Source organism: [Ruminococcus] torques ATCC 27756 (assembly GCF_000153925.1).
GTDB classification, from domain to species: domain Bacteria; phylum Bacillota; class Clostridia; order Lachnospirales; family Lachnospiraceae; genus Mediterraneibacter; species Mediterraneibacter torques.
On sequence record NZ_DS264345.1, the window covers coordinates 173015 to 286856 of the forward strand.

At 41.6% G+C, this 113842-nt stretch carries 119 protein-coding genes, 2 tRNA genes, 6 pseudogenes and 1 riboswitch (3 of these 128 running past the window's edge); of the genes and pseudogenes, 99 read left to right on the forward strand and 28 right to left on the reverse strand.

Going from position 1 to position 113842, the window contains the following annotated elements; genetic code table 11:
* On the forward strand, positions 1-1420 hold the 3' portion of the coding sequence (feoB, locus tag RUMTOR_RS01985) for a ferrous iron transport protein B (RefSeq protein ID WP_004845368.1). Its footprint begins 917 nt before the window's first position; only the last 1420 of its 2337 coding nucleotides appear in the window; its start codon lies off the left edge, out of view; its stop codon occupies positions 1418-1420.
* 90 nt (positions 1421-1510) lie between these two features.
* On the opposite strand, the gene RUMTOR_RS01990 is transcribed toward feoB, so the two are convergent.
* Entirely contained in the window at positions 1511-2176 is a 666-nt protein-coding gene (locus RUMTOR_RS01990; RefSeq protein WP_004845369.1) for a tRNA pseudouridine synthase A, read from the reverse strand.
* Positions 2177-2409: 233 nt separating this feature from the next.
* Here RUMTOR_RS01990 and RUMTOR_RS01995 point away from each other — a divergent pair, with 233 nt between their 5' ends.
* Positions 2410-2886: an acyl-CoA thioesterase gene (locus RUMTOR_RS01995; protein ID WP_004845370.1), complete on the forward strand. Its 477-nt coding sequence runs from the start codon at positions 2410-2412 to the stop codon at positions 2884-2886.
* Positions 2887-2899: 13 nt separating this feature from the next.
* Here RUMTOR_RS01995 and RUMTOR_RS02000 read toward each other — a convergent pair whose 3' ends face one another.
* Both RUMTOR_RS02000 and RUMTOR_RS02005 read right to left on the reverse strand, forming a co-directional pair.
* Positions 2900-3187 carry a hypothetical protein gene (locus RUMTOR_RS02000; protein ID WP_004845371.1) on the reverse strand — a complete coding sequence of 96 codons (288 nt, stop codon included), beginning with the start codon at positions 3185-3187 and terminating at the stop codon, positions 2900-2902.
* Positions 3188-3225: 38 nt separating this feature from the next.
* Complete coding sequence (locus RUMTOR_RS02005; RefSeq protein WP_009243157.1) at positions 3226-3735, reverse strand: hypothetical protein; 510 nt, start codon at positions 3733-3735, stop codon at positions 3226-3228.
* Between the two features lie 133 nt (positions 3736-3868).
* Here RUMTOR_RS02005 and RUMTOR_RS12985 point away from each other — a divergent pair, with 133 nt between their 5' ends.
* A complete protein-coding gene (locus RUMTOR_RS12985) occupies positions 3869-4021 on the forward strand; it encodes a hypothetical protein (protein WP_162776426.1) in 153 nt (50 codons plus the stop codon).
* A gap of 76 nt (positions 4022-4097) precedes the next feature.
* On the opposite strand, the gene RUMTOR_RS02010 is transcribed toward RUMTOR_RS12985, so the two are convergent.
* Positions 4098-4334: a hypothetical protein gene (locus RUMTOR_RS02010; RefSeq protein ID WP_004845376.1), complete on the reverse strand. Its 237-nt coding sequence runs from the start codon at positions 4332-4334 to the stop codon at positions 4098-4100.
* Between the two features lie 117 nt (positions 4335-4451).
* On the opposite strand from RUMTOR_RS02010, the gene RUMTOR_RS02015 reads away from it, so the two are divergent.
* The 27 genes and pseudogenes from RUMTOR_RS02015 to RUMTOR_RS02135 all read left to right on the forward strand — a co-directional run.
* Entirely contained in the window at positions 4452-5381 is a 930-nt protein-coding gene (locus tag RUMTOR_RS02015) for a S8 family peptidase (RefSeq protein WP_004845377.1), read from the forward strand.
* Positions 5382-5437: 56 nt separating this feature from the next.
* Positions 5438-5788 carry a YlxM family DNA-binding protein gene (ylxM, locus tag RUMTOR_RS02020; RefSeq protein WP_004845378.1) on the forward strand — a complete coding sequence of 117 codons (351 nt, stop codon included), beginning with the start codon at positions 5438-5440 and terminating at the stop codon, positions 5786-5788.
* 74 nt (positions 5789-5862) lie between these two features.
* Entirely contained in the window at positions 5863-7224 is a 1362-nt protein-coding gene (gene ffh, locus RUMTOR_RS02025) for a signal recognition particle protein (RefSeq protein ID WP_004845379.1), read from the forward strand.
* Between the two features lie 46 nt (positions 7225-7270).
* Positions 7271-7516, forward strand: a complete 246-nt coding sequence (rpsP, locus tag RUMTOR_RS02030) for a 30S ribosomal protein S16 (protein ID WP_004845380.1) — start codon at positions 7271-7273, stop codon at positions 7514-7516.
* 23 nt (positions 7517-7539) lie between these two features.
* Positions 7540-7767: a KH domain-containing protein gene (locus RUMTOR_RS02035; protein WP_004845381.1), complete on the forward strand. Its 228-nt coding sequence runs from the start codon at positions 7540-7542 to the stop codon at positions 7765-7767.
* A 134-nt stretch (positions 7768-7901) separates the two neighbouring features.
* Positions 7902-8408: a ribosome maturation factor RimM gene (rimM, locus tag RUMTOR_RS02040; protein WP_004845382.1), complete on the forward strand. Its 507-nt coding sequence runs from the start codon at positions 7902-7904 to the stop codon at positions 8406-8408.
* A gap of 27 nt (positions 8409-8435) precedes the next feature.
* Positions 8436-9320 (forward strand): tRNA (guanosine(37)-N1)-methyltransferase TrmD, encoded by an 885-nt coding sequence (gene trmD, locus RUMTOR_RS02045; protein WP_009243153.1) that lies wholly within the window; start codon positions 8436-8438, stop codon positions 9318-9320.
* A 145-nt stretch (positions 9321-9465) separates the two neighbouring features.
* On the forward strand, positions 9466-10833 hold the full coding sequence (locus RUMTOR_RS02050) for an FIVAR domain-containing protein (protein ID WP_004845384.1): 1368 nt from the start codon (positions 9466-9468) through the stop codon (positions 10831-10833).
* Between the two features lie 115 nt (positions 10834-10948).
* Positions 10949-11296 (forward strand): 50S ribosomal protein L19, encoded by a 348-nt coding sequence (gene rplS, locus RUMTOR_RS02055; protein ID WP_004845385.1) that lies wholly within the window; start codon positions 10949-10951, stop codon positions 11294-11296.
* 364 nt (positions 11297-11660) lie between these two features.
* On the forward strand, positions 11661-12152 hold the full coding sequence (gene lepB / locus RUMTOR_RS02060) for a signal peptidase I (RefSeq protein ID WP_242647681.1): 492 nt from the start codon (positions 11661-11663) through the stop codon (positions 12150-12152).
* A gap of 17 nt (positions 12153-12169) precedes the next feature.
* On the forward strand, positions 12170-13012 hold the full coding sequence (ylqF, locus tag RUMTOR_RS02065) for a ribosome biogenesis GTPase YlqF (RefSeq protein WP_004845389.1): 843 nt from the start codon (positions 12170-12172) through the stop codon (positions 13010-13012).
* 148 nt (positions 13013-13160) lie between these two features.
* The gene (lepB, locus tag RUMTOR_RS02070; protein ID WP_004845390.1) at positions 13161-13697 is read left to right on the forward strand and encodes a signal peptidase I; all 537 of its coding nucleotides are present in this window, start codon (positions 13161-13163) and stop codon (positions 13695-13697) included.
* Positions 13690-14457 carry a ribonuclease HII gene (locus RUMTOR_RS02075; RefSeq protein ID WP_004845391.1) on the forward strand — a complete coding sequence of 256 codons (768 nt, stop codon included), beginning with the start codon at positions 13690-13692 and terminating at the stop codon, positions 14455-14457. Before lepB (RUMTOR_RS02070) ends, RUMTOR_RS02075 begins: the two co-directional genes overlap by 8 nt.
* A gap of 57 nt (positions 14458-14514) precedes the next feature.
* Positions 14515-14877 (forward strand): YraN family protein, encoded by a 363-nt coding sequence (locus tag RUMTOR_RS02080; protein ID WP_004845392.1) that lies wholly within the window; start codon positions 14515-14517, stop codon positions 14875-14877.
* Between the two features lie 4 nt (positions 14878-14881).
* Complete coding sequence (pgeF, locus tag RUMTOR_RS02085) at positions 14882-15730, forward strand: peptidoglycan editing factor PgeF (protein ID WP_044929400.1); 849 nt, start codon at positions 14882-14884, stop codon at positions 15728-15730.
* Between the two features lie 92 nt (positions 15731-15822).
* Entirely contained in the window at positions 15823-16842 is a 1020-nt protein-coding gene (locus tag RUMTOR_RS02090; protein WP_004845395.1) for a mechanosensitive ion channel family protein, read from the forward strand.
* 109 nt (positions 16843-16951) lie between these two features.
* Positions 16952-17024: transfer RNA gene (locus RUMTOR_RS02095), tRNA-Thr, on the forward strand.
* Between the two features lie 204 nt (positions 17025-17228).
* A complete protein-coding gene (locus tag RUMTOR_RS02100) occupies positions 17229-18626 on the forward strand; it encodes an aminopeptidase (protein ID WP_004845396.1) in 1398 nt (465 codons plus the stop codon).
* A gap of 190 nt (positions 18627-18816) precedes the next feature.
* Positions 18817-19212, forward strand: a complete 396-nt coding sequence (locus tag RUMTOR_RS02105; RefSeq protein WP_009243147.1) for an RrF2 family transcriptional regulator — start codon at positions 18817-18819, stop codon at positions 19210-19212.
* 148 nt (positions 19213-19360) lie between these two features.
* Entirely contained in the window at positions 19361-21265 is a 1905-nt protein-coding gene (gene cooS, locus RUMTOR_RS02110; RefSeq protein ID WP_004845398.1) for an anaerobic carbon-monoxide dehydrogenase catalytic subunit, read from the forward strand.
* Positions 21266-21277: 12 nt separating this feature from the next.
* Positions 21278-21724, forward strand: coding sequence for a 4Fe-4S dicluster domain-containing protein (locus tag RUMTOR_RS02115; RefSeq protein ID WP_004845399.1), 447 nt, complete (start codon positions 21278-21280; stop codon positions 21722-21724).
* Positions 21725-21727: 3 nt separating this feature from the next.
* Positions 21728-22993: an NAD(P)/FAD-dependent oxidoreductase gene (locus RUMTOR_RS02120; protein WP_004845400.1), complete on the forward strand. Its 1266-nt coding sequence runs from the start codon at positions 21728-21730 to the stop codon at positions 22991-22993.
* 82 nt (positions 22994-23075) lie between these two features.
* A complete protein-coding gene (gene ppdK, locus RUMTOR_RS02125; protein ID WP_004845402.1) occupies positions 23076-25700 on the forward strand; it encodes a pyruvate, phosphate dikinase in 2625 nt (874 codons plus the stop codon).
* A gap of 158 nt (positions 25701-25858) precedes the next feature.
* Positions 25859-25990 (forward strand): DUF6075 family protein, encoded by a 132-nt coding sequence (locus tag RUMTOR_RS13360; protein ID WP_227070054.1) that lies wholly within the window; start codon positions 25859-25861, stop codon positions 25988-25990.
* Between the two features lie 119 nt (positions 25991-26109).
* Positions 26110-26290: pseudogene (locus RUMTOR_RS13975) on the forward strand (MSCRAMM family protein); the annotation flags it as partial.
* Positions 26288-26503, forward strand: a pseudogene (locus tag RUMTOR_RS12630) (DUF961 family protein); the annotation flags it as partial. The pseudogenes RUMTOR_RS13975 and RUMTOR_RS12630, both read left to right, overlap by 3 nt.
* Before the next feature lie 15 nt (positions 26504-26518).
* Positions 26519-26737: pseudogene (locus RUMTOR_RS02135) on the forward strand (DUF961 family protein); the annotation flags it as partial.
* Between the two features lie 91 nt (positions 26738-26828).
* On the opposite strand, the pseudogene RUMTOR_RS02140 reads toward RUMTOR_RS02135, so the two are convergent.
* Positions 26829-27293: pseudogene (locus RUMTOR_RS02140) on the reverse strand (transposase); the annotation flags it as partial.
* 261 nt (positions 27294-27554) lie between these two features.
* Here RUMTOR_RS02140 and RUMTOR_RS02145 point away from each other — a divergent pair.
* The 3 genes from RUMTOR_RS02145 (at position 27555) to RUMTOR_RS02150 (ending at position 28702) form a co-directional block, all read left to right on the forward strand.
* Positions 27555-28166 carry a class I SAM-dependent methyltransferase gene (locus tag RUMTOR_RS02145; protein ID WP_004845407.1) on the forward strand — a complete coding sequence of 204 codons (612 nt, stop codon included), beginning with the start codon at positions 27555-27557 and terminating at the stop codon, positions 28164-28166.
* A gap of 71 nt (positions 28167-28237) precedes the next feature.
* Positions 28238-28414: a response regulator gene (locus tag RUMTOR_RS12635; RefSeq protein WP_009243145.1), complete on the forward strand. Its 177-nt coding sequence runs from the start codon at positions 28238-28240 to the stop codon at positions 28412-28414.
* 69 nt (positions 28415-28483) lie between these two features.
* The gene (locus RUMTOR_RS02150) at positions 28484-28702 is read left to right on the forward strand and encodes a helix-turn-helix domain-containing protein (protein WP_004845409.1); all 219 of its coding nucleotides are present in this window, start codon (positions 28484-28486) and stop codon (positions 28700-28702) included.
* Positions 28703-28822: 120 nt separating this feature from the next.
* Here RUMTOR_RS02150 and RUMTOR_RS02155 read toward each other — a convergent pair whose 3' ends face one another.
* From RUMTOR_RS02155 to RUMTOR_RS02170, 4 genes are all read right to left on the reverse strand, one after another.
* Positions 28823-29119 carry a DUF6442 family protein gene (locus RUMTOR_RS02155; protein ID WP_009243144.1) on the reverse strand — a complete coding sequence of 99 codons (297 nt, stop codon included), beginning with the start codon at positions 29117-29119 and terminating at the stop codon, positions 28823-28825.
* 147 nt (positions 29120-29266) lie between these two features.
* Positions 29267-29626 carry a DUF3784 domain-containing protein gene (locus RUMTOR_RS02160; RefSeq protein WP_004845411.1) on the reverse strand — a complete coding sequence of 120 codons (360 nt, stop codon included), beginning with the start codon at positions 29624-29626 and terminating at the stop codon, positions 29267-29269.
* Between the two features lie 124 nt (positions 29627-29750).
* Positions 29751-30074, reverse strand: coding sequence for a hypothetical protein (locus RUMTOR_RS02165; RefSeq protein WP_004845412.1), 324 nt, complete (start codon positions 30072-30074; stop codon positions 29751-29753).
* Positions 30071-30277 (reverse strand): helix-turn-helix transcriptional regulator, encoded by a 207-nt coding sequence (locus RUMTOR_RS02170; protein WP_004845413.1) that lies wholly within the window; start codon positions 30275-30277, stop codon positions 30071-30073. Before RUMTOR_RS02170 ends, RUMTOR_RS02165 begins: the two co-directional genes overlap by 4 nt.
* A gap of 200 nt (positions 30278-30477) precedes the next feature.
* On the opposite strand from RUMTOR_RS02170, the gene RUMTOR_RS02175 reads away from it, so the two are divergent.
* The 22 genes from RUMTOR_RS02175 (at position 30478) to RUMTOR_RS02280 (ending at position 54469) form a co-directional block, all read left to right on the forward strand.
* The gene (locus RUMTOR_RS02175) at positions 30478-31332 is read left to right on the forward strand and encodes a helix-turn-helix domain-containing protein (protein WP_004845414.1); all 855 of its coding nucleotides are present in this window, start codon (positions 30478-30480) and stop codon (positions 31330-31332) included.
* A 53-nt stretch (positions 31333-31385) separates the two neighbouring features.
* Positions 31386-32024, forward strand: coding sequence for a CatA-like O-acetyltransferase, family 2 (locus RUMTOR_RS02180; protein ID WP_004845415.1), 639 nt, complete (start codon positions 31386-31388; stop codon positions 32022-32024).
* 257 nt (positions 32025-32281) lie between these two features.
* Positions 32282-34018 carry an ABC transporter ATP-binding protein/permease gene (locus RUMTOR_RS02185; protein ID WP_004845417.1) on the forward strand — a complete coding sequence of 579 codons (1737 nt, stop codon included), beginning with the start codon at positions 32282-32284 and terminating at the stop codon, positions 34016-34018.
* Positions 34015-35673, forward strand: a complete 1659-nt coding sequence (locus tag RUMTOR_RS02190) for an amino acid ABC transporter ATP-binding/permease protein (RefSeq protein ID WP_004845418.1) — start codon at positions 34015-34017, stop codon at positions 35671-35673. The genes RUMTOR_RS02185 and RUMTOR_RS02190 overlap by 4 nt, the downstream gene beginning before the upstream one ends.
* Positions 35674-35739: 66 nt before the next feature.
* Positions 35740-36138 carry a YbaN family protein gene (locus tag RUMTOR_RS02195; RefSeq protein ID WP_004845419.1) on the forward strand — a complete coding sequence of 133 codons (399 nt, stop codon included), beginning with the start codon at positions 35740-35742 and terminating at the stop codon, positions 36136-36138.
* Positions 36135-36491, forward strand: a complete 357-nt coding sequence (locus RUMTOR_RS02200; protein ID WP_004845420.1) for a hypothetical protein — start codon at positions 36135-36137, stop codon at positions 36489-36491. The genes RUMTOR_RS02195 and RUMTOR_RS02200 overlap by 4 nt, the downstream gene beginning before the upstream one ends.
* Positions 36492-36957: 466 nt before the next feature.
* On the forward strand, positions 36958-38424 hold the full coding sequence (trpE, locus tag RUMTOR_RS02205; protein ID WP_004845422.1) for an anthranilate synthase component I: 1467 nt from the start codon (positions 36958-36960) through the stop codon (positions 38422-38424).
* Positions 38421-39029: an anthranilate synthase component II gene (locus RUMTOR_RS02210; RefSeq protein WP_004845423.1), complete on the forward strand. Its 609-nt coding sequence runs from the start codon at positions 38421-38423 to the stop codon at positions 39027-39029. The genes trpE and RUMTOR_RS02210 overlap by 4 nt, the downstream gene beginning before the upstream one ends.
* Positions 38995-40026 (forward strand): anthranilate phosphoribosyltransferase, encoded by a 1032-nt coding sequence (gene trpD, locus RUMTOR_RS02215; RefSeq protein ID WP_004845424.1) that lies wholly within the window; start codon positions 38995-38997, stop codon positions 40024-40026. The genes RUMTOR_RS02210 and trpD overlap by 35 nt, the downstream gene beginning before the upstream one ends.
* Positions 40023-40805, forward strand: a complete 783-nt coding sequence (trpC, locus tag RUMTOR_RS02220; RefSeq protein ID WP_004845425.1) for an indole-3-glycerol phosphate synthase TrpC — start codon at positions 40023-40025, stop codon at positions 40803-40805. Before trpD ends, trpC begins: the two co-directional genes overlap by 4 nt.
* The gene (locus RUMTOR_RS02225) at positions 40802-41410 is read left to right on the forward strand and encodes a phosphoribosylanthranilate isomerase (RefSeq protein WP_004845426.1); all 609 of its coding nucleotides are present in this window, start codon (positions 40802-40804) and stop codon (positions 41408-41410) included. The genes trpC and RUMTOR_RS02225 overlap by 4 nt, the downstream gene beginning before the upstream one ends.
* The gene (gene trpB / locus RUMTOR_RS02230; RefSeq protein ID WP_004845427.1) at positions 41407-42597 is read left to right on the forward strand and encodes a tryptophan synthase subunit beta; all 1191 of its coding nucleotides are present in this window, start codon (positions 41407-41409) and stop codon (positions 42595-42597) included. Before RUMTOR_RS02225 ends, trpB begins: the two co-directional genes overlap by 4 nt.
* A complete protein-coding gene (gene trpA, locus RUMTOR_RS02235) occupies positions 42590-43366 on the forward strand; it encodes a tryptophan synthase subunit alpha (protein WP_004845428.1) in 777 nt (258 codons plus the stop codon). Before trpB ends, trpA begins: the two co-directional genes overlap by 8 nt.
* A 171-nt stretch (positions 43367-43537) precedes the next feature.
* Positions 43538-44212 carry a response regulator transcription factor gene (locus RUMTOR_RS02240; protein ID WP_004845429.1) on the forward strand — a complete coding sequence of 225 codons (675 nt, stop codon included), beginning with the start codon at positions 43538-43540 and terminating at the stop codon, positions 44210-44212.
* On the forward strand, positions 44209-45435 hold the full coding sequence (locus RUMTOR_RS02245) for a sensor histidine kinase (RefSeq protein ID WP_004845430.1): 1227 nt from the start codon (positions 44209-44211) through the stop codon (positions 45433-45435). Before RUMTOR_RS02240 ends, RUMTOR_RS02245 begins: the two co-directional genes overlap by 4 nt.
* Positions 45436-45687: 252 nt before the next feature.
* Entirely contained in the window at positions 45688-47307 is a 1620-nt protein-coding gene (locus RUMTOR_RS02250; RefSeq protein ID WP_004845431.1) for an aryl-sulfate sulfotransferase, read from the forward strand.
* Between the two features lie 83 nt (positions 47308-47390).
* Positions 47391-48110, forward strand: a complete 720-nt coding sequence (locus RUMTOR_RS02255; protein WP_004845432.1) for a polyphosphate polymerase domain-containing protein — start codon at positions 47391-47393, stop codon at positions 48108-48110.
* Positions 48103-48798, forward strand: coding sequence for a DUF4956 domain-containing protein (locus tag RUMTOR_RS02260; protein ID WP_004845433.1), 696 nt, complete (start codon positions 48103-48105; stop codon positions 48796-48798). The genes RUMTOR_RS02255 and RUMTOR_RS02260 overlap by 8 nt, the downstream gene beginning before the upstream one ends.
* Before the next feature lie 13 nt (positions 48799-48811).
* Positions 48812-50599, forward strand: a complete 1788-nt coding sequence (locus RUMTOR_RS02265) for a carbohydrate-binding domain-containing protein (protein ID WP_004845434.1) — start codon at positions 48812-48814, stop codon at positions 50597-50599.
* Positions 50596-50718: a hypothetical protein gene (locus RUMTOR_RS13615; protein WP_278078303.1), complete on the forward strand. Its 123-nt coding sequence runs from the start codon at positions 50596-50598 to the stop codon at positions 50716-50718. Before RUMTOR_RS02265 ends, RUMTOR_RS13615 begins: the two co-directional genes overlap by 4 nt.
* 55 nt (positions 50719-50773) lie before the next feature.
* On the forward strand, positions 50774-51439 hold the full coding sequence (locus RUMTOR_RS02275) for a GTP pyrophosphokinase (RefSeq protein ID WP_009319884.1): 666 nt from the start codon (positions 50774-50776) through the stop codon (positions 51437-51439).
* A gap of 129 nt (positions 51440-51568) precedes the next feature.
* Positions 51569-54469: a dockerin type I domain-containing protein gene (locus RUMTOR_RS02280; protein ID WP_004845437.1), complete on the forward strand. Its 2901-nt coding sequence runs from the start codon at positions 51569-51571 to the stop codon at positions 54467-54469.
* 75 nt (positions 54470-54544) lie between these two features.
* Here RUMTOR_RS02280 and mgtE read toward each other — a convergent pair whose 3' ends face one another.
* Positions 54545-55876 (reverse strand): magnesium transporter, encoded by a 1332-nt coding sequence (gene mgtE, locus RUMTOR_RS02285; RefSeq protein ID WP_004845438.1) that lies wholly within the window; start codon positions 55874-55876, stop codon positions 54545-54547.
* A gap of 292 nt (positions 55877-56168) precedes the next feature.
* Between mgtE and RUMTOR_RS02290 the strand changes: the two genes are divergently transcribed.
* The 3 genes from RUMTOR_RS02290 to RUMTOR_RS02300 all read left to right on the forward strand — a co-directional run bounded on the left by RUMTOR_RS02290 (position 56169) and on the right by RUMTOR_RS02300 (position 60103).
* Positions 56169-57629 (forward strand): aminoacyl-histidine dipeptidase, encoded by a 1461-nt coding sequence (locus RUMTOR_RS02290; RefSeq protein ID WP_004845439.1) that lies wholly within the window; start codon positions 56169-56171, stop codon positions 57627-57629.
* Between the two features lie 62 nt (positions 57630-57691).
* Entirely contained in the window at positions 57692-58792 is a 1101-nt protein-coding gene (locus RUMTOR_RS02295; RefSeq protein ID WP_009242378.1) for an XdhC family protein, read from the forward strand.
* Positions 58793-58816: 24 nt separating this feature from the next.
* Positions 58817-60103: an amidohydrolase family protein gene (locus RUMTOR_RS02300; RefSeq protein WP_004845441.1), complete on the forward strand. Its 1287-nt coding sequence runs from the start codon at positions 58817-58819 to the stop codon at positions 60101-60103.
* A gap of 115 nt (positions 60104-60218) precedes the next feature.
* On the opposite strand, the pseudogene RUMTOR_RS02305 reads toward RUMTOR_RS02300, so the two are convergent.
* A pseudogene (locus tag RUMTOR_RS02305) lies at positions 60219-60601 on the reverse strand (RidA family protein).
* Between the two features lie 302 nt (positions 60602-60903).
* Between RUMTOR_RS02305 and RUMTOR_RS02310 the strand changes: the two are divergent.
* The 7 genes from RUMTOR_RS02310 (at position 60904) to RUMTOR_RS02340 (ending at position 68761) form a co-directional block, all read left to right on the forward strand.
* Positions 60904-62349, forward strand: coding sequence for a uracil-xanthine permease family protein (locus RUMTOR_RS02310; protein WP_004845443.1), 1446 nt, complete (start codon positions 60904-60906; stop codon positions 62347-62349).
* Between the two features lie 57 nt (positions 62350-62406).
* On the forward strand, positions 62407-63774 hold the full coding sequence (hydA, locus tag RUMTOR_RS02315; RefSeq protein WP_004845444.1) for a dihydropyrimidinase: 1368 nt from the start codon (positions 62407-62409) through the stop codon (positions 63772-63774).
* Position 63775: 1 nt separating this feature from the next.
* Positions 63776-64522 (forward strand): selenium cofactor biosynthesis protein YqeC, encoded by a 747-nt coding sequence (gene yqeC, locus RUMTOR_RS02320; RefSeq protein ID WP_004845445.1) that lies wholly within the window; start codon positions 63776-63778, stop codon positions 64520-64522.
* A 23-nt stretch (positions 64523-64545) separates the two neighbouring features.
* On the forward strand, positions 64546-65973 hold the full coding sequence (gene yqeB, locus RUMTOR_RS02325; protein WP_009242376.1) for a selenium-dependent molybdenum cofactor biosynthesis protein YqeB: 1428 nt from the start codon (positions 64546-64548) through the stop codon (positions 65971-65973).
* A gap of 20 nt (positions 65974-65993) precedes the next feature.
* Positions 65994-66899, forward strand: coding sequence for a molybdate ABC transporter substrate-binding protein (gene modA / locus RUMTOR_RS02330; protein WP_004845447.1), 906 nt, complete (start codon positions 65994-65996; stop codon positions 66897-66899).
* A gap of 68 nt (positions 66900-66967) precedes the next feature.
* Positions 66968-67672: a molybdate ABC transporter permease subunit gene (gene modB / locus RUMTOR_RS02335; RefSeq protein ID WP_004845448.1), complete on the forward strand. Its 705-nt coding sequence runs from the start codon at positions 66968-66970 to the stop codon at positions 67670-67672.
* Positions 67673-67675: 3 nt separating this feature from the next.
* Positions 67676-68761: a sulfate/molybdate ABC transporter ATP-binding protein gene (locus RUMTOR_RS02340; RefSeq protein WP_004845449.1), complete on the forward strand. Its 1086-nt coding sequence runs from the start codon at positions 67676-67678 to the stop codon at positions 68759-68761.
* Between the two features lie 275 nt (positions 68762-69036).
* Here RUMTOR_RS02340 and RUMTOR_RS02345 read toward each other — a convergent pair whose 3' ends face one another.
* From RUMTOR_RS02345 to RUMTOR_RS02375, 8 genes are all read right to left on the reverse strand, one after another.
* Complete coding sequence (locus tag RUMTOR_RS02345) at positions 69037-69351, reverse strand: hypothetical protein (RefSeq protein ID WP_004845450.1); 315 nt, start codon at positions 69349-69351, stop codon at positions 69037-69039.
* A 51-nt stretch (positions 69352-69402) separates the two neighbouring features.
* Entirely contained in the window at positions 69403-69957 is a 555-nt protein-coding gene (locus RUMTOR_RS02350) for an ABC transporter substrate-binding protein (protein ID WP_004845452.1), read from the reverse strand.
* Complete coding sequence (locus RUMTOR_RS02355) at positions 69947-71896, reverse strand: recombinase family protein (RefSeq protein WP_004845453.1); 1950 nt, start codon at positions 71894-71896, stop codon at positions 69947-69949. Before RUMTOR_RS02355 ends, RUMTOR_RS02350 begins: the two co-directional genes overlap by 11 nt.
* A 290-nt stretch (positions 71897-72186) precedes the next feature.
* On the reverse strand, positions 72187-72354 hold the full coding sequence (locus RUMTOR_RS13090) for a hypothetical protein (RefSeq protein WP_004845454.1): 168 nt from the start codon (positions 72352-72354) through the stop codon (positions 72187-72189).
* A gap of 13 nt (positions 72355-72367) precedes the next feature.
* The gene (locus RUMTOR_RS02360) at positions 72368-72952 is read right to left on the reverse strand and encodes a helix-turn-helix domain-containing protein (protein ID WP_004845455.1); all 585 of its coding nucleotides are present in this window, start codon (positions 72950-72952) and stop codon (positions 72368-72370) included.
* 296 nt (positions 72953-73248) lie between these two features.
* A complete protein-coding gene (locus RUMTOR_RS13210) occupies positions 73249-73416 on the reverse strand; it encodes a hypothetical protein (protein WP_009321055.1) in 168 nt (55 codons plus the stop codon).
* A gap of 69 nt (positions 73417-73485) precedes the next feature.
* On the reverse strand, positions 73486-74328 hold the full coding sequence (locus tag RUMTOR_RS02370) for an ATP-binding protein (RefSeq protein WP_004845457.1): 843 nt from the start codon (positions 74326-74328) through the stop codon (positions 73486-73488).
* Positions 74325-74852 carry a replication initiator protein A gene (locus tag RUMTOR_RS02375; RefSeq protein ID WP_004845458.1) on the reverse strand — a complete coding sequence of 176 codons (528 nt, stop codon included), beginning with the start codon at positions 74850-74852 and terminating at the stop codon, positions 74325-74327. Before RUMTOR_RS02375 ends, RUMTOR_RS02370 begins: the two co-directional genes overlap by 4 nt.
* Before the next feature lie 763 nt (positions 74853-75615).
* Here RUMTOR_RS02375 and RUMTOR_RS02380 point away from each other — a divergent pair.
* The 3 genes from RUMTOR_RS02380 to RUMTOR_RS02390 all read left to right on the forward strand — a co-directional run bounded on the left by RUMTOR_RS02380 (position 75616) and on the right by RUMTOR_RS02390 (position 76412).
* Positions 75616-75840 carry a hypothetical protein gene (locus RUMTOR_RS02380; RefSeq protein WP_009242370.1) on the forward strand — a complete coding sequence of 75 codons (225 nt, stop codon included), beginning with the start codon at positions 75616-75618 and terminating at the stop codon, positions 75838-75840.
* A 90-nt stretch (positions 75841-75930) separates the two neighbouring features.
* Positions 75931-76179 carry a DUF4258 domain-containing protein gene (locus RUMTOR_RS02385; protein WP_287501785.1) on the forward strand — a complete coding sequence of 83 codons (249 nt, stop codon included), beginning with the start codon at positions 75931-75933 and terminating at the stop codon, positions 76177-76179.
* A 5-nt stretch (positions 76180-76184) separates the two neighbouring features.
* A complete protein-coding gene (locus tag RUMTOR_RS02390) occupies positions 76185-76412 on the forward strand; it encodes a type II toxin-antitoxin system MqsA family antitoxin (RefSeq protein ID WP_009242368.1) in 228 nt (75 codons plus the stop codon).
* Positions 76413-76509: 97 nt separating this feature from the next.
* On the opposite strand, the gene RUMTOR_RS02395 is transcribed toward RUMTOR_RS02390, so the two are convergent.
* The 3 genes from RUMTOR_RS02395 to RUMTOR_RS02405 form a co-directional block, all read right to left on the reverse strand.
* Positions 76510-77253 (reverse strand): ABC transporter permease, encoded by a 744-nt coding sequence (locus tag RUMTOR_RS02395; protein ID WP_004845462.1) that lies wholly within the window; start codon positions 77251-77253, stop codon positions 76510-76512.
* The gene (locus RUMTOR_RS02400) at positions 77250-77972 is read right to left on the reverse strand and encodes an ABC transporter ATP-binding protein (protein WP_004845463.1); all 723 of its coding nucleotides are present in this window, start codon (positions 77970-77972) and stop codon (positions 77250-77252) included. Before RUMTOR_RS02400 ends, RUMTOR_RS02395 begins: the two co-directional genes overlap by 4 nt.
* Positions 77973-78044: 72 nt before the next feature.
* Positions 78045-78788 (reverse strand): MerR family transcriptional regulator, encoded by a 744-nt coding sequence (locus tag RUMTOR_RS02405; protein ID WP_004845464.1) that lies wholly within the window; start codon positions 78786-78788, stop codon positions 78045-78047.
* A gap of 190 nt (positions 78789-78978) precedes the next feature.
* On the opposite strand from RUMTOR_RS02405, the gene RUMTOR_RS02410 reads away from it, so the two are divergent.
* The 4 genes from RUMTOR_RS02410 to RUMTOR_RS13685 all read left to right on the forward strand — a co-directional run bounded on the left by RUMTOR_RS02410 (position 78979) and on the right by RUMTOR_RS13685 (position 82279).
* Complete coding sequence (locus RUMTOR_RS02410) at positions 78979-79596, forward strand: TetR/AcrR family transcriptional regulator (RefSeq protein WP_009242366.1); 618 nt, start codon at positions 78979-78981, stop codon at positions 79594-79596.
* 67 nt (positions 79597-79663) lie between these two features.
* Complete coding sequence (gene rsgA / locus RUMTOR_RS02415; RefSeq protein WP_242647674.1) at positions 79664-80683, forward strand: ribosome small subunit-dependent GTPase A; 1020 nt, start codon at positions 79664-79666, stop codon at positions 80681-80683.
* 17 nt (positions 80684-80700) lie between these two features.
* Positions 80701-81348, forward strand: a complete 648-nt coding sequence (locus RUMTOR_RS02420; protein ID WP_004845467.1) for a GNAT family N-acetyltransferase — start codon at positions 80701-80703, stop codon at positions 81346-81348.
* A 31-nt stretch (positions 81349-81379) separates the two neighbouring features.
* A complete protein-coding gene (locus RUMTOR_RS13685; RefSeq protein WP_004845468.1) occupies positions 81380-82279 on the forward strand; it encodes a GrpB family protein in 900 nt (299 codons plus the stop codon).
* 106 nt (positions 82280-82385) lie between these two features.
* On the opposite strand, the gene RUMTOR_RS02430 is transcribed toward RUMTOR_RS13685, so the two are convergent.
* Positions 82386-82886 carry an ABC transporter substrate-binding protein gene (locus tag RUMTOR_RS02430; protein ID WP_004845469.1) on the reverse strand — a complete coding sequence of 167 codons (501 nt, stop codon included), beginning with the start codon at positions 82884-82886 and terminating at the stop codon, positions 82386-82388.
* Between the two features lie 163 nt (positions 82887-83049).
* A complete protein-coding gene (locus RUMTOR_RS02435) occupies positions 83050-84201 on the reverse strand; it encodes a hypothetical protein (RefSeq protein ID WP_004845470.1) in 1152 nt (383 codons plus the stop codon).
* A 239-nt stretch (positions 84202-84440) separates the two neighbouring features.
* On the opposite strand from RUMTOR_RS02435, the gene RUMTOR_RS02440 reads away from it, so the two are divergent.
* Positions 84441-85169 carry a phosphatase gene (locus RUMTOR_RS02440; RefSeq protein ID WP_009242310.1) on the forward strand — a complete coding sequence of 243 codons (729 nt, stop codon included), beginning with the start codon at positions 84441-84443 and terminating at the stop codon, positions 85167-85169.
* A gap of 186 nt (positions 85170-85355) precedes the next feature.
* The gene (locus RUMTOR_RS02445; protein ID WP_004845473.1) at positions 85356-85646 is read left to right on the forward strand and encodes a YerC/YecD family TrpR-related protein; all 291 of its coding nucleotides are present in this window, start codon (positions 85356-85358) and stop codon (positions 85644-85646) included.
* Between the two features lie 57 nt (positions 85647-85703).
* Here the strand turns inward: RUMTOR_RS02445 and RUMTOR_RS02450 are convergent, their stop codons facing one another.
* The gene (locus RUMTOR_RS02450) at positions 85704-86306 is read right to left on the reverse strand and encodes a DUF1836 domain-containing protein (RefSeq protein ID WP_004845475.1); all 603 of its coding nucleotides are present in this window, start codon (positions 86304-86306) and stop codon (positions 85704-85706) included.
* 302 nt (positions 86307-86608) lie between these two features.
* Between RUMTOR_RS02450 and pcrA the strand changes: the two genes are divergently transcribed.
* Positions 86609-88861 (forward strand): DNA helicase PcrA, encoded by a 2253-nt coding sequence (gene pcrA / locus RUMTOR_RS02455; RefSeq protein WP_004845476.1) that lies wholly within the window; start codon positions 86609-86611, stop codon positions 88859-88861.
* A gap of 16 nt (positions 88862-88877) precedes the next feature.
* Positions 88878-89789, forward strand: a complete 912-nt coding sequence (locus RUMTOR_RS12640; RefSeq protein WP_009242309.1) for a deoxyribonuclease IV — start codon at positions 88878-88880, stop codon at positions 89787-89789.
* Here the strand turns inward: RUMTOR_RS12640 and RUMTOR_RS02460 are convergent.
* A tRNA-Arg gene (locus RUMTOR_RS02460) sits at positions 89781-89852 on the reverse strand. The genes RUMTOR_RS12640 and RUMTOR_RS02460 overlap by 9 nt on opposite strands.
* Positions 89853-90008: 156 nt before the next feature.
* On the opposite strand from RUMTOR_RS02460, the gene argS reads away from it, so the two are divergent.
* The 5 genes and pseudogenes from argS to RUMTOR_RS02485 all read left to right on the forward strand — a co-directional run bounded on the left by argS (position 90009) and on the right by RUMTOR_RS02485 (position 96871).
* Positions 90009-91766 carry an arginine--tRNA ligase gene (gene argS, locus RUMTOR_RS02465; protein ID WP_004845478.1) on the forward strand — a complete coding sequence of 586 codons (1758 nt, stop codon included), beginning with the start codon at positions 90009-90011 and terminating at the stop codon, positions 91764-91766.
* A 7-nt stretch (positions 91767-91773) separates the two neighbouring features.
* Entirely contained in the window at positions 91774-93033 is a 1260-nt protein-coding gene (locus RUMTOR_RS02470) for an alanyl-tRNA editing protein (protein ID WP_004845479.1), read from the forward strand.
* A gap of 237 nt (positions 93034-93270) precedes the next feature.
* Positions 93271-94395 (forward strand): coiled-coil domain-containing protein, encoded by a 1125-nt coding sequence (locus RUMTOR_RS02475; protein WP_004845480.1) that lies wholly within the window; start codon positions 93271-93273, stop codon positions 94393-94395.
* A 225-nt stretch (positions 94396-94620) separates the two neighbouring features.
* Positions 94621-94839 carry a cation transporter gene (locus RUMTOR_RS02480; RefSeq protein ID WP_004845481.1) on the forward strand — a complete coding sequence of 73 codons (219 nt, stop codon included), beginning with the start codon at positions 94621-94623 and terminating at the stop codon, positions 94837-94839.
* A 144-nt stretch (positions 94840-94983) separates the two neighbouring features.
* Positions 94984-96871: pseudogene (locus RUMTOR_RS02485) on the forward strand (heavy metal translocating P-type ATPase).
* Positions 96872-96890: 19 nt separating this feature from the next.
* Here the strand turns inward: RUMTOR_RS02485 and RUMTOR_RS02490 are convergent.
* Complete coding sequence (locus tag RUMTOR_RS02490) at positions 96891-97259, reverse strand: ArsR/SmtB family transcription factor (RefSeq protein ID WP_009242306.1); 369 nt, start codon at positions 97257-97259, stop codon at positions 96891-96893.
* A gap of 113 nt (positions 97260-97372) precedes the next feature.
* Entirely contained in the window at positions 97373-97744 is a 372-nt protein-coding gene (locus RUMTOR_RS02495) for a VOC family protein (protein WP_009242305.1), read from the reverse strand.
* 191 nt (positions 97745-97935) lie between these two features.
* Here RUMTOR_RS02495 and RUMTOR_RS02500 point away from each other — a divergent pair, with 191 nt between their 5' ends.
* A complete protein-coding gene (locus tag RUMTOR_RS02500; protein ID WP_004845486.1) occupies positions 97936-98463 on the forward strand; it encodes a cob(I)yrinic acid a,c-diamide adenosyltransferase in 528 nt (175 codons plus the stop codon).
* A gap of 56 nt (positions 98464-98519) precedes the next feature.
* Positions 98520-98713, forward strand: a riboswitch (cobalamin riboswitch).
* A 33-nt stretch (positions 98714-98746) separates the two neighbouring features.
* Positions 98747-99514, forward strand: coding sequence for an energy-coupling factor ABC transporter permease (locus RUMTOR_RS02505; protein ID WP_004845487.1), 768 nt, complete (start codon positions 98747-98749; stop codon positions 99512-99514).
* Positions 99507-99857 carry an energy-coupling factor ABC transporter substrate-binding protein gene (locus RUMTOR_RS02510; RefSeq protein ID WP_004845488.1) on the forward strand — a complete coding sequence of 117 codons (351 nt, stop codon included), beginning with the start codon at positions 99507-99509 and terminating at the stop codon, positions 99855-99857. Before RUMTOR_RS02505 ends, RUMTOR_RS02510 begins: the two co-directional genes overlap by 8 nt.
* 21 nt (positions 99858-99878) lie before the next feature.
* A complete protein-coding gene (gene cbiQ, locus RUMTOR_RS02515) occupies positions 99879-100652 on the forward strand; it encodes a cobalt ECF transporter T component CbiQ (protein ID WP_004845489.1) in 774 nt (257 codons plus the stop codon).
* A complete protein-coding gene (locus RUMTOR_RS02520; protein ID WP_004845490.1) occupies positions 100649-101551 on the forward strand; it encodes an energy-coupling factor ABC transporter ATP-binding protein in 903 nt (300 codons plus the stop codon). The genes cbiQ and RUMTOR_RS02520 overlap by 4 nt, the downstream gene beginning before the upstream one ends.
* Before the next feature lie 87 nt (positions 101552-101638).
* Positions 101639-102409, forward strand: coding sequence for a sirohydrochlorin cobaltochelatase (locus RUMTOR_RS02525; protein WP_004845491.1), 771 nt, complete (start codon positions 101639-101641; stop codon positions 102407-102409).
* A gap of 44 nt (positions 102410-102453) precedes the next feature.
* Positions 102454-102906, forward strand: a complete 453-nt coding sequence (bcp, locus tag RUMTOR_RS02530; protein ID WP_004845492.1) for a thioredoxin-dependent thiol peroxidase — start codon at positions 102454-102456, stop codon at positions 102904-102906.
* A gap of 24 nt (positions 102907-102930) precedes the next feature.
* On the forward strand, positions 102931-104127 hold the full coding sequence (gene cbiD / locus RUMTOR_RS02535) for a cobalt-precorrin-5B (C(1))-methyltransferase CbiD (RefSeq protein WP_004845493.1): 1197 nt from the start codon (positions 102931-102933) through the stop codon (positions 104125-104127).
* 7 nt (positions 104128-104134) lie between these two features.
* Positions 104135-104893: a precorrin-2 C(20)-methyltransferase gene (cobI, locus tag RUMTOR_RS02540; RefSeq protein ID WP_004845494.1), complete on the forward strand. Its 759-nt coding sequence runs from the start codon at positions 104135-104137 to the stop codon at positions 104891-104893.
* Positions 104894-104932: 39 nt separating this feature from the next.
* Positions 104933-105724 carry a precorrin-4 C(11)-methyltransferase gene (gene cobM / locus RUMTOR_RS02545; RefSeq protein WP_004845497.1) on the forward strand — a complete coding sequence of 264 codons (792 nt, stop codon included), beginning with the start codon at positions 104933-104935 and terminating at the stop codon, positions 105722-105724.
* Positions 105721-106452: a precorrin-3B C(17)-methyltransferase gene (gene cobJ / locus RUMTOR_RS02550; RefSeq protein ID WP_004845498.1), complete on the forward strand. Its 732-nt coding sequence runs from the start codon at positions 105721-105723 to the stop codon at positions 106450-106452. Before cobM ends, cobJ begins: the two co-directional genes overlap by 4 nt.
* On the forward strand, positions 106445-107788 hold the full coding sequence (gene cbiT, locus RUMTOR_RS02555) for a precorrin-6Y C5,15-methyltransferase (decarboxylating) subunit CbiT (RefSeq protein ID WP_004845500.1): 1344 nt from the start codon (positions 106445-106447) through the stop codon (positions 107786-107788). The genes cobJ and cbiT overlap by 8 nt, the downstream gene beginning before the upstream one ends.
* Positions 107694-110294: a cobyrinate a,c-diamide synthase gene (locus RUMTOR_RS13695; protein WP_009321071.1), complete on the forward strand. Its 2601-nt coding sequence runs from the start codon at positions 107694-107696 to the stop codon at positions 110292-110294. The genes cbiT and RUMTOR_RS13695 overlap by 95 nt, the downstream gene beginning before the upstream one ends.
* Positions 110295-110345: 51 nt before the next feature.
* Positions 110346-111110, forward strand: a complete 765-nt coding sequence (gene cobS / locus RUMTOR_RS02565; protein ID WP_004845502.1) for an adenosylcobinamide-GDP ribazoletransferase — start codon at positions 110346-110348, stop codon at positions 111108-111110.
* Positions 111104-111709, forward strand: coding sequence for a histidine phosphatase family protein (locus RUMTOR_RS02570; RefSeq protein WP_004845503.1), 606 nt, complete (start codon positions 111104-111106; stop codon positions 111707-111709). Before cobS ends, RUMTOR_RS02570 begins: the two co-directional genes overlap by 7 nt.
* Positions 111706-112662 carry an adenosylcobinamide-phosphate synthase CbiB gene (gene cbiB, locus RUMTOR_RS02575; RefSeq protein WP_004845504.1) on the forward strand — a complete coding sequence of 319 codons (957 nt, stop codon included), beginning with the start codon at positions 111706-111708 and terminating at the stop codon, positions 112660-112662. The genes RUMTOR_RS02570 and cbiB overlap by 4 nt, the downstream gene beginning before the upstream one ends.
* A 47-nt stretch (positions 112663-112709) precedes the next feature.
* A protein-coding gene (locus RUMTOR_RS02580; protein WP_004845505.1) for a pyridoxal phosphate-dependent aminotransferase crosses the window boundary here: on the forward strand, positions 112710-113842 show its 5' portion. The gene runs 25 nt beyond the window's last position; 1133 of the gene's 1158 nt are visible here — the first part of the coding sequence; its start codon is at positions 112710-112712; its stop codon lies beyond the right edge, outside the window.
* Positions 113770-113842, forward strand: the 5' end (the start) of a protein-coding gene (locus RUMTOR_RS02585) for a cobyric acid synthase (protein ID WP_009321072.1). 1457 nt of this gene lie beyond the right edge of the window; only the first 73 of its 1530 coding nucleotides appear in the window; the start codon lies at positions 113770-113772; its stop codon lies beyond the right edge, outside the window. Before RUMTOR_RS02580 ends, RUMTOR_RS02585 begins: the two co-directional genes overlap by 98 nt.

A 113842-nucleotide genomic window follows, 5' to 3' on the forward strand; every position in this document is an offset into this window, starting at 1 on the left:
TCACGCACAAAAAGCCGGAATCCCTCTTCGGTTTGCGGCAAGCAAGATCATGGAAGGCGATAAAAAGATTACCGAGAAATTGGATTTAAGCCGGAATGAAAAAGAAATGCTCGAGCACATCGTTGTTCAGACGGAAGAGGAGAGCGGTTTTGACAGAGCTTCAGCCGTTGCCGATATGCGATTCTCTTACATAACGGAAGTGTGTGAGACGGCGGTTGTAAAACCGCATGAGAGTAAAGAGCGTCTCAGGAGTAAACGGATCGACCGCATACTGACGGGAAAATATACGGGAATCCCGGCCTTTATCGCGATTATGGGAATTGTATTCTGGCTGACATTTAACGTGATCGGAGCGGGATTACAGTCGCTTTTGGAAACGGGAATCGGATACTTGACAGAAATCACAGATCAGGCGATGACATCCGCGGGAGTCAATACGGCGGTTCATTCCCTCGTTATTGACGGGATTTTTAACGGTGTGGGAGGAGTCCTTAGTTTCCTGCCGATCATCGTTACATTGTTTTTCTTCTTATCTTTGCTGGAAGACAGCGGATATATGGCAAGAGTAGCTTTTATTATGGATAAGCTGCTTCGTAAGCTTGGATTGTCGGGAAGAAGTATCGTGCCGATGCTGGTCGGGTTCGGATGTACCGTTCCCGGGGTGATGGCGAGCAGAACGCTTCCGTCGGAAAGAGACAGGAAAATGACGATTTTGCTGACTCCGTTTATGAGCTGTACGGCAAAGCTTCCGATCTATGCATTCTTTTCGGCTGTATTTTTTCCGGACTATGCCGCGCTTGTGATGATCGGATTGTATGTTCTTGGTATTGTTATGGGAATTATCATGGCCCTTTTGTTTAAAGGAACGATGTTTAAAGGGGAGCCTGTTCCGTTTGTTATGGAACTTCCGAATTACCGTCTTCCGGGAATGAAAAATGTCGGACAGTTATTGTGGGAAAAAGCGAAAGATTTTCTTCAGAGAGCTTTTACGGTTATTTTCGCGGCGACGATCGTGATCTGGTTCTTGCAAAGCTTTGATACAAGCCTGAATATGGTGACAGATTCAAAGGACAGTATTTTGGCAATGATCGCGGGAGCTCTTTCACCGGTTTTCGCACCGCTTGGGTTTGGGGACTGGCGTATATCGACGGCGCTTGTAACCGGATTTATGGCAAAAGAAAGTGTTGTCTCGACGCTGACGGTGTTGTTCGGCACTACGGAAGCGCTTCTTGGAACGATCACGGCGGCAGGAGCTGCGGCGCTTCTCGTATTTTGCCTGTTGTATACTCCCTGTGTGGCTGCGGTTGCATCGATCAAGCGGGAGCTTGGCGGAAAATGGGCGTTTTTTGTTGTCATCGGCCAATGTGTGATCGCATGGCTTGCGGCATTCGCAGTTCATACAGTTGCGATGCTTTTTTAAACCTGCTTGGACCCGGCAGAGGGAACGGAACATGAATCGGGATAGGTAATGGAGTGGAGGAGAAGTCCTGCCGGATTGCAGCGTACTTCTTTATCCACTCCCTTTTTTATTGAGAAATTCAATGATGTGCTCCGGCATCAGGTACAGAAAATCATTTGCACAGATTTTGATCGTAAGAAGCGAAAAGCTGTCGTTTTCGGTTTCTTTGGAGTGGGAAACGGAAATGTCAAATATTTCTTTGACTGTTCCTTTTTTCTTTTTTACTCCTGAAAGGGAACGAAAATCATGGACTCCGACGAGAGAATCAGCCGCCTTTCTTATGGCGGCAACTTCTGATTCCGAGATGATTTCCGGTATATTTGCCGTGTAGGCTCTTGTGAATATGTTTTGGACAGGGGCGGTACAGATGCGGTACAAATAAGTTCTGGAGACTGCGTTTAAATCTGATCGGAAACGATCAGAAACAATTTCGGAACTTAAGATGTGAATATCTTTCGGAAGATATTCGTTAAGCTTTGATAAAAAATATGTATCGGAAAAAGGAGACTCTGTGTGAAAGTTGACTGTCTGACAGAGTGCGTGGACTCCGGGCGCTGTTTTAGCGCCGGCAAAAAGAGTGATGTCTTCACCGGTCATTTTCTGTAAAACAGAAGAAATGCGATATGAAATCGTTTTCGCGTATCCGTCTGCGGCAGGACGTGTCCATCCTAAATAGCGTGTTCCGTCGTATTGAAGGGTTAGTTTTATGTTGGGCATAAGGTACTCCTTTGTGCGGTTATTTGTATATCATATGTCTGTATAATAGTGTATCGGGTATCGGATGTCAAACGGAATATACAGGGGTGATTTTCTAAAATGATTATGATATACTGGCTACGTGAAATCAGAGTAAATAAGAAAAACAGTTTAAGATTCATTTTGTTGCACAATGAAAAAAGCAATAAAAAAATATAAAAGAAAACAAAAAAGTGTAAAAGAAGGAGAAAAGGATGATAGAAGAAAAAAGAGTAGAAGATTCCAGAGTGGAGACGGTTCACATTATCAGACCAAATCATCTCAATGCAGCCGGCCGGCTTTTCGGCGGGATGTTAATGCAGTGGCTTGATGAAGTAGCGGGAATGGTGGCAAAGAGACATACGAGAGCGAACGTCATAACTGCGTCAGTAGATAATCTTCGGTTTATCCATGGCGCATATAAAGGCGAGATGGTTGTTATAGTCGGAAAAGTAACATATGTCGGCACGACATCTATGGAAGTGCGTGTAGATACTTATGTGGAACATATGGAAGATGGGATGCGCCGTCCCATCAACCGCGCGTATTTTACGATGGTTGCGTTAGATGAAGACGACAAACCAAAGCAAGTGCCCCGTCTGATTTTAGAGACAGAAGCGCAGCGCGCGGAATGGAAAGCGGCAGAGAAACGGCGTGAGATGAGGATGAGACGAAAAGAAGAAGGTTTTTAATAAAATATAGAGTCTACTTTCCGTTGTGTTTTCGGAAGAGCGAGGAGGTCATATTGATCGTTCGATCGATCTGCTCCCGCTCTTCTTTGCTTTTTCCGTCTTTTAAAATGTCAAGGATCAAGGTCATTTCCTCCGGTGTAAAACGGATTCCCTGTTTGTTAGCTCCGCTGATGAGAGCCATCATAATAGGAGCCAACTCTTTTCCGGATTTTCCGGAAGTTTTGGAGGCGGCTGTTTTGATCAGTTCTAATTTTATAGGGTCGATATTTTTCATTGCGGGATTATTCATCCAGTCGTTCATATTGGTAATTCCTTTCTATAAATGATTTTAAATATTTTTTAAAGTTCGTTTTCTTTCTTTTGCTGTGCATCTGTCTCATCGTGCTCTTGATTTTGCGAAACGGATGAAAACAGGTCGCTGTACATATGGAACTGTTCTTGAAGATCTGCGGGAAATATGCCCGAGAACAGGTCGGCAGGATTAAAAGAATCGTTTCCCTGACCGTCTTGCGGCTGCATCATTTCCATAAAAGACATCATTTCTTTTAATTGAATCAAAGTATCGAGCATTTCGGCATCTTTTTTGTTCAGATAAGGCCGGAAACTGTCAATAAGATCGAAAGGAGAACTTATGTTTTGATCGCTGTTTCCGGTGGAAAAAGGATCTGCCAGGCTGCGTTGTCCGAAAAGCCGGATCGTTCTTTGAAGTTCAATAAACTTGATAAATGAGGCGAGCATCCGGCGTCCGGAAAATGGGGTGTAAGGGATGAGAAGCTTCATGATCTGAAGTGTAGGCGATGTGACAAGTTCATCAAAAGGCGTCATTCGTTCCGTTTGGTCTTGATCCATTTCCAAAATGCTCCACTGTATAGAGTTGTAAATATATATGTGACTTTGTATAGAAATATGTATTTTGGGAATGTTACTTTTTAGAAAATATTTCATAAAATAGTAAAGAATGGGTACAAGAAAGGAAATGAATATGTCAAGAAAATTAATTATCGATGGGGATGCAGTGTATGAGATTGATGAACAGTGTATGTTGAGACGAAAATTGGAAGAAAATGCCGAGGCGACAAAAGGCAGCAGTGAGAACAAAAAAGGGACGGCAAATAAAGATATGAAAAAGGATTAAATAAAATATAAACAGAAACAGGAAAAGATGCGCGGAAGAGACCGCGCATCTTTTTGAGACAGAGGTGGAATTCAGATTAGCATCCGCATCCGCAGTTGGATCCGCATCCGCCGCCGAAGCTGTTGCCGCCGCAGAAGAGAAGAAGAAGGATGATCCAAAGACAACTGTCATTGCCGCATCCGTTTCCGCATCCGCTGTTCATATTGCCGCATCCGCCGCAGCAGGCGAGAAGAAGGATGATCCAAAGGCAAGAAGACATTCCGTTTCCGTTTTCGCAACCGCATCCGCAGTTAGTAGCTGTTAAATCACTCATGTTAAATCCTCCGAATTGATTATTGTTTACAGTTTTATATTATGCCGGCAGATGAAAAGTGTTCCTTAGGGGCAAAAGTTTCGTGTCGGGAATATTCTGAATAAAAAAGGATTTCTTATGAAATGGGTAAAACAATCAGTCGGATACTGGTGTGATGACATAAAACAGGGAAGATGCATAGGGCAGGGAGTGTGCGTGGCGCTGTTGGATACCGGGATAGCAAGACATCCTGATCTGAAAGGCAGCGTAGTGAAGTTTTGCGATTTTACAAAAGAAGGTAGCCTGCCGGGAGAGAAATGTTATGACGACAGCGGACATGGAACGCACGTGGCTGGGATTTTGTGCGGAAGCGGAAAAGTGTCAGCGGGAGCATACGCAGGCATGGCGCCGAAAGCAAAGCTTGTTGTCGGAAAAGTACTTGATAAAGACGGAAACGGGGATGTTTCTCATGTGATGAAAGGGATTGAGTGGATTTTAAAGGAAAGAAAGAAGTATGGGATCCGAATTGTGAATATTTCTGTCGGTACGAATCCCGGACTTGCAAAAAAACAAAAAGAACTGCTGCTTGATGCAGTGGAACTGCTCTGGGATACCGGTCTTACCGTTGTTGTCTCTGCCGGAAACTACGGACCGGAGGAGGGAACGGTGGCAGTTCCGGGAAACAGCAGAAAAGTGATTACGGTAGGCGTGCCTGACAGCAATCTTCCGTATTCGAGAAAAAGCAGGAAGAGTCTGAATTATTCGGGAAGAGGACCGACGGGAGAATGCGTTGTAAAACCGGATGTTTTTGCACCTGGAACAGGAGTTGTAAGCTGTAACAGTATGTATGGAATGTCGGGAGAACATCCTTATATAATGAAGACGGGAACGTCTATGGCGGCTCCGGTTGTCTCGGGAGCCGCTGCCTGTCTGTTGTCAAAGTACCCTGATATGACAAATGTGGAAATAAAATTAAAGTTAAGAGAGTCATGTGTGAAAATGAAAGGGACAGAATCAGGATGGGGAATGCTTCATGTAGGGAGATTGTTAGGCTGTGATAAAGTGTAAAGAAAAAACACTTGACACCTGAATCTGTTTCGTGTATGATGGCATAGGTGACAAGAATGGATAAGATTTTAGAGCAGGCATTATTATATGATTTTTACGGTGAACTTTTGACCGCGCATCAGAAAGAAATTTACGAACAGTTTGTATTAGACGATCTTTCGCTTGGGGAGATCGCGGCAGATGCGGGCATCAGCCGTCAGGGCGTCCACGATATTGTGAAGCGCTGTGCAAGATCACTGGAAGAATATGAACGAAAACTTCATCTTGTAGAAAAATTTCTTGCTGTAAAGGAGAAGGTTTCCTGCATCGATGAGATATTGCAAGAATGGGAAGAAGAGAAAGAAAACCCCGAAGAAATTATAGAGCGTCTCCGTAAATTGTCGGCAACGATCATCGAAGAATTGTAAATATAGTTGTTTATGATGGCAAGAAAAAAGATGATCATGGCAGATGCAAAAGTAAAATGTAGAGGAGTCAGACAATGGCATTTGACAGCTTAACAGAGAAATTACAAAATGTATTCAGAAACCTTCGCAGTAAAGGCCGTCTTACAGAAGACGATGTGAAGGCTGCGCTTAGGGAAGTTAAGATGGCGCTTCTTGAGGCGGATGTCAATTTTAAAGTCGTAAAAAAATTCGTAAAAGATGTTCAGGAAAGAGCAGTCGGTCAGGATGTTATGAACGGACTGAATCCGGGACAGATGGTTATCAAGATCGTAAATGAAGAACTTGTAAAGCTGATGGGATCTGAGACTACAGAGATCAAACTTCAGCCGGGAAGCGCGATCACAGTGATCATGATGGCAGGTCTTCAGGGAGCAGGTAAGACGACAACGACGGCAAAACTGGCAGGAAAATACAAATTAAAAGGAAAGAAACCTCTTCTTGTTGCGTGTGATGTTTACCGTCCGGCAGCGATCAAGCAGCTTCAGATCAACGGTGAAAAGCAGGGCGTGGAAGTTTTTTCAATGGGAGATAAAAACCGTCCTGCGGATATTGCGAAAGCGGCTCTTGCTCACGCACAGAAAAACGGAAATAATATCGTGATCCTTGACACGGCGGGACGACTTCATATTGATGAAGATATGATGGCAGAACTTCAGCAGATCAAGGAGGCAGTAGAAGTTCATCAGACGATTTTGGTCGTAGATGCAATGACAGGTCAGGATGCGGTTAATGTGGCTGAATCCTTTCATAATAAAATAGGAATAGACGGTGTGATCGTCACAAAATTAGACGGTGATACAAGAGGCGGTGCGGCGCTGTCGATCAAGGCGGTAACAGGAAGACCGATTCTCTATGTCGGTATGGGTGAGAAGCTTTCTGATCTGGAACAGTTTTATCCGGACAGGATGGCATCCCGTATTCTCGGAATGGGAGACGTACTGACACTGATCGAGAAAGCCGGAGCGGAGCTTGACGAAGAGAAAGCGATGCAGATGGCAGATAAGATGAAAAAAGCTCAGTTCGACTTTGAAGATTATCTGATGAGTATGGAACAGATGCGTAAGATGGGCGGTCTGTCAAGCATTATGAGCATGATGCCCGGATTAGGCGGATTAGGCGGGAAAAATAAACTGCCGGATCTTGATTCTCCGGAAAATGACAAGAAGATGGCTCGCATGGAAGCGATCATATATTCGATGACTCCGGAGGAAAGAAAAAATCCGGATCTGTTAAATCCTTCCAGAAAACATCGTATCGCAAAAGGTGCGGGAGTGGATATTTCCGAAGTGAACCGCATGGTAAAACAGTTCAACGAGTCGCGGAAGATGATGAAAAAACTTCCGGGTATGATGGGCGGTAAAGGTGGTAAGAAGGGCAGATTCAGACTTCCCTTTTAACACATAGATAACAAAACAAATTAAAAGAAAAACAGAGGTGGAAAAAATGGCAGTAAAGATCAGATTAAGAAGAATGGGACAGAAGAAAGCTCCTTTTTATAGAATCGTGGTAGCTGATTCAAGATCCCCGAGAGACGGAAGATTTATCGAGGAGATCGGAACATATGATCCGACAAAAGATCCGAGCGAGTTTAAAGTAGATGAAGAACTTGCTAAAAAATGGCTTAACAACGGAGCACAGCCGACAGAAGTAGTAGGAAAGATCTTCAAAGCGGCAGGTATTGAGAAATAAGATGTCCGCGGAGGTGCGTACAGATGAAAGAATTAGTTGAAGTCATAGCAAAAGCGCTTGTAGATCATCCGGAAGAAGTTTCTGTTAATGAAAAAAATGAAGGACGTACGATAGTGCTTGAGCTTCATGTCGCAGAAGGCGATATGGGAAAAGTGATCGGCAAACAAGGCCGTATCGCAAAAGCAATCCGTTCTGTTGTGAAAGCGGCAGCGGCAAAAGAAGACAAAAAAGTAGTTGTCGATATTATGTAATATATAATAAGAAAGTAAGGGGGACAGCGTTCGGTAAGAACAGCCTGCCCCTTTTCTTATGCAACAGTCTGATTTTGCAGAATCGATACGATGGCAGAAAGAGAGAAAATTGATTGGAACAAGGGAGAAGTGGAATGGAACAGTTTTTGCAGGTAGGAGCGATTACTTCCACGCACGGAATTCGGGGAGAAGTAAAAGTATTTCCGACGACAGACGATCCGGCGCGGTTTAAAAAGCTGAAAAAAGTGATTTTGGATACAGGAAAACGTCAGATCGATATGGAGATTCAATCGGTTCGTTTTTTTAAACAGTTTGTGATTGTTAAATTTAAAGGAATCGATAATATTAACGATGTAGAACAATATAAAGGAAGTTCCCTTTTTGTTTCAAGGGAAAACGCGGTAAGTCTGGAAGAAAATGAATATTATATTGCCGATCTGATCGGCATGGAAGTGTTTACAGAGGAAGGACATTTCGGAATTGTAAAAGATGTGATGGAGACCGGTGCGAACGAAGTATATATTATAGATTCGGACGTTCATGGGGAAGTGCTCGTTCCGGCGATCAAGCAATGTATTGAAAATGTAGACGTAGAAAACGGAAAAATGCAGATCCGTCTGTTAGAGGGTCTGATCGGATAGATTTTAATGTTAGGAGAAGCAAAAAGAATGAACTTTCATATACTTACGTTGTTTCCCGAAATGGTTGAAAACGGACTGAAAACAAGTATTATCGGGAGAGCGGTCGCCGGGGGACTGCTTTCGATCGAGGCTGTCAATATACGGGATTTTGCATTTAACAAGCATCAAAGTGTAGATGATTATCCGTATGGAGGAGGAGCGGGAATGCTGATGCAGGCTGAGCCTGTGTATTTGGCATATAAAGATATCGAGGAACGGATCCAAAAGCGGATACAGAATGCAAAAATGCAGAATGCAGAAACGGAAGAACAAGATGCGGAAGTGAAAGTGCAGAATGCAGGGATACAAGATGCAGAAACTGTAAGTCCGGATAAAAAACTCCGTGTTGTCTATCTTTCTCCTCAGGGGAAGACTTTTGACCAGAAAATGGCAGAAGAACTGGCAGAGGAAGAAGATCTTGTTTTGCTGTGCGGGCATTATGAAGGGATTGATGAACGTGTTTTGGAGGAGATCGTGACGGATTACGTCTCTATAGGAGACTATGTGCTCACAGGAGGGGAACTTCCGGCTATGGTCATGGTAGATACGATCTCAAGGCTTGTGCCGGGCGTACTGCACAATGACGTCTCGGCAGAGTTTGAATCATTTCAGGATAATCTGCTGGAATATCCTCAGTATTCCAGACCGGAAGAGTGGCACGGGAAAAAAGTTCCGCCGGTGCTTTTGTCGGGACATCATGCAAACATAGAAAAATGGAGAAGAGAACAGTCGATTCTGCGGACTTACGAGAGAAGACCGGATCTTCTTGAAAAAAGCTCGTTAACGTGGAAAGAAAAAAAGTGGCTGGAAGAGACGGTTAAGGAAAAAACAGTTCACGAAGAGCCGGAAGATGTGACAGAGTGCACGAATTGACATTATTACACTTTTTAGCTTGAATTTCCCGAAAACTTGAAAGTATAAGAATAAAAGGAGTAGAATATTTCGTTGGAGAGGTTGCCGGATATGGGAATCTCTTTATCAAATATATCTTTTATATAATAATAGGGAGGAAGAGAAAATGAAGAAAAACATTTTCAAAAAAGCTGGCAGAGTGTTTACATCACTGGCTCTTGCAGTGTCTATTTGTCTGACGATGTCGGTTTCTGTTTTCGCTAAAAACGGTAACGACTTGGAAAACAAAAACATCAATTATCGCGATTATCTTTATTTTGTGATCGATGGAAAAGATTACAAGATGACAGATCTTACAACAGAGCCGGGCGTAGATCTTTCGGGAAGCAATGTGTCTGCCGAAGTTTACGCAAAAGTTGATATGGATGGTTTGAATGCGGCGATGAAGGCGTCAGGTTCCAAAGATACATTTGTCCTGCACAAGAATACATATATGTCACGTTATGAAAAATCGACAGAGCCGATTGTGTATAATTTCCAGGATGCCGGAAACGGTACATATGCGATCGTAGATAAGTCGGGAGCACATATGACATTGGATAACCTTGCGCATGTAGCTACTGTGGGATTGTATATCGGAAAAACAGCGGACAGCTCCAGCTATTATTTCGGTATGGACGCAGTTGTAACAAATCTTTTCAAACTGAATATTCTTGGAAAAGTGACAGCGAAGGCAACTGTAAACTATAAAAACGCAGAAGGAACGATTTTAAAACAGCTCGAGTATGAGACGGAAACAACAGGATATTGGGGCGAGAATGTTCTTGTAGAATATGCGAATCTTCCGTTGATCGGAACATCTTATAATCTTGCGGGAGATACAACAGGCGCATGGATCAGTTACGGATATGAAAATGAGATCAACGTAACAGTTGAAAGAATTGAGCCGGTCTTTACTGGTCTGGAAACTAAAGTTGCAGAAGTAGAGGAGTTCCTTAACAAAACAGAAGACAAATACACAGAAGAATCAATGACGGCTCTTACAAACGCACTTGAAGCGGCAAAAAATATTCTTGCAAACAAAGACAATGCAATCCAGGCAGATGTGGATGACGCTTTGACGGTGTTGACAGATGCGAAAGACAAGCTTGTTTTGGTTCAGGAAGAAACAGTTAATCTGAAGGCGTTGCAAGACAAAGTTGCAGAAGTAGAAAAATTCCTTGCAGAGACAAAGACAGAATATACAAAAGAGTCTATGAAAGCTTTGAAAGACGCGCTCGCAGATGCAAAAGCAATTCTTGCAGATCCGAAAAATGCAAAACAGGCGGATGTAGATAACGCGTTGAAAACTTTGACAAAAGCAAAAGAAGGTCTTGTACCGGTAACAAGCGACTCGAAAGGAACGGAAGCTGCAAAGCAGGAAGCAAAAGCTCCGGTTACAGGAGATCATTCGTTTGCGGGAATCACGCTTTTGGCATCTATGCTTTGTCTTGCGGCAGGAACGATCGTGTTTGTAAAGAGAAAACACATTTAGGACTTGTCAATCGGCACAAAATATGATAGACTACAGAAGTTGTGAAAAGAAGAGCGATGGTCCTCTGACACATTTTTAGTGTTAAGAACGTCAAATATGAAGGAGGTCACACAAAATGAACGATATCATTAAGAAAATCGAAGCAGAACAGTTGAAAGAAAACGCACCGGAATTTAATGTCGGCGATACAGTAAAAGTATACGCGAAGATTAAAGAGGGAAACCGCGAAAGAATCCAGGTTTTTGAAGGAACAGTTCTGAAAAGACAGGGCGGCGGAGCAAGAGAGACTTTCACAGTAAGAAAGACATCTAACGGAATCGGAGTTGAGAAGACATGGCCGATCCACTCGCCACATGTTGAAAAAGTAGAAGTTATCCGCAGAGGTAAAGTAAGAAGAGCGAAACTGAACTACTTGAGAAAACGTGTAGGAAAAGCTGCAAAAGTAAAAGAATTAGTAAAATAGTAACCAGTGAGAGGGACAATTACAGATTTGTATATTGTCCCTTTTTTGTAATTGCGGCGAGCGAAAGCCCGGGCTTGCCGAGATCTTGGCGTCCGCTTACGATCTTAAATTTTCCGGAAGAGGGAAAAGAAAGATGGCAGAGGCGGGCAGTCGGCAGAAGCGATTAGAGCGGAGGGGTTATGGGAGAGTTAGACTTTCGGAAGAAACGTAAAAATACAAACATACGGGGCACGGCAAGAAAGCAGGGAAAGAATTCCAGACAACGCGAACTGAGATTTGAAAACGAAAAAAGAGAGAAACGGTCTTCCGGTAAACGCTGGGGAAAAAATAAAAAAAAATAACAAAAGGGATCGTTTTGTGGGCAGTGGAACTTTTGCTCGTATGTATGACGGCGGTTTTTCTCGTAGCAGCTTTCGGACAGAGAGTGAATGTTATCGGAGATTCGATGTCGCCTGTTTTAAAAAACGGAAATGTTGTGATGATAAATCACTTTATTTATAATATAAAAGATCCTTCGAGAGGAGATATAGCGGCGTTTCAAAAAGACGGAGACGAGCGGTATTTTGTAAAACGGATCGTAGGACTCCCGGGAGAGACGGTGCAGATCAAAGAAGGAAAACTGCTTATCGACGGAAAACCGCTGAAAGCAGAGTATGTGTCGGATATCGGATATGCGGGAACAGCGTCCGAACCGGTCCATCTGGGAAAAGATGAATATTTCCTTTTGGGAGATAATGAGACTGCCAGTGATGACAGTCGTGAAGAAAAAATCGGCAATATTAAGAAAAAAGAGATTTATGGTGAAGTTTGGTTTGTTATAAAACCGTGGTCAGACATCGGTTTTGTTTCAGACTGATTTTAGGAGGGAGATTCATGCACTTTCAATGGTATCCCGGGCATATGACGAAAGCCCGCAGAATGATGCAGGAAAATATAAAACTGATCGATCTGATCATAGAGCTTGTAGATGCGCGCGTTCCGCTTAGCAGCCGTAATCCTGATATTGATGAGCTCGGGAAAAATAAGGCGCGTCTGATCCTGCTGAACAAATCAGATCTTGCAGAGGAACGGATCAATGACGAATGGATCGACTACTTTAAAGACAGAGGATATTCTGCCGTAAAGGTGAACTCAAAAAAAGGCGGCGGTATGAATCAGATCCGTTCTGCGATTCAGGAGGCGTGTAAGGAAAAAACAGAGCGCGACCGTAAAAGAGGAATTTTAAATCGCCCTGTCCGCGCGATGGTTGTCGGCATTCCGAATGTCGGGAAGTCTACGTTTATCAATTCCCTCGCGGGGAAGGCATGTGCGAAGACTGGGAATAAGCCGGGCGTTACAAAAGGGAAACAGTGGATCCGGCTTAATAAAAATGTAGAATTACTTGACACCCCGGGAATTCTCTGGCCGAAGTTTGAAGATCAGGAAGTCGGAAAAAAACTGGCGTTTATCGGTTCAATCAAAGATGAGATTCTTCAGACAGAAGAACTTTCCACAGAACTGATCAAGTTTTTAAATGCAGAATATGCGGGAGTGCTGGAAGAAAAATACAGTATCGAACATTTGGAAGATGTATATGAATGTCTTACGGAGATTGCAAAAAGCAGACATTGCATCGTGCGCGGAAGCGAACTTGACACGGAAAAAGCCGCAGCGATCCTTCTTGATGATTTTCGCAGCGGAAAGCTGGGGAGAATCTCATTGGAACGTCCACAGTAATTATAAAAAGAAATTCACAAAGCGGGAAGAGAAGATCGTGAACGTCAGATAGAAAAAAAGACTGCGGGCGGAAAATGTGAAGAAAAAGAGCAGAAGCAGCAAAAAGAATGACTGCAAAAAGATGTGCATATAGCAGAGGTTGACTTGAATGAAAGATGTAATAAAAGAACTTGTAGGATGGATCGTATCGATTCTGCTGATCGTGGCGGTATCTTATCTGATCGTTACATTTGTCGGACAGAGAACGCAGGTAAGCGGTTCATCTATGGAGACAACTTTGTCGGACGGAGATCACCTTATCGTAGATAAGATTTCGTACCGGTTCCGGGAGCCGCAGCGTTACGAGATCGTTGTATTTCCGTACCGATATGAAAAAAATACTTACTATATTAAACGGATCATCGGACTTCCGGGGGAAACGGTTCAGATTGTAGACGGATATATTTATATAAACGGAAAACAGCTTGATGAGCATTACGGAAATGAAATAATAGAAGAAGCGGGAATGGCGGCAGAACCGGTTACTCTCGGAGAAGACGAGTATTTTGTGATGGGAGATAATCGAAATAACAGTCAGGACAGCAGGGTGTCCGATGTGGGCGCGATCCATAGAGATGAATTGATGGGGCGCGCGTGGATACGGATCTGGCCGCTTGATCAGTTCGGGGTGATAAAACATGAGTAAAAGTATTGCACAGATCAAAGAAGAATTCGGAAAAGCGGATGAGAAGGAACGAGAAGCGCTGTACAGTATGTATGATGCTGATGCCCGCAGCGGCGTTCAGAAACTGATCGCTTCCTACCGAAAAAAAGAAGAGGCGCTTCGCTTAGAGCGGGAGCGCCTTTCTCTCATGAAAAGTTATGAGAGAAAATACAAAGATGCAGAAATGATATGCGGAATCGATGAAGCGGGAAGAGGACCGCTGGCAGGGCCGGTTGTGGCAGGCGCGGTTATTTTGCCGAAAGATTGTGAAATCTTATATCTGAACGATTCTAAGAAGCTTTCGGCATCGAGAAGAGAAGCGCTCTACGATGAAATTATGGAGAAAGCAGTTGCTGTCGGCGTCGGAATGGCAAGTCCCGCAAGGATAGACGAGATCAATATTCTGCAGGCTACATATGAGGCGATGCGTAAAGCGGTAGAGCAGCTTTCGGTTGTACCGGATCTTCTTTTAAACGATGCGGTTACGATTCCGGAGATGCCCTATCGTCAAGTGCCGATCGTGAAAGGAGATGCAAAAAGTGTTTCCATTGCGGCGGCAAGCGTTATCGCGAAAGTGACAAGAGACAGACTGATGATGCAGTATGATAAGATCCTTCCGGAGTATGGATTTGCACAAAATAAAGGGTACGGGTCGCAAAGTCATATTGAAGCGTTGAAACGTGTCGGAGCAAGTCCGATCCACAGACGTTCGTTTATCAAAAATTTTATTTCAGAAGAATAAAGACAGAAAAAACATTTAAAACAGAATTTCAAAAATTATGAAAAAGAATGTGGTAAAATGAAGCGAAACGTAAAGCAAAACAACAGATCTGTCGGAGCTGTATACGAGCAGGCGGCAGGATATTATCTGGAACAAAACGGTTATGAACTGATCGAGTATAATTACAGATGCCGTGACGGCGAGATTGATATTATTGCAAAAGACGGAGACTGTTATGTGTTTTGCGAAGTGAAATATCGTTCCGGCAGACAGGCGGGCAATCCGCTGGAGGCGGTCGATCAAAGAAAGCAAAAAAAGATTTTTCGGTGTGCGCTGTACTATACGGTACAGCATGGAATTGAAGATGCGCAGTGCCGCTTTGATGTGATCGGGGTGGAAGGTACAGAGATTACGCATATAAAGAATGCATTTGTGGGGTGACGGTATGAGTTTAGGGTTAGTTTATAAAAATGGAGAACATATTTTTGACGAAGTGTGCGGAGAAGTTCCGTTTTTGACATATCCGCTATTTGAAAAGACGGGAGTTGTAAAAAGCGCTTTTTCGACAAGGATCGGCGGAGTGAGCAAAGGCTGTTATGAGTCGATGAACCTTAGTTTTGACAGAGGGGATGACAAAGATGCCGTCATGGAAAATTTTCAGAGGATCGCATCTGCAATCGGAACAAACTGTCACGATATGGTCTTGTCACGCCAAACACATACGGCAAATGTGCGTGTTGTCACGGAAGAAGATAAAGGAAAAGGGATTGTTCGCGAACGGGACTATACAGACGTAGATGGTCTTGTGACAAACGTGCCGGGGATTTGTCTTGTCACTTCTTATGCAGATTGTGTTCCGCTTTATTTTGTAGATCCGATAAAAAAAGTCATCGGTCTTAGTCATTCGGGATGGAGGGGAACTGTCGGAAAGATAGGAAAAGAGACGGTTCGTGTTATGAAAGAACATTTCGGGTGTGATCCGGCGGATATATTGGCGGCAGTCGGACCTTCGATCTGTCAGGATTGCTATGAAGTAAGCGGCGATGTGATTGAAAAATTCAAAGAAGCTTTCGATGAAAAAGATTGGGATAATCTGTTTTACAGAAAAAACAATGGAAAATATCAGCTTGATCTATGGAAAGCAAACGAATCGGTTTTTCGGGAATCGGGAATCTGCAAGGAACATATTGCGGTCACGAATGTCTGTACGCATTGCAATAGCAAGATCTTATATTCACATCGGGAGACAGGTGATAAGCGGGGAAATTTGTGCGCGTTTCTTGCATTAAAATAAAATTTCTTTTAGAAAAACACGGAACAGGAAAAACAGAGAAAAGCAGATCTTATCGAATTGTAAAAAATAAAAGATGAAAGGAAAAATATAGAATGCAGGGGTATCTTATCAGTGTGCTTGGCAAAGCGCAAATGTTTTTCGGCAGACACTTTCTTATGGCTGCGGCAGGCAGCAAAAATGTGTCGCAGTCAGATGCGAATAATGTTCTTGAAACAGCCGGAGAAGTGACGGCTGAGGCAACGGAAGAAGTGAACCGGTTTATCGAGTTTTTTCATGACAATATACCGAATCTGATCAGCTTCGGAGTGAAAGTTGTTCTGGCGCTTATCTTTTTCTTTATCGGGAGTAAAGTGATCAAGTGGATTAGAAAGGTGATCAGAAAATCGTTTGAGAGAAGCAATGTTGATGCAGGTGTGAAACAGTTTGTCGATTCTATGATCAAATTTAGTTTGTACGTTATATTGATCTTCATGATCGCAACAAACTTCGGGGTAGAGTCATCGTCTGTAGCGGCATTGATCGCTTCGGCAGGTGTTGCGATCGGTCTGGCGGTTCAGGGAAGTCTGTCTAATTTTGCGGGAGGTATTTTAATACTTGTTTTAAAACCTTTTACCGTAGGCGATTATATTATCGTGACACAGGAAAATATCGAAGGAACTGTAAAAGAGATACAGATCTTTTATACAAAGCTGGCGACGATCGACAACCAGACGGTAGTTGTTCCGAACAGTATACTGACAAATAACAGTCTTACAAATGTAACCGCAAGACCGGAGCGGAAACTGGATTTGAAAGTCGGCATTTCTTACGAAGCGGATCTTCGCAAAGCGAAACAGATCGTAGAAGAAAAACTGCGTGACGATCCGTCTGTCATTCAGGATGAGGAGAAAAGAGTATTTGTAGATTCGCTTGGAGACAGCGCTGTCGTGATCGGACTTCGGGCGTGGGTCAAGACGGATGAGTATTGGACGACAAGATGGCGTATACTTGAGGAGATCAAGCTGACTTTTGATGAAGAAGGTATAGAGATTCCGTATAATCAGCTGACAGTTCATATGAAAACGGATGAAGAAACTACAAAAGGAAATGGAAATACCCTCGGGGAAAATTAGCGGCGGGAAAATCCACGGGGAAAACGTTTGGAAAAAACTAAAAAAGTAGTTGAAATTTACATTAAAGTAAGATATAATAATTAAGGTTCGTATTAGTACGAATCTTAATGCCGGAATAGCTCAGCAGGTAGAGCACTTCACTCGTAATGAAGGGGTCGTCAGTTCAAGTCTGATTTCCGGCTTAAATAAAAACGCAGTTCCGTTTTTTCGGAACTGCGTTTTTTATGGCGCTCGCCGCGTTCCGGAAAGTGTCTTTCGGCGCTTTATGTGGCTGCGTTTTCCGGTTGAAAATTAAAAAGTTTGTTTACTTTTAAAATACAGAGAAATCGTATATAATAAAGTGAAAATAAAAAAGATCATAAAATAATAAAGAAGGGGACTGCCTTATGGAAAGAAAAAATATCTGGAATTTATACAGCGATGAACAGATTTCGGAACTAAAGGAAATCAATGACAAGTACAAGCGTTGCCTGGATGCCGGAAAGACAGAGCGGGAGTGCGTAGAACTTAGCGTAAATATGGCAAGAGATGCAGGTTACCGGGATCTTGAAGAAATATTAAGATCAGGAGAAACGCTGAAAGCGGGAGATAAAGTATACGCAGTCAATATGAATAAGATGCTTGCTTTATTTAGAATCGGTGAGAGACCGATTTCTGAGGGAATGAATATTCTTGGAGCACATATTGATTCGCCGCGTATTGACGTGAAACAAAATCCTCTCTATGAAAATGAAGAACTTGCTTATCTTGATACTCATTATTATGGCGGTATAAAAAAATATCAATGGGTGGCACAGCCGCTCGCACTGCACGGCGTCATCGTCAAAAAGAACGGAGAAACTGTGAAGGTATCCATCGGAGAAGATGAAAATGATCCTGTATTTGTCATCACAGATCTGCTTGTTCATCTCGCCCAGGAACAGTTGGAAAAGAAAGCGTCGCAGGTGATCGAAGGCGAGAAATTAGATCTTTTGATCGGAAACCGTCCGATAGAGAAAGCGGACGATCTCAAGAAAGAAGAAAAAGACGCTGTAAAACAAAATGTGCTCAATATTTTAAAAGAGATGTACGGTATCGATGAAGAAGATTTTTATTCGGCGGAGCTGGAGATCGTTCCGGCAGGAAAAGCCCGTGACTGCGGACTTGACAGAAGTATGAATCTTTCTTACGGACAGGACGACCGTGTGTGCGCGTTTACGTCTTTATTTGCGATGCTGGATGTGACGGAAGCGAAAAAAACAGGATGCTGTCTGCTTGTAGATAAAGAAGAGATCGGAAGTGTGGGAGCTACGGGAATGCATTCCCGGTTTTTTGAAAATACAGTTGCCGAGCTGATTGCCGTGACAGAAGGTGAATCCGAATTAAAAGTCCGCCGGGCTTTGAGTAATTCAAAAATGCTTTCGTCAGATGTAAGCGCTGCGTTTGATCCGATGTTTGCAGAAGCTTTTGAAAAACGCAGTTCCGCATTTTTTGCAAATGGAATTACGTTTAATAAATTTACAGGCAGCAGAGGAAAATCAGGTTCTAACGATGCAAACGGCGAATATATTGCGGCTCTTCGCAGAACGATGGACGAGGCGCAGGTGGCATACCAGTTTGCGGAGCTTGGAAGAGTCGACCTTGGCGGAGGCGGAACGATCGCTTATATTATGGCCAATTATGGAATGGAAGTGATCGACAGCGGAGTGGCTGTACTGAACATGCATGCTCCTTATGAAGTATCAAGCAAAGCCGATGTGTATGAGGCTGTGAAAGGATATAGAGCATTCCTGCGTATGGAATAATCGAACAAATACACGGGAATATATTTTTAGAATATATAAGAAATTATATTAACATCAGTAAAAAACATTCTGATGATGTGAAAAGTTACAAAAAATATATAAAATAAGAAATAAAACAGGTGAAAGTGTAGAATGGATTGTTGACAAAAATACTCTACATTGATATAATTCTAACAAAGCAGGTGATGATGTGCTCTTTACGAAAGAGAGTGATTATGCCATTCGTGTTATAAGAGCTTTACAAGATGGCGGTAAGAAAACGATAAAAGAACTTTGTGAATTAGAACAGATACCATCGGCGTTTGGTTATAAGATTCTTCAAAAGATGAACAAATCCGGATTGATCGAAATACGCAGAGGCCCAAAGGGCGGGTATCAGCTTGCAAAAGATATCGGCGAATTTACATTGTATGACGTAGTAACGGCAATCGAACCGGACTTTGCGGTTATGGAATGTGTTCATCACTCTTGTATCAGAAATGAAAGCAAAGAGGGATGTGCGGTTCACAGAGAACTTCTTGGAATTCAGCATTCGGTAGAAAAGCTTTTGAAAAAAAAGACAATGGCTGATATTTTAAAAAAGTAGCATCTGTGTAGAAAATGATACACAGATGACAAAGTGGGTGTATGCCCACTTTTCTTTCCGACAAAAAGTGGACTAAAAATATCCATTAAAACAGACTCACGTGCGCAGCAGAAAACTATTTATATGAAGTGTTAAGGAGGAAGAACAGATGAATCAATGTTATGGATGTACGACTTGTGAAAGTGCGGATAAGCCGTTGGAGGGGTTTATTAAAAACCTTCCGCTGGAAACGTCTCACCATAGAGTGGAAGGTCAGAGCACAAAATGTGCTTTTGGACTTCAAGGAGTATGTTGTCGGCTTTGTTCAAACGGACCGTGCAGAATCACACCGGATGCCCCGAGAGGAATCTGCGGTGCAAATGCAGATACGATCGTTGCGAGAAACTTTCTTCGTGCGGTAGCGTCCGGCTCGGGGTGCTATATCCATGTCGTAGAGAATACGGCAAGAAATGTGAAAAATGCAGCGCAGAAAAAGAGTGGGATAAAAGGAGAAGGAGCATTAAATAAACTGGCGGCTCTTTTTGAGATTGAAGAAGAGGATATGTACGTCCGGGCAGAGAAAGTTGCCGATGCGGTTCTTGCGGATCTGTATCTTCCCGAATATGAGAAAATGAAACTTGTAAAGAAAATGGCATATGCGCCTCGTTATGAAAACTGGGAAAAACTCGGCATCCTTCCGGGCGGAGCAAAATCGGAAGTCTGTCATGGAGTTGTCAAATGTTCGACAAACTTAAATTCAGATCCGGTCGATATGTTAAAAGATTGTTTGAAACTTGGAATTTCTACAGGTATTTACGGGCTGACATTGACGAATCTTCTGAATGATATCGTGCTCGGAGAACCGAAGCTTCGTCTGGCTCCGGTCGGTCTGAGGGTGATCGATCCGGATTATATCAATATTATGATTACAGGACATCAGCATTCGATGTTTACATATCTTCAGGAAAGGCTTACAGATGCGGATATTACGGAAAAGGCAAAACAGGCGGGAGCAAAAGGGTTTAAGCTTGTCGGATGTACTTGTGTCGGACAAGATCTCCAGCTTCGAGGCGCGCATTATGAAGATGTGTTTGACGGACATGCCGGAAATAACTACACGAGCGAAGCGATTCTCGCCACAGGCGCAATCGATGCAGTGATTTCGGAATTTAACTGTACTTTGCCGGGAATCGAACCGATCTGTGACGAATTGAAGATCAAACAGCTTTGTATTGACAGTGTGGCGAAAAAAGCAAATGCAGAGCTGGAAGAATTTGACTTTGAAAACAGAGAGCAGGTAACGGAGGAAATTATAGATAAAGTTCTTCTTTCTTATAAAGAGAGAAGAGGCGCGGATTGTGCGTCGGAAGAACGGGTAGAACTGAATCTGATGGAAGAGCATGGCAATGAACGTACACTTACAGGAGTCAGTGAAGGTTCCTTGAAAGAATTTCTCGGCGGAAATTGGAAGCCGCTTGTAGATCTGATCGTATCAGGCGATATTAAAGGAGTTGCGGGAGTTGTGGGCTGTTCAAACTTGACGGCGGGAGGACATGATGTCCTTACGGTAGAACTTACGAAAGAGCTGATTGCCCGGGATATTATCGTTTTGACGGCAGGATGTTCTTCGGGAGGAATTGAAAATTGCGGTTTGATGACGCCGGAAGCCGCACAGTTTGCAGGACCGAAACTTCGCGCAGTATGTGAAAAACTGGGGATTCCTCCGGTGCTTAATTTCGGACCGTGCCTTGCGATCGGACGTTTGGAGATCGTGGCGACGGAACTTGCGGAGACGATCGGCGTCGATCTGCCTCAGCTTCCGCTCGTGCTTTCGGCGGCGCAGTGGCTTGAGGAGCAGGCTCTTGCGGACGGCTGCTTCGGTCTGGCGTTAGGACTTCCGCTTCATTTAGGACTTCCGCCGTTTGTAACGGGAAGCGGCGCGGCTGTAAAAATATTGACAGAAGATATGAAAGAATTGACAGGCGGGCAAGTTATCATTAATCCGGACGCAAAAGAATCTGCCGATATTTTGGAAAAGATTATTCTGGAAAAGCGCGACGCGCTTCATATATAGGAGGGCGGCTCCATGAGAAGGATTATTGTAGAATATGAAAAATGCGACGGCTGTAAGAATTGTTCGGCAGCATGTATGCAGGCGCACAGGAAAACGCCGGGAACAATTTATGATTTGGATCTGACCGATCCGGAAAACGAATCGAGAAATTATATTTTAAAAGGAGACGACGGCACATACAGACCTTTGTTCTGCAGGCATTGTGACGAGCCGGAATGCGTAATGTCATGTATGAGCGGGGCGCTTCAGAAAGACCCGGAAACAGGGATCGTGACATATGACGAGACAAAATGCGGATCTTGCTTTATGTGTGTGATGAATTGTCCGTTTGGTGTTCTTGAACCGGATCGGATGACAAAGAAAAAAGTGATCAAGTGTGATTTTTGTATGTCTGACGGTCAGGAACCAAACTGTGTGAAATCGTGTCCGAAAGGCGCGATCCATGTAGAGGAGGTGTGATGGATGAACTACGTGATTATCGGAACAGGAGCGGCGGGGATCATGGCCGCAAAAGAGATCAGAAAGCTGAAAAAAGATGCACAGATTACGATGATTTCGGCAGATGAGCAAGTTCATTCCCGCTGTATGCTGCACAAATATCTTTCCCACGAAAGGACGGCGGAAGAGTTGTCGTTTGTGGAAGAAGACTTTTTTGAGAAAAATCAGATCGCGGAAGTATACGGACATATTGAAGTTATCGATACGGCAAATCAGATGGTTGATACAAAGGGAGGAGAATCGATCTGTTATGACAAACTGCTCATTTCCACAGGGGCAGACAGTTTTATTCCTCCTGTAGGAGATCTTCGGAAAGCGAAAAATGTATTTGGACTCCGGCATTTGAAAGACGCGCAGGAGATCGATAAAATGGCGGAAGATGCGGAAAAAATTCTGATTATCGGATCAGGACTTGTCGGACTGGATGCAGCGTACGGATTGATCGAGCGAGGGAAAAAGGTGACTGTCGTGGAGATGGCGGAACAGATTCTTCCCGTACAGCTTGACGCACATGCGGCGAAGACATATCAGGAACTGTTTGAACAGGCAGGGGTACAATTTTATCTCGGATGCAAAGCCGAAGGCGCGGTATGCGAAGCTGACGGTATGATTCGTGCGGTTACTCTTGATACGGGAAAACAGCTTTTATGCGATCTCATCATCGTGGCGGCTGGCGTACGTCCGGCAGTCGGGTTTTTAGAAAAAAGTGAGATCGAGGTCGAACGAGGAATCAAAGTAAATTCTAAGATGGAGACAAATGTACCGAACGTATATGCGGCGGGAGATGTTACGGGATTGTCGGGCATCTGGCCGAACGCGATGAAGCAGGGACAGACGGCGGCAAGAAATATGTGCGGAGTCGGTACAGAGTATACGGATACATTTGCCGCGAAAAATACGATCAACTTTTTCGGACTGGTTACTCTTTGCCTCGGAAGGATCAGACAGGAAGAAGGGGATGAGATCTTTGTCGAGGAAGACAGAAACGTATATCGCCGTCTGATCATGAAAGACGGAGTACCGGAAGGAATTTTGCTTCAGGGAGATATTGCGCATTCGGGAATATGGCAATATATGATCAAAAGTAAGATAGATATCAGTTCTATGAAAAATAAGATTTTTAAGATTACGTTTGCTGATTTTTACGGAATCGGAGATCGTGGGAAATATGTGTGGAAAATAGACGAAAAGATGGACAAAAAGACAGACAAAAGCCGACAAAACGCTTGACGCAAGTGAATAAAACCATTAGAATATTATATGCGAATTATAGCAGAAATATTTGCAAAATTTTTTAGGAGGTCATTGTGACATGGCAAAATGGGTTTATATGTTCACAGAAGGTAACGCAACAATGAGAAACCTTCTTGGTGGAAAAGGCGCGAACCTTGCAGAGATGACAAGTCTCGGACTCCCTGTACCGCAGGGATTTACTGTAACAACAGAGGCTTGTACACAGTATTATGAAGATGGCAGAAAGATCAACGACGAAATTATGAGTCAGATCATGGACGCTATTGTTAAATTGGAAGAGATCACAGGAAAGAAATTCGGAGATAAAGAGAATCCTCTTCTTGTTTCCGTTCGTTCCGGAGCAAGAGCTTCCATGCCGGGTATGATGGATACAATTCTTAACCTCGGTCTTAACGAAGAAGTTGTAGAGACTCTTGCAGAGGCTTCCGGAAATGCTCGTTGGGCATGGGACTGCTACAGAAGATTCATCCAGATGTATTCTGATGTAGTTATGGAAGTTGGTAAGAAATACTTTGAAGAGCTTATCGACAAAATGAAAGAAGAAAAAGGCGTTACTCAGGACGTTGATCTTACAGCAGAAGATCTTAAGACTCTTGCCGGACAGTTTAAAGCTGAGTACAAAGAGAAGATCGGAGCAGATTTCCCGTCAGACGCAAAAGAGCAGTTAATGGGAGCTGTTAAAGCTGTATTCCGTTCATGGGATAACCCGAGAGCAAACGTATACCGCCGTGACAATGATATCCCGTATTCATGGGGAACTGCTGTCAACGTACAGATGATGGCATTCGGAAATATGGGAGATGACTGTGGTACAGGTGTTGCATTTACACGTGACCCTGCTACAGGAGAGAACGGACTTTTCGGAGAGTTCCTTACAAATGCACAGGGCGAAGACGTAGTTGCAGGTGTTCGTACACCGATGCACATTTCCGAGATGGAACAGAAATTCCCGGAAGCGTTCGCACAGTTCAAAGATGTGTGCAAAACACTTGAAACACACTACAGAGATATGCAGGACATGGAGTTTACTGTAGAGCATGGTAAACTGTTCATGCTTCAGACTCGTAACGGTAAGAGAACAGCTCAGGCAGCTCTTAAGATCGCTTGTGACCTTGTTGACGAGGGAATGAGAACAGAAGAAGAAGCTGTAGCTATGATCGATCCGAGAAACCTTGATACACTTCTCCATCCGCAGTTCGATGCTGCCGCACTGAAAGCCGCAACACCGATGGCAAAAGCACTTGGAGCATCTCCGGGAGCTGCTTGCGGTAAGATCGTGTTCACAGCTGACGACGCTGTTGAATGGGCTGCAAGAGGAGAAAAAGTAATCCTTGTTCGTCTTGAGACATCACCGGAAGACATCACAGGTATGAAATCCGCACAGGGTATCCTGACAGTTCGCGGTGGTATGACATCTCACGCAGCCGTTGTTGCACGTGGTATGGGTACATGCTGTGTATCTGGATGCGGAGACATCACAATGGATGAAGCAAACAAGAAATTCACATTAGCAGGAAAAGAGTTCCACGAGGGAGACAGCATTTCTCTTGACGGATCTACAGGAGCTATTTATGACGGAATCATCCCGACAGTAGATGCTACGATCGCAGGTGAGTTCGGAAGAATCATGGGATGGGCTGATAAATACAGAACAATGAAAGTTCGTACAAACGCAGATACACCGGCTGACGCTAAGAAAGCCCGCGAACTTGGAGCAGAAGGTATCGGACTTTGCCGTACAGAGCATATGTTCTTTGAAGGCAACAGAATCGACGCTTTCCGTGAGATGATCTGCTCTGAAACAGTAGAGGAAAGAGAAGCGGCTCTTGAAAAAATCCTTCCGGAGCAGCAGGGTGACTTCGAGGCTCTCTATGAGGCTCTTGAAGGAAATCCGGTTACAATCCGTTTCCTTGATCCGCCGCTTCATGAGTTCGTTCCGACAGAGGAAGAGGACATCAAGAAACTGGCTGACGCACAGGGCAAGACAGTTGATCAGATCAAAGCAATTATCGACAGCCTGCACGAGTTTAACCCGATGATGGGACATCGTGGATGCCGTCTGGCAGTGACATATCCGGAAATCGCTAAGATGCAGACAAGAGCTGTTATCCGCGCAGCGATCAATGTACAGAACGCTCATCCGGACTGGACAGTAAAACCGGAGATCATGATTCCGCTCGTAGGCGATGTAAAAGAGTTAAAATATGTTAAGAAGTTCGTTGTTGAGACAGCAGACGCTGAAATCGCAGCAGCAAACAGCAGCCTGAAATATGAAGTAGGTACAATGATCGAGATCCCGAGAGCTGCTCTTACAGCAGACGAGATCGCAAAAGAAGCTGACTTCTTCTGCTTCGGTACAAACGACTTGACACAGATGGCATTTGGATTCTCTCGTGATGACGCAGGTAAGTTCCTTGATGCTTATTACGATGCTAAGATCTTCGAGAACGATCCGTTTGCAAAACTGGATCAGACAGGCGTTGGTAAGCTGATGGATATGGCGATCACATTAGGAAAACCGGTTAATCCGAATCTTCACGTAGGAATCTGTGGAGAGCACGGCGGAGATCCGAGTTCTGTAGAATTCTGCAACAAACTTGGTCTTGACTATGTATCCTGCTCACCGTTCCGTGTGCCGATCGCAAGACTGGCAGCAGCACAGGCAGCTATCGCAAATAAATAGGAGTTCTCATAGAACTTAATTAAAAAATGAAATAAGATAAGCGTATCATTAGAAATAGTGGTACGCTTATTTTTCGGCTCTTTGTCAAGAGTTGGGGTAAAAGATTTATTACAGGGGCTGTGAAATAACAGTCTCTTTTTCTATTTGGAAAGGAAAAATTGTCTACACCTTATGAGATATTTGAATGTGGATATGCTCCGTATTTTTTTGAGGCAATCCGTCTGAACTATCCAGACTACTGTCGGGAGCTACCAACTATGAAACCGCAGATACGACCAAAAGAGCGATAGGAGGAGTTAAAGATGGAAACATCAGAAAAGGTTGTGCTAAGAGAGCAACCAGAAATAAAAGATTTGTTGCAGACTTTAATGAAACAAGGGCTGAAAAAAGAGCAAAGAAGAAGTTATCCGATTGTATTGACATCAATACAGATTTTAAGAATGGTCTACGAGACCAGAGCTGACGCAAGCTCACGCATGAGTGCCGACCAGATTTCAGATGTAGCGTTATCCTTAGAGTATGTTAAACAGTATGGCGAAGCTCACAAGGAACTGAATTACAAACAAGCCTGTCTGTTGGAACAATGTGTAGCCAGACGAAGCTATAACCTTTATTCTGATGTGCAGAGAGGGGAAATGTTGTAGTAGAAATTCCCGTACAGGCTGGCGAAAAGAAGTTCAAGTAAGCAGAAAGTAAAACTTGTCAATCCGAAGTTATACGGCAGAGGTTACGCAATCGGGGATATGGGACATACCGATTATGTGTTAGTTGTTGACGATATTGTAGCAGTTAAAGAAAAGTAAAGGAGTGAAAAAATTATGAGATTATCAAACGGGTTTGTCATTGACAAAGAAAAAACATTTGGAGAATTAAAATTTACAGCGGTGCGTGATGTATTCTTGCAGAATGAGGACGGGACACCGAGTACCCAGCTTAAAAAGCGTATCTATGATTTAAAATGCAGTCTGCATGGTGGAATTATCCCTGTGTGTGTACCGCCAGAAGTACCGTTAAGGGAATTTCCGTACAATGCAGTTGGGATACCATACGTTTGTTTGAAGTGCTTCATCAAAGGAATGAAACAGTCCATATCTGAACGATAATGGTTCACGCCAACAACTGCGATATATATTTGTTGGCGTTTGCTTCAAACTTGGAACCATCGATGTAGATATGTTGCAAATCCACATGCTCCTCGTTGAAGATTGCTTGATTGATGTCGTTAAAAATGTTTTCAATCTTATCCTGAAGTACTTCGTTGATGAAATATCCAAAGGTTCGGTATGATGGAGTATGGTGATCCATGAGATACATGAATCTGATATTGACTTTGCAGTTGTCTTCCGGTTCTCTCAGGGAGCAGTAGCCGCTGGTCATAAATCCGAAAAGTACCGTTTTTAACATGTTGAACGGATTATATCTGAGTCGTCCAGTTGTGTACTCCGGAATATCTGTCAGATACTTATTTAAATCGATTACTCCCATCAATCTGTCAAATGTTAAAACAGGATCCAGCAGATCCAAACAATCTGAAAGAAACAGTGGTAAATATCCTTGTTTTGGGTTATTATAATTTACAGTTGAAATTTTCATCGCAAGTTAATTTTAATATAAAAGAGGACCTTTCGTTCATTTTGAACGAAAAGTCCTCTTTTTCCGTAGAGACTGTTATTTCACAGCCCCTTTTTTTATCATGTTCATGATGATATAGAAAATGAAAATCTATGGAATTCATACAGAATCAGCAATTTGTTCGGAGGCTTTCTGCGGTGCTTCTCCGGACAGATTGGACAGTTTGCCGAAAGTGTGATATAATCGAGTTAGTTAAAACTAACTTAGAAAGGAGCATTGTGCATGTCTTTTTTTCAAAATACTTGTAAACCTGAAGGGATTGGCGGAAAAATTATGGTTAATATGATGAATGCCGGACATTCATCTATGGCTGAATGGGGATTTACACATATAGAGATTAGAAATGATTACAGATGTCTGGATATTGGATGTGGCGGTGGGGCAAATGTAAAAAAGCTATTAGTAAAAACCCCATACGGCAAGGTGATCGGCATTGATTATTCAGAAGTTAGTGTAATAAAATCCTCAAAAATCAATAAGGCAGAAATAGAAAATAAGCATTGTGAAATCTTGCAGGGTAATGTAATGAAACTGCCTTTCCGAAAAGAAACTTTTGATATAATTACTGCGTTTGAAACAATATATTTTTGGCCTGATATTAATGAGGCATTTAAGCAAGTATATCGAGTTTTGAAAGTCAGCGGAACTTTTATGATTTGCAACGAATCAAATGGCGAAAATTCTAAAGAAGAAAAGTGGACTAAGATTATACAGGGAATGAAAATATACAATTCTGAACAAATAAAAAAATCTTTGGAGGATGCAGGTTTTACAGACATAAAAATACACAAAAATAAAAAAGGATGGCTCTGCGTAGTTTGTAAAAAAGGATAAGATGCAGATGAAAATATAGTATTTTAGCGTAAAGGAATTACAAGTTTTATATTGAAATGAGGTGGTCATATTTGGTAACAGAAAAAGAAAAAGGGCCAGAAACTATTTTAATTGTAGATGATGATTCGGAAATTCGTGAAATTCTTCGTATTCTATTATGTAGAAATGGTTTTATTGTCAAAGAAGCTGCCGATGCGAAGGAAGCTCTGTTAAAACTAGACTCCAGTATTGACTTTTTCTTCTGTTGAGCTTATATCAAGGGTTATGAATGTGAGTTGCAGCAAGAGGTAGATGAAACATTATAAAGGAGATATGATATGGCAATAATTTTAAGGCTTGATAGAATGATGGCAGATAGAAAAATAAGCTTAAACGAACTATCCGAAAAGGTTGGTATTGCAAATGTCAACTTATCCAAAATTAAGACCGGAAAGGTAAGTGCTATTCGCTTTTCAACCTTAAATGCCATCTGTGACGCATTAGACTGTCAACCCGGCGATATTTTAGAATTTCAAAAGGACACACAAGAAGATTGATTTATTAAAAGGGGATGTGACAAAACTCAATCGAGTTTTGTCACATCCTCTTCGTGTGCCGCTGCAGGGCGGCTGTTATTCAGTTGTAAAATAAAAGAGGGCGGTAGCACTTTGGGTTATCTATCCTGTAATTCCAAACCATATCAACAATGCAATCCCTATAATCAGGAAAACAATTCCAACTTGCTTGAAGGGTTTTGCCTCATACTGCTTAAATTCATAAAACAGTAAAAATGCAACGCCAAAAAATAATATCGATATTGTTCCTTTCCATGCCGGATTTCCCTTTATTATGCACATTATCGTTAATACTTGGGTAATAGCTATTATCCATTCAAAGGCATAAACTTTTGCGTCTTTTCCTATTTTTTCATCTCGCTCGTCTTTTATTGTTCTTTGTCTTGGTGGCTGTTTCATATCGTAACTCCTCCTAATTTTTATGTTTATAGTACATGAAAGTAAAGGTTTTTGTGAACATTGAAATCGAAAAAGCAAATTCATGCGTGTTCCTTTACCGTACATGAGCATTTTCGTTTTGTTGTGAAACATATCATTTTGATTTTGCTATTTCTTACAGTTCTTAAAACCGCGAGTAGTCGCTATAATTGCAACAAAAAGTATGTAAATGCAAATCCCGAGAGAAACAACAGTTATTTCAGTTCCATAATTTGAGATTGTATTATCTTGAATAGCCGGAACTGCTCTAAACTGAATATATGAAACAAGTCCGATTAATCCAAAGTCAATTAAAGTCATAAAAATTCCTGCTTGCCTACTTACTTTTTTTACATCATATTTTGTTAATTCCTCTGCATTTTTTGTGTTAAAACCGGTAACAAGCATACTTCCCTTTCCTGTCAGCAAAATAATTGTTGCGATAATAGCAACGCCAACTATTCCCCACATAAACCAAACAAACCACATAATAGCACCTCTCCTTATTATTTATAGTTCTTGATCAAATAAGTTATTTCTGTAATGATCATACATAGCCATTGAAATAGAATGAAGAAAAAAATCGTTTCCACAAAATATGCGGGTACAAAAATCAGTATAAAGAGGGAGAGAGGGAAATTATATTTAGAAAAGAGCCGTTAAATAACATGATTTTTTCCAATGTAATTATTTGGTACTCATCAAACTTTTTTCTTCTTAAAGCAGAAAATGTATCAATAATAATTGCTACGCCAATCATTCCAAGTCCAACATATTTCATGTTTTTGTTTTGGATAAATAAAGACCATCGGCTATCAGAGAGAAAGTGATCATATTTAAATACAAATTCAGATGAAACTATAAATATTATGGCGTAAATTGCAGTAATCAAGGCTATATAAATTGCATTAGTCATAGGATTTTTTAATGATTTCATTTTCTTTCACTCTCCTTAAAAATGAATACTTCTTCAATGGTCATATGAAACAGTTGTGCAATATCATAAGCCAACCAAAGTGACGGGTCATATTTTCCGGTTTCAATAGCGTTGATTGCCTGTCTTGAAACATGAACCTTTTCTCCCAGTTTTTTTTGTGTCAGATTCTCCTTTTCACGCAATTCTTTTACTCGGTTTTTCAAAAAATCCCCCTCCCTTTATGTCATGCTAGCCTTACATTGTCATTATAGCATGTCATATATAAATGTCAAGCCAGCATGACATTTATTAAGACAGGGAAGCATTAATTTTATGTCTGAAAGAGTAAATAATCAATATAGCAAGAATTGTGAAAACACAAACCGGATTATTTGTTATATTATAATTCGTAGGGAGGCTTCTTATGGAAAATAAAACGGTTATCAGCATTGAAACGGTCATAGGTTATATTGAAGATCATCTCAGCGGAAAGCTTGATCTTGAAACTGTTGCCACAGCGGTTAATTACTCAAAATATCATTTGCATCGTATATTTACTAAAACAGTCGGGATGACAATGCACGATTATGTTCAGAGAAGGCAGCTTACCGAAGCTGCAAAGTTATTAGTATTCTCAGACAAACCGATCATTGAAATTGCTTTTATCTGCGGATATGAAAGTCAGCAATCTTTTACTACTGCTTTTACAGCTATGTATAAGACATCGCCTGCGCAATATCGTGACAAGCAGGCGTTCTACCCTTTGCTGCTGCGATTTACTTTACACGACAAAATGCAAAGCGCCGCACTAACAAAGAACGATATACGGCTTGCGGTTATGGAGGATATACCTTCCTGGATGGAGTTACTTCGGTTGGTGGTTGACGGATATCCTGTTTTAGATGAAACAGACTACTTACACAAATTAAAGATATTTATCCGAAACAGGCAGGCGTTGGTTTTGAAAGACGGAGATTTGTTGATCGGCGCTTTGGCTTTTGGTGTTTTGCCGTGCAGTATTGAATTTATGGGGATACATCCGCAATACCGAAAAAGAGGGATTCAAAAGATTTTTTTGGATGCGTTGTTGGAAGATTATTGTCCGGATCAGGATATTTCAATAACAACTTATAGGAAAGGAGACAGAGCCGATACAGGATACCGCGAAGAACTGCGGCAGCTTGGTTTTGCAGAACGAGAGCTTTTAATAGAATTCGGTTATCCAACACAGCGTTTTGTATTCCACGCAAAGCATTCAGAAACAAATAATGACAAATAGCTTTGTGAAAACAGAATAAAAATCTAATTTGTAAATTATGTGAGGAAATAACAATGTGCGTAAGAGAAATAGATCCGAAAGAAACTACGAGAACTTTGGCATTTGAGCTTTGGATGAAAGCTCCGAACCCTATGGTTACATTTTTCAAGACTTACGATGTAATGCCATTGATCAAAGTAAGCAAAAGCCGCGGTATGAAGTTCAACATGCTTCTTGACTTTTGTATAGGCAAGGCTGCTGTTTCAGTAAAAGAATTTTATTTATTGCCCGTGGGAGACAAGTTGATACAGTATGATAAACTTGCTGTTAATACGATTGTTGAAAATAAAGACGGAGAAGTTAGTTCGTGCGATATTGCCTGTACGGATAATCTTGAAAAATTTAATGCCGATTATCTAAGATATACAACAGAAGTGTGCAATACTTGTATTGACCACGATCTATCGGATGAATATATGGTCATAGGAACTTCGGCTATTGTAAATGTAGAACTGGATGGAGCTGTTGGGATGAACAGCGGAATTTTCAACAATCCTTTTATGATATGGGGAAGGTATCGCATGGACGGTGAAAAGGCTCTCTTATCAATTTCTTTTCAGTTTCACCATACGCAAATGGACGGTGCGCATGCAGGTAAATTTCTAAAGAATCTGCAGGAAGAAATTGAAAGACTGCCATATCTGTTGTCCTAAATGAAAAAAACTCTTGCCAAAAAAGATGATTTAGTATATACTACCAGAAGTTAGCTGCAACTAATCAATGGCGCTTTAAAGCGGCTGTAAACTGCCGCTTATTTTTTTGATCAAGAGTTAGCAATAACTAATCACAAGACGTCATTTGATTTGCGCGGGGCAGAAAAATATCCGTTGTCAGGAGAGAACAGCCCGGTAAAAGAAGAATGTGTCTATAAGTGTGAAGTAACAAAAGTTGTTGAAGGAGAAAAGAAGATATGATGATTGATAAACGACTTATTAGAACGGTAAGAGAAAGTAAAAAATACATTGCATGGAATGTAATATATCAATGGATATCACTTGTGGCAAACATTACGATGATGGTGAGTATTGCCGATTTGCTTTCCAGGCTATTTGCGAATACTGCAGACCGGGAAAACTTTGTCTGTACTGTAATTGTTGTGGCGGCAGCGGTAGGCATCCGCTATTTTTGTGCGGTACAATCTGCAAAAATGGGATATCTTTCTTCCAAGGCGGTAAAGAAAGTATTGAGAGAAAAGATATACAGGAAACTTCTTCGCCTGGGAAGCTCATATAAAGAGAAAGCTCAAACGTCAGAGATTGTCCAAATATCGGTAGAAGGCGTGGAACAGTTGGAAACGTATTTCGGAGCATATCTTCCCCAGTTTTTTTATGCAATGCTTGCTCCTTTGACATTATTTATTGTTCTTGGATTTGTCAATGTTCCGGCTGCGGCCGTGCTTCTTGTTTGTGTACCGCTGATACCGGCTGCGATAGCTGCAGTACAGACATGGGCAAAAAAACTGTTGTCAAAATATTGGGGACAGTACACCGCGCTTGGCGACACTTTCCTTGAGAACCTGCAAGGGCTGACGACTCTTAAAATATACCGGGCAGATGATTTTAAGAACGATGAGATGAACGTTGAGGCGGAAAAATTCCGCAAAATCACAATGAAAGTTTTAACGATGCAGCTTAACTCTATTACGATTATGGATTTGATCGCTTATGGGGGAGCGGCGCTTGGCATAGTGATGTCTGTGACTCAGTACAGTAAAGGGAATGTAAGTCTTGCGGGATGTTTATTAATTATTATGCTGTCGGCCGATTTCTTTATTCCTATGCGGCAGCTTGGTTCGTTCTTCCATATTGCAATGAATGGTATGGCGGCAGGACAAAAGATATTTCGGTTACTTGATCTGCCGGAAGCAGAAGAAAAGAAGGCAGACTGTCCGAAAGGCGATATTGTATGCCGGGATTTGCATTTTTCTTACGATAATGATCGCGAGATTTTAAGCGGGGTGAATATGACATTCAAAAGAGGCGCTTTTACAGCCATCGTAGGTGAATCGGGGTGTGGAAAGTCTACGATTTCTGCCATTCTTACAGGGAGAAATAAAGGGTATGGCGGATCGGTTTCGGTCGGAGAAACAGAATTGTCTGAAATCCGTGAAGCCGACCTTATGGAGAACATAACTTACATTAGTCACCAAAGCTATTTGTTTAAGGGAACGGTACGGGATAATCTGCTCATGGGAAAACCGGATGCATCGGACAGCGAATTGTGGGAAGTGCTTGAAAGAGTAAATCTTGCGGATTTCGTCCGTAATGAAAAAGGTCTGGACACCGGTTTGTCAGAAAAAGCGTCCAATCTGTCCGGCGGTCAATGTCAAAGGCTTGCGCTTGCAAGGGCTCTTCTCCACGATAGTCCGATATATATTTTTGATGAAGCTACTTCTAATATTGATGTTGAGAGTGAAAACGACATCATGAATGAGATACAAAATCTGGCAGAGAGCAAGACTGTTATTCTCATATCGCACCGTCTTGTAAATGTGGTAAAAGCAGATGCTATATATGTAATGGTAAACGGAAAAATAGCAGAGAGCGGAAAACATAGAGAATTATTGGAAAATAAAGCGGATTATGAAAAGTTGTGGGAAGCGCAGCAAAGATTAGAAAATTATGGAAAGGATGGTGCTGTACAATGAAAAAAAGAAGTAGGTTTACCGTTGTGACAAAACTGATCGGTCTTGTAAAACCTCTTACGGCTTATATGGCGCTTGCTGTCATAATGGGGATTGTCGGACATTTGTGCGCTTCTTTTATCACGATTTTCGGAGGGTTTGCCGTACTCGATCTTGTCGGTGTTAATGTGCCGTTTAGTTTGACGATCATTTTTATATCTCTGGCGATATTCTCGGTCCTTCGTGCGGCGCTTCGTTATGCAGAGCAGGCGTGCAATCATTTTATCGCATTTAAACTTTTGGCTCTCATACGAGATAAAGTATTTCAAGCTCTTAGAAAGCTATGTCCCGCCAAATTAGAAAGCAAAGATAAAGGGGATTTGATTTCAGTCATTACATCAGATATCGAACTTTTGGAAGTATTCTATGCTCATACCATTTCTCCGGTATTGATCTGGTTTTTCTTTACTTTGATCATGACGGCTTTTATTGCGTCGTACCATATTTGGCTTGGCGGGCTGGCTCTCATCGCCTACCTGACGATCGGAGTGATCATTCCTTTGATTATTTCTAAGATCAGCGGTGACGATGGAATGAAGTTTCGCAGCAAGTCCGGCGCACTTTCCGGTTTTGTATTAGATAGTTTACGTGGACTTTCTGAGACGATCCAGTATGGTCAGGGACAAAAACGTCTTGCAGAAATGAATAAAAAAACAGATGAACTTTCCGCAGATGAAGAGAGAATGAAGAAAATTGCCGGTCGAAATATAGCGGTTACAAATACGGTAATCTTAATATTTGACTTTATGATGCTTTTTCTTTCCGCATATTTATATCAGACAAACGCGATAGGATTTGACGGGATATTGATCTGTACGCTTGCACTGTTTTCATCTTTCGGACCGGCAATAGCGCTTGCTAATTTAGGCAGCACTTTGCAAAACACTTTCGCATCCGGCAGCCGCGTACTTGATATTTTAGAGGAAGAGCCTCTTGTAGAAGAGATTAAAGATGAAAAAGAGGTTTCGTTTAACGGTGCCAAGGCGGAAAACGTAACTTTTGCTTATAAGGACGAAATAATTCTTGACAACCTTTCAGCAGATATTCCGAAAAATTCAGTTGTTGGGATCGTGGGCAGAAGCGGTAGCGGTAAATCCACTCTTCTTAAACTATTTATGCGATTTTGGAAGGTGGAGAATGGAAGCGTCAAACTTTCCGATACTGATATAGAGCATATCAATACTGCAAATCTTAGAAATATGGAAAGTTTTGTGACACAGGAAACACATTTGTTTCACGACAGCATAAAAAATAATATAAGAATTGCAAAACTAAATGCAACAGATGAAGAAATAAAGGCTGCTTGTCAAAAAGCTTCTGTTCATGAGTTTATTATGACTTTGCCGCAAGGTTATGATACACAGGTAGGAGAGCTGGGTGATACGCTTTCAGGCGGTGAAAGACAGCGGATCGGTCTTGCCCGTGCTTTTTTACACGACGCGCCGTTTATGCTACTTGACGAGCCTACAAGTAATTTAGATAGTTTAAATGAAGCTGTCATACTTAGATCTTTACATGAAGAACGGAATGGAAAAACGGTTGTGCTCGTATCACACAGAGAGTCTACGATGCGAATTGCCGACAAGATATATTCGGTAGAGCATGGGAGAATGAGCTGATAAGAAAAATGTCATGTAAACCATACTGTTGAAACAAAAAAAGAAAAAAGAGATAGGAGAAAGAAGATGAATATAAAAAAGATACTTTACATTATTTTTGGGTGTATAAGCTTTGGACTGGGCGCAGTGGGCGCAGTGCTACCGGTTCTTCCGACGTTTCCGTTTTTGATTTTTGCCGCTTTTTGTTTTGCGAGAAGTTCTAAGAAGTTAGACAAATGGTTTAAGGGAACAAAATTATATAAAAATAATCTTGAAACTTATGCAAAAGGTCAGGGGATGACGAGGAAAACAAAAGTTCGGATCATGATCACAGTGACATTTTTAATGTCTTTTGGCTTTTTTATAATGTTTAGAAAAAACCTTTATATACCTTGTTCGATACTTTTCGGTGTCTGGCTGTTTCATATTTTGTATTTTACGTTTGGTGTAAAAAGATATATTCCGAAGGAGAATGAAGGGATATGAAAAGGATTTTAAATACACTTTTGTTTCTTACATTTATTTTGACATTGCTTGTGCCGATCACCGGGGTACATATTCATAAGCTGGCATCCGTAATTTTTCTAATACTTTGTCTTGTACATACAGGAGTTTATTGGAAGAAGATGAATATTTTCAGGTTTTTTGTGCTTGGCTTAATATTTGAGGTGTTTCTGACAGGACTGTTCGGCATGATATTTAAACAATATCCGATAATTTTGTCAATTCATACGATCAGTTCTATTGCAGTTGTTTTCTTTTTGGCAATACATATTTTTGTATTTAAGAAAAAGATTTGTTATAGTTTAAGATCACATGCGCATAATGCGAATAAATAAAAAAAAGGAATCATCGGAAAAGAAGAAAAGGCTTAAAATTGATTCTTGACATTTATAAAGTCGGGTGGTATACTGTGAAAAATTTAATAATATATTAAACCGTTGAAGCGGAGATAACGTCAATGATGCCTTTACAGAGAGTCCGGGTAGCTGAGAGCCGGATGAGAAACAAGTTGGCAAATGGACCGCTGAGGGTGCAGTCAAATGGATGTTTTCCAGAGTATTCTGCAACGTGTGGGCATACGTCAGTTGCCGGGGATATGTTGGTATCCTGCTAAGTGCACAGGGAATCCTGTGAATGCAAGGTGGCACCGCGGATAGTGTCGTACTTTTTATTTATGTACACGATTCGTCCTTGACAGATTTATTTTTTTCTGTCAGGGGCGTTTTTTTTATTCCCATAAATTCCTCTGACAAGATTGCAACGAAAAGTAGTGTAATGATTTCTGGATCGGAGGTATGAAGTATGAATGTTTTACCGACACAAGAAGAAGTCAGAAGAATCGCTTCAACCGGAAAATATAAAGTGATACCGGTCAGCTGCGAAATACTTTCTGATTTCACAACTCCTATCGAAACGTTAAGGAGATTGAAAAATGTATCTATGCGCTGTTATATGCTGGAATCTGCATATGCAAATGAAACAAGGGGACGTTACACGTTTCTCGGTTTTGATCCCATTATGGAGATACGTTGTGCGGACGGAGAGATGACCGCCGGAATACTGAAGTTACAAACAGAGCATCCGTCAGCGTATTTACGCCAGATTCTCTCTGAATACAAAAGTCCTTGCTTTTCTTATCTTCCGCCGTTTACCGGAGGTCTTGCGGGATATTTTTCCTACGATTATTTTGGATATAGCGAAGCGTCGGCAAAAGGGCAAGTGGAAGATACAGAAAAATTTCCGGATGTAGATTTGATGCTGTTTGACAAAGTAATAGCGTTCGATCATTTCAGACAGAAGATCATTCTTATTGTCAATATGAAACTGCATGATGTTGAAAGTGAATACAATAAAGCGGTCATGGAACTAAAACAGCTTGCTCATCTGTTAAAAAACGGGGAAAAGAAGAAAGAAACCGGCGGAAAGCGTCAGGAAAAAGTTACGGCGGCGTTTGGAAAAGAACAGTTTTGCGATATGGTTCAAAGCGCAAAAAAACATATTTATGAAGGAGATATTTTTCAGATCGTATTATCGAATATGTTATCAGCGCCTTATGAGGGAAGCCTCATCAATGCTTATCGGGTTCTTAGGACAACGAATCCTTCTCCGTATATGTTTTATTTTTCAGGAACAGATCTTGAGGTGGCAGGCGCTTCACCGGAAACATTGGTTAAATTGGAGAACGGAACGCTTCATACGTTTCCAATGGCAGGAACGAGACCAAGAGGAAGAGATGAGACGGAAGATAAAGCGCTGGAAAAAGAACTGCTGACAGATGAAAAAGAGTTGGCAGAGCACAACATGCTAGTAGATCTGGGGAGAAACGATCTTGGGAAAATCAGCCGGTTCGGCACTGTGAAAGTAGAAAAATTACATTCTGTGGAGCGGTTTTCCCATGTCATGCATATAGGCTCTTCGGTGAGCGGGAAAATAAAAGAGGAGTACGATGCTTTGGATGCCATAGAAGCGGTACTGCCGGCAGGAACACTTTCAGGAGCGCCGAAGATCCGGGCTTGTCAGCTGATCGGCGAACTGGAGAACAACAAACGGGGCATTTATGGCGGCGCCGTCGGTTATATTGATTTTGCGGGAAATATGGATACCTGTATTGCAATCCGCATGGCATATAAGAAAAACGGAAAGGTTTTTGTAAGAAGCGGAGCCGGGATCGTAGCAGATTCCGTACCGGAACGAGAATATGAAGAGTGTTTAAATAAAGCAAAAGCTACATTGAAAGCGCTGGAACTTGCAGAGGAGGTGGAAGAATGATTTTACTCATTGATAATTATGACAGCTTTTCCTATAACCTTTATCAGATGATCGGCGAGATAGAACCGGATGTGAAGGTTGTCCGTAATGATGAAATATCTGTGGATGAAATCCGACGTCTGAAGCCGGAGAGGATCATTCTTTCACCCGGACCCGGCAGACCGGAAGATGCAGGGATACTCATAGAAGTTGTAAAAGAACTTGGGAAAGAAATTCCAATCCTCGGTGTCTGCCTGGGACATCAGGCAGTCTGCGCGGCCTTTGGAGCGAAAATTACTTATGCAAAAAAGCAAATGCACGGAAAGCAGTCTCAGATAAAAGTCGATACCGAAACGTTGTTGTTTTCAGGCTGCTCACAGAGCATTTTGGCTGCAAGATATCATTCTCTTGCGGCAGACGCCGACACGATTCCGGACAGTCTCTATGTTACCGCCTCCACAAAAGACGGAGAAATCATGGCGATACAGCATAAGGAATATCCGATTTACAGTGTGCAGTTCCATCCGGAATCCATTATGACACCGGAGGGAAGACAAATACTTAGAAATTTTATACAAGGAGGAATAAGATATGATCAAAGAAGCGATCGTAAAAATTGTAAATAAGGAAGATCTCACATATGACGAGGCATATACAGTTATGAATGAAATTATGAGCGGACAGACATCCGAGACGCAGAATGCGGCTTTCCTTGCTGCACTGTCAACCAAAAGCGCCAGAGCAGAGACGACAGATGAAATTGCCGGATGTGCGGCTGCCATGAGAGCACATGCGACTCGTGTGGAGACCGGAATGGAATTGTTTGAAATCGTAGGAACAGGCGGGGATCATGCACAGAGTTTTAATATTTCGACTACAGCGGCATTGGTGGCAGCGGCGGCAGGAATGAAGGTTGCCAAGCACGGAAATCGGGCGGCATCCTCCCAATGCGGAACGGCAGACTGTCTGGAAGCTCTCGGAGTTAATATTCACCAGAATCCGAAAAAGTGTCTGGAACTGTTAAATGAGGCAGGAATGTGCTTTTTCTTTGCACAGGAGTATCATACTTCCATGAAATATGTGGGGGCAATACGAAAAGAATTAGGTTTTCGTACCGTTTTCAATATTTTAGGCCCGTTGACAAACCCGGGAACACCTACGATGCAGCTGCTGGGAGTATATGACGAGTATCTCGTGGAACCTTTGGCGCAGGTATTGCTCGATCTCGGCATCCGACGGGGGATGGTAGTATACGGACAGGATAAGCTGGATGAAATTTCTATGAGTGCAGCGACGACCGTATGTGAGATTCGGGACGGATGGTTTCGGACTTTTGTTCTCACACCGGAAGAATTCGGGTTTGAACGCTGCAGTAAAGAAGATTTAAAAGGCGGCACACCGAAAGAAAATGCAGAGATCACGCTTGCAATCTTAAAAGGGGAGAAAGGTCCTAAGAGAAATGCCGTATTGCTCAATGCCGGAGCGGCGCTTTATATCGGCGAAAAAGCGGACAGTATAAAGGCGGGAATTGCACTGGCAGAAGAACTTATTGATTCAGGAAAAGCATTGGATACGCTGCAAAAGCTGATCGAAGGAAGCAATCGTGGGGAGGGGTGTGTATGACGATTTTAGAACAGCTTGCCGGCTATGCCAGAGAACGAACCGAAAAAGCAAAACAGAAACGCCCGCTTTCGACGTTGAGGCAACAGGCCTTTTCAATGCCGAAAGGAAGTTTTGCATTTGAAAATGCGATAAAAAAGCCGGAGCTTTCTTTTATCTGTGAATGTAAAAAGGCGTCTCCATCCAGAGGGATCATCGTTAGTGATTTTCCATATATACAGATTGCAAAAGAGTATGAGAACGCCGGAGCAGACTGTATTTCCGTATTGACAGAACCAGGATGGTTTTTAGGGAAGGATGCATATCTTAGAGAAATCGCCGAAGTAGTATCTATTCCTTGTCTGCGAAAAGATTTTACCGTAGATGAATATATGCTCTATGAAGCAAAAGTGTTGGGGGCATCAGCGGTACTTCTGATCTGTTCTATATTAAGTGAGCGGCAGATTCAGGAATATATCGGTATCTGTGATGAGATGGGGATTTCGGCTTTGGTAGAGGCACATGATGAAAAAGAAGTGACAATGGCGGTTCGTGCCGGGGCGCGTCTTATAGGAATCAACAATCGGAATTTAAAAGATTTTACAGTAGATACAGACAATAGCCGCAGGTTTCGTGAAATGATTCCGCCGGAGATACTGTTTGTTTCGGAAAGTGGAATTTGCAGCGCCGAAGATGTGAAAAGATTGCGTGAGATCGGCACAGATGCGGTGCTGATCGGAGAAGCGCTTATGAGAACAGAAAACAAGGCGGAAAAGCTGGCTTGGCTAAGAGGTGCTATATGACAAAAATAAAATTTTGCGGTTTGTCCCGTCGGTGTGATATTGAAGCGGTAAACGAACTGAAACCGGAATATATCGGATTCGTATTTGTAAAGACAAGTAAAAGATATGTTTCCTTTGAAAAAGCGGAGGAATTAAAAAGCCTGCTGGATCCAAAGATCAAGGCGGTCGGAGTTTTTGTAAATGAAGATTTAAAACGAATCGAAGAAATTTGCGATAAAAAGGTGATCGACATCGTTCAGCTTCATGGGCTAGAAGAAGAGAAGGAACTGAACTATCTGAGAAGCCGTATTGTTCAGCCGGTCATCAAAGCTTTTTGTATAAAAAAGGAAGAAGATGTCAGACAAGCGGAAAGAAGTCCGGCGGATTTTATTTTATTGGATTCCGGTGCCGGAACCGGAAGAACTTTTGAATGGGAGTGGATAAAACATATGGAAAGACCGTATTTTCTTGCAGGAGGAATCCATATAGATAATGTAGAAAAAGCGCTGGAGCAGTTAAAACCTTATGCGATCGATGTAAGCTCCGGAATCGAAACAGAGGGACGAAAAGATAAAAGAAAAATGGCAGCGATTATGACAGCAGTCAGAAAGGAACGAAAATTATGACGAATCAAAAAGGACGTTTTGGTACTCATGGCGGGCAATATATCCCGGAAACATTGATGAATGCAGTGATCGAATTGGAAGCAGCATATGAGTATTACAAAAATGATCCGGAATTTAACCGGGAACTCACAGAACTTTTCAACGAATATGCAGGCAGACCTTCCAGACTGTATTATGCAGAGAAGATGACGAAAGCTCTTGGGGGAGCAAAAATATATCTGAAACGAGAGGATCTCAACCATACGGGCGCTCATAAGATCAATAATGTGCTTGGACAGGCATTGCTTGCAAAAAAAATGGGAAAGACAAGATTGATCGCGGAAACCGGAGCCGGACAGCATGGAGTTGCAACTGCAACGGCTGCCGCGCTTATGGGGATGGAATGTGTCGTGTTTATGGGAGAAGAAGATACGATCCGGCAGGCTTTGAACGTATATCGGATGCGGCTGCTTGGAGCGGAAGTGATCCCTGTAACGACAGGGACGGCAACTTTAAAAGATGCCGTTTCGGAAGCGATGCGTGAATGGACCTCCCGGATCGCCGATACGCACTACTGTCTCGGATCGGTTATGGGACCCCATCCGTTTCCTACGATTGTCCGTGATTTTCAGGCAGTTATTTCAAAAGAGATCAAAGAGCAGATCCTTCAAAAAGAAGGGCGGCTTCCGGATGCGGTGATTGCATGTGTCGGAGGCGGTTCAAATGCGATCGGCAGCTTTTATCATTTTATTGAGGACAAAAAAGTCCGCCTGATCGGCTGTGAAGCGGCAGGCAGGGGAATTGATACCGATGAAACCGCGGCTACGATCACGACAGGGAGACTTGGGATTTTTCATGGTATGAAATCTTATTTTTGCCAGGATGAATATGGGCAGATCGCTCCGGTATATTCTATTTCCGCCGGACTGGATTATCCGGGAGTAGGCCCGGAACATGCCTATCTGCATGATATGGGAAGAGCGGAATATGTGCCGGTGACGGATGAAGAAGCCGTTTGGGCGTTTGAATATCTGGCAAAGACAGAAGGGATCATTCCGGCGATCGAATCGGCGCATGCAGTTGCTCATGCAATGAAAGTCGCGCCGTTGATGAGTCCGGAAAAGATAATCGTAGTTACGATTTCCGGCAGAGGAGATAAAGACTGTGCGGCGATCGCCCGATACAGAGGGGAGGATATTTATGAGTAATATCAAGAATGCGTTTAAGAACAAAAAAGCATTTATTGCATTTTTCACCTGTGGAGATCCGGATCTGGAAACAACGAAAAAAGCGATCCGATCAGCAGTAAAAAACGGTGCGGATCTGATAGAGCTTGGGATTCCGTTCTCTGATCCGACCGCGGAAGGCCCGGTTATTCAGGCGGCAAATTTAAGAGCTTTGAAAGGTGGGATCACTACCGATAAAATTTTTGCGTTCGTAAGAGAACTGCGCAAAGACATAGATGTACCGTTTGTTTTTATGACGTATACGAATGTGGTATTTTCTTATGGTGTAGAAAAATTTGTTTCAGAGTGTCAAAAGAGCCGGATTGACGGACTGATCCTGCCGGATCTTCCATTTGAAGAAAAGGAAGAATTTCACCCGATCTGTGCCGGATATGGGGTGGATCTGATCTCTATGGTTGCTCCGACTTCTGAAAAGCGGATCGCAAAGATAGCAGGAGAGGCGGAAGGATTTTTGTATGTTGTCTCGAGCCTCGGCGTGACGGGGATGAGAAGTGAGATTACGACAGACCTGACTTCCATTGTGGCGACCATTCGTGAAAACACCCGGATTCCGTGTGCGGTCGGCTTTGGAATCTCCACGCCTCAACAGGCAGCCGCGATGGCAGAATATGCGGATGGAGTGATCGTAGGATCTGCGATCGTAAATATAATGGAAAAGTATGGGAAGGATGCGCCGCAATATGTCGGCGATTATGTGAAAGAGATGAAAAAAGCGCTGTCTGTATATTGATATAGAGGGCAGAAAAACTGGAAAATATGTTTTTCCTAAGATATACTATGTCATAGTAACAGCATTTTAAAGTAGGATTAAGGTGATACGTTTATTTTTAAATAGAAATATAGTTCGCTGTGAGTAAAGGAAAAAGATAAGTGAAGCGGGCGGAAACAGGAGATATATATTATGCGGTTATTATTGGCAGAAGATGAAAGAGCGCTGTCAAAAGCGCTGACAGCGATTTTGGAAAGAAATAATTACTCAGTGGATGCAGTTTATGACGGTCAGAGCGCATTGGACTATCTGGAAGCGGATAATTATGATGGGGTAGTCTTAGACATTATGATGCCTAAAGTGGATGGACTGACAGTGTTAAGGAAAGTTCGGGAAAGGGGGAATCTGATTCCGATTCTGTTGTTGACAGCCAAATCAGAAGTGGATGATAAAGTAGAGGGATTGGATGCCGGAGCAAATGATTATCTGGCAAAACCTTTTCATTCAAAAGAACTGCTGGCAAGAATCCGGGCAATCACAAGAGCGCAGACGGCACAGGCAAATTCCAAATTGAAGATGGGAAATGTCACGCTGGATCGGGCGGCATTTGAACTTTCTACAAGTAAGGGAAGTTTCCGCCTTGCCAATAAAGAATTTCAGATGTTGGAGCTTTTAATGTGCAATCCGCATCAATTAATTTCTTCTGAACGGTTTTTGGAAAAAATATGGGGATATGACAGTGAAGCAGAGATAAATGTAGTTTGGGTATATATTTCTTATTTGAGGAAGAAGTTGTCTGCTCTCCACGCAGATATTCAGATCAAAGCGACGAGAAATGCAGGATATTCTCTGGAGGAGCGGTCATGATAAAAAAACTTCGTATTAAACTCATCGTAGCGTCCATGATATCTTTGTTTCTTGTACTTTTTATCATAGGAGGGATTGCAGGTGTTTTAAACTACAGGAAGATCGCAGAAGATGCTGATCGAATTCTTGAAGTTTTGGAAAAAAATGCAGGACATTTTCCGAAAATGATTCCGGGAAACGAAAAAGGGGACAGACATGGGATCTCACCGGAGATCCCTTATGAATCCAGATATTTTTCTGTTCTATTGGATGAAAAAGGAGAGGTTATTTTAACAGATACGTCAAAGATTGTATCCATAGACACAGAAAATGCAATAGAATACGCATCAGAAGTTTGGGCAAGAGGAAAAGAAAAAGGATTTATGGATCATTATCGCTATTGGAAGACGTCTTATGGCGGGGAGATACGTGTTATTTTCTTAGATTGCAGGAGACAGCTGGATAATTTCCTGAACTTTTTGTTTACTACAATGATCGTATCTTTCATAGGGCTATTATCGGTTTTGTTTTTGATGATTTATTTTTCCGGGCGTATTGTCAAACCGTTTTCTGATAATTATGAAAAGCAGAAGCGGTTTATTACGGATGCGGGGCATGAATTAAGGACACCCTTGACGATTATTGAAGCAGACACGGAGGTTTTGGAAATGGACTTCGGTGAGAATGAATGGCTGCAGGATATTCGGGAACAGACAAAAAGACTTGCGGATCTTACAGGTTCTTTAGTTATGCTTTCCCGTATGGAAGAAGGGCAGAATGGAAATTTGAAAGTAGAGTTTCCTTTATCTGATATGGTGGAAGAGGTATGTCATACTTTTCAGGCGCCGGCGAAGATACAGGGAATCTGTATGAAAACTGCGATTACACCTATGATTTCTATAAAAGGCGATGAAAAAGCAATCCGAAGTCTGATAACGATTTTGCTTGATAATGCCGTCAAATATACGAATGAAAGGGGGAGGATTGACGTTACTCTCGGGAAAAAGAAAAACCGTATTTATCTGTCTGTATTTAATACGACAGAATATATTTCAAAAGAACAGACTTCTCGTTTATTTGATCGTTTTTATCGGACAGATATTTCCAGAAATTCCCAGACAGGAGGATACGGACTTGGACTTTCTATAGCAGCGGCGACAGCAGATTCTCACAAGGGAAAGATCATGGCAGAAACAGAAGATGAAAAATCGCTGCGTATTACAGTGACTTTTCCGGGGCAATGATGAATAAACAGTACATGAGAAGCGTCAAAGAGATCTCTGTACTGATAATATCGAATATGCAAAAGGCAGTAAATCTCAGGTTAATAACCTAGGGTTTACTGCCTTTTTAAGATGATTTTGTCTTAAAGTACAATTAAGGTACAGCGTGTACGATATTCCTGTCAATAAAAACGGATAATTTATTTCATCAAGGAGTTTGACGTGGGAAGTTGAAGGTTTTGATGGGATAGAACAGATGGAGGGAACATTTAGATGGAGATGAAGAAACAAAAAAAGATAATAGGTGGGATGATTTTAGTTTTGGCAGTGACAGCCTGCGCCTCTTTTTTTAAATCGGCGGCAGAAGAAATTGCACAGGAAGAAACGTCAGAAATATATCAAAATGAAATAAAGACCATTTATACCGAAGCGTATCAAGATGAAGTGGAAACACAGATTGAAGAAGAAAAAAGCAGCGGAGCATACACAGAGGATAATATGCTGATAAAAGAAAATCCATATGGAACAAATACCTTGTCTTTATACGTTTATTTTACTACGCAGGAGCCGGTATCTGTTTCTTACAATGTTTCAGTTCCGGATTTGTCTATCGGTGACTTTTCACAAACGCCGGAAGGGGAAGGAAGATTTGATACGGAACATGAGTTTCAGGTTATGGGGTTGATACCGGAAGAATGTAATACTATTACATTTACTTTGACAAAAGAAGATGGAAGCGTGGAGATATATTCTTATGTACATGAAATGGGAGAATTGTCCGGAAAAGAGGAGATTCAGCTGAAACAAACAGAAGCAGCCGAAGGGAGTGAAACTGTTTTAGACGGGTTATACGTCGTTTTAGGAAATGACAGTGATGAAGAAGATTTCATGTATTATTACGATAATTCCGGTGTGCTCAGAGGAGAAATTCCGTTGATCGGTTACAGGAGCCACAGGCTTTTATTCCGGGATGATTGTATGTATTACAGTATATCAGAAAGCAAAATTGCGGCGGTGAATCATCTTGGAAAAGCAGAGAAGATTTATGATACGGGTACATACAGTCTTCATCATGATTATGTGTTTGATGATGATGGAAATTTGCTTGTTTTGGCAACAGACACTGAAAGCGACAGTGTGGAAGATCAAATTATTCAGATTAATACGCAGACAGGTGAAGTTAGCTGTGTGCTCGATTTGGGAGAGTTATTTTCTGATTATAAAGAAGAATGTACGGAAAATGAAGATGGAGAATTGGATTGGATACATATAAACACGATACAGTGGATAGGGGACGATGCCGTTTTACTAAGCTCCAGAGAGACTTCGACTATTTTGATGATCGAAGATATTTATGATACTCCTCAGATAACATATATGATTGGGGAGGAGAGTTTCTGGGAAGGAACAGGATATGAGGAATTGTTGCTTGAAAAAGATGAGAGTGCGGGAACATTTTCCAATACGGGAGGGCAGCATTCTGTCACATATGTACAAGATGATTCTTTAAATGCAGGAGAATATTATCTCTATCTGTTTAATAATAATTTCGGAGTAAGTAAGTCGAAACCTGCTTATGATTGGGAACAGATAGAAGGAATCGAAACATCGATGAAAGAAGGAGAGGAATCCTATTATTATAAATATAAAGTAAATGAAAATAATGGAACCTATTCCCTGATACAATCTTTTAAAGTTCCATATTCTGCTTATGTCAGCAGTGCACAGGAGTATAAGGGAAATATTATTATAGATTCCGGTATGCAGGGAATTTTCGGAGAATATGACGCATCGGGGAATATCATTCAAGAATTTGAGATGGAACTTGCCGATGAATATATTTACCGTGTATATAAGTATGATTTTGCGGACTTCTATTTTGAAAAGCAGTAGAAATATATGGCGGGATTTTAAGTAAAATTAAGGTGAGCAGTATATGATCTGTCTGTAAAATATAAAACATATGGAGGAATATTATGGCCTATCAAATGACTTTTAAGCGTTATGAATTAAAATATCTGCTTAATAAGAAAGAAAAAGAAGAGATTCTTCTTGCAATGAAACCGCATATGAAATTGGATGATTATGGAAGAACGGTGATAAGAAATATTTATTTTGACACAGAGAATTTCCGGCTTATCCGGCGGTCGCTGGAAAAGCCGGTATATAAAGAAAAACTTCGCATCCGAAGTTATAAACCGGTACAGATTACGGATCCGGTATTTGTGGAGATTAAGAAAAAGTATAAATCGGTTGTGTATAAGCGCAGACTTCTGCTTCCGGAAAAGACAGTGATGGAAAGTTTTCGGACAGGAGAGCCGCTCCCGGTATGTTCGCAGATAGGAGATGAAATACAGTATTTCCGCGAGTATTATAAAAACCTTCAGCCATCCGTGTTTTTGTCTTATGAAAGGGAAGCGTTTTATTCCTTAGACGGAAGTGATTTTCGGGTAACGTTTGATGAAAATATTCTATACCGCAGAAACGACATTTCTTTAGGAAGTGAAATTTATGGACATCCCTTACTGGGAAAACAACAGACATTGATGGAAATTAAAACATCCGGTGGAATTCCGCTTTGGATGAGTGAAACGCTTACAAAACATCATTTGTATAAAACATCATTTTCAAAATATGGTTCTGCTTATCAACGTATGATGGAAGCGGCTATGCAGGGAGAATACTGTTATGCTTAATACTTTATTTCAAGGGATTTTTGATACAGATATGACCAGTGTGATTTCCGTTTCGGACTTTTTATTGTGTGTGGGATGCGCGCTTGCAGTTGGATTGATCCTGGCGGGAACTTACATGTATGGAACAAAATACACGAAGAGTTTCGTGGCAACGCTGGCGTTGCTTCCGGCAGTGGTCTGTGTAGTGATCATGATGGTAAATGGAAATGTAGGAACCGGCGTAGCAGTTGCGGGAGCGTTTAGTCTCGTACGATTCCGCTCCGTTCCGGGATCGGCAAAAGAAATCGGGGCTATTTTTCTTGCTATGTGTTCCGGTCTGGTAGCGGGAATGGGATATTTGGCTTATGCGTTATTATCAGCAGTGATTCTCGGCGCCATTATGCTGTTGTATAATCGGATGGATTTTGGAACGAGAAAGCATGGATTACGTTATAAAACATTGCACATTACAATACCGGAAGATTTGGATTACAGCGGAGTGTTTGACAAGATATTAAAGCAGTACACTGAAGATTATGAGGTAGTACAGATTAAAACAACAAACATGGGAAGTTTATTCAAATTGACATACAACCTTACGTTGAAAAAACCGGAAACGGAAAAAGAATTGATCGATAAACTTCGATGTAGGAATGGAAATCTGGAAATTACAATGTGCAGACAGGAGACGGTAATCGGAGAATTATAGGAGGCGATGAGAAATGCGGAAAAGAGAAGTTGTATTATTTTTTGTAATGGGATCGTTTTTGCTATCCGGCTGTCATACAACAAATCAGGATATACAGCAAAATACAGACAGTACAGCGTCTGAGAGTACCTCTGCGACGGAAATAGATACTTCTGCTATGTTTTCCGATAGAGACAAAGAGGTCGGATATGAAGAAGAGGAGAGTGTCGCTGTTTTGTTGGCGGACAAGGGATCTTCCTGTGAATCTGATTCAGTGTCGATTGATGAAAACGTAGTGACTATTACAGAGGAAGGGACATACATACTTTCAGGTTCTCTCTCAGATGGAATGGTGATTGTAGATGCGGAGGATACAGATAAAATTCAGCTTGTTTTGGATGATGTATCTATTTCTAATTCTCAGTCGGCTGCTTTGTATATACGGTCTGCAGATAAAGTATTTGTCACTACTGCAGCGGGAACGGAAAATGAGCTGATTAATTTAGGAACGTATATTGCTATAGATGAGAATAATATTGATGCAGCGGTATTTTCAAAATCAGATCTGACTCTCAATGGGGAAGGAATACTTACCGTTACCGCTCAGGAAGGACATGGAATCGTATCAAAAGATGATCTTGTCTTTACAAGCGGTGACTATACGATTACAAGTGCAAAACATGGGATATCGGGAAAGGACAGCGTCCGGATTGCTAATGGTTCTTATAAGATTATATCCGGAAAAGATGGGATACATGGAGAAAATACCGAGGACAGTAGTTTAGGTTTTGTCTATTTGGCAGGAGGTACTTTTGATATTACCTCACAGCAGGATGGAGTCAGCGCCGGCGCATGGCTTCAGGCAGAGGAGGGAACTTACACTATTGTGGCAGGAGAGGGAAGCGCCGGGGTACAGAATCAGGAATTAGAAACGAAAATGCTGCCGGAACAGTTGCCGCAAGATACAACAGAGGAAAACACAACCAGTATCAAGGGAATGAAAGCGTCTGCACAGATTGTATTAAAAGGCGGAACCTATACAGTTGATACAGAGGATGATGCATTTCATTCCAACGGGAATTTTGTTGTCAGTGGAGGTACTTACAGTGTGTCATCGGGAGACGATGGGATTCATGCAGATGGGAACGTTACGATTTCCGGAGGGAGTATAGATATATTAAAAAGCTATGAAGGAATCGAAGGATTGAGTATTGATATTACAGGGGGCGAGCTTTCTGTACTGGCCTCTGATGACGGAATGAATGCAGCAGGAGGAAATGACGGCAGCGGATTTGACGGACCCGGAGGCGGGGGAGATCAGTTTGCGGTTACGGAAGGCGCCTATATTCACATTTCCGGAGGTAAGCTCCATGTCAATGCGTCGGGAGATGGCATTGATTCCAATGGGGATCTTACGGTTTCCGGTGGAGAAACTTATGTTTCCGGTCCTTCTAATGATGGAAACGGAACATTGGATTACAGTGGCAGTGCAGTGATTACGGGAGGAGTCTTTGCAGCGTCAGGATCATCGGGGATGGCGCAAAGCTTTGATGATTCTTCCACACAAGGGTGCATGATGGTCAATGTAGAGGCGCAGGAAGCCGATACGGATATTGTACTTTTGGATGACAGTGGAAATGAAATTTTGAGCTGGAGCGCTGAAAAAACGTATTCATCTGTCATTATAAGCTGTGAGGAAATCAAAGAAGGAGAAAATTATACCGTAAAATGTGGAGAGACAGAACAGAGTGTTACGATGGACAGTTTGGTTTATGGAAGTAATTCTCCGTCAGGAGGAAATCCCGGAGGCGGCAGCTTATGAAGTCATGTTCAAAAATCGCATTGATTCTGGCATACAATCCGGAGTATTGTCTGGTAGATTTGGTACAGACATTAAAGAAAAAGGGATTTTGGAGATCTATGGAACAACGAATCGTTTGACAAATATATATTTTATTATCGGAGGAATGTTTCTTATTCTGGGAGTTTTTCTATATTGTTTGAAAAAGTAGTCGGAACTATGCCGGGAGGTGGAAGCGTGACACAGGAAGAATACTATGGTGATGTATTTGCTTTACTGAAACAAGGAGAAGTATACTTAAAGAAAGTAATGGAAATGTATCCAAATGATAACACACAAGATGAGCTGCAGTCGATTTTATACACAAAGACAAGAATAAAAACACCGGAAAGCATGATGGAAAAATTAAAAAGGCGCGGATTGGAGACAGATTGTCGTACTGCATTGGCAAATACTCATGATGCCATAGGAATCAGAGTGATCTGTTCTTTTGTAGAAGAAGTATATCGTATCGAAAGATGGCTGCAAAAAAGAGAGGATATTGAAATCCTGGAAAAAAAAGATTATATCGCTTATCCGAAGGCAAATGGTTACAGGAGTCTTCATCTGATCATACAATTTACAAAATTTGATTTACAGGGAGTTGAAGCGGAAATACAGATTCGTACGATTGCCATTGATTTTTGGGCAACTCTGGAACATCAGATAAAGTACAAAAGAAATGTTCCACATGAAAAGACGATACGGAGGGAACTGAAAAGGTGCGCAGATGAAATTGCTTCTGTGGATTTGTCTATGCAGACTATCCGGGATATTTTACAAAGTGATACATGGAAGCACGTAGATGAAAGAAGTCGGTGAACTGCCGGCATGTAATTATACAATCTTTAATATGTATATAAACGGAAATCATGTAAAATATTGTAAATGATTTATGGAAAGGAGTATAATATGGATATATAAAAAATAAAAGGGAAAGCGGGGAAAAGAATGAGGAAAAAGAAAGTTTTTGCGCTTGCAATGGCGGGATGCATGATGTTCACACAACCGGTATTTGCAGAGGAATTGCAGAAAGAACTTACAGATGCAGTCGTGATATCAGATGACGCACAAAAAGAAGGTAATTTGGATGTGCTCTCTGAAGATGGAGAGAAAACGTTTTTTGTGAACGGTTCGTCATCTGAAGCTGCGGAAGCGGAAAGGGCAAACTTTGCAGAAAGAGCTGCGGAAGAAGGGAAAACAGGAAATTCGGTCTTGCTTGACAGGAATGCCGTCACATATTTGGAAGGGCATCGGGAAATTCCGTGTGAGGAACAAGGAGGAATTTATTTTCTGAATCGGAACAAATTATCGTTGTACAAGCCGGACAGCAATGAGTTGACAGAAGTACATCAGTTTGACAATGTGCAAGATGTTTATGTGGCAAATGACAGACTGTATATATTGGACCGCAGTTCTAATATTACGATCTATAATTTGCTTACGCAGCAGGAAGAGAAGAAACTTCAGTATGGAGATCACGCAAGTTCGATCGGCGCAGATTCAAAGGGAAGGATTTATCTTGCCGAATCGAATGGCAATGGTGACGATTATGATCTGTATCTTTTATCGCCGGAAGGAACGCTTTTATCGCAGGCTTTATCCGAGGAGGCAGTGTACGGTTTTTGCGGCTTCGATGAAAGTAACGGGAACTATTATGTAGATACTTATAATAACTGGCGGTACTGGGGGTATGACCATGATATGCATGCCCTTCGCGCCGGAAATGTAACCGGAGATCAGCTCACCTTTCATAATAAAAAATTGATGATGTATATTTGTCAGTCATATTTCTATGAACGTGAAGAACAGGCCGGTATGCTCGGGGATAAATATATATGCGTAGACAGTACATTTAATTCAAGACTAAAGGTTTGGGATTCTGATGTGTATAAATCAGAAGAACCGGAAGATACGGAAGTTTTCTTCTTACCGCGCAATAATGAAGAAGGAGGAGCGTTTGATCCGAATGCGAGCGTCGGAACACGAACGATCTACCGCGAGGAGACGGATTCTATTGTTACATTTAAAGACAATTCATACATAGCGGAATATGACATCCAAAGCGGAGAAGAGATTTATTCTGCAAAAACAGATTATCCGGTATTCTGTCTGATGGAATACGAAGGCGGGGTTGCAGCGGTTGAAAAATCCGGCGATAATTATTATTATGAATTTTTCCCATGGAAGAAAGCGACCAGCCTGGAAGTGGAAGGAAGCAGCCATACGGTAAATATAGGCGATACATTGCAGCTTACACCTGTGACAAACGGAACAATGGAAGAAGTCTACAGTTGGAAGAGCAGCGATCCGAAAATCGCGAGCATCAACCGGGCGGGACAGGTATTCGGCTGGAGCAAAGGAGAGGCAGTGATCACAGTCAGTACAACAAGCGGTCTGTCGGCGCAGTGTACGGTGACGGTGACGGGAGAACCTTCTGTTCAAGACCCGGATAAAACAGCGACGGTTACAGATGGTTATGCTTCTAATAATCATTCTTTGAATGATTATGCAATATGGAGTAAGACAGTTAATTCTTATTTGATTCCGAATGCAGACGGAACATTTACGAGAGTGGAGCATTGCGGCGGAAAAATGATCGTTGAAAACTATTCTGCGGCAGGCAAGAAGACCGGAAGTAAAACGGTTGCAATGGAGCTGAGTCTGTTTGGCGGATTTTACAGTGGAAGCGATCATAATTATTTCGTGTTCGGACAGGCTAATCCAAATGACAGCGATGAAGAAGAAGTAATGCGAATCGTAAAATATTCCAAAGATTTTCAGAGAATAGGGGCGGTTTCCGTATACGGAGCGAATACGAATATTCCGTTTGAGGCAGGTTCGCTGCGGATGACAGAGACAGCCGGAAAGCTTTATATTCATACATGTCATGAGATGTATACTGACAGCGACGGATTGAATCATCAGGCGAATATGACGTTTGTGATCAATGAAAATGACATGAGTGTAGAACAGTCTTACTATGATGTGCTGAATCTTGCACAGGCAGGATATGTAAGTCATTCTTTTAATCAGTTTATTCAGACGGACGGAGAGAATATTTACAGAGTAGATCACGGTGATTATGCACCGAGAGGAATCGCTCTTATTAAGTCACAGGTTGGCGGATCGATCACTAAAGTCGATTATGCGATTCCGGTTGGTTTAGGCAAGGTGACCGGAGGGCATTACAATTCTACGGGAGCCTCTGTCGGCGGGTTTGAAATATCGTCTGAAAACTGTATTATCGCAGGAAATGCAGTAGATTTCGAGAGCGAAAGTGCCAATACTTCAGACCAGAGAAATATTTTTATCAGCATTACCGATAAACAATTAACTCAAGCGAAAACGGTATGGCTGACAAATTACGATAAGCAGCAGGGTATAAACGTACAGACACCTCAGCTTGTGAAGATCGGAGAGGATCAATTCCTTGTAATGTGGCAGGAAGGCAGTAAATCCGAGGGGAATCTGACGACGAAGATCGTAACGATCGATTCCGAAGGAAATAAAACTTCTAATATAAGGTCAAAATCGATGCCGCTTTCCGATTGTCAGCCCGTCGTAGGACCGGACGGGGTTGTAAGATGGTATGTGACAGACGGCAAGGCTCCGACGATTTATGCGGTCAATCCGTTTGAGCAAAGCCAGTCATATATAAAGGGCGACGTAAATGAAGACGGGAAAGTTGAGATCAGTGATCTGCGCCTGATCCTGCGCAGCGTATGTAAAAAAGTAGAGTTGACAGAACAGCAGAAACTTGCTGCGGATGTGACGGAAGACGGGAAAGTCGAGATCGGTGATCTGAGGAAAGTGTTAAGATATATTTGCCATAAGATTCCTGAGTTATAACAAGAAAAAGGCGTTGATTCGTTTTTTACGGATCAGCGCCTTTTTAAGCAGAAAAAGTTGTGAAAACAGAACTGCTTACAACCGGAACATTAATGATGCAATATTAAAATAAATCAATATAGAAAATGTATCGACAAGCGTTGTGATCAGCGGAGAAGCCATAATAGCCGGATCAAGGTGCACCTTGCTTGCAACAAGAGGAAGAATACATCCGATCAGTTTCGAGATGATAACAGTTGCGATCAGCGAAAGCGCAATGACTAAAGCAAGATTCGGATTATGATACTGGATCAGGATACGAACGCCGTTTGTAAGAGCGAGTACAGCTCCTACAATTATGGAGATACGGAATTCTTTAAAAATAACTTTAAAAATATCTTTAAAATGTATTTCCGAAAGAGCAAGTCCCCGAATGACCAGTGTTGAGCTTTGCGAACCACAGTTTCCGCCTGTATCCATCAACATAGGGATAAAGGATACAAGAAGCGGGATCGCAGCAAATGCGTCTTCATATTTTGTGATGATCGTACCTGTGATAATGGAAGTAAGCATAAGGATGAGAAGCCATGGGATCCTGTTTTTTGCGTGGGCGAAAGTGGATGTATTAAAATAAGTTTTTTCGCTTGGATTAATGGCGGCCATCTTAGTGATATCTTCTGTTGCTTCTTCAACCATAACGTCCATAGCGTCGTCAAATGTGACGATTCCGACCATAAGTCCGTCTTTATCAAGTACCGGAAGCGCAAGCAGGTCGTATTTTCTGAATAATTGAGCCACTTCTTCTTTATCGGTATAAGTTCTTACGGAAATGATCTCTGTTTCCATCAGTTCACTGATCAGAATGCCATCGTCGGTCGTCATGAGATCTTTTGCGCTGACGATGCCGATCAGCTTCCTTTTATCTGTGACGTAGCAGGTATAGATCGTTTCTTTGTGAATACCGGTTTCCTTGATGTGAGCCATAGACTGTGCGACAGTCATAGACTGACGGATATCGACATATTCGGTTGTCATGATGCTTCCTGCGCTGTCTTCCGGATAATTAAGAAGTTGGTTGATCAGCGTTCTGTCAGACGGCGAAACCGTATCAAGAATACGATTTACGAGGTTTGCCGGAAGCTCTTCGAGAAGATCGACAGTATCATCCATGTAAAGGTCATCAAGGAGTTCCTTTAGTTCTTTTTCGGAAAACATGTCTACAAGGTAGGTCTGCATGGAAGTTTCCATATTGGCAAATACTTCCGCTGCCTTATCTTTCGGAATCAGCCGAAATGCAAGAGCAAGCTCTTTATCGTCAAGTTCTGACAGTAATGAGGCTATGTCCACTTCGTTCATTACATCTAAAATGCTTCTCACAGCTTTGAACTGACGCTGGCCGAGAAGCTGTACAAAAATGTCTTTGTTCATGATAAATACCTCTCTTTATGTAATTTTTTTCGATCAGACTGTGTATATGACAACTGACACCGGAGTCCATAACCTCACCACCTTTCAATATGGAACGCACAGGGCGCTTCCGCAAAATAAAAACCGTCATTTTTAAAGTGACGGAATCATAACAATATTTTTACTGCTTTATTTTAGTTTACAGGGGAAAAAGTGTCAAGAAAAACATATGTAAAAATGGATGAAAAATTAAGAAAAATCTGTTATAATCAATAAAGCATATGGCAATAACTAATAGAAAAGAGGATTTATTATGGAGTACAAGATCACAGGCTGCAAGCCGGAGAAATTATTTCATTTTTTTGAAGATATCAGCGCAATCCCGAGAGGATCGGGAAATGAGAAGGGTCTTAGCGACTATCTTGTGAAATTCGCAAAAGACAGAAACCTCTGGGTTTACCAGGATGAAAGTAATAATGTGATCATAAAAAAAGAAGGAAGCGAGGGGGCAAAAGACAAAGCTCCTGTTATGCTTCAGGGACATATCGATATGGTATGCGATAAACTTGCCGGAGTCGAGCATGATTTTGAAAAAGACGGGCTTGATCTCATTGTAAAAGACGGCGTTCTTTACGCAAACGGAACGACTCTCGGAGCAGACAACGGAGTAGCGGTTGCCCTTATGATGACAGTTCTTGACGATAAAGAATTAGAGCACCCTCCTGTAGAGTGTGTGTTTACGACGTCGGAGGAAATCGGACTAAACGGCGCTCAGGCGCTTGATAAGTCTCAGATCACAGCGCGTACGATGATCAACATGGATTCAGAAGAAGAAGGAGTCGCAACAGTTAGCTGTGCCGGCGGACTTCGTGTTCAGCTTACAAGAAAGATAGAAAGAGTGCAGGCAGAAGGAACATTAGTTCAAATAAAAGCAGAAGGCCTTCTCGGCGGACATTCGGGAACGGATATTGATAAAGAGCGTCAGAATGCGAATCTTCTGATGGCTCGTATGGCAGATCATCTTCTGAAAAATACAAAAGGACTTCTTGTGAACTTTGCAGGCGGAACAAAAGATAATGCAATTACAAGAGAGTGTGAGATGTCTCTTATCTATGCAGATTCGGCAGAAGCACAAAAAGCAGAGAAACTTGCATGTGATCTCGCAGAAGTATTTGCAGATGAAATCACATCTTTTGAGCCGGATTTCTCCTGCGAGATCGCAGTGACGGAAGGCCAGAGCGCAATGGCGGTTCAGGAAGAAGATGCAAAGGCATTCGTAAGTCTGATGCGTCTTGCTCCAAACGGAATTTACAGACGAAACATCAAGATGAACGGGTTTGTCGTTGTATCGTCTAATATGGGAGTAGTCAGAACAGAAGAAGATTATATTATGGTTGCGGTTTCTCCCAGATCGTCTGTTGCAAGCCTTCAGGAAGATACAAAATCGCGTTTCGCACTTCTTGCAGAGACGTTTGGATTTGAGATTGAGTACAGCGGAGAATATCCGGGCTGGAGTTATGCGGAAGAATCTAAGATCCGCGATCTGTTTGTAGAAAGCTACCGCGATCTGTTCGGAAGTGAACTTCGTTTGGAGGCGATTCATGCAGGACTTGAATGCGGACTTTTTTCAGAAGCAATTCCGGGACTGGATGCGATCGCAGTAGGTCCGACACTGAATAATGTACACACTCCGGATGAGAATGCTCCGCTTGATTCGCTTGAGCGTTTCTATGAGCTTCTTAAAGATGTTCTTTCAAGATTGGCCAGAGCATAAGAAGAACAGGGAGATTTGATTAAAAATAAGTGTTCTGTAAAAGAATGGGCGGGATCTTGAAGATGCCGCTTTTTCTTTGCGACCGGGAGTTTGTTTCAGATCAGCGCTGGAGAGTAGATATGAATGAGTTTTATGAAGAATTAAAAAAGGTACTGGATCTTTCTGACGGGGATGTTTGGACGGAGACTGTTTTGTGCGGCAAAGATGCCGGAAAGAAGCGGATTCTTTCCGGGATTTTTGCTCAAGACGAAGAACAAAATGAAAGACCGGACGAAAAGAAAAAGGAAAACAGAGAAAAAAGCGGATGTGAAGGCAAGAGCAGAATCTTCCGTGAACGAATCGGAAGAATTCCCCGTCTTGTAATTTGCGGCGGAGGACACGTTTCGGCTGCGGCTACGAAACTCGGGAAGATGCTTGGGTTTGAGGTGACTGTTCTTGAGGATCGTCCGAAATTCGCAGATCATGTAAGAAAAGCCGGAGCAGATAATGTCATTTGCGCTCCTTTTAAGGAAGGACTTGCAAAGATCGGCGGTGACTCGGATACATGGTTTGTCATAGTGACGCGCGGTCACAGATACGATGCGGAATGTCTGGAAATAATCGTGGAAAAGCAAAATGCATATATCGGGATGATGGGCAGTAAACGGCGGGTTGCAATCGTAAAAGATCAGCTTGAGAAAAAAGGTATCGACAGAGAAGATTTAGAGCGGGTACACACGCCGATAGGATTGAAGATCAAGGCAGAGACTCCGGAGGAGATCGCCGTTTCGATCATGGCGGAAATAATCGAAGTAAAAAACAGCAGAGAAAAAGCGGGCGGATATTCAAAAGAGTTGTCGGAGAAGCTTTTTGAAAAGAAAAATGATACAAAAGAAAGTTTTAAGGAACCATCATTGAAAAAAGTGCTTGCGACTATCGTTTCCCGAAAAGGATCTGCGCCTAGAAGCGTAGGAACGAAGATGCTGATAATGGAAGACGGAAGCATAACGGGTACGATAGGCGGAGGATGTGTAGAAAGTGAAGTCATGCAAAAAGCCCTGCTTATGATGCGAAAAGGCGAACCTGTATTTCAACTTTGTAAAGTCGATATGACGGCAGACGACGCAGAAGAGGAAGGAATGGTATGCGGAGGCGTCGTAGAAGTGATGCTTGAGATGATATAACCGAAAAGGAAAGGAGGCAGTGAAATGAAAAGAAAATCGGTTTTTATTTTAAAAGGAAATATTGTATACAGCAAAAATCAGAAAGAATTTTCGATTTGTGAAAATGGATATGTAGTCTGCAAAGACGGAATCGTGGAGGGCGTCTATAAGACGCTTCCGTTTAAATTCGGAGGAAATCCGATACGGGATTACAAAGACGCGCTGATTATTCCGGGATTTACAGATCTTCATGTTCATGCGCCTCAGTATTCGTACCGCGGTCTGGGAATGGATATGGAATTGTTAGAATGGCTCGAAACGAATACGTTTCCGGAGGAATCGAAGTTTTGTGATTTAGACTATGCAGAAAAGTCATACCGGATTTTCGTGAAAAATATGCAAAAGAGTGCAACTACAAGGGCGTGTGTATTTGCGACTCTTCACAGGCCGGCGACTGTTTTGCTTATGGATATGCTTGAACAAAGCGGGCTGAGTACTTTTGTCGGGAAAGTGAATATGGATCGGAATGCGCCGGATTATTTAGTTGAAGAAACGAAAAAGTCGACAGAAGAAACTTTAAAGTGGATTGAGGAGACAATTCAGAAAAACTACAGTCGTACATATCCGATCCTTACGCCGAGATTTATTCCGACGTGTACCGATGAGGTTATGAAAGAACTAAAAAAACTTCAGAAACGTTATGAGCTTCCGCTTCAGTCACATTTGTCGGAAAACTTCGGGGAGATCGCATGGGTAAAAGAACTTTGTCCGTGGTCTGAGTTTTACGGAGACGTTTATGATACATTCGGATTGTTCGGTAAAGATACACGTACGATTATGGCGCATTGTGTACACAGCGATGAAAGAGAGATCAGCAGGATGAAAGAAAACGGCGTATTTATCGCACACTGTCCCGAGTCTAATATGAATGTGTCTTCCGGGATCGCGCCGATAAGAAAGTTTCTTGAAGAAGGACTTCATGTCGGATTGGGAAGCGATGTGGCAGGAGGAAGTACGGAAAATATGTTTCGGGCAATGGCTCATGCCGTTCAGGCGTCAAAACTGCGTTGGCGTATTTGCGACGATAGTTTAGAAGCGCTGACGTCAGAAGAAGTTTTCTTTATGGCGACAAAAGGAGGAGGAGAATTTTTCGGGAAAGTTGGAAGCTTTGAACCGGGATACGAATTTGATGCAGTCGTTCTGGATGACAGCAGGCTTGCGCATCCCCAGGAACTTGATATAAGAAGCCGACTGGAACGGATGATCTATCTGGCGGATGAACGGGAAGTAGTCGGAAAATATGTAAAAGGAAAAGAAATCGATCTTTCTTAAGGAAAAGAGAAAAATAAAAGACAAATAAAAGATAAATAAATGAAGAAACAGCCCGCGGAGAATGAAACCTTCGCGGGCTGTTTCTTGAAAAGAATTCGGCTTATCCTTTCGATGTTTAATTTTCTTCAATGACCGCGATTGTTTCCACCTCGCACAAAACTCCTTTCGGGAGATCTTTTACGGCGACGCAGGAACGGGCGGGTTTCCTGTAAAATATTTTGCATATACTTCGTTAAATGCGGCAAAATCAGACATATCGGCAAGAAAGCATGTCGTTTTTACAACATCTGTAAAAGAAGCGTTTTGGCTTTCGAGAAGTCCTTGTATATTTTTCATAACTTGCTCTGTCTGTTCCCGGATCGTTGTTCCGATGACTTCACCGGTTTCCGGAGAAAGAGGAATCTGACCGGAGAAAAACGCAGTTCCATTTACTACAATACCTTGTGAATATGGTCCGATCGCTGCCGGTGCTTTGTTTGTTTCAACATATTTTAACATTATATCTACCTCCTGAAAAAATATTTTGCATTCTCTTATCATACATCAAAAAATTCGCCTTGTATATATTTTTAGGCGAATCCGAAAGTGTACCGTGCTTGTTTTTGAGGTGTGCTCAGATGAAAAGAAGAGGGGGAAAGCATAATGGGCGATTATTGCATTTCATTATATTTAATGATATTCTAATAGAAGATAAAAGGCGGTATGAACAGGAAAAACGGGAGAGGAAAAAGAGAAAAAATCTTCGGAGATTTTCCTGTATCAAGGAAGGATAAAGATCAGTCAGAAAGAGGAAAAGTAAGATGGGTATACGAGAGACAAAAAAAGATAATTCAGAGTTGTTTAAGTGGGACGGAAAGCCGTCGGCGGGACAGGTATTTCCCCTTGCGGCGCAGCATGTGCTTGCGGCGGTAGTCGGATGTGTGACGCCGGCAATTTTGGTTGCAAATGCGGCGAATAATGCGGGAGGCAATGTAGATATGGGACTTTTAATACAGATGTCTCTTGTCTTTGCGGCGCTGTCTACGCTGCTTCAGTTATATGGAAATAAAATCAGGATCGGATCGGGGCTTCCGGTGATCATCGGCGTGAGTTTTGCTTACGTTCCGACGATGACGGCAATCGCCGCACAGGCAAAAAGCATTGATACGATTCTCGGAGCGATGCTCATAGGCGGCGTGATAGCGATTATTGTAGGATTGACGATCAAACAGATCAGAAAAGTATTTCCGCCGCTTGTGATCGGCACGGTTATTTTTGCGATCGGGCTGTCTTTGTATAAAACAGCGATCAATTATATGGCAGGAAATCCGGCCAATACATATGAGCTCGTAGTAGAACAACAGGGAAAGACGCCGGCGCTTGTGTTTGGTTCCTGGCAGAATTGGGTCGTTGCTTTTGTGACGCTTGCAATCGTCGTTGCGTTAAATCATTATGGGAAAGGTCTTTTTAAACTGGCGTCAATATTGATCGGGCTTTTGTGTGGATATGTGCTCGCGCTTTGCTTTGGAATGGTAGATTTTTCAGTTCTTTCAAGCGCGGGATGGTTTCAGATCCCGAAACCGATGGAGTTTGGTATGAAATTTGAAATATCGGCGATCATACCTTTGGCAATTTTATTTTTAGTCAATTCCATTCAGGCGATGGGAGATTTTTCCGCAACTACAAGCGGCGGAATGGATCGTCTCCCGACAGACAGGGAATTAAACGGCGGTATCATCGGATATGGAATAGGAAATATTATCAGCGCTTTTTTCGGCTGTCCTCCGACGGCAACATTCAGTCAGAATGTCGGCATTGTAGGTACGACGAAAGTGATTTCAAGAAGGGTGTTTGCGACATCGGCGGGAATCCTTCTTGTAGCCGGTCTGATTCCGAAGTTTTCGGCTTTATTAAGGACGATTCCGCAATGCGTGCTTGGAGGCGCGGTCGTTTCGGTGTTTGCTTCTATCGCAATGACGGGAATCCGACTGCTTGTAACGGAAAAACTGACTGCCCGTAATGCAACGGTAGCCGGACTTTCTATTGCGATCGGAATGGGTGTTTCATTAAGCGGCGGATGTCTGGATCAAATGACGCAGAGTATCCACAGCGCTTTGAACCTGAGTATGAATCTTGAAAACTTTCAGGCGATCATAAACAATACATTTGCATCCTCTCCGGTTGTTTTGGCGACAATTTTCGCCGTAATACTGAACTTGATCCTTCCGAAGGAGAAAACGACGGAAAAGGAAACGAAATTACGTTAAGTAAAGAACGAATTATTTTTATAAAAGGTATAAAATCAAGTAGAAAGAAGGGGATTAATGATGAAACGGTTATTCAAAGGAGGAACGGTAGTCAGCGGGGAAGGTCTGAAAAAGATCGATCTTTTGGTAAAAGGGGAAAAGATTCTTGCGGCAGGGAAAAATCTTGAATTTCAGGATGCGGAAACGATCGATGTGAGAGGAAAGCTTCTTTTTCCGGGTTTTATAGATGCTCATACGCATATGGCGGCAAAGTTTAATGATATTACGGCGGCAGACAAGTTTGAAACCGGAACAAAGGCAGCGCTGGCAGGCGGAACGACGTGCATCATAGATTTTGCAGAGCAGAAGAAAGGAAAAAGTCTGAAAGAAGCGATTGACGATAAACGTCAGGAAGCAGAAGGCGAGGCATCATGTGATTATGCGCTGCATCTTACACTGAATGAGTGGAACGATGACGTTGCAGAGGAACTGGGGGAGATTGTAAAAAAGGAGACTTGTTCTTTCAAATTATATACGGCGTATGACATGATGCTGGATGACGGACAGATTTACGAGATTTTTTCAAGGGTGAAAGAACTAGGCGGCATTGTCGGAGTTCATTGCGAAAATCACGGGATTGTACAGTCTCGTTTAAAAGAACTTGAGAAAACAAAAGGAAGAACGGATATTGCGGATTATTCATGGATACACCCAAAAGAAGCGGAAGCAGAAGCGGTGGGGCGCATCCTGAAGATTGCCAAATGTGCGGATGTTCCGGTGATCATTGTGAATTTAAGTACGGCTGCCGGATACCGGGAGATTTTAAAAGCGAGAGAAATCGGTCAGACCGTCTATGTCGAGACGTGTCCGGAATATCTTCTTCTGAATGAGGAAAAATATGCTCTTGCGGCAGAAGAAGCGCGAAAATATGTAACTGTTCCGCCTCTTAGGAAACAGAAAAACAGCGATATATTGTGGGATGCATTGAAAGAAGGAAGGATTCAGACGATAGCGTCCGATCATTTTGGATTTACAAAAGAACAGAAAAATGCAGGAGAAGAGGATTTTATGCTGACGCCTTCCGGTATGCCGGGAGCAGAAGAACGTCCGGCGCTTATGTGGCAGTTCGGAGTGAATGAAGGAAAGATAACGGCAGAGCAGATGTGTGCATATCTTTCGGAGAATCCCGCAAAATTATTTAAATTATATCCGTGGAAAGGGGCACTTATTCCGGGCAGTGACGCGGACATCGTCATATGGAATCCTAACACGGAATGGACGATGACTGCGGCGGATCATCAGTCTGCATGCGACTATTGCCTGTTGGAAGGAGCAGAGATCGAAGGAAGGGCAGAACAGGTTTATTTGAGAGGAAAACTTGTGGCAGAGAACGGAAAAATCATAGAAGAAAAGACAGGAATGTATATCCGTCATGGCGTAGAATAATATGGTGTTTATCTATAAAAATAATGAATTGTGTGAACGTATGTCTTTGTCAGAGGCGCTTTCTGTGAACACATCAGTCATCTCGGTCGTGGGAGCGGGAGGAAAAACAACTCTTTTGCATCGTTTGGAAGACGAGTGTGTAAGAAAAAAACAACATGTGATCATTACGACTACAACGAAGATCATGCATGAAAATAAACCATATTTTTTAGAAGATACATCTATCGGTAAAATAAAGGATACGTTGGGAAAGTTCGGGAGAGTGTGGATCGGAAGCAGGGATTTGATTTCCGGGAAAACGGCGCCGCCTGCAAAAGAAATTTTAGACGAGATCTTTTGGTGGGAGTTGCCGATACTGGTCGAAGCAGACGGAGCAAAACGACTTCCGTTAAAAGTTCCCGCAGAACATGAACCGGTCATTCCGAGTCAAACAGGACATGTTGTTTCCGTATATGGGTTAGATGCAATAGGCAGGACGTTAGAATCAACCTGTTTTCGGTGGGAAAGAGCAGCACAGATCTTAGAAAAAGGCGGAGAAGAGTTCGTTACGGCAAAAGATATCGCGATACTTGCGTCATCGCATAAGGCGGGCAGAAAAGGCTGTCCGCCTTATGCGCAGTATACGGTTGTTTTAAATAAAGCAGACAGTGCATCTAAAAGAGAAGCAGCGCTTGAAGTCTGCAGAGAATTGAATGTTCGGGGAGTGGAAAATATTGTAGTGACATCTTTGCATTCAAAGAAACTTTAGAATAAAAATAAGAGGAAAAAAGTGTGAAAATATTAATTAAAGGCGCAGGGGACCTGGCGACGGGAATCGCATCGAGACTGTACGGAGCAGGTCATCAGATTTTGATGACAGAGATCGCACAGCCCCTTACGGTAAGGAGAACGGTTGCTTTGTCAAGGGCGGTATATGACAGGCGGGCGATTGTAGAAGAGATGGAAGCGGTATCTGCAAAGACACAGGAAGATGCGGAAGCGATAATGGAGGAAGGCAAAATCCCTGTTATAGTTGATCCAAAGGCGGATTGTCGAAAATGGTATAAACCGGATGTGATCGTTGATGCTATTATTGCAAAGAAAAATACCGGAACTAAGATTACGGACGCTCCTTTTGTGATCGGAATAGGTCCGGGATTTACAGCGGGAAAAGACTGTCATTGTGTGATCGAGACAAAAAGAGGTCATACTCTCGGTTCGGTAATATGGGAAGGAAGCGCTATTGCGGATACAGGAGTTCCGGGAAACATAGGAGGATATACGACCGAGCGTCTCATTCGTGCTTCGGAAGACGGGATAATAGAACCGAAAGTCCGAATCGGCGATATAGTCGAAAAAGGGCAGATTGTTGCAGTAACCGGAGGAAAACCGGTTTTCGCCCAAATGGGCGGGATCGTGAGAGGAATGCTGCAGCCGGGGGCGTATGTGAAGAAGAATCTGAAAATCGGAGATATAGATGCCCGCGCGGAGCGTTCCCACTGCGAGACGATTTCGGACAAGGCAAGAGCAATAGGAGGCGGAGCGCTTGAAGCGGCAGAGCGCTTTGAAAAAATAAAAGGGCATTATGCAGTCGTTATATTGGCGGCGGGAAAGGGAACAAGATTCTCAGGGGAACGTGGGGAAAGCAAACTTCACGCAAAGATAGATCAAAAGCCGATGTATATGCATATGATGGATAAAATGCAGGCTTTTTCATCCGTTGAACTGTTTATTGTTACAGGGGATGAGAAGATTATAGAGGAAGCCGAAAAAAGAGGAATCTTTGTTGTGAGAAATAAAGAGCCGGAAAAAGGCATCGCACATTCTGTCGTACTTGGCTTAAAGGCAGTATCTCATAGTTTTAAGAGCGGGACAGACAGAAAATCGGGTGCACCGGACGGAATCCTGTTTTCAGTGTGCGATCAGCCGAAACTGAAAATATCCACAATCCAAAGAATATTAAACGATGCGGCGCTGCATAAGAAAAACGTTATTTGTGCGGGATATCGGGGACAAAAAGGAAATCCGGTTTTGTGGCCGGCTCACTGTTTTGCGGAATTATTAGAATTAACAGGGGATGAAGGCGGCAGACAAATGCTTACAAAATACGAAGAAAAGGTACGTATCATAGAGACAAGCCGGGAAGAACTCAAAGATATCGACAGCAAGAGGGATCTGGAGAATCTGGGGAAAGAAACGGAAGAAAATAAAAAAGCGTAAATAAAAGAAAAGGAAATAATATGAAAAAAAGAGTCATTGCAGTGATTGCTGTTCTCGCCCTTTCAGTTGCCATGTTTGGCTGCAAAGCGGGAAGCGATACCGGAAACGGCAAAAAGCAAAGAGAAGAATCTGCCGGGGATATGGGTACAGAAGGAAAGGCTACGGCAGAGGAGGAAACAGAAATACAGGTTTTTATTGCGGCGAGTCTGAATACAGTTATGACGGAACTTGCAAAGGAGTATCAAAAGGATCATCCGAATGTGAAGATCATATACAACGCGGATAGTTCCGGAACTCTTCTGACGCAGATTGAAGAAGGATATGAATGCGATCTTTTCTTTTCGGCAGCTCAGAAACAGATGGATGTGCTTGAAGCAGACGGATTTCTTGTAGACGGAACGAGAAGTGATGTGGTGAATAATCAGGTTGTCGTTATAACGCTTAAAGACAGCAAAACAAAAGTCAAAGGGCTGGCAAACCTTCAGGATGCAGAGAGCATTGCGCTGGCAGGAGGAAGCGTTCCTGTCGGAAAATATACAAGACAGGCTCTTGTGAATATGGGAATTATCCATACTTCAAACGATCCGGATTCTATTACGGCACAGGAAATTTCCGAAGCGTTTGGAGGAGTTGAGATCAGCGAGCAGGATAACGTAAGCAAAGTGCTGATGGCAGTCGCGGAAGGTTCATGCGAAGTGGGAACGACTTATTATTCTGATATATACGGATACGAAGACGATATTAAGATTTTAGAAAAAGTAAGTTCTGATCTGACCGGAGATGTGATCTATCCGATCGCTCAGATTGTGAATAAAGAAGCTGATAAAAAGCAGACCGAAGCGGCGGAAGATTTTATGGATTTTCTTTTATCTGATGAAGCGGCAAAAGTGTTTGAGTCATATTATTTTGATACGGATATAAAATAGTGTGCATTCAGATCAGGTTAAGGCAGGAGATAATGCATTCGTACGCAAATAGATGTGGAGTATAAATAATGGATGAAGTAACAGAAATATTGAAAAATCTGGATTGGAGCCCTCTGTATATTTCTTTGAAAACAGGTGTGGCAGCTACGGTGATTTCGTTTTTTCTCGGGATATTTGCGGCTGGAAAAGCAGTAAAAGCTTCCCCGGGGAAAAAAGCGGTGCTAGATGGGATTTTGACGCTTCCTATGGTGATGCCTCCTACGGTAGCAGGCTTTTTTTTACTGTTGTTGTTTAGCAGGAGAAGACCGGTCGGAGCATTTTTATTTGAAGAGTTTGGTTTTAAAGTCGTGCAGACATGGATTGGATGTGTGATCGCCGCGATTGTAATTTCGTTTCCGCTGATGTATCGAAACGCAAGAGCGGCAATGGAGCAAATTGATGTGAATCTCGTGTATGCAGGCCGTACACTCGGCATGTCAGAGACGAAAATTTTTTGGAAAATCGTTATACCGACTGCCGGTCCGGGAATTGCGTCAGGAACAATCCTGACATTTGCAAGAGCGATGGGAGAATATGGGGCGACGTCTATGCTGGCAGGAAATATACAAGGAAAGACGGGGACGATCGCTCAGAAGATTGCGATGGTCATTCAGGACGGAGATTATGTTACGGCAGGAATTTGGGTTTCGGTTGTAGTTCTGATCGCTTTTGTCATTATTTTTCTTATGAATTTCATTTCCGGACGAAAGATGAAAAATATCGGGAGGTGGTAAAAGATGGCGATTGATATGCTGATTCGGAAAAAATGGGATAAATTCAGTTTGGATATCAATTTTAAAAGTCAGTCAAAACGAATCGGTATTTTAGGGGCATCAGGCTGCGGTAAAAGTATGACATTAAAAAGTATTGCGGGAATAGAGACTCCTGATAGTGGTCACATTAAGATAGACGGAAATATATTATTTGATAAAGAAACGAAAACAAATCTAAAAACACAGAAACGTAAAGTTGGATACTTGTTTCAAAATTACGCGCTATTTCCGACGATGACAGTAGAGCAAAATATAGCGGCCGGGCTAAAAGGAAATAAGCAGGATATACATAAGCGGGTCAAAGAGATGATTCAAAAGTTTGGTCTGGCAGGTCTGGAAAAACATTATCCAAAGCAGCTTTCCGGAGGACAGCAGCAAAGAACGGCGCTTGCTCGGATTATGGCTTATGAACCGGAAGTTATTTTATTAGACGAGCCCTTTTCCGCTCTTGATCTGTATTTAAAAGACCGATTGGAGCAAGAAGTGCTTCAGATGTTAGAGTCATATATGGGAACTGTGATTATGGTATCACATAATCGAGATGAAATTTACCGTTTTAGTGAAGAGCTTTTCGTTATGGATAAGGGGAGGATTGTCGCATCCGGCAAAACCGAGGAGCTGTTTCAAAATCCGAAAAATAAGACTGCCGCCATACTTACAGGATGTAAAAATTTCTCAAGTATTATCTATATAGATGATCATACAGTAGAAGCAAAGGAGTGGGGAATTTGCTTAAAGACAAAGAGAAAAGTACCAAAAGATGCGAAATGGATTGGGTATCGGGCACATGATTTTATTCCTGTGTGGGGAACAAGGGGAGAAAATATGCTTAAATTTCAACTTGAGAGCAGCGCCCGCCTTCCGTTTGAGCAGAACTATTATATTGCGGCAGAGAATAGAATAGGAAACAGTACAGAAAAAAACGGTGAAAAAGACAAAACTATGATTTGTTGGTTTGTTCAAAGGGAAAAAATGGAAGAAATAGAGAAAAAAGGATTTCCTGACTATTTGTGGATCGATGAGGGGAAAATATTGTTTTTGAATGAATAACAGTCGATCCTTAACAGATAATAAGATACCGCTGTTTTAATATTTTTCATATTTAGGCGAAGTCCGACGACTGTACATACCGACTGCATATACAGTCGTCGTCTCCTTTTATGGAAACAACAGAAACTGAATTTTGATCATGCTTTCTGTTGTTATGGACGATGGGGAATACACTGTTTTGTGTTTCCTATCGTTTTCATATATTTAAGATAACACGTAATTGTGAATGTGATGTGACAATATATGGAAGAAAAATTAAAATTTCTAAAAAGAAACTAAAGTGTATGCTTTTTGACAGTATGCATTATTTCCTGTGATGCCTGCGTCCAACGGTCACGTTCGGCTTCAAACCGCTCCCACAACCATGTGATCGCCAGATCAAGCCCTTCTTCGGAAAGGTCAAAAGTATGACTTTCAATTTGATCTTCCGGCGTTTGTTCAAAACACCATGGTTCAGGATAGACAAAAACGGTGAATGTTGTGCTGTCTCTGCCATTGTCTGAACGCATCATGTACCGCATTCCGTTATGGCTGCCTGAAAAAGGTTCTTTTTTTAAACCGCTGTAAGGAACAAGTCTTTTGTCAATCATAAAAATCTCCCGTTGTTTTAGTGTTTGTCACATCAAATATAAGCTATTATATCATTTGGCGGCATTTTCTGCAAATTCAGTCGTTATAAGATCTTTATACGGAGCTCTTTTTTCAAGCTCCCCGGCGCTTTCTAGGATATCCTGAAGCAGATCAAAGCTGCTTTCTTCAAAAATCAGATTGCTTTTCCACGTGTCTTGTTCATAGTAACGTGTTACGATGGTCGTGATCATCTCAAGTGTTGTTTCCGGAAACTGAGGCTTGATTACAGATGCGGTTTCGGAAGGACTGTGAGAGCGGACATAATCCATTCCCTTTTGAAGCGCGTTTGTAAAACGCTGGATCACATCAGGGTTTTCTTTCAGATAACTTTTTTTGGCGCTGAATGCGGTGTAAGGAACATAGCCGCTGTCTTTGCCAAGCGATGCAATAACATGACCTTTTCCTTCGGATTCAAGAGAAGTCGCTCCGGGCTCAAATTCAATCGTAAAATCTCCGCGGCCATCCGCAAAAGCCGGAGCTGTAGATCCGAAATCAATATTTTGGATAATTGTAAGATCTTTTTCAGGGTCAATTCCGTTCTCTTTTAAAATATATTCAAATACCATTTCCGGCATACCGCCTGTTACCACCATAATAATGTAAATAATTGTCCGATAATTGTTTAGAAGTCATTTGAGCCGGTAAATCCGGTAGATATTGATGCATCAATATCATAATCTCTTTTTTTGTTTTCACAATATTGTAAGGTTTCAGCGGATTATCCGTATCTTCCAAAATTCCTAATTCTTTCATCAAATTGATATAAGGTAAAATACTTTGTTTCGTTTTCTTAAATCCCAATGCTGTGATATGTTCTGACAAGTATTTTGCAGATGTATATCCACGTTCATCTTCTATAATCAGCTTCATTACAAGAGCGATTACAGTATTTTCCCGGCGATTCATCTCATCAGCAGGACTGTAATTGATTAAATCAGACAAACCATATTTTAAAGTAATTTCCGGCATTCCTTCTTTATCTACGTCAATTCTCTCAATCAACAATTCAATATCTCTTCGGTCAAGAGTTCCACCTGCAATGATTTTATCAACTACATCCAATGCATTTCTCAATTTGTCCTTTACATCCGGTGTTTCTATAGTAGTTTCGTTCAGTTCTTTTTCCTGTATCTCCATACCATGAATCTGCGCCAGTAGATCTTTTTGCATAGAATTATAGGTTTCATGGATCAAATCCTCATTTTCAGATGCTATGGATAAATCTTTTATTTTTTGTGTTAAAAGTATCTTCAGTTGATTTCTTCGGTTTTGAATTTCTTCTTGAATGTCCTGTCGTTTTTCTGCCAGTGTTTTCTTTTCTGCATCAAAGTCCCTCATATCATATGTGGAAATTACTTCACAAAGCGCTTCTCTGCACAGTTTAATATAATTCAGCACATCTTCCATCAAATCATTTTCCTCAATCAGATGCGCTTTCTCGCAATACCGCCTGCCTTTCGTATTATAGGTAGTACAAATATAATATTTTCTTTCTCTGCTGGATGTTTGACGCTTAATCGGTGTCAAACGACTTCCACAATCTTTACAAAACAAACAGCTTCCAAAAGGATTGGGAATTTCTGAACCGATCCATTCCCCCCTGCTTCCACGATAATTTGTGCGATTACGCTTTTCTTTTAATTCCTGCACAAGAGAAAAAGTGGATTTATCAATAATTGCCGGATGATGATCTTCAAAAATACACTGTTCTTCTTTTGGAACACGTTTATCCTTTCCGTGTACTGTATTTCTGGCACGTTTTCTCAAACGAAAAGTTCCAATGTAAAAATCATTATCTAATAATTCCTTCACCATGCTGTCAGACCAAATGGTTGCAACTTTCTTTTTGCTTATGCGACCTTCTTCAATTTCTCGTTCTCGCTGTACCATAGAAGGCGTTGGGATATCCTGGTCGGTCAAATAATTTGCTATTTTGCGATAACCTGATCCTGAGATATAAAGATCGTAAACCATTTTGATAAATTCTGCCTCTTTGGGAACGATTTTGATGATACTTTTGTCTTTCGTATCCCGGCAATATCCGAAAGGCGGTTTTGTCATAAGAGTGCCTTCTTTTTGTCTGGCTCCGATCGCTCTTTTGATTTTCTTACTGGTATCTTTTACATAACGCTCATTGAACCATGTTTTAATTCCAATGGTGTCGTCGCTGGAATCAAAAGAATCGTAATTATCATCAATGACAATGAGATGTTTTCCCCGTTCCTGAAATTCATCCAAAAGCAAAAGAACCTTCGCATTATGTCTGCCAAGACGCGAGAAATCTTTCACATATACGGTATCAATATCTTTATCCAAATCAGCCATCATCTGCCTAAATCCCGGTCTGTCAAAAATATAACCTGATACTCCGTCATCTTCATACCATCGGTCAATAACCATTCCATTGTTAGATGCATACTGATTGATAATTAACTTCTGATTTTCTATAGAAACATAATTTCGCTTATCGTCATCTCTTGAAAGACGCACATATCCGGCATTCATGTCCTTATCCTTTCTGAAATATTATTTATAGAATAATGTAATATAATTATATATTGAAAAATCTTTTTCGTAACCGGAGTCTCATATAAATTTTATATATAATTTTCGATCATCCATATAACCACTGTACTTTCGGACCTTTTGAAGTATATCGAAACACCCATTTTATCACGAATTTACCACGATTGAATGAGCCTTAATATATAAAATAGCACTAAAAAGCAGTCAATCGTAAAGACCAACTGCTTTGTGTGTATGGATATTAAATTTTGTTAGAATCTATCAGTGCCCTAAATCTTAAATACTAATATAGCTTTATCTGTTCCGACCATAGACATAGTTACTAATTTATATCCTTTGTTCAGCATTTCCTCTGATTTTTTCTCAATAGCTTTTGCTAAATCTTCTACACCAGTAGAACATTCTACAACAACCGATTTATAGACTAAATTGAACATTTTATCTACCTCCTTATTTGATTTTAGAGCAAATAAAAATTACAACAAAACATATAATAAGTGCGATTACACCTGCAATAAATGCAAATATGATTTTTTGATAATTTCTTTTTCCTATTTCTTGTTGTGTTTCATCATGCGTTAATTGTTTTCCGTCAATAAATGCCAAAATTTCTTTGTAGGTTTGAATATCATATCTCTTTTTGAATTTTTCAATTTTACTTGCCGTATAGAGCGTTATTGCGAACAAGAATAACCAGATAACAATTCCTATATTTCCCTTAATACTAAATAAAGGATAGGCACTTACGGCTACAACTATTAATTCGATTAGGAAAACTACACTTATCACATTAAACTTTTTAATTGTTGCTTTTTCTACAATCTCCTTCATCTCCTTTATATCTTCTTTTATAAAATTATCTAAAGACACATTGAAGATATTAGATAAAGTAATTAAACTTTTAATATCTGGACAACTTTTATTTGTTTCCCAATTAGAAATTGTTTGTCTTGAAACAAATATTTTAAGAGCCAGCTCTTCTTGAGAAATTTTTTGTTGTTCCCTAAATTTCTTGATTTGTAATCCAATATCCATCTTGAATCTTCTCCTTTATTGTATCTGCATATAGCTATTTTGTCTGTCAAAAGCCTTTGACATTGCCCTTTTTCCCTTGTCAAAATAGTTTTACATGGTTTAAAATTGAATTTTTCAACTAATTATACTCGGTTTTATATATAAGTTACAAGAAAAATATGATCTTACATTTATTTTTTCGGTTGCTCTCTGTATAGGTTTCCCCATCGCATTTCCTTATGTACTTTCATCATGCGTTCTATTTTTGACGCTATATTAACTGCTTAAGCAAGAGAATACCTCCCCCCCCATAGAAATTACTGACTGATTTCTTTTATATGGTTTCGAATCAACGCTTTTATTCCATTATGTATATTTTTATCCGGCTGTCCATCCGCAAACGCGACAACCCGAAAACCTATTTTCCTATATTTCTCCTTATCTGCTTCAAAGTCTTCTGAAGATGTATAATCTGTTCGCCACAAGTAATATGTAGGTTTCTGCAGAGCTATCACACTCTTTCTATTTCTGATGTCTATACTAAGATATAAACATCAGATTGTTTTTGTGCCTGTCTGCTCTATAATATTTTCAGTCTGACTTGATTCGGCAGTAGCAAAAAAGGTTTTCATTTTTCCCATTTTTTCATGGGCAATATCACTCCGATAGCTAGAACCGCCAACATATAACGGAACACACATTTCTAAAATACGATCATAAATTCGTTTCTTTTCTATGTTCGTTTCTTCTTTTAATTGTTTTATCGGAAGATTGGTAGTTACGATCAATGGTCTGCCAGATCGATATCTTCGGTCAATTACGCTGAATACAATTCCAAGAGCATACTCAGAATTTCGTTCTGTGCCAAGATCATCCAAAATTAAAAGTTCATATCGCGCCAGAGCATTGATATATTCTGTTTTATCCTCTAATGGAAACATATCATCAATAATTGTATTAAAATTTGTCATCTTCACAGTAATTTCCCGATTCAAAAGTGCGTTGGCAATGCAACCGGCTATGTAACTCTTTCCGGTTCCTATTGGTCCCCACAAGAGAAAACCAATATGATTTTTCTTCATATCATTCCAGTTTGCTGTGTATTCTTTGGCCTTCTCGATGGTGGTAGTCTTTTCTGCCAGTTCAAAATTCCAATCATACATTCGTGGTTCTTCAAAACAGATTTTTCTATTTCTTTCCACTAATTCGCGGTGTTCTCTTTCTTTATATGCCTTTTCCTCTACTTCACGCTTTTGACGGATACATGCACATTGTCTAAAATGTTTTTTCATACCAAGAATACTGTCTGGAGGGAAAAATGCCTCTACAGGTTCTCCACAAATCTTGCAATATGCTAATCCATCTGCACCTAAATATGTGTTTTCCTGATTTATCATAGACTGTCGCCCTCCTCATATTCGTAATTTACTCTAATCTTATTACTAAAATTATATTTTTCTTTTACTTTACTAGGTGGCACAATTCCGACCATAGAAGAGGCTGTTTTCCGACTGAATGAAGGACAGCTTTTCATCCCAATGGAAGTTTTATTTTCGTCTGTCTGCTTTACATCCGGTTCAGAAATCAACTCTATACAGGGGATTCGCATATATAAATGATTTGGTTTTGAAAATCCTCCGGAACTGCGAATCAACAATCCATACTCATCTAATTCCTTCATGGCAGCTTTTACAGAAGTACAACATTTTCCCCATTTCAAAGAAATTTCTGTAATCGGAAACACGAAATATACATATCCGTCTTCATTGAGCCAATGGTTTTTCTGTGAAATTCTGGCTCTGTCATATAACAGCATATAAAGTATTTTTGCATTTTGAGAGAGTGGTAGCTCTAACAAAAATTTAGGGAACTGATAATAAGGAAGTATCTTTTCCGTTTCCATCATATATTCAAATTTCATATTTTCTTTTACCTTTCTGAAAAATTAAGGAGACGGATGCCGGCTTTCCCAAAGAGATTTTTATGCTTTATTAAAATTCTCTTTTTATATCTCCCTATATAACGAAAGGGAAAAAGCTCATTTTACAGGGTACAGAGAGAAAAAATTTTACAAGAGCAAGATCCACCCATGTTTAACGTTATCGCGTTTCCACCTCCGTTCACCTTATGGGTGTTCTCTTGATGGGGAGTGACAATTCCCCATACCCTTGCTTATATAATTGGTTTACAAAAGAATTTGTTCGCATCACCATGTGTATTTTCAAATAGAAAAAGACATTCAATTACTTATTGAATGCCCAAAATAGAATTATGTTAATTATGATATTTTGCTGCGTACACCGCCGGTGTAGCTAATAAAAAAGTGGTTATGGGGAGGCCAGTTCCCCAGCAAGATAAAACTCCGGAATATTACGTATATGGAAGAATGACGATATGGTAATACCGGGGTGGATCTTGCTCTTGATAATTTGAAAAAGAAAAAATGTAGAAAATACTTTTTTAGATAAGTGATATTCAGAGTGTGTTTGATTTTTTATGATACTCTTACAAAGTGATTCTGATAATTTTTGATTATAGCATTCTGTGTTTTAAAATTCAATTTTGAATTATAATTCTCAATCATACAAAATCGAAAATCAAATGCAATTTTTCAAAAGACAAGTATTGAGAAACAGAACTGCTTATACTATAATTTACTTATGTCAAAGTGGAGGAATATGACAATGTCAGAATACGGATTTACTAAAAAAGATTGGGTTTTGTTCAGAGAGAAAATTGCAGACTGGCAAGAAGCCTATATGGATAAGTTGAATAAAGAATATATTGAATTGCTAAATGGTGAAGGAACTCCTTCCGAAAAATTTTGGACTTTAGAAGAACGTATTCGCAATGATAAAAAAGATACCGGTGTACAGTTAAGAATGAGTCGTTCTGTATACTATTTATAAATTGTAACAAAGTTAAGGAGGGCGCGAATGAATTTAGAAATATATCAAAAATTGTGTTCAGAATCAAAGGTTCTCTGGACATAGCATTGTCTGCAACGAATGCAGGAAAGAGATATCAGTCGTGCCGATGTAAAAAATGGAATTGCAACTGGTGAAATTATAGAAGACTACCCTGAAGATTATCCTAATCCAAGTTGCCTGATTTTTGGATATAATGTAAATGGACGAATTTTGCATATTGTTGCCGGATGTGATAATATAAATATATATATCATAACGGCATATTACCCAGATACAAAGAAATTTGAAAATGATTTAAAGACTCGAAGAAAGAGGTGATGGATATGTGTATGTATTGTAAAAATAGTACCACTTTCAATAGCACAACAACACACGTCGTAAACTATAAAAATTGTATTATTGTAATTAAAAATGTTCCATGCCTTGAATGTGATCAGTGTGGAGAAAAATATTATACAGACGAAGTTGCTGAACGCCTTGAATTGATTGTTAATATGGCGAAAAAATTAATGCAGGAAATTGCAGTTATTGATTATCCACAAGTAGCTTAATAATTTCGGCGGAAATATCATTGATGGTATTTCCGCCATTTCTTTTTATATACTCTTCGCACTATTCATTCTAAATGAATTATATTTTCTTAACTATTTATTCCCACTTAAAGCATTTTACAGAAATCCCAAAACAAATGAATATAACAGCTCCCATAAATCCAACAGGAAGCAAAACGTTTTCGATTGGCAATCCAAGAAATGTTGCTTTCATTAATTGAATACCTTGTGTCAAAGGAAACATACTGATGATCTTCTGCATAGCAGCAGGCATAACTTCAAACGGAAGTGTTGTCCCAGAAAAAATCAGCATAGGAAAATACAAGATACAGGCAATGACACTTGCACTTTTCATATTTTTAGCAATACCGCCGACTAACAGACCAATGCTTAACGTAGATACCATAGTCAGCAACCAACTTCCCAAAAATAAAAGCAAAGAACCATGTATCTTTATTTTCCAGAACAGCATAGCAAATAGGAACAAAGTGAGCATGGATACCACGCAATATATGACATAAATTGTAAACTCCACGACAAGCAATTTTACCGGATTGACAGGGGTAACTTTAAAACGCTTTAAAATTTTTCGTTCTCTGTATTCTGATACCACAAGGGGTAACCCCATGAGTCCTCCAGCACAAATGGAAATACAACAAAGCGCCCCAAAGGATTGCTCCAAAAAAGTGTATGCGGTTCCATCAGCAGCAGGTTTTGTGCCGTAAATAAATCCGAGAATAATCAATACGACTAATGGTATGATAACGGCAAATATAACCATATTCATGTTTCTAATATTGAGTTTTAGCTCATTCTTTAAAAGTGTTACAAATGATTTCATTCTTCTACCACCTCTCCGAAAAGCATAAGGTAAGCGTCTTCAAATTTTTCGCAGCCGCTGGCTTTCTTTGCCTGTTCAACAGTTCCGTAAAATACAGCCTTTCCTTTTTTCAGAATACATATCTCGTCACATAAAGCTTCCACTTCATCCATGAAATGAGAAGTCAAAAAGATTGTCAATCCGTTGTCCTTTAATTCCGACAGGATTTTCCAAACATCACGCCGGGCTTTTGTATCAAGTCCGGTAGTCAGCTCATCAAGAAACACAAGCTTCGGATTTGGAATTAGAGCAAGTACAATAAATAAACGTTGGCGTTCTCCACCAGACAGATTTTTGACTGCATGATCAATCTTGCTTCCGATCCCGAATTTCTCACAAAGTGTTTTCCAATCTGCCGGAGCCTTGTATAAGCAGGCTGTTTCATCGCATAACTCGGAAACCTTGATTTCCGGCTGATAATTGTTTTCCTGAAACTGTACGCCGACATTTTGGAACAAGCGGCGTCTGTCTTCTTTCGGGTTCAAACCTAAGACGGATACCGTTCCGCTGTCTGCCTTTTTTGTTCCTAAGATACATTCAATCGTTGTACTTTTCCCTGCGCCGTTTGCGCCAAGCAGCCCGTAAACGGTGCCGTATTTTACGGATAGACTGATTTGGTCTATTGCAAGCAGATTGCCATAACTTTTTGACAACTGCTCGACTTTGATTGCAGTTTGCATAGTAATACCTCCTGGTTTATTTTTCTCTATAAAAATACCACCAACGATAACATTGGTGGCAAAGTGTAGGGTTTATGAAAATAAGATTTTCATTTCTTGCAACATTTCTAAAAGAAATTTTGCATTTGTTTCCGCATCTGAAAGGGATATGATAAGTCTATCGCAAACAGAAATAATATCTTCCGTCTGTTTTGGGGTATTTAATGCAACACGAATGTCTGTGTTGGGATTTTTAGATAATTGCTGCAAAAGCCGTCGGATTGCTTCTAAAGAATAATTTGCACATCTTAATGAGCGAATGATTTTTAGCCGCTGTATATCCTCGTCCGTATAAACACGATACCCGTTATTTTTTCGCTTAACAGTAAGCAGACCGTTCATTTCCCAATTTCGGAGTGTATCCATAGAAATATCAAGTAGATTTGATACGTCTTTCCGTTTCAGATTGTGTGAGTTTTCCTGCGCACCGCCGGACAAAAGCTGTTTCACAATCTTAATTGCTTCTTCGGCATTTCGTCGTTCCTGTCTAAGCTGCTTTAAGTATTCCTCTGTCAGTATGATTGCTGTGTCGAACTCACCCGCAGCAGACACCGTAACCATTCGTACAATTTTCTTTCTCAAACCATTTTGCAATACTTCTACTTGAAACGCCAGCCGTATTAATTTGCATTGCCATATATGAAAATCTGTAAATACGCGATAACCATTTGACAGCCGTTCCGGTTTGGGTATCAACTTCATTTTTTCATATAAGCGAACTGTATTTGGATGTACTCCAATCATTGCAGCAACTTCCGCAGTTTTATATGTAGCCATTATTTCTCGCCTCCATTCTCTTAAGAATATACCACAATCGAAAAGTCTGGTGTTATAGTGTAGGGTTTATTATATTATAGCTGTTTGAAAAGCGAAACAGTAAGATAGGAGCTTTTATCACTTGACAAGTAAACGACTGTTCACTATACTATTCAAGTAAACAATCGTTTACTAATTGGAGGCTATGATGATGAATACGAAGGAAAAAATATTAGTGGCTGCTTTACGGCTGTTTGCTGTTAATGGATATGAGGCAGTATCTGTAAGTCAGATTGCAGGAGAATTAGGTATAACCAAGGGCGCTTTATATAAACATTATAAAAACAAAAGAGATATTTTTAACTGTATATTTGAATACGTTTGCCGACTGGATGTGGAACGCTCTCGAAAAAGCGGCGTCCCGGAACAGGATTATTCGGATATGCCGGAGGCTTTTTCCCATGTATCCGCAAAAAGTTTAGGCAATTATATGAAAGAGCAGTTCCGCTATTGGAGTGAAGATGAAATTGCTTGTAATTTTCGTAAAATGCTTACTCTGGAACAATACAAATCTCCGGAAATGAGTGCTTTATATCAAAAAGTTCTTGTCAGCGGACCTTTGGAGTATATTGAAAATTTACTTTGCGAGATGTCAAAAGAACAGGAGAAACTGCTGCCCTCTCCCCATGCATTGGCAATCGAGTTTTATTCTCCCTTTTATCTTCTGCTCAGTATGTCAGATGGGACAGATTGTAAAGAAACAAAAGAAGAAATCGCCCAAAGGTATATGCGTTATATCGATGATTTCTTCCAAAAATATTTTTCATAAAACGGAAAGAAGAAAGGAAATAAGAATGAACAATTTCATCAACATAAAACAATACGGATTTTCTGAAATGTTTTCAAAGGAAATCCCACAAGATAGTCCATTAGAACCGGCGCGTGTTCTTTCACAGGAAAAAGGGTTCTATCGGATCATAACAGACAAAGGAGAAAAATTGGCGGAAGTATCCGGAAAGTTCCGGTATCAAGCCACATTTTCTTCAGAATATCCTGCCGTTGGAGATTTTGTACTGGTAAATTGGAATGAATCCGGCAACAGCGCAATTATCGAATCTCTGCTGCCGCGAAAAAGCGCTTTTATCCGAAAAGCAGCAGGAGAACCTCAACAGGAACAGATTGTTGCTGCAAATATCGATACGATATTTCTTTGCATGGCATTAAACAATGATTTTAACATCAGAAGGTTAGAACGATATCTTTCCATTGCATGGGACAGCTGCGCTATGCCTGTTGTGGTGCTGACAAAATCTGATCTGTGTGATGATTTAGATTATAAACTTTCTGAAGTCTCTTCCATTGCTTTTGGGCTGGATATTTTGGTTACAACTTCAACAGAAGAAAATGGATACAGGGAACTTCTGCCATTTATTTCGGAGGGAAAAACAATTGCGTTTATCGGTTCTTCCGGCGTGGGAAAATCTACTCTTATCAATCTTCTATTGGGTAAAGAGCAGCTGAAAACGAACGGACTACGCAATGACGATAAAGGCAGGCACACCACAACTCACAGAGAATTGTTTTTACTTCCTTCCGGCGGTATGGTCATCGACACTCCGGGTATGCGTGAATTGGGAATGTGGGATAACGATACAGGAATTGATAGAACCTTTACAGAAATTGAAACGCTTGCATCTCAATGTAAATTCCGTAATTGTACCCATAAAAATGAGCCGGGATGCGCAGTTTTAAAAGCGCTGGAAACGGGCGAACTGGAAATTGACCGCTGGAATTCTTATCAAAAACTAAAAGCTGAAAGCAGCTACATAGAAGATAAAGAAAGTTATCTGATTGCAAAAGGAAAACGCGAAAAAGAAATTTCCAAGTTAATAAAAAAAATGCCGATCAGAGTATAAAGAGGAGCAGTTATCTTATGAAAGAAAATGTTATTATAAGAAATGAACGAAAAGAAGATTGGGAAATTGTAGAAACTATCACAAGACAAGCCTTCTATAATCTTTATGTACCGGGATGTGTAGAACATTACTTAGTTCACAATATGCGAGAACATGAAGACTTTATTTCAGAACTGGATTTTGTTTTGGAGCTGAACGGTAATGTCATTGGCAATATCATGTACACAAAAGCAAAACTAATTGACGAAAATAAAAACAAAAAAGATATTTTAACATTCGGTCCGATTAGTATTCATCCGGCTTATCAAAGGATGGGCTACGGAAAAATGCTTATAGAACATTCATTCCAGGCAGCCATACAGTTAGGCTATGATACGATTGTTATCTTTGGAAGTCCTGCCAACTATATCAGTCGTGGATTTAAAAGCTGTAAAAAATATAATGTTTGTATTGAAAACGGGAAATACCCTGCGGCAATGATGGTCAAAGAATTGATTCCTCATGTACTGGATGGTCATAAGTGGATTTATCAGGAGAGTCCTGTTATGGCGATCAGCGAAGAAGCAGCGGCACACTATGATAGCACATTAGAACCAATAGAAAAGAAGTATCTTTCAAGTCAAGAGGAATTTTATATTATGAGTCATTCTTTTGTGGAAGAATAGAAAATTGGATTTGAGATAGGAGGTATCAATCATGAGTCAACATATTACAGTTGTAGACTATAATCCTTTATGGCCAAAAAAATATGAAGAAGAAGCTTTACTAATTAAGGATATTCTCGCAGATAACTGCGTTGCCATTTATCATATCGGGAGTACGTCTGTCGAAGGTTTAGCCGCAAAACCTATTATAGATATTATGGCAGCAGTACAAAATCTTGAAAAGGTTGACGATGCTGCAGAAGCCTTTTCTAAAATAGGTTATGAATATCTCGGCGAATTTGGGATAGCAGGCAGACGGTATCTTCGTAAGGGTGGAGATGAGAGAACTCATCAAATTCATATCTTTCAAACAGAGGATTGGAATAATATTGGAAGACATCTTGCCTTTCGTGACTATATGCGTACTCATAAAAAAGAACGAGACGAATATGCAAAAATCAAAAAAGTTCTTGCACAGAAATTCCCTTATGATATTGATGGATATTGTGACGGAAAAGAAGAATTTGTGCGTAAAATTGAGAAACTCGCTCTCTCCCAATTTGATGGAACATGGGATAAAATGTACCTTGCGGCACGAAATGTACAGAAAAAAAGAGAGATTTCTCCGCTTGTAGAGGCTGGCGGCGTCTCCGCTGCAATTCTTACTGAAAAAGGGAATATCTATGTTGGTGTTTGTATCGATACTGCTTGCTCTTTGGGAATGTGTGCAGAAAGAAATGCGATTGCCAATATGATTACAAATGGCGAGAATGGCATTTGTCGATTGATAGCGGTTGATCGGAATGGAAAAGCAATCCCGCCTTGTGGTGCCTGCCGGGAATTTATGGTACAGTTAATGCCGGACCATTATCACTCTATTCAGATCATGATGGATTATGAAAATAAAAAAATGGTTACATTAGGAGATATCACTCCTAACTGGTGGATATAAGTATGGCGGAAATATCATTTTTGGTATTTCCGCCACTTCTTTTATATACTCTTCGCACTATTCATTCTGTCCACCCAGTTACATAAAATCACAATACTCTCTAAATTTACATTAATATATGTACGCCGCCTTTTCTACCGCCCAGAACAGTTTTTCCTTTGAGATCTGCCCACTGAAAATGCTCGTTGTCTTGCCGTGCAACGAGAAAGTTTCCGGCTCGCTGTGTGAGCTGTGCAAAATTAACGACATAGTCGGAAGCTCCTTCGCTGTACATATAAACGGAAGCTTCAGATCCCATAAATCCAATATCGGCTTCTCCGGAAATAACGGCAGTCATTGTTTTATCGGCTCCAAATCCGGTGACAAGTGTGAGGTCGATGTTTTCATCTTTGAAGTATCCTTTCTCAATCGCCACATATAGTGGAGCATAGAAAACAGAATGAGCCACTTCGTTTAGTGTGATTTTTACAGGGGAAGTTTTTTGAGACGATACTTCAAAGGAGTCGGAAGCTGTCGTTTTATCTCCGGTTTCGGCTTTAGAGCATCCCATACACAAAGAAAATACAAGAAGGAAGGCAAAAAGAGAGGTTAAAAGTTGTTTTTTCATGAAATCTCCAGATGATTTGGTTTTATTGTAATATATGTAAAATATAACCGTACAGTGAAAAGGATATAAAAACAGAGCGATACGCAAGTCTCCCGGTTTTGGGGATTCCTGTAAGTAACGCTCTGCTTTTAAATTTCAGTTTTTCTAAAACAGTTATGGCTTTCTAATCGTCAAATTCTTCCTCGGCATAATCGTCTTCAAAGGCTTCATCATAATTTTCTTCACTATCATCATAATCAGATCCTCCGCGGGAAGTGATCGCAAGTATGAGTGAAATAATTGCCAATACTCCGCTTACAATAGCTGCGATGAGAAGCTGCAGATCATCTCCACGTTTCAAAAATGCAAATACGCCGCTTCCGAGATAAAAAAGCATCGGAAGAAGGAAAGCAAAAATCGTATTTGACTTTTGCATGATAAAATAGAGAAGTGAAGATACGAGCATACAAAGGGCAAGGATAATGTATAAAGTGCCGCTTGTGCCGCCGCCGTCTGTTGTGCCGTTAAGTCCGGTCATGAATCCTTTATAAGTAAAGAATCCGAATCCTGCGAGAGAGATGATCCCGAGAATGATGCGCACTGCGCGGAATCTCGGAACGCTTTCGTAATAATCATCTTCATAATCGTCGATTTCCGGTTCAGGCATTTTACGCGAAGCTTTTGTGTCATATTTGTCGTTTTTATTTTTGGATGATTTTGAGGAGGCTTTTTTTACTTTGTCAGTATCAAGAACTCCTGTTGCAAGCATATCATCATAGCCTTTTTTAACAGCTTTCTCCCGTTTTGTGCGGACTTGTTCCGGTGGGATGTTACTGTACCGTTTATCTTCGTTCGGAGCTGATTTTTCAGTAGTTTGTTTGGATGAAGGCTTTCTTTTCGGGACTTTCTTTTCGGGATTTTCCTGAATCCGAACTGTTTTCTCGTCAGTTGCTTTTTCATCAGGCCGCCGTTTTTGATTTTGCGCAGGTGACTTCACCCGGTCGGAAGCTTTTGGGGAAGCTTCTGCAGCAGCGCGTTTTTTGGGGCTGCCGGTATGAGCTGCTTCCGGCTCTTTGTGCGCCTTTTTGATTTTGTTTTCGTCTTTTTTTTGAGCAACGTCGCTCTCGTTTTTTTTGCGGCTGGTCTTATCTGCCGCTTCGGCTTTTTTGGCAGATGCCTTTGCCGCTGCTTTTTTTGCACGTTGCTTGTCTAAATTCCACTGTTTTTTACAGTCACGGCAGACTGCATATTCATTAAAGACAGGATCTCCGCTGTTGTCAGTGCCGATTTGTTTGTTTTTGATCTCAAGTTTGTTTCCGCATATCGGACATTTCATAAAAATCAATACTCCTCTCTCTTCGTTAAATCGAATTTATAATGGTTTTATTATAACATTTCAAATGAGTTAGAACAATGAAAAATGTAACAATAAATCGAAAAATATCAAATATGATCGAAAATATAGCGCGATATGTGATATGATATCAAAATTAAAAGATAAAAAACAGCGTCATAATTATACAGATATTGCAAAAAATGACAGCAGAATTTGTAACAAAGGCGAAAGGAGAAATTATGAGATTTGAAGCAGATACACATTCACACACGCTGGCAAGCGGACATGCATACAGCACGATAAAAGAAATGGCGGCGGCAGCAGAAGCAAAAGGCTTAAAAGCGCTTGCGCTTACGGAACATGCTCCGAAAATGCCGGGAACGTGCGGGTTGTTTTATTTTCAAAACCTGGATGTCGTTCCAAGAAAATGCGGAGGAATTCGCCTCTTAATGGGAGCGGAAGTAAATATAATGGATGAAACAGGCAGGATCGACCTTCCGGAAAGTACCTGCCGTGATCTGGATATAGTTATTGCGAGCATTCATCCGCCATGCTATGGGATGGGGCACACAGAAGAGGAAAATATGAGAGCATACGAGGCTGTGATGAAGAAACCGTATATTAACATTATCGGGCATCCTGATGACGGTCGTTTTCAGATTGATTACGAACGTCTTGTGAAGATGGCAAAAGAGACGGGAACGCTTTTGGAAGTAAATAATTCTTCCATGAGACCGTCAAGCAGCAGAAAGGGAACTCGTGAAAATATTCTTACAATGCTTGATCTTTGTAAACAGTATGATGTTCCGGTTACGACAGGCAGTGATGCACATGTAGATGTAGATGCAGGCAATTTTACTTATGTAAAAGAAGTGCTTAAATTTTGCGATTTTCCGGAGGAACTTGTTGTTACGACAAAATTTGATGTATTAAAACAATATTTGAATATGAACACTTTCGGTATGTAGGAGAGAGCGGACTTTTGTATGCAGATGAAAGGGATAAGGTACTTTTGTAAAACTTTATAAATTTAACTGATTAACGTATGGACTTCAAGAATTTAATGTGCTAAAATATAACAGTGCTTGAAATAATTGCTGTGGATGCAGAGGTTGCTCGGATATATGCCACGGTGTTGAAAAGGAGAAGTTTATATGAGTAAAAAAATCAGGACAGAGGCAGTTGACTATCTTTTTGAAGCGATTCTCAGTCTGAAAAATAAAGGAGAATGTTATACTTTTTTTGAGGATATTTGTACGATTAACGAGCTGCTGTCTCTGTCACAGAGATTTGAAGTGGCAAAAATGCTCAGAGAGCAGAAAACTTATCTTGAAATTGCGGAAAAGACAGGCGCTTCAACGGCAACGATCAGCCGGGTGAACCGTTCTCTTAATTACGGCAATGATGGATATGACATGGTTTTTGAAAGAATTGATAAAAAATAAAAAAATGCCGGAGCGTTCATGCGTGTCCGGCATTTTTAATACGTACTTTTGTACTCGTCAATCTTCTTTTTGAGCAGAAAGTTCGTCTATGATTTTCTCTATCATAACTTTTTTCAAATAGACGTCAAAGCTTAAAGAGCAAATAAATGCAAAAAGACGAAGTTCTTTTTGATCGGCGTCATCTTCTATATTTGAAAAAGCAGAGAATGAACTTTCGTATGCTTCTTGAACGGATTCGGAAAGCGGCTTGATACGGGATTTTTCAAGCTTGCAAACTTCGGTATACAGTTCGGAGAGGCTAAGCGCCGCCTCGTCTGAAAAATATTTGTCCCGCAGAGGAGCAAGTACGGTTTCAATATCTTTGATAGAAAGAATGCTTTTAAAGTAGTAAATAAATATAAGAAGAAGTACATGTTCTTTAGAATATTTTTTCTTGACGGACGGAGGAAGAAGATTATTTTTTGAGTAGTTGTTTATCATTGTTTTTGTCAAAATCTTATCTTCGTCACGGCGTTTTGTTCCGGCAAGATGTTCGTCCATAAAAGTTGTTACCTGATCCATATATAAATCAATATTCGGTATTTCTTCCGGTTTGATGTAATCAATACGTTTTAAGTTTTCTGTTATGCTGTTTAACAGATCTGTCATGTCTATTTTCATAATATCACCTCGATATCCTTATTATATAGTAGTGAAAACTAGATGGCAAGCCTTTTCTAAACCTTTATTAACCGGGATTTCCCATCGTTGTTTTTGTATAAAAATGTAGTTATCAGCCGTTTTATCAGGAGTGCGCCTTGATAAATGATAACGATATGGAAGCGTTTGGCATGGGATAAATGAACGAAAAAAGAAGGTTGACTTTAACGAAAATATGTTCGATAATAAGAACAATACACACTCGTTATTTGAACTAAATATTTTACGGGTAATTGAGAAAAAGAAAGATAAGGAGCATATAAATGGCTGTATATGATACGTTGAATAAACCTCAAAAGGAGGCTGTATTTCATACGGAAGGTCCGCTTTTGATCCTGGCGGGAGCGGGTTCGGGAAAAACAAGAGTTTTGACTCACAGAATTGCATACCTGATTGAGGAAAAGGGAGTGAATCCATGGAATATTCTTGCCATTACGTTTACAAATAAAGCGGCGGAAGAGATGCGTCAGAGAGTAGACAGCCTTGTCGGGATCGGAGCAGAGAGTATTTGGGTCAGTACGTTTCATTCCATGTGTGTACGGATCTTAAGAAGATACATAGATCGTCTCGGATATGACAACAGATTTACGATTTATGATACGGATGATCAGAAGACGCTGATGAAAGAAGTATGTCGTAAGACAGATATTGATACAAAGCGGTTTAAAGAAAGGATGCTTTTATCGGTAATTTCTTCTGCTAAAAACGAGATGATCCTTCCGGAAGAGTTTGAATTGAATGCCGGAGGAGATTTTGTACAGCTTAAGATCGCAAAAGTCTATAAAGAATATGAGGCGCAGATGCGGGCGAATAATGCGTTGGATTTTGACGATTTGCTTGTAAAGACAGTTCAGCTTCTGGAAACGCAGCCTGATGTGAGGGAGAATTATCAGGAACGTTTCAGATATATCATGGTTGACGAATATCAGGACACGAATACCGTACAGTTTCGGCTTGTCAGCCTGCTTGCGGGAAAGTATAGGAATTTGTGTGTAGTCGGCGATGACGACCAGTCGATCTATAAGTTCCGCGGAGCTAATATACGAAATATTTTGGATTTTGAAAAAGAATTTTCAGATGCAAAAGTAATTAAACTGGAACAGAACTACCGCTCTGTCGGGAATGTATTGGAAGTTGCGAATAGTGTGATCCGCAACAATAAAGGCAGAAAAGAAAAGACTCTTTGGACTGATAATGAAAAAGGGGAGAAGATCCGTCTGCGGCAGTTTGATACGGCATATGACGAAGCGCAGTTTATTGCAGAGGATATTAAGGACGAAACGGCACAGGGAGCAAATTACAGTGATCATGCAGTTTTATACCGAACGAACGCGCAGTCGCGTCTTCTTGAGGAAAAGTTTGTCGCGATGAATATTCCGTATAAGATTGTCGGAGGCATCAATTTTTATTCCCGAAGAGAGATTAAGGATGTTTTGTCATACTTAAAAACGATTGATAACGGAAAAGACGATCTGGCTGTGAGAAGGATTATTAATGTTCCGAAACGGGGGATCGGTTTGACAACGATTAATCGGATTCAGGAGTCGGCTGCTGCGAGAGGAATAGGGTTTTATGACGCCCTTTCAGCTCCGGACCTTATTCCCGGGATCGGACGCAGCGCATCGAAACTTGATTCATTTGCAGCTTTGATCGAATATTTTAAAGGAAGATCGGAAGAGAGCGGGGTGACAGATCTTCTGACGGAAGTGATCGAGAAGACAGGGTATACGGAAAGTCTGGAAGCGGATGATCCTGAGGAACTGGAAGCAAGAGTGCAGAATATAGACGAACTTGTCAGTAAGGCGGCCGTATATGAGGAAAGCTGCAGTGACAGAGGAGAAAGACCGACGCTGAGCGGTTTCCTTGAAGAGGTGGCTCTTGTCGCTGATATCGACAGCGTAGCGGAAGATCGGGATTACGTGATCCTTATGACTCTTCACAGTGCGAAAGGTCTGGAATTTCCACATGTATATCTTGCGGGAATGGAAGACGGATTGTTCCCAAGTTATATGTCGATCAGCGGAGATGATCCGGAAGAGTTGGAGGAGGAACGAAGACTTTGTTATGTGGGCGTGACCCGCGCTGAAGAAAAATTGACTCTTACCTGCGCGCGTATGCGTTTGGTCAGAGGTGAGAGACAATATAACAGTATGTCCCGTTTCATTAAAGAGATGCCTTCTGCATTGATTGATACAGGAAAGCGAGAAGGCGGTTTTTCTCAAAATGTTTCTTTGGGAGAGAAGAGGACGTATTCGTCCGAGGTCAGTGGATACAAAAGATCTGCGTATGCTCAGAAACCGGCATTTGCCGCGATCCAAAAGGGGAGCGGACTGATGGCGAAAAAGTCGGAGGGACTCTCTTACGGAGTCGGAGATCGTGTACGGCATGTAAAGTTTGGAGACGGCACGGTGACGGAGATTAAAGAGGGTGGAAGAGATTATGAGGTGACGGTGCAGTTTGATACTGCAGGAGTCAGAAAAATGTTTGCTTTGTTTGCAAAGCTTATAAAAATATAGATTGGAGGATAACATTGTGAAAATAGGTTCACATGTCGGAATGAGTGGTAAGGAGATGCTGCTTGGTTCTGCAAAAGAAGCAGTATCTTACGGGGCGGATACATTTATGTTTTATACGGGAGCGCCTCAAAATACGAGGCGGAAAGAAATCGAAGAATTAAATATCGATCCTGCATGGGAATATATGAAAGAGCACGGGATTCAAGAAATCATTGTTCATGCTCCGTATATTATTAATTTAGGCAATGCGGTAAAGCCGGAAACATTTTCTCTTGCGGTTGAGTTTCTCGCAAAGGAGATAGACCGTACGGTAAGCTGCAGAAGCCATACGTTGATTCTGCATCCGGGAGCCCATGTAGGAGAAGGAGTCAGCATAGGAACAGAGCAGATCATAAAAGGACTAAACGAAGTTCTTACGCAGGATATGGATTGTTGTGTGGCGTTAGAAACAATGGCGGGGAAAGGATCGGAGATCGGTCGTACGTTTGAAGAATTAGCCAGGATTTACGACGGGGTAAAATATAGCGATAAATTGAGAGTTTGTTTTGATACATGTCATACGAGCGACAGTGGGTATGATATTATTCATCATTTTGATGATGTGATAGAAGAGTTCGATCGTATTATAGGAAAAGATCAGATTGCCGTATTTCATATTAACGACAGTAAGAATGTTCCAGGCGCTGCAAAGGACAGGCATGAGAACATCGGATTCGGACATATCGGTTTTGAAGCGATCAATTATATCGTTCATCATGCGGACTTTAGGGATGTTCCGAAAATACTTGAGACGCCATATATACCATCTGTGGAAAATCCAAAGAAATCATATGCTCCTTATAAATATGAAATTGAGATGCTTCGGGCAGGGAAATTTGATCCTGATATGAAAGAACGGATTGTAAAAGAGCATGAAAAAAGCGTCTGAACGGAGTCGAACCGTCGCACATGCCTCCGGAGGGCATTGCTCTATCCACTGAGCTACAGACGCATCGTTGTGTTAAACAACTTTAATTATCCTAGCATAAAGTAAGCAAAATGTAAAGTGTTTTCAAGTTGTTTGTTGCCGTGAAAACTGATACATGTTAGAATAGCATTCATATGATAAAGAGTTTCTATATAAAGGAGTGTGGAAAAATTGAAAACAATGTTGGAATTGATCACAACGGAAATGGAAGCGGCTTTTGAAAAAGCCGGTTATGATAAAGAACTTGCAAAAGTAACTCTTTCAAATCGTCCCGATTTGTGCGAATATCAGTGCAACGGCGCGATGGCAGGAGCAAAGAAATATAAAAAAGCCCCGTTTATGATTGCGGAAGATGTGGCGGTATATTTAAAGGAAAGTTCTTATTTTGAGACGGTAGAAGTTGTAAAGCCGGGATTTATCAATCTGAAACTTGCTCCGCAAAGTGTTGCGGATTATTTAAATCAAATGTCAGAAACAGAAAAACTCGGAGTAGAAGAAGCGGAAGAACCAAAAACGATCATGATAGATTACGGCGGACCGAATGTTGCGAAACCGCTTCATGTAGGACATCTGCGTTCTGCAATTATCGGCGAAAGCGTAAAACGGATTACTCGTTTTAAAGGAAACAAAGTGATCGGTGATATTCATCTGGGAGACTGGGGATATCAGATGGGACTTATCATCACGGAATTAAAGAAACGCAAACCGGAGCTGCCGTATTTTGATGAAAATTTTACGGGAGAATATCCGGCGGAAGCTCCGTTTACGATCGGCGAACTGGAGGAGATATATCCGACAGCAAGTTCATATGCAAAAGAAGACGAAGAATACAGGAAAGAAGCGTTGCATGCGACATATTTGCTCCAGAACGGCCACAGAGGATACAGAGCGGTTTGGAATCACATCATGAATGTTTCGGTTACAGATCTTAAGAAAAATTATGAGAGACTGAATGTAGAATTTGATCTTTGGAAAGGCGAGGCGGACGCGCAGAAATATATACCTGATATGGTACAGATGTTAAAAGAAGAAGGCTATGCGCGTTACGACGAGGGCGCTCTTGTGGTCGATGTTCAGGAAGAGTCGGATAAAAAAGAAGTTCCTCCGTGTATGATCTTAAAGTCAGACGGAGCGGCGCTCTATGATACGACAGATCTTGCAACACTTGTACAAAGGGAAGAAGATTATCAGCCGGACGAAGTTATCTATGTAGTAGATAAACGTCAGGAACTTCACTTTACACAGGTGTTCCGCTGTGCAAAAAAGACGGGGATCGTGAGCCCGAATACAAGATTGGAATTTCTCGGATTCGGTACGATGAACGGGAAAGACGGAAAACCGTTCAAAACCCGTGAGGGCGGCGTTATGCGTCTTGAAAATCTGATCCGCGAAATTAACGATGAAATGTATAAGAAAATTATGGATAATCGTACAGTGGAGGAAGAAGAAGCGAAAAAGACGGCCCGCATAGTCGGACTTGCGGCAATTAAATATGGAGATCTGTCGAATCAGGCAGGCAAAGATTATATATTCGACGTAGACAGATTTACTTCATTTGAGGGAAATACAGGTCCGTATATTCTTTATACAATCGTGCGTATTAAGTCCATTTTGGCAAAGTATAAGGAAAACGGAGGAAGCGCAGAGAAACTTTCGATCCGTCCGTCGGGAAATGTATATGAGAAGGCGCTTATGCTTCAAGTCTTGAAGTTCAACGATGTGTTTGAGGCAGTATGCGAAGAGACTGCTCCGCATAAATTGTGCGCTTACATTTATGAGATCGCGAATGAATTTAATAAGTTTTATCATGAGACGAAGATCCTCTCCGAGGAAGACGAAGAGAAACGTTCCGGTTATATTGCGCTCCTCGGACTGACAAAGCGCGTGTTGGAGACGTGCATTGACCTGCTTGGATTTGAAGCGCCGGAAAGGATGTAATGGAAAAATGACGGAAAAACTGTTTTATAAAGACAGTCATCTTTCAAAGTTCGATGCAGAAGTTCTTTCGTGTGTCAGAGCAAAAAGGCAGCAGGTGAAGGATTCGTTTGGCAGGCTGGACGGAAAAGCAGGCGAATATTATGAAATAGAACTTGACAGGACAGCCTTTTTTCCGGAAGGCGGAGGTCAGTATGCCGATACGGGAGTGCTATATATGGCAGACGATGATACGTGCGGCTTGGATGAAACGGCTCGAAAGAAAGTTCAAGTGCTCGATGTCCGTGAAAGGAACGGGCGTATCTTTCATATAACGGACGGTTTCATTGAAGCCAAAACTGCGGTGAAAGGAAGTATCGACTGGGAAGAACGCTTTATGAAGATGCAGCAGCATACGGGAGAGCATATCGTTTCAGGGCTGATCCACGCCGCATACGGGTATAATAATGTCGGCTTCCATCTTGGCAGTGAGGACTGTACGATGGACTTTGACGGTGAGATCACAGAAGAGGAACTTCGCCGGATCGAGGCGGAGGCAAATAAAGCTGTGTGGAAAAACCTGAAAGTATTTACGCATTATCCGAAGAAGGAGGAACTGTCTCAGATAGAATATCGGAGTAAGATCGAGATCGAGGGTCAGGTACGTATTATAGAAATTCCGGGGTATGACTGCTGTGCCTGCTGTGCTCCTCATGTGACGTATACAGGAGAGATCGGACTGATCAAGCTGGTTCAAGCGCAGCGTTATAAGGGCGGAGTGCGGATCACTATGCTGTGCGGAGTCCGCGCGTTTTCGGATTATGTGAGAAAGGAAGCGCAGGCAAAAGAAATTTCCAGGCTTCTTTGTGCGAAAGAAAATGAGATTGCAGATGCGGTTGCGCATTTGGCAGAAGAGACGAATCAGCTGAAATATGAACTTGCAGAAAAAGAGCGGCGCCTAGTGAAAGCGTATGCGGACATGATTTCGGAAAGTAAAGATGCAGTTTGCATTTTTACGGAAGAATTCGGCGGTGATTCCATGCGTATGTTGATGAATTATGTTTTAGACGCAGGGCATTGTATTTGCGCAGTGTTCTTTGGAAATGAAAAAGACGGGTATCGATATGTGTTGGGAAGCCGTCAACAAGATGTACGTGAAATGGCGAAAGAGTTTAATAAAAGATTCGACGGACGCGGCGGCGGAAAACCCGAGATGGTTCAGGGAACAGTCCGAGGCGAGAAAGAAGCGATCGAGCGATGGCTGATGAAATATGAGTTTGTTTGTATATAGGAAACAGTGAATGGTAATAAATAAAGAAAAATGATACAAAACATTTGAAATGTTACAAAAATATTAAAAAGTGTTGAAAAAATGCGGGTGATTTGTTATTATTTATTCGATAGTGAATCGTAAAATAAGAAGAAAAACCTGCATTTTTTTTGATTGGCATCTATTACAGTACAAGTTTCCGACAGATGTTTTTCATTTTTTTAATTAAGTTTGTTGAAAAGCGGACGGTTGTGTTGTATGATGCTGTTATGTGGGGAAATAGATAATAAAATGAGGAAAGGTGGCAGTATGAGATTAAAAAAGGTACATAGCACATTTCTGACGGCGGCTTTGGCTTGCTCATTAGCAGTGACGCCGGTGTTTGCAAATCCGGCAGAAGATGCGGAGAATTTGAAAAATCAGAAAACAGAAGCGGAAAGCGAGCTTTCTAATCTTCAGACGCAGTTTGATACATTGATCCAAAAGGCGAATGAACTGGAACTTAAGCTGATTAAGACAGGTGAGGCGATTATTCAGGCGCAGGCAGATCTGGAAGCTGCGGAAGAAAAAAAAGAAGAACAGTATGAGGCGATGAAAAAGCGGATTAAGTTTATGTACGAATCCGGAACAGGCAGCGCTACAGTCGAGAAAGTTATGACATCCGGCGATATGTCGAGCATGCTCAGTCAGGCAGAGTATTCGCAGAAGATGCATGAATATGATCGTGAACAACTGAAAGAATATACAAATACAGTAACAGAGATTGAAAATTTGCAGAAGACACTTGAAGAAGAGCAAAAGAATCTGGAAGCAACGGAAAAAGAGTACGAGGCTGAGCAGGCGACTCTGACCGAGACGATCAATTCTAAAAAAGATGAGATCACCAATTTGGACGGCATGATCCAGGAAGCTGCAAGAAAAGCCGAAGAGGAACGAAAAGCAGAGGAAGAACGCCGCAGACGGGAAGAGGAAGCAAAGAACAATGTGACTCCGGAACAGCCGGTGACACCTTCCAATCCGAATAACGGAAGTTCAGGCGGTTCAGGAGCGGCGCCGTACGATCCGGTAACGGGAAATGTTATTGTAGACCGTGCATATGGATGTATCGGACTCCCTTATGTGTGGGGAGCGACAGGACCGAACTCTTTTGACTGCTCGGGACTTGTAGGATATTGTCTGACAGGCGGTTATGGACGTGTAGGAACAACGTATACATTTATGGGATGGCCTCGCGTCAGTGATCCTCAGCCGGGCGATGTATGTACGAACTGGGATCATTGCGGTATTTACATTGGAAACGGTATGATGATCCATGCGCCTCAGCCGGGAGAGAATGTTAAGATAGGACCGGTACAGGCAGGAATGGTTTATGTTCGTCGCTAGGCGTACAAAGTCAGTCGGTAAGTTATGATAAGATGTATAAAATCAAGTGAATAATACATAGGTCGATCGCAGGAGTTGTGAATTTTACAGCTCCTGCTTTTTTTAATAGATTTCATTTTTAAGGATTGACAGAGAAAAAAGATAGGTGTATAGTAAAAGCATAACAATTAAATAAATGCTTAATTGTTGAAATAAAAAGATTTTAAAAGAAAAGAGGTATTTAATATGAAAAAGACTTATAAAATTGAAGTAGATTGTGCAAACTGTGCGAATCTGATGGAAGATGCGGCGAAAAAGACCGGCGGAGTAGAAGATGCGGTGGTGAATTTCATGACACAGAAAATGACTGTACAGTTCGAGGATGGGCGAGAGCCGAAGTCGGTTATGAAAGATGTGCTGAAAGCCTGCAAAAAAATAGAGCCGGATTGTGAAATTGAATTTTAAGAAACTTCTCAAAGATTGAATGAAAGTGGCTAAAAAGAAAAAGGAGCGCCCGATATGCTGATGGCAAAGGGCGCAGATTTATATACAACATATGAACGAATGAACATATGTGTATATTAAATAGCGAGGAGGATGCAAGGTGTAATGAGTAAAAAACAGAAAAAAATGTTGACGAGGATCATGGCAGCGGCATTTGGTGTTATTCTATTGAATTTTGTACCTGTAACGGGAATTTTGCGGTTCACACTTTATTTAGCAGTATATTTAGTCATAGGATACGATATTTTGAAAAAGGCAGGCAGAGGTATTTTGAACCGGCGCATGTTTGACGAGAATTTTCTGATGGCAGTCGCAACAATCGGAGCTTTTGCTCTTGCCGTCTATTCAAAAAGCGGCGATTATAACGAGGCAATCGCGGTAATGTTGTTTTATCAGATCGGAGAGTTGTTCCAAAGTTATGCAGTCGGGAAAAGCCGCAGAAATATCAGTGCATTAATGGATATCCGACCGGATTATGCAAATGTAGAATGTGACGGGAAACTGGAAAAAAGAGATCCTGATGAAGTCGGAATAGGAAGTATCATCGTAGTACAGCCGGGTGAAAAAGTTCCGCTTGATGGGATTGTCGTCGAAGGAAGCTCCAGTTTAAATACAAGCGCTTTGACAGGAGAAAGCCTTCCGCGTGATGTGCGTCAGGGAGAAGAGGTGATCAGCGGCTGTATTAATATGACGGGAGTACTGAAAGTTCGGACTACGAAACAGTTTGAAGAATCAACGGTGTCTAAGATTTTGGAACTTGTGGAAAATTCCGGTTCCAGGAAATCAAAATCCGAACATTTTATCTCCAAATTCGCCAAAGTGTATACTCCGGCAGTTTGCTACGGGGCATTGGCGCTGGCACTCTTGCCTCCGGTAATAGAGATGGTCTTTCTCGGACAGGCGGCTCAGTGGGGCGTGTGGATTTACAGAGCTCTTACATTCCTTGTGATTAGTTGTCCCTGTGCACTTGTGATCAGTATTCCTCTTAGCTTTTTTGCGGGAATCGGCGGGGCAAGCAAAGCAGGAGTGTTGATCAAAGGCTCTAATTATATGGAAACATTGTCTCAGACAAAATATGTTATGTTTGACAAAACAGGAACTTTAACAAAAGGCGCTTTTGAAGTAAGCGCGGTTCATCACAATGAACTGGAAGAAGAAAAATTATTAGAATATGCGGCGCTTGCAGAATGTGCGTCATCACATCCGATCAGCAAAAGTCTGCAAAAAGCATACGGAAAGGAAATTGACAGAAACAGGGTTTCGGATATCCGGGAAATCAGCGGTCATGGGATTACAGCCGTCGTGGACGGTCATGAAGTTGCGGCAGGTAACGACAAGCTGATGAAAAAACTCGGTTTGAAGTATCATGAATGCCATACGGCAGGTACGATCATCCATATGGCGATTGATAAAAAGTATGCAGGGCATATCGTGATTTCCGATGTTGTGAAAGAACATTCCAAAGAAGCGGTTGCGGAATTGAAAAAAGCAGGGATCAAAAAAAACAGTCATGCTTACCGGGGATTCGCGGAAAGCTGCCGAGCAGACGGCAAAAACTTTGGGAATCGATCAAGTGTACAGTGAACTGCTCCCCGGAGATAAAGTACAAAAAGTAGAAGAACTGCTCTTGGAAAAAGAAGGAAAAGAAAAGCTTGTATTCGTAGGTGACGGCATTAATGACGCACCGGTACTGACTCGGGCGGATATCGGAATTGCAATGGGGGCAATGGGATCGGACGCGGCAATCGAAGCGGCAGATGTAGTGTTGATGGACGATGATCCGTTAAAGATTTCCAAAGCGATTAAAATCTCTCAAAAATGTCTGAGAATCGTATATCAAAACATTATATTTGCTTTGGCAATTAAATTTGCCTGTCTTGGACTTGGCGCTCTTGGAATTGCAAATATGTGGTTTGCGATCTTTGCCGACGTAGGGGTTATGATCATTGCGGTCTTAAATGCAGTCAGGGCGCTTAGAGTTCAAAATCTATAGATCTGAGTTAAATTTTGATTTATACGTCTTTGTTTATGCAGGAAATATCCATGATCTTTTCGATCATATGATGAAGCGTTTGTGTTTTTTTCGAGTCGACGGCACGGTAATATGTTTCTTTTCCGTCCCTGCGGGATTCGATCAGACCGCTTGAACGAAGCAGACGTAAATGATGCGCGACGGCAGGACTGCTCATTTCCATCATAGAAGCGATGTTGATAACACATTCTTCGCAGTGGCACAAGATCCAGAAGATGCGGATGCGGGTAGGATCGCTTAGTTGTTTAAATATATCTGCGGTCGTCTGAAACTCTTCAATATTCGGTAAATGACTCATTAACTGAGACATTGACTGATTGTGCCGATGGGGCAATGTATAATGTTCCATAAGAAAACTCCTTTCGGACATAGTTTGTATAATATATTTTTTGGAAATCGGAAAACCCGGCGTCTCTGTGCGCCGGGTTTTTCAGCGATCATAAAAAACTGCCCTTTTTAATATTATAAATTTTTAGGTACGATCTCCAGCCAATATCCGTCAGGATCGGAAATGAAATAAATCCCCATCCCCGGATTCTCAAAACAGATGCATTCCATCTCTTTGTGTTTTTCGTGTGCCGCATCAAAATCATCGGTTTCAAATGCAAGATGGATCTCGTTATCTCCCAAATTGTAAGGGCGGTCCATATCCCGAAGCCATGTCAGTTCGAGTTTGTGAGGAGTTGTCGAGTCACCGAGATAAACAAGTTTGAAGCTGCCGTCGTCAGCCTCTTTTGTACGTGTGACAGTAAGACCGAGAGCTTCTTTATAAAATCGCAAAGATGCATCCAGATCGTAGACATTTAAGTTGTTGTGGGCAAAAGTAAAGTTCATAATGCTCCTCCTTATCATTTAATCATAGTTTTTGATATTACATTCATAAAGACAGTTCCGATAATATAAATACGGAAAAGTTATTTTTATGTACGGTGTATACCGATTCAGCTTAGTATAACACAAAATGTTGTCACAGAGTGTATATTTGTGGTAAAATATAAAGGATTTTTACAGAGAGGTAAAAGACGATGGAACGAGGTTTGATTCATATTTATTGTGGAGACGGCAAAGGAAAGACGTCCTCAGCCGTCGGGCTGGCGGTCAGAGCTGCGGGCTGCAAAAAGAAAGTGCTTTTTGCACGTTTTCTTAAAAATGAGAATTCGGGAGAATTAAACATTCTCGACAGCATTTCGGACATTGAAGTTTTACATCTGGAGAAATCTTACGGTTTCTATAAAACACTGACAGAAAAAGAAAAAAAAGAGGTAAAGAAGCTATATGAAGCTCTGTGGAATGAGGTCTTGAGAAAAGTTTCCGGCGGATCTTATGACGTACTTGTTATGGATGAATTTATGGCGGCATACCGGTATGGATTGATACCAAACGAGGAAGCTCTTTGTTTTCTGGAAAAGAAACCGACAGGTCTGGAAGTTGTCTTAACAGGACGGGATCCTGACCTTCGCCTTGTAGAGAAAGCGGATTATGTATCTGAGATCTGCAAGGTGAAACACCCTTACGACCGGGGAATCCGGGCTAGAAGAGGGATTGAGTATTAGTCGGGCTCGGCATACGTTTGAAAGATAAACAGATAGAGAAGTATAGATTGCTCTTTGTACCGGACTTTAGATAAGGTTAGGTTACTTTGAGATATCTGTGAGGAAGTCAGGTGAGAATCCTGCACAATACCCGTTGCTGTATTGGAGGAGCGGTATTCCATATTGCCACTGCGGAATAAGATTCTGTGGGAAGGCGGAATATTTGCATCGATCCCTAAGTCAGAATATTCACTTTCAAATGAGTCCGTAGATTACGGGATTATGATCAAGGAGAGGAAAAAACATGTCAAAAAAAGAAAAAATCTTACTAAAGGCATCTATCGTGTTTGCGGCGGTATTTGCCATAGTCCCGGCAGCGAATGCAATGCATATTATGGAAGGGTATCTTCCGGCTAAATACTGCGTTGCTTGGGGCGTCGTCTGCCTGCCGTTTCTGATTGCAGGATTTATTTCATTGAAAAACAAAGTAAAAGAAAATAGAAGAAATTTAACGCTGATCGCAATGTCGGGAGCGTTTATTTTCGTTATTTCATCGCTTAAGATCCCTTCTGTTACAGGGAGTTGTTCGCATATGACAGGAACAGGGCTCGGCGCGATTTTGTTTGGACCGGCATCTGTGAGCGTGCTCGGTGTCATTGTATTGCTTTTTCAGGCATTGCTTTTAGCTCACGGAGGTTTGACAACACTTGGAGCAAATACATTTTCCATGGCGATCGCAGGACCGGTCGTCTCTTTTGGAATTTATAAATTATGTCAGAAAATAAATGTAAACAGAAGAGTCGGTATTTTTTTGGCTGCATTTTTAGGAGATCTGTTTACATATTGTGTGACAAGTATCCAGCTTGCTTTTGCCTATCCGTCTGAAGCGGGAGGCGTCGGAGCGTCGGCTGTTAAGTTTCTCGGAGTATTTGCGCCTACACAGATTCCGCTTGCCGTGATAGAAGGTATCCTTACAGTTGTCATTGTGATAGGTCTGGAAACATATGCAAAACCGGAATTAAGAAGTATAGGATTTTTCAAAAATAAAAAGGGGGAGACACAAGATGAGTAAAAACAAAAAAACAGTGATTTTATTATTGATCGCCGCTGTTTTAATCGCCGTTGTTCCTCTTTTCGTTTTAAAAGAAGCAGAATTCGGCGGTTCTGATGATGCGGGAAGCGTGATGGTAGAAGAAATTCACGGAGAATATGAGCCGTGGTTTACTCCGGTTTTGGAGACTGCGTTAGACAGAGAACTGCCCGGAGAGATAGAAAGTCTTATTTTCTGTATTCAGACAGGGATAGGCGTGGGAATCATCGCATTTATAATGGGACGGTTCGTGGAACGTAAAAAATGGACGGATAGTCTGGGCGATAATGCTTTTGAAGTTTTGAGGGAAAAACAAAAGTCATAGGAGAATAAAAAGGAGCGATGAATGATCATTATAGATAAATTGTGTTACCGGTCAAAATTAAGATATGTCAGTGCGGCAGAGAAGTTACTGTATGCCGTTTCTTCTCTTATGATCTGTGTTTTGACCCGCTCCTATGCGGCGGCTTTGATCGTATTTATCGCAAATGGAATTTTGACGGTAGGAAAGGGGAAGATTCCTCTTTCCTGCTATGTTCGACTGCTGATGATTCCGATCGTATTTTTGATCGTCGGAACAGGAGCTGTTTTTTTAAATCTATCGAAAGTTCCTATGGATGCATTTGCCGTGCCGGTCGGGGAAATATATATAACGGCAAGCCGTGAATCGGCTTTTTGGGCAGTCAATTTATGTATCACGGCGCTGGCGGCAGTGACATGTCTTTATTTTCTGTCGTTGAACACAACGATGACAGATATACTGGGAGCGCTCAGGAAAATGCATATGCCGAGGCTTCTGATTGAGTTGATGATGTTGATCTATCGTTTTGTATTTATTCTTCTTCATACTGCGTCTGCAATTATGACAGCACAGGAGGCAAGACTTGGAAATAGAGATTATCGGACACAGCTTCGTGCATTCGGAAAGATGCTGACCGCTTTGTTCTTTATTTCTTTGAGAAAAGCAAATGCGCTGTATGATGCAATGGAAGCAAGAGGGTATGACGGAACAATCAATGTGCTAGAAAGGAACACTCCGGCGAAAAAGAAAGAAATGATATTGTTGGCTGTATTTGAGCTTGTTTTGATAATTGTAGCTGCGGCGGAACGGATGATATGATGGATAAAATGAAAGATATGAAAACAAAAAAGAGAACATTGAAAAAGGAAGAAAAAAAAGAATCAGAAACGGAATATGTGATTCGTGCAGAAAATGTAGATTATACATATGAGGGAAGTAAAATAAAGGCATTGGATCACTTGAGTTTGAACATTCGTAAAGGGAAAAAAGTCGCGGTTATGGGAGGAAACGGCTGCGGAAAATCTACTTTTTTTCTTTGCCTGAACGGGATCAGAAGACCGGAATCCGGAAGGATTTTTATAGATGGAAAACCGATCGAATATACAAAAAAAGGACTTTTAGATGTCAGACGAAAAGTCGGGATCGTATTTCAAAATCCGGATGAACAGCTTTTTTCTGCAAGTGTTTATGAGGAAATCTCTTTCGGGATATTGAACATGGGGGCGGATGAAGAAACTGCCGAAAAGGCGGTCAGACAGATAATCGAGGAACTGGGGCTTTCTGCGTTTCAGGAAGAGCCGACTCATGCTTTAAGCGGAGGACAGAAAAAACAGGTTGCGATTGCAGACATTCTGGTTATGCATCCTGAAGTGATGATTTTAGACGAACCTGCGGCGGCGCTTGATATGAAACATACGAAAAAAGTGAATGAGATGATCGAGAGGCTGACGGAAAAAGGAATTACGGTGCTGATCGCAACACATGATATAGAGTATGCCTGTGGATGGGCAGATGAGATTGTGCTTATGCATGAAGGAAAAGTGATACGCCATGCAGAGACGATGGAAATCTGTCAGGATGAGGAAGCGTTGAAAGAAGCAGAATTGGAAATACCGACAGTCATTCGTATGTATCGCAAATTAACAGAGAAAAAAATCTTATCAGACAAAGAAGAGCCTCCGCGCACATGGGAAGAACTGGAGTCAAGGCTTACTTGATCTGAAAAGTTTGAAATAGAAAACATCAAAGGGAATTTAAGAAAACAGGGAAATAATAAAATAAATAAAAATGAGAGGAGATGTAAAATGAAAAAAGGAATTCTGGCAGTCAGTTTCGGAACAAGTCATATTGACACGATGGAAAAGACGATTGACGTGCTCGAAAAGGAGTTTGCAAAAACGTTTGAAGAAGCTGTTGTATACAGGGCGTTTACAAGCAATATGATTATAAAAAAATTAAAGCGCACTGCAAATATAAAGGTGCAAACAGTAGGCGAAGCTTTAGAAAAAATGGCGGCAGATGGGATCGAAGAAGTTATCGTTCAGCCGACTCATGTGATCAACGGGATAGAAAATGACCGGATGCTGCAAGAAGTCATGGAACATATGCACCTGTTCCGAAAAGTATATGTAGGGAAACCGCTTCTTAGTTCTGTGGAAGATTATAAAAAAGCAATTCATGCCGTGATGGAAAAAACGGTGATCGGCGAAGATGAAATGCTCGTTCTGATGGGACACGGAACAGATCACCATGCAAATTCCGCATATCCTACGTTAGAGTATACGTTTCACTCGCTTGGATATCAGCAGGTTCTTGTCGGAACAGTGGAAAGCTTTCCTGATTTGAGAAATGTAATGGCAAAGCTGGAAATATCGGGCAGAAAAAAAGTCGTACTTATGCCGTTTATGTTTGTTGCCGGAGATCATGCAAAAAATGATATGGCAGGAGAAGAAGATTCATGGAAAAGCGAGCTGGAGGAAAAAGGATATGAAGTCCGGGTTATTTTAAAAGGACTCGGAGAATTTGAAGGAATCAGAAAAATATTCGCAGAACATATCGAAGAAGCGGAAATGTAAGAACAAGCTAAAAAGAATAAAATAAAAAACAGGAGGAAATACAAATGTTAGAAGCAGGAATGAAAGCGCCGGAGTTTGCATTGCCGGATCAGAACGGAAAGGTACACACATTGGAAGAATACAAAGGGAAGAAAGTGATCTTATATTTTTATCCGAGAGACAACACTCCGGGATGTACAAAACAGGCATGTGGTTTCGGAGAATTATATCCTGAATTTTCAGAAAAAGGAGCGGTTGTGCTTGGAGTAAGCAAGGATAGCGTCGCATCTCATAAGAAATTTGAAGAAAAATACGGTTTGCCCTTTACACTTCTTTCAGATACAGAGTTAACATGTATTCAGGCTTATGATGTATGGAAAGAAAAGAATATGTACGGAAAGAAAACAATGGGTGTTGTCCGCACTACTTATTTGATCGATGAAGAAGGTGTGATCGAGAAAGTGTTCGGTAAAGTAAAAGCGGCGGAAAATCCACGGCAGATGCTGGAAGAATTGTAAAGCATATCAGGAGAATAGCATAAAATGAAACAGGAGATCGGGAGGAACCGGTCGGGACTTCGGCTTGGATATACGACAGGAAGCTGTGCTGCCGCAGCGGCAAAAGCTGCTGTGGCGATGCTTCTTAAAGAAGAAGAGATTACTCATGTGAAACTGATCACTCCGAAAGGGATCGAGCTGTATTTGGAAGTAGAGTCAACGATCAGAACTGCGGATTATGTGCAGTGCGCTGTTGAAAAATACAGCGGCGATGATCCTGATGTGACAGATGGGATGAAAGTATACGCAAAAGCTGAGAAGATCGAGTCATTTTTAAAAGAGGAAGAAGCGGAAGAACGCTGTTTTGAAATCAAAGATCATATTGTTCTTGCCGGAGGAGAAGGAATCGGCCGGGTCACAAAAGCAGGATTAGAGCAGCAGACAGGCTTTCCCGCGATCAATAAAATACCTCGCAGGATGATTGCCGATGCGGTAGACGAAGAGTGCCGTCAATACAAGTACGGTGGGAAAATAAAGATTACGCTGTCTATTCCGGGCGGGGAGAAGATCGCAAAGAAGACGTTTAATCCGAGGCTTGGCATTGTAGGAGGCCTGTCTGTTCTTGGAACGACAGGCATCGTAGAGCCGATGAGTGAAAAAGCGCTGACTGATACGATATGGCTGGAAATGAAAATGTTAAAAGAGACAGGGTATGACAGGTGTTATGTTGTTCCGGGAAATTACGGAATGGATTTTTTACGTGAAGAACTCGGCGTGGACGAAGAAGTAACAGTAAAATGCAGTAACTATATCGGAGATACGATCGACGATGCAAAATTACTCGGGATGAAGGGAATTCTATTTATCGGTCATATCGGAAAATTTGTCAAACTGGCGGCAGGAGTAATGAATACCCATTCAAGACAGGCAGACTGCAGGATGGAAGTGTTGGCGGTACATGCGGCTTTAGAAGGGGCAGATTCGCATACGGTGCGTTCGGTCATGGACTGTGTGAATACATCGGAGGCATTAAGAGTACTCAAAGAATGCGGACTTCTCGAAAAAGTAATGGAAAGCGTAATGGAGAGAATAGAATTTTATCTGACAAACAGAGCAGGGGAAGCGTTGGATATTGCGGCTGTTGTTTTTTCAAATGAAGAAGGGGTTTTGGGGAAAACCTCGAAAGCAGACAGTCTGTTTGAGCAGACAAGTCGTTTTGTCAGGCAAAAGAAAGGAAGATAAAGAGGCTATGAAAGGAAAGTTTACAGGCGTTGGAGTTGGGCCGGGAGATCCGCAGCTTCTGACATTAAAAGCATTGCATGCGATACAAGAAAGTGATGTTGTCGCGATTCCCGTATCAGACAGCGGTTTGAAAAAGCCGGGTGAAAACGCAGATCCAAAATATATGCAGCAGTGTACGGCTTATCAGATCGTCAGACAAGTTTATTCGCAGATCGGGGAAAAAGAGGTGATCTTTCTGCCTATGCCGATGATCAAAGACAGGGAGAAACTGATAGAGATTCATGACGAAGACGCGGCGTTTACCGCAGAGAAGTTAAATGAAGGAAAGGATGTTGTGTTTCTTACGATCGGAGACCCGAGCATTTATTCTACCTGTATGTATATACACAAAAGACTGAAAAGGATGGGATATGAAACAGAGTTGATTCCCGGAATCCCTTCTTTTTGCGCGGCGGCGGCTCGCCTTGACATTTCCCTTTCAGAAAACAGCGATGAACTGCATATCATACCTGCTTCCTACGGAGTAGAAGAAAGTATGAGGCTGCAGGGAACGAAAGTATTTATGAAAAGCGGACGGAAAATGGCGGAAGTGAAACGTTTTCTTGTCGAGAACGCTTTAGAGGCAAAAATGGTGGAAAACTGTGGTATGGATTCGGAGAAGCTTTATTTTTCGACGGAAGAAATCCCCGAACAGGCGGGATATTATTCGTTGTTTATCATAAAAGATGAAAGCGAAACTCAGCGGAAAGATCGGAGAAAAGATTAAAAAAGTAAAGAGGCTAAGAAAGCGAAAGGAAAGAGAAAGATGGTCACATTTGTTGGAGCAGGTCCGGGTGCAAAAGATTTGATCACTGTGCGTGGACAACGCCTTTTAGAAGAGGCGGATATTGTTATTTACGCAGGATCGCTTGTGAACCCGAAACTTCTATATGGCTGTAAAGAAACGTGTGCAGTTTACAATAGTGCGAAGATGACACTGGAAGAAGTGCTGGAAGTGATAAAAGAAGGTGAGACTCAAAGAAAGAACATTGTCCGGCTTCATACAGGCGATCCTTGCCTGTACGGGGCGATCAAAGAGCAGATGGATGAGTTGGAAAGACTTGGGATCGGATACGAAGTGTGCCCCGGCGTCAGCTCTTTTTGCGCGGCAGCAGCTGCGCTCGATGCAGAATATACACTTCCGGGAATTTCACAGTCGGTTGTAATTACCCGTATGGCAGGAAGAACGCCGGTTCCTGAAAAGGAGTCGATCAGAAGTTTTGCGGCTCATGGCACAACAATGGTTATTTTTTTAAGCACAGGGATGCTAAAAGAACTTTCCGAAGAGCTGATCAGCGGAGGATATGAACAGGACACTCCTGCCGCGATCGTGTATAAGGCGTCATGGCCGGAGGAAAAAGTACTCAACTGTACGGTAAAAACATTGGCGCAGACTGCAAAAGAGGCAGGCGTAACGAAGACGGCGCTTATTGTAGTAGGCAGGGTTTTAGATGGAAAGTATGAACGGTCAAAATTATATGATCCGACATTTACAACAGAATTTCGGAAAGCATCTTCTCATGTTGGAAAGGCAGAAAAGGAGAATACTAAAGAATGAATAAAATATATGTTGTAGGACTCGGCCCGGGAGCAGGAGATCAGATGACAGTACAGGCAAAAAAAGTTCTTGACGCATGTCCGGTCATTATCGGATATACGGTATATATTGATCTTGTCCGTCCTTTATTTCCGGAAAAGCAGTTCTTGAGCACTCCGATGCGAAAAGAAGCCGACCGCTGTAAGATGGCGTTTGAGGAGGTAAAAAAAGGCGTTGACGTGGCAATGGTATGCAGCGGTGACAGCGGGATTTATGGAATGGCAGGTCTGATTTATGAGATCGGGAGAGATTACCCTGAGATCGGGATTGAGATTGTTCCCGGGATCACGGCGGCATCAGGAGGAGCAGCCGTTTTAGGCGCGCCGTTGATGCATGATTTTGCAGTGATCAGTTTAAGCGATCTCCTGACTCCGTGGGAGCTGATCGAGAAGAGACTTTGCGCCGCGGCAGAGGCTGATTTTGTAATCTGTCTTTATAATCCGTCCAGCAGGAAGAGAGCGGATTATCTTGAGAAAGCCTGTGAGATCATTCTAAAATCACGGTCGGAAGAGACGGTGTGCGGTCTTGTGAAAAATATAGGAAGAGAAGGCGAGTTATATGAGATCATGACTCTTAAAAAGCTGAAAACAACACAGGCAGATATGTTTACGACTGTTTATATCGGAAACTCAAATACGAAAGAGTTAAACGGGAAAATGGTAACTCCGAGAGGCTATAAAGATGTGTGATAAAAAAAGAAAAGTATCTTTGATCGGGATTGGGACAGGCGGAGTAAAAGAAATGACCGAAAGAGCGAAAGAAGAGATCCTTGCAAGCGATTGTCTGATCGGAGCTTCACGGATGCTTGAAAGCGCCGCATGTTTTTTAGAGCAGAAAAAAGATATAAAACGGCGGGATATGTTAAGTGAATATCGGTGGGACTTTATTTTTTCTTATGTAAAAGAGCATGAGGAGTGCAGCCGGACTGCGGTTTTGTTTTCCGGTGATATCGGGTTTTACAGCGGAGCAAAAAAACTGGAAGCGGCCCTTTTGCATTCAGAGATCGATTGTACGGTTGAATTGATTCCGGGGATTTCATCTGTTGTTTATTTTGCCGCAAAACTCGGTGTTTCATGGGACGATGCAAAGATCGTAAGTCTTCATGGAAATGAAACGCTGTTTATACAGACGGTAGATACGAACAGAAAAACGTTCTTTCTTCTTGGCGGAAAAGATGCGGGAGAACGACTGCTGAACGCACTTTTGGAGTATGGAATGGGAGAACTGTTCCTTTCGGTCGGAAGAGATCTTTCTTATGAAGATGAAAAGATCATAAGGAAAAAAGCGGCAGATTTTCAAATAGAAGAAGTGCGGGGGTTATGTACTGCATTGGTGGAAAATGAGAATCCGGCAAAGCGGCGTGGTCCGCATATCCGTGACGATGCGTTTGTCAGAGGAAAAGTTCCAATGACGAAAGAAGAAGTGCGCGCCGTCAGCATCGCCCGCATGGAGCTTACAGAAGATGCGGTTGTGTATGACGTCGGCGCCGGAACCGGCTCTGTATCTGTGGAGGCGGCTCTTTCAGGTGAGCAGATAAAAGTGTATGCCATTGAAAAGAATCCGGAGGCGGTGCTTCTTTTGGAAAAAAACAGGAGAAAATTCAGGACGGACGGAATCCGGATCATAGAAGGAAGCGCGCCGGAGGCGCTCGTGCATTTGGAACCGCCGACTCATCTGTTTATCGGAGGAAGTTCCGGTAATTTAAAAGAAATATTGACTGTTGTGAAACAGAAAAATCCAAATGTAAAGATTGTGATCAGCGCTATATCGCTTGAGACAGTCCGGGATGTGATGGACGCGGAAAAAGAAGGGTTACTGACCGATATGGAAGTTACACAGATATGTGCGTCGCGTTCTCGTGTTCTGGGGCAGTATCATATGATGACAGGAATGAATCCTGTCTATATTATTTCAGCAGGAGGAAAGGAAGATGGCTTCGGGAATTTTGATCACGGCGATCTCCAGCGGAAGCGGGAAAACAGCGGCGGCGTGCGCACTTATGGCGGCATATCAGGCTCAAAATAAAAAAGTATCATCCTGTAAATGCGGACCTGACTATATCGATCCGATGTTTCATAAAGAAGTGCTTGGCGTAGATTCAAAAAATCTGGATTTATTCTTTTCTTCGGAAGATGAGCTGAGAAAAGAATACGCAAAACATGCGGCAGATGCTGAACTTGTTATAACAGAAGGCGTGATGGGATATTATGATGGGATGAGACTGGATTCTGTTACGGCAAGCTCATATGATGTAGCAAGAACACTTGACATTCCCGCAGTATTGATTCTTCCTTGCAAAGGGGCGGCGCTTTCCCTTTGTGCTGTTGTCAGCGGGATTGTATCCTTTCAAAAAGACAGCAATATTCAGGGGATCATTTTAAACCGGGTGTCAAAAATGTTGTATCCCAGGTTGAAGAAAATGCTGGAAGATCATTTGAAATCAGAAGGGTATGATATTCCCGTATTAGGATACATTCCGCAGGATGAAGCGTTTTGTCTGGAAAGCCGTCATCTAGGCCTTGTTACTCCGCAGGAGATCTGTCATCTGAAAGAACAGATGACAAAGGCAGGAAATATTGTGACAGAGACGGTTGATCTTGACAGATTGTATCAGATCGCACAAGGGGAACAGAAAGCAAATAGCCCGGAAAAAGGGCAGATCAAGCAGAATATGCGAAACGGGCAGAGCCGGGAGCCGTTTCAATGCGATATGGAAAAGTATAAAAGCTCAGACGACGGCAAGGTTCGGGTCGGGGTAGCAAAGGATGCGGCGTTTTGTTTTTATTATAAAGAAAATTTAGAACTTCTGGAAGAAAGCGGAGCAGAACTTGTGTTTTTCAGTCCGTTGAGAGATCAAAAGATTCCCGAAAATATTTCCGGTTTGATTTTCGGGGGAGGTTACCCGGAACTTAACTGTAAGGAACTGTCCGAGAACAATTCTATGCGTCGGTCGGTAAAAGATGCGATCAGAAGCGGAATGCCCTGTCTGGCAGAGTGCGGCGGTTTTATGTATCTTCATGAGGAGATGGAAGATGAGAGGCATATTGTATGGGAGATGGCAGGAGTTTTGAACGGCAGGACTTATCCGGCGGGAAAGCTTGTGCGTTTCGGCTACGTGGAGTTAAGTCATGAAAAGGAACAAAAGGAAAGCTGTTATCTGAAACAAGGAGAAGTGATCAAAGGGCATGAGTTTCATTATTGGGACAGTTCGGATAACGGAGAAGGTTTAACAGCAGCGAAGCCGGATCGAAGAACGTCCTGGAAATGTGTTCATACAGAAGGCAGTTTGTTTGCGGGGTATCCTCATTTATATATGCCGTCCTGTCCGCAGTTTGCAAAGCGTTTTACAGATCAGTGCAGACTGTTTGCCAAAGAAAACGAAGCAAATAAGAAGAAGCAGAGAAGGAATCATATGTCAGAAGACAGGAAAAATATGAAAGAACAATCAGAACCGGAATTAGAAAAAGTGACAAAGCGGCTGAACGAATATCTTGAACAGATCTGTCCTCCGGATCAAAAGGCGGCGGCGCAGGCAAAAAAGCGATGGAAACAGATCGCAAAGCCTTTATTTAGTCTTGGGAAATTGGAGGATGCCGTCACGAAGATTGCGGGAATGAAAGGAAGTCCTGCGTACAGTTTGGACAAAAAAGGTCTTGTCATCATGTGTGCGGATAACGGAGTGGTAGAAGAAGGCGTTACACAGACCGGGCAGGAAGTGACGGCTGTTGTCGCCGAAAATTTTACAAAAAGCGAGACAAGTGTATGTAAGATGGCTCAAATCGCGGGAGTGGATCTGTTTCCGATCGATATCGGGATGGTGTCTGATGTGCCCGGTGTTACAAAGAAAGAATATAAAATTGCACCTGGTACAAAAAATATGACCCGGGAAGCAGCCATGACGAGGACGGAAGCAATCCGGGCAATCCTTACGGGAATTGAGATTGTGGGAATGTTGAAGTCGAAGTCATATGAAATTTTGGCAACAGGAGAAATGGGGATAGGAAATACGACGACGAGCAGTGCGGTTGCATCGGTATTGACGGATATTCCGGTAAAATTAATGACAGGAAGGGGAGCGGGACTTAGCGCAGACGGATTAAGACGAAAGATTGCCGCAATCGAAAGAGCAATATCGCTTCATGCCCCTGATCGGGGTGATCCCATCGATATAATCTCAAAAGTGGGCGGTTTTGACATTGCAGGTCTTACGGGCGTATTTCTCGGAGGAGCAATCTTTCGTATCCCGATCGTCATTGACGGTTTTATCTCTTCTGTGGCGGCGCTTTGTGCGGCTCGTCTTGTTCCTGACTGTATCGGTTATATGCTTCCTTCGCATTGTTCGGGCGAACCGGCGGCGTCAAAAGTATTGGATGAACTTGGACTATCGGCGCTGCTTGACTGCGGGATGTCTCTCGGAGAAGGAAGCGGAGCGGTCGCCGTAATGCCTCTTTTGGAAATGGGGTTGTCCGTATATAAAAGCATGAGTACGTTTGAGGAAATACGAGTAGAACAGTACGAAGAATTAAAGTAAGGGCAGGTGTGTTGTAAGAGTGGATAAGATGTATGAGGAGACAAAAAGAAAATGAATATGCTGAAATCTTTGATAATTGCATTGGCTATGTATTCAAAACTTCCTGTTCCGAATATAGATTGGGATGAAAAAAATATGAGGTATGCCATGTGTTTTTTCCCGGTCGTAGGGGTGATTATAGGAGCGCTGGTATTCGGCGCAGGTCAGCTGATTCTGCGATATACAGAGTGCGGAAAACTCTTTTTTGCGGCGGTAATGACGATGATACCGGTCGCTGTGACAGGGGGGATTCATTTGGATGGGTTTGCGGATACGATCGATGCCGTCAGTTCTTATAAAGACAGAGAGAAAAAATTAGAGATTTTGAAAGATCCTCATACAGGAGCGTTTGCAGTGATCGGTCTGTGCGCCTATTTTCTTATTACGGCAGCTCTTTGGAGTGAAGTGAATCTTAAAACGCTGTCTCTTGCCGTATGGATGTATCCGATATCGAGAGCGCTGAGCGGACTTTCAGTCGTAAGTTTCAGATCAGCGAAAAGCAGCGGCTTGTTGAGAACATTTCAAGAGAGGGCGGATAGGAAGAGGACGCGGATCGTCTTATCTATATGGCTTATGTCTTTGGCAGCAGGAGCAATCTATATTTTTCGTGTTCAGGGTGCAATAATTGTAACGGCCGCGCTGCTTGTATTTTTCTATTATTATAAAATGAGTTTTAAACAGTTCGGCGGAATTACCGGAGATTTGGCGGGATATTTTTTACAGATATGTGAACTCGTCATGCTGACTGTTGTCGCCTTTTTGGGAGGAATATGTTGAAAATCATGTTAATCCGGCATTTTGCTACGCCGGGAAATGAAAAAAGACAGTATATCGGAAGTACGGATGAAGTGTTGTCGGAAAAGACCGCTTTTTTAAAGCGGAGTTATCCCATACCGGAATATATTATCGCAAGCCCCATGAAACGTTGTGTACAAACGGCAAAGCGGATTTGGGGTACGGATTTATCAGGGTGTCCTATCGTTTTGGAACCTTTGATGAGAGAGTGTGATTTCGGACAGTTTGAAGGAAAAACATATGAGCAGCTGAAAAAGAACGCCGCTTATATAAAGTGGCTGAAAAGCGGAGGGATAACGGCGTTTCCGGGAGGAGAGGATCAGGAAGAATTCCGAAAGCGCTGTGTGGAAGGAATGAAAAAACAGGTCAGATTTTTGATTGCCCGACATGTGAAATATGCGGCGTTTGTCGTTCATGGCGGTACGATCATGGCGGTGATGCACGCTCTTTACGAAGAAAAAAAAGATTTTTATAACTGGCAGGTGGAGAATGGAAGCGGTTATCTTGTATCTGTATCGGAGAAGGAATGGGAGAATGGAATTGAACTGCTGAAAAATGCGGAGAAAAGGAGCGGAAGATGATGTCGTTGGCTGCTTGTGTGACCGGATTTTTTTTGGATCGTCTGTTTGGAGATCCGGTATGGCTGTATCATCCGGTGAGAATGATCGGAAATATGATTTCATTTTTGGAAAAGAGACTGAGAAAAGAAAATGATAAGAAAAATATGACGGCAGGAGGGGTCTTATGGATTATTGTAGCGATCCTTTCGTTTGGGATTCCGTTTGCGGGACTGAGGGTGGCGCAGAATATCCATCCGTTGATCTGCTTTTTCTTAGAGTCGTTTTGGTGCTATCAGATCTTTGCGGCAAAATCTCTGAGTGAAGAAAGCAAAAAAGTGTATTACTGTTTAAAGAGAAATGATATGAAGGAGGCGCGAAGAGCGGTTTCTATGATTGTCGGGAGAGATACGGAAAACCTGACCGAAGAAGGTGTGACAAAGGCTGCGGTTGAGACGGTAGCGGAAAATACATCTGACGGAGTGACAGCTCCTCTTCTTTATATGATGCTTGGAGGAGCGCCTCTTGGGTTTTTATATAAAGCGGTAAATACGATGGATTCTATGCTCGGGTATAAGAATGAAAAATATTTGTATTTCGGGAAAATACCGGCGAAGATGGATGATGTATTTAACTTTATTCCTGCCCGTGTGACGGCGATGTTTATGGTATGTGCAAGTTTTCTTGCGGGATTAGACGGGAAAAATGCATGGAGGATATATTTGCGTGACAGACGAAAACATGCAAGTCCTAATGCTGCCCAGACAGAATCGGTCTGTGCCGGAGCGCTTAGAATCCGGCTCGCCGGAGATGCAGTTTATTTTGGGAAAGTTTATAAAAAGGAGTTTATCGGAGATGATCTTCGTCCGATTGACCCGGAAGATATTATAAAAGCAGGGAGATTAATGTATGTTACGGCATTGTTAATGATGTTTGTTTTCGGAGGAATAAAATTATGCACTGTACTCATCATGTGATCTTTTGCCGGATTTTCGTCAGATAAGACAAAAGAAGGAGACTGAATATGCAATATACACATGGAGGCGATATATATACATATGGAGAGATGATTGATTTCTCCGTAAATATCAACCCTCTCGGTCCGTCTAAAAAAGTGATCGAGGCGGCGAAAAGAGCGCTTTTGCAGTCAGCGGCATATCCGGACTGTAAATGTAGGAAATTAAGGGAAAAACTGGCAGACAGGCTTCGGGTGGACGAGAGGATGTTTGCATTTGGAAACGGGGCGGCAGAACTGCTCTATACTCTTGTCCTGGCAGAAAAATCGAAGAAAGCTCTCCTCCCCATTCCCTCGTTTTCAGAATATGAGCAGGCGTTAAAAACAGTTGGATGCGAAATAAAATACTATCAAACGAAAAAAAATAATGGTTTTTGTATAGATTATGATTTCTTAGAAGAACTAACAGAAGATGTGGATATCATTTTTTTATGTTCTCCTTGCAATCCGTCGGGGAAAAAAACGGATATCGAACTCCTAAAAGAAGCCGCAAAACGATGTGAGCAGAAAAAGATTCGTTTTGTGTTGGATGAGTGCTTTCTTGAATTTGAAAAAGAGCCGGAAAGTCTTTTTGATAAAATAAACATCGTTCATTATCCTCACTTGTTTTTGCTTCGGGCTTTTACGAAGACATATGCGATCCCGGGGATCAGGTTAGGGTATGGGTTGACATCTGATGAAAAATTGTTGGAGAATATGGAGAAGATGCGCCAGCCGTGGAATGTGTCGGTGATCGCCCAGGAGGCGGGCATAGCGGCGCTTGATGAAAAAGACCGGGTAGAAAAAATGCGCCGTATGATACAGATAGAACGGATGGAGATAGAGAAACAATTAGATATATTAAAAATTGATTTTGTTTCTTCAGATGCTAATTTCATTCTTATATATAGTGAAATCAATCTGTTTGAAGAACTTTTGCAATACGGGATCTTGATCAGAGACTGTGCAAATTACCGTGGACTTGAAACAGGGTGGTATCGGATAGCAGTGAAGCAAAGACATGAAAATGAACAACTGCTGAAAGCATTGAAGGAGATTATAGAAAGAAACAGACAGGAGGCGGACATAGATGGCAAAACCGATCATGATACAGGGAACGATGTCGAATGTAGGGAAGAGTGTGCTGGCAGGCGCTCTTTGCC

What these genes read in the sequence shown, in the direction of transcription:
- RUMTOR_RS01990 (WP_004845369.1), bottom strand. Translation starts at nt 2,176, where the DNA reads ATGCCCAACATAAAACTAACCCTTCAATACGACGGAACACGCTATTTA.
- RUMTOR_RS01995 (WP_004845370.1), top strand. Translation starts at nt 2,410, where the DNA reads ATGATAGAAGAAAAAAGAGTAGAAGATTCCAGAGTGGAGACGGTTCAC.
- RUMTOR_RS02000 (WP_004845371.1), bottom strand. Translation starts at nt 3,187, where the DNA reads ATGAACGACTGGATGAATAATCCCGCAATGAAAAATATCGACCCTATA.
- RUMTOR_RS02005 (WP_009243157.1), bottom strand. Translation starts at nt 3,735, where the DNA reads ATGGATCAAGACCAAACGGAACGAATGACGCCTTTTGATGAACTTGTC.
- RUMTOR_RS12985 (WP_162776426.1), top strand. Translation starts at nt 3,869, where the DNA reads ATGTCAAGAAAATTAATTATCGATGGGGATGCAGTGTATGAGATTGAT.
- RUMTOR_RS02010 (WP_004845376.1), bottom strand. Translation starts at nt 4,334, where the DNA reads ATGAGTGATTTAACAGCTACTAACTGCGGATGCGGTTGCGAAAACGGA.
- RUMTOR_RS02015 (WP_004845377.1), top strand. Translation starts at nt 4,452, where the DNA reads ATGAAATGGGTAAAACAATCAGTCGGATACTGGTGTGATGACATAAAA.
- ylxM (WP_004845378.1), top strand. Translation starts at nt 5,438, where the DNA reads ATGGATAAGATTTTAGAGCAGGCATTATTATATGATTTTTACGGTGAA.
- ffh (WP_004845379.1), top strand. Translation starts at nt 5,863, where the DNA reads ATGGCATTTGACAGCTTAACAGAGAAATTACAAAATGTATTCAGAAAC.
- rpsP (WP_004845380.1), top strand. Translation starts at nt 7,271, where the DNA reads ATGGCAGTAAAGATCAGATTAAGAAGAATGGGACAGAAGAAAGCTCCT.
- RUMTOR_RS02035 (WP_004845381.1), top strand. Translation starts at nt 7,540, where the DNA reads ATGAAAGAATTAGTTGAAGTCATAGCAAAAGCGCTTGTAGATCATCCG.
- rimM (WP_004845382.1), top strand. Translation starts at nt 7,902, where the DNA reads ATGGAACAGTTTTTGCAGGTAGGAGCGATTACTTCCACGCACGGAATT.
- trmD (WP_009243153.1), top strand. Translation starts at nt 8,436, where the DNA reads ATGAACTTTCATATACTTACGTTGTTTCCCGAAATGGTTGAAAACGGA.
- RUMTOR_RS02050 (WP_004845384.1), top strand. Translation starts at nt 9,466, where the DNA reads ATGAAGAAAAACATTTTCAAAAAAGCTGGCAGAGTGTTTACATCACTG.
- rplS (WP_004845385.1), top strand. Translation starts at nt 10,949, where the DNA reads ATGAACGATATCATTAAGAAAATCGAAGCAGAACAGTTGAAAGAAAAC.
- ylqF (WP_004845389.1), top strand. Translation starts at nt 12,170, where the DNA reads ATGCACTTTCAATGGTATCCCGGGCATATGACGAAAGCCCGCAGAATG.
- lepB (WP_004845390.1), top strand. Translation starts at nt 13,161, where the DNA reads ATGAAAGATGTAATAAAAGAACTTGTAGGATGGATCGTATCGATTCTG.
- RUMTOR_RS02075 (WP_004845391.1), top strand. Translation starts at nt 13,690, where the DNA reads ATGAGTAAAAGTATTGCACAGATCAAAGAAGAATTCGGAAAAGCGGAT.
- RUMTOR_RS02080 (WP_004845392.1), top strand. Translation starts at nt 14,515, where the DNA reads ATGAAGCGAAACGTAAAGCAAAACAACAGATCTGTCGGAGCTGTATAC.
- pgeF (WP_044929400.1), top strand. Translation starts at nt 14,882, where the DNA reads ATGAGTTTAGGGTTAGTTTATAAAAATGGAGAACATATTTTTGACGAA.
- RUMTOR_RS02090 (WP_004845395.1), top strand. Translation starts at nt 15,823, where the DNA reads ATGCAGGGGTATCTTATCAGTGTGCTTGGCAAAGCGCAAATGTTTTTC.
- RUMTOR_RS02100 (WP_004845396.1), top strand. Translation starts at nt 17,229, where the DNA reads ATGGAAAGAAAAAATATCTGGAATTTATACAGCGATGAACAGATTTCG.
- cooS (WP_004845398.1), top strand. Translation starts at nt 19,361, where the DNA reads ATGAATCAATGTTATGGATGTACGACTTGTGAAAGTGCGGATAAGCCG.
- RUMTOR_RS02115 (WP_004845399.1), top strand. Translation starts at nt 21,278, where the DNA reads ATGAGAAGGATTATTGTAGAATATGAAAAATGCGACGGCTGTAAGAAT.
- RUMTOR_RS02120 (WP_004845400.1), top strand. Translation starts at nt 21,728, where the DNA reads ATGAACTACGTGATTATCGGAACAGGAGCGGCGGGGATCATGGCCGCA.
- ppdK (WP_004845402.1), top strand. Translation starts at nt 23,076, where the DNA reads ATGGCAAAATGGGTTTATATGTTCACAGAAGGTAACGCAACAATGAGA.
- RUMTOR_RS02145 (WP_004845407.1), top strand. Translation starts at nt 27,555, where the DNA reads ATGTCTTTTTTTCAAAATACTTGTAAACCTGAAGGGATTGGCGGAAAA.
- RUMTOR_RS02150 (WP_004845409.1), top strand. Translation starts at nt 28,484, where the DNA reads ATGGCAATAATTTTAAGGCTTGATAGAATGATGGCAGATAGAAAAATA.
- RUMTOR_RS02155 (WP_009243144.1), bottom strand. Translation starts at nt 29,119, where the DNA reads ATGAAACAGCCACCAAGACAAAGAACAATAAAAGACGAGCGAGATGAA.
- RUMTOR_RS02160 (WP_004845411.1), bottom strand. Translation starts at nt 29,626, where the DNA reads ATGTGGTTTGTTTGGTTTATGTGGGGAATAGTTGGCGTTGCTATTATC.
- RUMTOR_RS02165 (WP_004845412.1), bottom strand. Translation starts at nt 30,074, where the DNA reads ATGAAATCATTAAAAAATCCTATGACTAATGCAATTTATATAGCCTTG.
- RUMTOR_RS02175 (WP_004845414.1), top strand. Translation starts at nt 30,478, where the DNA reads ATGGAAAATAAAACGGTTATCAGCATTGAAACGGTCATAGGTTATATT.
- RUMTOR_RS02180 (WP_004845415.1), top strand. Translation starts at nt 31,386, where the DNA reads ATGTGCGTAAGAGAAATAGATCCGAAAGAAACTACGAGAACTTTGGCA.
- RUMTOR_RS02185 (WP_004845417.1), top strand. Translation starts at nt 32,282, where the DNA reads ATGATGATTGATAAACGACTTATTAGAACGGTAAGAGAAAGTAAAAAA.
- RUMTOR_RS02190 (WP_004845418.1), top strand. Translation starts at nt 34,015, where the DNA reads ATGAAAAAAAGAAGTAGGTTTACCGTTGTGACAAAACTGATCGGTCTT.
- RUMTOR_RS02195 (WP_004845419.1), top strand. Translation starts at nt 35,740, where the DNA reads ATGAATATAAAAAAGATACTTTACATTATTTTTGGGTGTATAAGCTTT.
- RUMTOR_RS02200 (WP_004845420.1), top strand. Translation starts at nt 36,135, where the DNA reads ATGAAAAGGATTTTAAATACACTTTTGTTTCTTACATTTATTTTGACA.
- trpE (WP_004845422.1), top strand. Translation starts at nt 36,958, where the DNA reads ATGAATGTTTTACCGACACAAGAAGAAGTCAGAAGAATCGCTTCAACC.
- RUMTOR_RS02210 (WP_004845423.1), top strand. Translation starts at nt 38,421, where the DNA reads ATGATTTTACTCATTGATAATTATGACAGCTTTTCCTATAACCTTTAT.
- trpD (WP_004845424.1), top strand. Translation starts at nt 38,995, where the DNA reads ATGATCAAAGAAGCGATCGTAAAAATTGTAAATAAGGAAGATCTCACA.
- trpC (WP_004845425.1), top strand. Translation starts at nt 40,023, where the DNA reads ATGACGATTTTAGAACAGCTTGCCGGCTATGCCAGAGAACGAACCGAA.
- RUMTOR_RS02225 (WP_004845426.1), top strand. Translation starts at nt 40,802, where the DNA reads ATGACAAAAATAAAATTTTGCGGTTTGTCCCGTCGGTGTGATATTGAA.
- trpB (WP_004845427.1), top strand. Translation starts at nt 41,407, where the DNA reads ATGACGAATCAAAAAGGACGTTTTGGTACTCATGGCGGGCAATATATC.
- trpA (WP_004845428.1), top strand. Translation starts at nt 42,590, where the DNA reads ATGAGTAATATCAAGAATGCGTTTAAGAACAAAAAAGCATTTATTGCA.
- RUMTOR_RS02240 (WP_004845429.1), top strand. Translation starts at nt 43,538, where the DNA reads ATGCGGTTATTATTGGCAGAAGATGAAAGAGCGCTGTCAAAAGCGCTG.
- RUMTOR_RS02245 (WP_004845430.1), top strand. Translation starts at nt 44,209, where the DNA reads ATGATAAAAAAACTTCGTATTAAACTCATCGTAGCGTCCATGATATCT.
- RUMTOR_RS02250 (WP_004845431.1), top strand. Translation starts at nt 45,688, where the DNA reads ATGGAGATGAAGAAACAAAAAAAGATAATAGGTGGGATGATTTTAGTT.
- RUMTOR_RS02255 (WP_004845432.1), top strand. Translation starts at nt 47,391, where the DNA reads ATGGCCTATCAAATGACTTTTAAGCGTTATGAATTAAAATATCTGCTT.
- RUMTOR_RS02260 (WP_004845433.1), top strand. Translation starts at nt 48,103, where the DNA reads ATGCTTAATACTTTATTTCAAGGGATTTTTGATACAGATATGACCAGT.
- RUMTOR_RS02265 (WP_004845434.1), top strand. Translation starts at nt 48,812, where the DNA reads ATGCGGAAAAGAGAAGTTGTATTATTTTTTGTAATGGGATCGTTTTTG.
- RUMTOR_RS13615 (WP_278078303.1), top strand. Translation starts at nt 50,596, where the DNA reads ATGAAGTCATGTTCAAAAATCGCATTGATTCTGGCATACAATCCGGAG.
- RUMTOR_RS02280 (WP_004845437.1), top strand. Translation starts at nt 51,569, where the DNA reads ATGAGGAAAAAGAAAGTTTTTGCGCTTGCAATGGCGGGATGCATGATG.
- mgtE (WP_004845438.1), bottom strand. Translation starts at nt 55,876, where the DNA reads ATGAACAAAGACATTTTTGTACAGCTTCTCGGCCAGCGTCAGTTCAAA.
- RUMTOR_RS02290 (WP_004845439.1), top strand. Translation starts at nt 56,169, where the DNA reads ATGGAGTACAAGATCACAGGCTGCAAGCCGGAGAAATTATTTCATTTT.
- RUMTOR_RS02295 (WP_009242378.1), top strand. Translation starts at nt 57,692, where the DNA reads ATGCCGCTTTTTCTTTGCGACCGGGAGTTTGTTTCAGATCAGCGCTGG.
- RUMTOR_RS02300 (WP_004845441.1), top strand. Translation starts at nt 58,817, where the DNA reads ATGAAAAGAAAATCGGTTTTTATTTTAAAAGGAAATATTGTATACAGC.
- RUMTOR_RS02310 (WP_004845443.1), top strand. Translation starts at nt 60,904, where the DNA reads ATGGGTATACGAGAGACAAAAAAAGATAATTCAGAGTTGTTTAAGTGG.
- hydA (WP_004845444.1), top strand. Translation starts at nt 62,407, where the DNA reads ATGATGAAACGGTTATTCAAAGGAGGAACGGTAGTCAGCGGGGAAGGT.
- yqeC (WP_004845445.1), top strand. Translation starts at nt 63,776, where the DNA reads ATGGTGTTTATCTATAAAAATAATGAATTGTGTGAACGTATGTCTTTG.
- modA (WP_004845447.1), top strand. Translation starts at nt 65,994, where the DNA reads ATGAAAAAAAGAGTCATTGCAGTGATTGCTGTTCTCGCCCTTTCAGTT.
- modB (WP_004845448.1), top strand. Translation starts at nt 66,968, where the DNA reads ATGGATGAAGTAACAGAAATATTGAAAAATCTGGATTGGAGCCCTCTG.
- RUMTOR_RS02340 (WP_004845449.1), top strand. Translation starts at nt 67,676, where the DNA reads ATGGCGATTGATATGCTGATTCGGAAAAAATGGGATAAATTCAGTTTG.
- RUMTOR_RS02345 (WP_004845450.1), bottom strand. Translation starts at nt 69,351, where the DNA reads ATGATTGACAAAAGACTTGTTCCTTACAGCGGTTTAAAAAAAGAACCT.
- RUMTOR_RS02350 (WP_004845452.1), bottom strand. Translation starts at nt 69,957, where the DNA reads ATGGTATTTGAATATATTTTAAAAGAGAACGGAATTGACCCTGAAAAA.
- RUMTOR_RS02355 (WP_004845453.1), bottom strand. Translation starts at nt 71,896, where the DNA reads ATGAATGCCGGATATGTGCGTCTTTCAAGAGATGACGATAAGCGAAAT.
- RUMTOR_RS13090 (WP_004845454.1), bottom strand. Translation starts at nt 72,354, where the DNA reads ATGTTCAATTTAGTCTATAAATCGGTTGTTGTAGAATGTTCTACTGGT.
- RUMTOR_RS02360 (WP_004845455.1), bottom strand. Translation starts at nt 72,952, where the DNA reads ATGGATATTGGATTACAAATCAAGAAATTTAGGGAACAACAAAAAATT.
- RUMTOR_RS02370 (WP_004845457.1), bottom strand. Translation starts at nt 74,328, where the DNA reads ATGATAAATCAGGAAAACACATATTTAGGTGCAGATGGATTAGCATAT.
- RUMTOR_RS02375 (WP_004845458.1), bottom strand. Translation starts at nt 74,852, where the DNA reads ATGAAATTTGAATATATGATGGAAACGGAAAAGATACTTCCTTATTAT.
- RUMTOR_RS02380 (WP_009242370.1), top strand. Translation starts at nt 75,616, where the DNA reads ATGTCAGAATACGGATTTACTAAAAAAGATTGGGTTTTGTTCAGAGAG.
- RUMTOR_RS02390 (WP_009242368.1), top strand. Translation starts at nt 76,185, where the DNA reads ATGTGTATGTATTGTAAAAATAGTACCACTTTCAATAGCACAACAACA.
- RUMTOR_RS02395 (WP_004845462.1), bottom strand. Translation starts at nt 77,253, where the DNA reads ATGAAATCATTTGTAACACTTTTAAAGAATGAGCTAAAACTCAATATT.
- RUMTOR_RS02400 (WP_004845463.1), bottom strand. Translation starts at nt 77,972, where the DNA reads ATGCAAACTGCAATCAAAGTCGAGCAGTTGTCAAAAAGTTATGGCAAT.
- RUMTOR_RS02405 (WP_004845464.1), bottom strand. Translation starts at nt 78,788, where the DNA reads ATGGCTACATATAAAACTGCGGAAGTTGCTGCAATGATTGGAGTACAT.
- RUMTOR_RS02410 (WP_009242366.1), top strand. Translation starts at nt 78,979, where the DNA reads ATGAATACGAAGGAAAAAATATTAGTGGCTGCTTTACGGCTGTTTGCT.
- rsgA (WP_242647674.1), top strand. Translation starts at nt 79,664, where the DNA reads ATGTTTTCAAAGGAAATCCCACAAGATAGTCCATTAGAACCGGCGCGT.
- RUMTOR_RS02420 (WP_004845467.1), top strand. Translation starts at nt 80,701, where the DNA reads ATGAAAGAAAATGTTATTATAAGAAATGAACGAAAAGAAGATTGGGAA.
- RUMTOR_RS13685 (WP_004845468.1), top strand. Translation starts at nt 81,380, where the DNA reads ATGAGTCAACATATTACAGTTGTAGACTATAATCCTTTATGGCCAAAA.
- RUMTOR_RS02430 (WP_004845469.1), bottom strand. Translation starts at nt 82,886, where the DNA reads ATGAAAAAACAACTTTTAACCTCTCTTTTTGCCTTCCTTCTTGTATTT.
- RUMTOR_RS02435 (WP_004845470.1), bottom strand. Translation starts at nt 84,201, where the DNA reads ATGAAATGTCCGATATGCGGAAACAAACTTGAGATCAAAAACAAACAA.
- RUMTOR_RS02440 (WP_009242310.1), top strand. Translation starts at nt 84,441, where the DNA reads ATGAGATTTGAAGCAGATACACATTCACACACGCTGGCAAGCGGACAT.
- RUMTOR_RS02445 (WP_004845473.1), top strand. Translation starts at nt 85,356, where the DNA reads ATGAGTAAAAAAATCAGGACAGAGGCAGTTGACTATCTTTTTGAAGCG.
- RUMTOR_RS02450 (WP_004845475.1), bottom strand. Translation starts at nt 86,306, where the DNA reads ATGAAAATAGACATGACAGATCTGTTAAACAGCATAACAGAAAACTTA.
- pcrA (WP_004845476.1), top strand. Translation starts at nt 86,609, where the DNA reads ATGGCTGTATATGATACGTTGAATAAACCTCAAAAGGAGGCTGTATTT.
- argS (WP_004845478.1), top strand. Translation starts at nt 90,009, where the DNA reads ATGTTGGAATTGATCACAACGGAAATGGAAGCGGCTTTTGAAAAAGCC.
- RUMTOR_RS02470 (WP_004845479.1), top strand. Translation starts at nt 91,774, where the DNA reads ATGACGGAAAAACTGTTTTATAAAGACAGTCATCTTTCAAAGTTCGAT.
- RUMTOR_RS02475 (WP_004845480.1), top strand. Translation starts at nt 93,271, where the DNA reads ATGATGCTGTTATGTGGGGAAATAGATAATAAAATGAGGAAAGGTGGC.
- RUMTOR_RS02480 (WP_004845481.1), top strand. Translation starts at nt 94,621, where the DNA reads ATGAAAAAGACTTATAAAATTGAAGTAGATTGTGCAAACTGTGCGAAT.
- RUMTOR_RS02490 (WP_009242306.1), bottom strand. Translation starts at nt 97,259, where the DNA reads ATGGAACATTATACATTGCCCCATCGGCACAATCAGTCAATGTCTCAG.
- RUMTOR_RS02495 (WP_009242305.1), bottom strand. Translation starts at nt 97,744, where the DNA reads ATGAACTTTACTTTTGCCCACAACAACTTAAATGTCTACGATCTGGAT.
- RUMTOR_RS02500 (WP_004845486.1), top strand. Translation starts at nt 97,936, where the DNA reads ATGGAACGAGGTTTGATTCATATTTATTGTGGAGACGGCAAAGGAAAG.
- RUMTOR_RS02505 (WP_004845487.1), top strand. Translation starts at nt 98,747, where the DNA reads ATGTCAAAAAAAGAAAAAATCTTACTAAAGGCATCTATCGTGTTTGCG.
- RUMTOR_RS02510 (WP_004845488.1), top strand. Translation starts at nt 99,507, where the DNA reads ATGAGTAAAAACAAAAAAACAGTGATTTTATTATTGATCGCCGCTGTT.
- cbiQ (WP_004845489.1), top strand. Translation starts at nt 99,879, where the DNA reads ATGATCATTATAGATAAATTGTGTTACCGGTCAAAATTAAGATATGTC.
- RUMTOR_RS02520 (WP_004845490.1), top strand. Translation starts at nt 100,649, where the DNA reads ATGATGGATAAAATGAAAGATATGAAAACAAAAAAGAGAACATTGAAA.
- RUMTOR_RS02525 (WP_004845491.1), top strand. Translation starts at nt 101,639, where the DNA reads ATGAAAAAAGGAATTCTGGCAGTCAGTTTCGGAACAAGTCATATTGAC.
- bcp (WP_004845492.1), top strand. Translation starts at nt 102,454, where the DNA reads ATGTTAGAAGCAGGAATGAAAGCGCCGGAGTTTGCATTGCCGGATCAG.
- cbiD (WP_004845493.1), top strand. Translation starts at nt 102,931, where the DNA reads ATGAAACAGGAGATCGGGAGGAACCGGTCGGGACTTCGGCTTGGATAT.
- cobI (WP_004845494.1), top strand. Translation starts at nt 104,135, where the DNA reads ATGAAAGGAAAGTTTACAGGCGTTGGAGTTGGGCCGGGAGATCCGCAG.
- cobM (WP_004845497.1), top strand. Translation starts at nt 104,933, where the DNA reads ATGGTCACATTTGTTGGAGCAGGTCCGGGTGCAAAAGATTTGATCACT.
- cobJ (WP_004845498.1), top strand. Translation starts at nt 105,721, where the DNA reads ATGAATAAAATATATGTTGTAGGACTCGGCCCGGGAGCAGGAGATCAG.
- cbiT (WP_004845500.1), top strand. Translation starts at nt 106,445, where the DNA reads ATGTGTGATAAAAAAAGAAAAGTATCTTTGATCGGGATTGGGACAGGC.
- RUMTOR_RS13695 (WP_009321071.1), top strand. Translation starts at nt 107,694, where the DNA reads ATGGCTTCGGGAATTTTGATCACGGCGATCTCCAGCGGAAGCGGGAAA.
- cobS (WP_004845502.1), top strand. Translation starts at nt 110,346, where the DNA reads ATGAATATGCTGAAATCTTTGATAATTGCATTGGCTATGTATTCAAAA.
- RUMTOR_RS02570 (WP_004845503.1), top strand. Translation starts at nt 111,104, where the DNA reads ATGTTGAAAATCATGTTAATCCGGCATTTTGCTACGCCGGGAAATGAA.
- cbiB (WP_004845504.1), top strand. Translation starts at nt 111,706, where the DNA reads ATGATGTCGTTGGCTGCTTGTGTGACCGGATTTTTTTTGGATCGTCTG.